The sequence below is a fragment of the Winslowiella arboricola genome, assembly GCF_025527015.1.
GTDB lineage: Bacteria > Pseudomonadota > Gammaproteobacteria > Enterobacterales > Enterobacteriaceae > Erwinia > Erwinia arboricola.
Map to the genome: position 1 here is coordinate 1 of NZ_JAODIM010000034.1, position 113,763 is coordinate 113,763.

114 protein-coding genes, 2 tRNA genes and 1 rRNA gene (1 of these 117 only partly in view) are annotated in these 113,763 nt (G+C 54.1%); 74 read left to right on the top strand and 43 right to left on the bottom strand.

Annotation, left to right across the window (positions count from 1 at the left end; genetic code table 11):
- Window positions 1-2 precede the first annotated feature (2 nt).
- The 10 genes from rrf to N5923_RS02545 all read left to right on the top strand — a co-directional run bounded on the left by rrf (window position 3) and on the right by N5923_RS02545 (window position 6,481).
- Window positions 3-118, top strand: a 5S ribosomal RNA gene (gene rrf / locus N5923_RS02500).
- 108 nt (window positions 119-226) lie between these two features.
- Window positions 227-303, top strand: a tRNA-Asp gene (locus tag N5923_RS02505).
- Window positions 304-841: 538 nt separating this feature from the next.
- Window positions 842-1,822, top strand: coding sequence for a 6-phosphofructokinase (locus N5923_RS02510; RefSeq protein WP_267140942.1), 981 nt, complete (start codon window positions 842-844; stop codon window positions 1,820-1,822).
- Between the two features lie 9 nt (window positions 1,823-1,831).
- Complete coding sequence (locus N5923_RS02515; RefSeq protein WP_017800609.1) at window positions 1,832-2,122, top strand: PTS sugar transporter subunit IIB; 291 nt, start codon at window positions 1,832-1,834, stop codon at window positions 2,120-2,122.
- A 14-nt stretch (window positions 2,123-2,136) separates the two neighbouring features.
- Entirely contained in the window at window positions 2,137-3,474 is a 1,338-nt protein-coding gene (locus tag N5923_RS02520; protein ID WP_267140943.1) for a PTS sugar transporter subunit IIC, read from the top strand.
- A 52-nt stretch (window positions 3,475-3,526) separates the two neighbouring features.
- On the top strand, window positions 3,527-3,796 hold the full coding sequence (locus N5923_RS02525; protein ID WP_267140944.1) for a hypothetical protein: 270 nt from the start codon (window positions 3,527-3,529) through the stop codon (window positions 3,794-3,796).
- Between the two features lie 6 nt (window positions 3,797-3,802).
- A complete protein-coding gene (locus N5923_RS02530) occupies window positions 3,803-4,240 on the top strand; it encodes a PTS sugar transporter subunit IIA (RefSeq protein ID WP_267140945.1) in 438 nt (145 codons plus the stop codon).
- Window positions 4,237-4,776, top strand: coding sequence for an AAA family ATPase (locus N5923_RS02535; protein ID WP_267140946.1), 540 nt, complete (start codon window positions 4,237-4,239; stop codon window positions 4,774-4,776). Before N5923_RS02530 ends, N5923_RS02535 begins: the two co-directional genes overlap by 4 nt.
- A gap of 37 nt (window positions 4,777-4,813) precedes the next feature.
- Window positions 4,814-5,725, top strand: coding sequence for a tagatose-bisphosphate aldolase (locus N5923_RS02540; protein ID WP_267140947.1), 912 nt, complete (start codon window positions 4,814-4,816; stop codon window positions 5,723-5,725).
- Between the two features lie 69 nt (window positions 5,726-5,794).
- Window positions 5,795-6,481 (top strand): HAD family hydrolase, encoded by a 687-nt coding sequence (locus N5923_RS02545; RefSeq protein WP_267140948.1) that lies wholly within the window; start codon window positions 5,795-5,797, stop codon window positions 6,479-6,481.
- Window positions 6,482-6,498: 17 nt separating this feature from the next.
- Here the strand turns inward: N5923_RS02545 and yafC are convergent, their stop codons facing one another.
- Complete coding sequence (gene yafC, locus N5923_RS02550) at window positions 6,499-7,404, bottom strand: DNA-binding transcriptional regulator YafC (protein WP_267140949.1); 906 nt, start codon at window positions 7,402-7,404, stop codon at window positions 6,499-6,501.
- Window positions 7,405-7,687: 283 nt separating this feature from the next.
- Between yafC and N5923_RS02555 the strand changes: the two genes are divergently transcribed.
- Window positions 7,688-8,491 carry an endonuclease/exonuclease/phosphatase family protein gene (locus N5923_RS02555; protein WP_267140950.1) on the top strand — a complete coding sequence of 268 codons (804 nt, stop codon included), beginning with the start codon at window positions 7,688-7,690 and terminating at the stop codon, window positions 8,489-8,491.
- 78 nt (window positions 8,492-8,569) lie between these two features.
- On the top strand, window positions 8,570-9,337 hold the full coding sequence (locus N5923_RS02560) for a class I SAM-dependent methyltransferase (protein ID WP_267140951.1): 768 nt from the start codon (window positions 8,570-8,572) through the stop codon (window positions 9,335-9,337).
- Window positions 9,338-9,406: 69 nt separating this feature from the next.
- Here N5923_RS02560 and mltD read toward each other — a convergent pair whose 3' ends face one another.
- The gene (mltD, locus tag N5923_RS02565) at window positions 9,407-10,786 is read right to left on the bottom strand and encodes a murein transglycosylase D (RefSeq protein WP_267140952.1); all 1,380 of its coding nucleotides are present in this window, start codon (window positions 10,784-10,786) and stop codon (window positions 9,407-9,409) included.
- A gap of 71 nt (window positions 10,787-10,857) precedes the next feature.
- Window positions 10,858-11,613, bottom strand: coding sequence for a hydroxyacylglutathione hydrolase (gene gloB, locus N5923_RS02570; RefSeq protein ID WP_267140953.1), 756 nt, complete (start codon window positions 11,611-11,613; stop codon window positions 10,858-10,860).
- A 43-nt stretch (window positions 11,614-11,656) separates the two neighbouring features.
- Here gloB and N5923_RS02575 point away from each other — a divergent pair, with 43 nt between their 5' ends.
- The gene (locus N5923_RS02575) at window positions 11,657-12,391 is read left to right on the top strand and encodes a class I SAM-dependent methyltransferase (RefSeq protein ID WP_267140954.1); all 735 of its coding nucleotides are present in this window, start codon (window positions 11,657-11,659) and stop codon (window positions 12,389-12,391) included.
- Here the strand turns inward: N5923_RS02575 and rnhA are convergent.
- On the bottom strand, window positions 12,376-12,942 hold the full coding sequence (gene rnhA / locus N5923_RS02580) for a ribonuclease HI (RefSeq protein WP_267140982.1): 567 nt from the start codon (window positions 12,940-12,942) through the stop codon (window positions 12,376-12,378). The two genes, N5923_RS02575 and rnhA, sit on opposite strands and share 16 nt — an antisense overlap.
- Between rnhA and dnaQ the strand changes: the two genes are divergently transcribed.
- Both dnaQ and N5923_RS02590 read left to right on the top strand, forming a co-directional pair.
- The gene (gene dnaQ, locus N5923_RS02585; RefSeq protein ID WP_267140955.1) at window positions 12,896-13,627 is read left to right on the top strand and encodes a DNA polymerase III subunit epsilon; all 732 of its coding nucleotides are present in this window, start codon (window positions 12,896-12,898) and stop codon (window positions 13,625-13,627) included. The two genes, rnhA and dnaQ, sit on opposite strands and share 47 nt — an antisense overlap.
- A gap of 134 nt (window positions 13,628-13,761) precedes the next feature.
- Window positions 13,762-13,838: transfer RNA gene (locus tag N5923_RS02590), tRNA-Asp, on the top strand.
- A 45-nt stretch (window positions 13,839-13,883) separates the two neighbouring features.
- On the opposite strand, the gene N5923_RS02595 is transcribed toward N5923_RS02590, so the two are convergent.
- Entirely contained in the window at window positions 13,884-15,380 is a 1,497-nt protein-coding gene (locus N5923_RS02595) for an NCS1 family nucleobase:cation symporter-1 (RefSeq protein ID WP_267140956.1), read from the bottom strand.
- 144 nt (window positions 15,381-15,524) lie between these two features.
- Between N5923_RS02595 and N5923_RS02600 the strand changes: the two genes are divergently transcribed.
- Genes N5923_RS02600 through puuE form a run of 3 tightly spaced genes read left to right on the top strand, consistent with a single transcriptional unit; the run spans window position 15,525 to window position 17,964 of the window.
- Complete coding sequence (locus tag N5923_RS02600; protein ID WP_267140957.1) at window positions 15,525-16,244, top strand: GntR family transcriptional regulator; 720 nt, start codon at window positions 15,525-15,527, stop codon at window positions 16,242-16,244.
- Window positions 16,241-16,969 (top strand): allantoin racemase, encoded by a 729-nt coding sequence (hpxA, locus tag N5923_RS02605; protein WP_267140958.1) that lies wholly within the window; start codon window positions 16,241-16,243, stop codon window positions 16,967-16,969. Before N5923_RS02600 ends, hpxA begins: the two co-directional genes overlap by 4 nt.
- Window positions 16,970-17,004: 35 nt before the next feature.
- Window positions 17,005-17,964 carry an allantoinase PuuE gene (gene puuE / locus N5923_RS02610; RefSeq protein ID WP_267140959.1) on the top strand — a complete coding sequence of 320 codons (960 nt, stop codon included), beginning with the start codon at window positions 17,005-17,007 and terminating at the stop codon, window positions 17,962-17,964.
- A gap of 100 nt (window positions 17,965-18,064) precedes the next feature.
- On the opposite strand, the gene hpxZ is transcribed toward puuE, so the two are convergent.
- Genes hpxZ through N5923_RS02630 form a run of 4 tightly spaced genes read right to left on the bottom strand, consistent with a single transcriptional unit; the run spans window position 18,065 to window position 21,629 of the window.
- Window positions 18,065-18,448 carry an oxalurate catabolism protein HpxZ gene (gene hpxZ / locus N5923_RS02615; protein WP_267140960.1) on the bottom strand — a complete coding sequence of 128 codons (384 nt, stop codon included), beginning with the start codon at window positions 18,446-18,448 and terminating at the stop codon, window positions 18,065-18,067.
- A gap of 2 nt (window positions 18,449-18,450) precedes the next feature.
- Entirely contained in the window at window positions 18,451-19,848 is a 1,398-nt protein-coding gene (locus N5923_RS02620; RefSeq protein WP_267140961.1) for an AtzE family amidohydrolase, read from the bottom strand.
- On the bottom strand, window positions 19,845-20,030 hold the full coding sequence (gene hpxX / locus N5923_RS02625; protein ID WP_267140962.1) for an oxalurate catabolism protein HpxX: 186 nt from the start codon (window positions 20,028-20,030) through the stop codon (window positions 19,845-19,847). Before hpxX ends, N5923_RS02620 begins: the two co-directional genes overlap by 4 nt.
- A gap of 12 nt (window positions 20,031-20,042) precedes the next feature.
- Window positions 20,043-21,629 carry a gamma-glutamyltransferase family protein gene (locus N5923_RS02630; protein WP_267140963.1) on the bottom strand — a complete coding sequence of 529 codons (1,587 nt, stop codon included), beginning with the start codon at window positions 21,627-21,629 and terminating at the stop codon, window positions 20,043-20,045.
- 149 nt (window positions 21,630-21,778) lie between these two features.
- Between N5923_RS02630 and hpxU the strand changes: the two genes are divergently transcribed.
- From hpxU to uraH, 9 genes are all read left to right on the top strand, one after another.
- Window positions 21,779-22,618, top strand: coding sequence for a MurR/RpiR family transcriptional regulator HpxU (gene hpxU / locus N5923_RS02635; RefSeq protein ID WP_267140964.1), 840 nt, complete (start codon window positions 21,779-21,781; stop codon window positions 22,616-22,618).
- A 195-nt stretch (window positions 22,619-22,813) separates the two neighbouring features.
- Window positions 22,814-23,599 carry a transporter substrate-binding domain-containing protein gene (locus tag N5923_RS02640; protein WP_267140965.1) on the top strand — a complete coding sequence of 262 codons (786 nt, stop codon included), beginning with the start codon at window positions 22,814-22,816 and terminating at the stop codon, window positions 23,597-23,599.
- A 9-nt stretch (window positions 23,600-23,608) separates the two neighbouring features.
- Window positions 23,609-24,274, top strand: a complete 666-nt coding sequence (locus N5923_RS02645) for an amino acid ABC transporter permease (RefSeq protein ID WP_267140966.1) — start codon at window positions 23,609-23,611, stop codon at window positions 24,272-24,274.
- Window positions 24,274-24,930: an amino acid ABC transporter permease gene (locus N5923_RS02650; RefSeq protein ID WP_323372674.1), complete on the top strand. Its 657-nt coding sequence runs from the start codon at window positions 24,274-24,276 to the stop codon at window positions 24,928-24,930. The genes N5923_RS02645 and N5923_RS02650 overlap by 1 nt, the downstream gene beginning before the upstream one ends.
- Complete coding sequence (locus N5923_RS02655) at window positions 24,911-25,648, top strand: amino acid ABC transporter ATP-binding protein (RefSeq protein ID WP_017800723.1); 738 nt, start codon at window positions 24,911-24,913, stop codon at window positions 25,646-25,648. Before N5923_RS02650 ends, N5923_RS02655 begins: the two co-directional genes overlap by 20 nt.
- A 31-nt stretch (window positions 25,649-25,679) precedes the next feature.
- Window positions 25,680-26,918 carry a pyridoxal-phosphate-dependent aminotransferase family protein gene (locus tag N5923_RS02660; RefSeq protein ID WP_267140968.1) on the top strand — a complete coding sequence of 413 codons (1,239 nt, stop codon included), beginning with the start codon at window positions 25,680-25,682 and terminating at the stop codon, window positions 26,916-26,918.
- Window positions 26,918-28,195 (top strand): allantoate amidohydrolase, encoded by a 1,278-nt coding sequence (hpxK, locus tag N5923_RS02665; RefSeq protein ID WP_267140969.1) that lies wholly within the window; start codon window positions 26,918-26,920, stop codon window positions 28,193-28,195. The genes N5923_RS02660 and hpxK overlap by 1 nt, the downstream gene beginning before the upstream one ends.
- 98 nt (window positions 28,196-28,293) lie before the next feature.
- On the top strand, window positions 28,294-28,788 hold the full coding sequence (uraD, locus tag N5923_RS02670; protein ID WP_267140983.1) for a 2-oxo-4-hydroxy-4-carboxy-5-ureidoimidazoline decarboxylase: 495 nt from the start codon (window positions 28,294-28,296) through the stop codon (window positions 28,786-28,788).
- Window positions 28,785-29,120: a hydroxyisourate hydrolase gene (gene uraH / locus N5923_RS02675; RefSeq protein ID WP_267140970.1), complete on the top strand. Its 336-nt coding sequence runs from the start codon at window positions 28,785-28,787 to the stop codon at window positions 29,118-29,120. The genes uraD and uraH overlap by 4 nt, the downstream gene beginning before the upstream one ends.
- A gap of 540 nt (window positions 29,121-29,660) precedes the next feature.
- On the opposite strand, the gene N5923_RS02680 is transcribed toward uraH, so the two are convergent.
- Window positions 29,661-30,428 (bottom strand): amidohydrolase, encoded by a 768-nt coding sequence (locus tag N5923_RS02680; RefSeq protein ID WP_267140971.1) that lies wholly within the window; start codon window positions 30,426-30,428, stop codon window positions 29,661-29,663.
- Window positions 30,416-31,576, bottom strand: a complete 1,161-nt coding sequence (locus N5923_RS02685; protein ID WP_267140972.1) for a pyridoxal phosphate-dependent aminotransferase — start codon at window positions 31,574-31,576, stop codon at window positions 30,416-30,418. Before N5923_RS02685 ends, N5923_RS02680 begins: the two co-directional genes overlap by 13 nt.
- A gap of 141 nt (window positions 31,577-31,717) precedes the next feature.
- Here N5923_RS02685 and N5923_RS02690 point away from each other — a divergent pair, with 141 nt between their 5' ends.
- From N5923_RS02690 to N5923_RS02700, 3 genes are read left to right on the top strand one after another with little or no spacing between them, the layout of a single operon-like run.
- A complete protein-coding gene (locus N5923_RS02690) occupies window positions 31,718-32,332 on the top strand; it encodes a methylthioribulose 1-phosphate dehydratase (RefSeq protein WP_267140973.1) in 615 nt (204 codons plus the stop codon).
- A complete protein-coding gene (gene mtnC, locus N5923_RS02695; protein WP_267140974.1) occupies window positions 32,329-33,018 on the top strand; it encodes an acireductone synthase in 690 nt (229 codons plus the stop codon). The genes N5923_RS02690 and mtnC overlap by 4 nt, the downstream gene beginning before the upstream one ends.
- Window positions 33,015-33,557 (top strand): 1,2-dihydroxy-3-keto-5-methylthiopentene dioxygenase, encoded by a 543-nt coding sequence (locus N5923_RS02700; protein WP_267140975.1) that lies wholly within the window; start codon window positions 33,015-33,017, stop codon window positions 33,555-33,557. Before mtnC ends, N5923_RS02700 begins: the two co-directional genes overlap by 4 nt.
- Before the next feature lie 49 nt (window positions 33,558-33,606).
- Here N5923_RS02700 and mtnA read toward each other — a convergent pair whose 3' ends face one another.
- Window positions 33,607-34,629, bottom strand: coding sequence for an S-methyl-5-thioribose-1-phosphate isomerase (gene mtnA / locus N5923_RS02705; RefSeq protein WP_267140976.1), 1,023 nt, complete (start codon window positions 34,627-34,629; stop codon window positions 33,607-33,609).
- 123 nt (window positions 34,630-34,752) lie between these two features.
- On the opposite strand from mtnA, the gene mtnK reads away from it, so the two are divergent.
- The gene (gene mtnK / locus N5923_RS02710; RefSeq protein ID WP_267140977.1) at window positions 34,753-35,952 is read left to right on the top strand and encodes an S-methyl-5-thioribose kinase; all 1,200 of its coding nucleotides are present in this window, start codon (window positions 34,753-34,755) and stop codon (window positions 35,950-35,952) included.
- A 74-nt stretch (window positions 35,953-36,026) separates the two neighbouring features.
- Here the strand turns inward: mtnK and fadE are convergent, their stop codons facing one another.
- Window positions 36,027-38,471 carry an acyl-CoA dehydrogenase FadE gene (fadE, locus tag N5923_RS02715; protein ID WP_267140978.1) on the bottom strand — a complete coding sequence of 815 codons (2,445 nt, stop codon included), beginning with the start codon at window positions 38,469-38,471 and terminating at the stop codon, window positions 36,027-36,029.
- Between the two features lie 226 nt (window positions 38,472-38,697).
- Here fadE and lpcA point away from each other — a divergent pair, with 226 nt between their 5' ends.
- Window positions 38,698-39,276 (top strand): D-sedoheptulose 7-phosphate isomerase, encoded by a 579-nt coding sequence (gene lpcA / locus N5923_RS02720; RefSeq protein ID WP_017800736.1) that lies wholly within the window; start codon window positions 38,698-38,700, stop codon window positions 39,274-39,276.
- Window positions 39,277-39,327: 51 nt separating this feature from the next.
- A complete protein-coding gene (locus N5923_RS02725) occupies window positions 39,328-40,095 on the top strand; it encodes a class II glutamine amidotransferase (protein WP_267140979.1) in 768 nt (255 codons plus the stop codon).
- Here N5923_RS02725 and dpaA read toward each other — a convergent pair.
- Window positions 40,066-40,806, bottom strand: coding sequence for a peptidoglycan meso-diaminopimelic acid protein amidase (gene dpaA, locus N5923_RS02730; RefSeq protein ID WP_267140980.1), 741 nt, complete (start codon window positions 40,804-40,806; stop codon window positions 40,066-40,068). The genes N5923_RS02725 and dpaA overlap by 30 nt on opposite strands.
- A 255-nt stretch (window positions 40,807-41,061) precedes the next feature.
- Here dpaA and dinB point away from each other — a divergent pair, with 255 nt between their 5' ends.
- Complete coding sequence (dinB, locus tag N5923_RS02735; RefSeq protein WP_267140981.1) at window positions 41,062-42,117, top strand: DNA polymerase IV; 1,056 nt, start codon at window positions 41,062-41,064, stop codon at window positions 42,115-42,117.
- Between the two features lie 122 nt (window positions 42,118-42,239).
- Here dinB and pepD read toward each other — a convergent pair whose 3' ends face one another.
- On the bottom strand, window positions 42,240-43,697 hold the full coding sequence (gene pepD / locus N5923_RS02740; protein WP_267140615.1) for a beta-Ala-His dipeptidase: 1,458 nt from the start codon (window positions 43,695-43,697) through the stop codon (window positions 42,240-42,242).
- 252 nt (window positions 43,698-43,949) lie between these two features.
- On the opposite strand from pepD, the gene gpt reads away from it, so the two are divergent.
- The 3 genes from gpt to crl all read left to right on the top strand — a co-directional run bounded on the left by gpt (window position 43,950) and on the right by crl (window position 46,322).
- Entirely contained in the window at window positions 43,950-44,408 is a 459-nt protein-coding gene (gene gpt / locus N5923_RS02745; RefSeq protein WP_017800741.1) for a xanthine phosphoribosyltransferase, read from the top strand.
- Between the two features lie 208 nt (window positions 44,409-44,616).
- Window positions 44,617-45,864 (top strand): esterase FrsA, encoded by a 1,248-nt coding sequence (gene frsA / locus N5923_RS02750; RefSeq protein ID WP_267140616.1) that lies wholly within the window; start codon window positions 44,617-44,619, stop codon window positions 45,862-45,864.
- A 56-nt stretch (window positions 45,865-45,920) separates the two neighbouring features.
- The gene (crl, locus tag N5923_RS02755) at window positions 45,921-46,322 is read left to right on the top strand and encodes a sigma factor-binding protein Crl (RefSeq protein ID WP_267140617.1); all 402 of its coding nucleotides are present in this window, start codon (window positions 45,921-45,923) and stop codon (window positions 46,320-46,322) included.
- A gap of 117 nt (window positions 46,323-46,439) precedes the next feature.
- On the opposite strand, the gene N5923_RS02760 is transcribed toward crl, so the two are convergent.
- A complete protein-coding gene (locus tag N5923_RS02760) occupies window positions 46,440-47,540 on the bottom strand; it encodes a porin (RefSeq protein WP_267145211.1) in 1,101 nt (366 codons plus the stop codon).
- A 245-nt stretch (window positions 47,541-47,785) separates the two neighbouring features.
- Between N5923_RS02760 and proB the strand changes: the two genes are divergently transcribed.
- From proB to N5923_RS02775, 3 genes are read left to right on the top strand one after another with little or no spacing between them, the layout of a single operon-like run.
- Window positions 47,786-48,889 carry a glutamate 5-kinase gene (gene proB, locus N5923_RS02765; protein ID WP_267140619.1) on the top strand — a complete coding sequence of 368 codons (1,104 nt, stop codon included), beginning with the start codon at window positions 47,786-47,788 and terminating at the stop codon, window positions 48,887-48,889.
- A 10-nt stretch (window positions 48,890-48,899) separates the two neighbouring features.
- A complete protein-coding gene (proA, locus tag N5923_RS02770; protein WP_267140620.1) occupies window positions 48,900-50,153 on the top strand; it encodes a glutamate-5-semialdehyde dehydrogenase in 1,254 nt (417 codons plus the stop codon).
- 25 nt (window positions 50,154-50,178) lie between these two features.
- Window positions 50,179-50,805, top strand: coding sequence for a LysE family translocator (locus N5923_RS02775; RefSeq protein ID WP_267140621.1), 627 nt, complete (start codon window positions 50,179-50,181; stop codon window positions 50,803-50,805).
- Window positions 50,806-50,841: 36 nt separating this feature from the next.
- Here N5923_RS02775 and N5923_RS02780 read toward each other — a convergent pair whose 3' ends face one another.
- Window positions 50,842-51,516: an SDR family oxidoreductase gene (locus N5923_RS02780; RefSeq protein ID WP_267140622.1), complete on the bottom strand. Its 675-nt coding sequence runs from the start codon at window positions 51,514-51,516 to the stop codon at window positions 50,842-50,844.
- A gap of 196 nt (window positions 51,517-51,712) precedes the next feature.
- Here N5923_RS02780 and N5923_RS02785 point away from each other — a divergent pair, with 196 nt between their 5' ends.
- Window positions 51,713-52,750, top strand: coding sequence for a ParB N-terminal domain-containing protein (locus tag N5923_RS02785; RefSeq protein WP_267140623.1), 1,038 nt, complete (start codon window positions 51,713-51,715; stop codon window positions 52,748-52,750).
- Between the two features lie 213 nt (window positions 52,751-52,963).
- Here the strand turns inward: N5923_RS02785 and N5923_RS02790 are convergent, their stop codons facing one another.
- A complete protein-coding gene (locus tag N5923_RS02790; RefSeq protein ID WP_267140628.1) occupies window positions 52,964-53,854 on the bottom strand; it encodes an oxidoreductase in 891 nt (296 codons plus the stop codon).
- Between the two features lie 21 nt (window positions 53,855-53,875).
- Window positions 53,876-54,031: a hypothetical protein gene (locus N5923_RS02795; protein ID WP_267140624.1), complete on the bottom strand. Its 156-nt coding sequence runs from the start codon at window positions 54,029-54,031 to the stop codon at window positions 53,876-53,878.
- A 955-nt stretch (window positions 54,032-54,986) separates the two neighbouring features.
- Between N5923_RS02795 and N5923_RS02800 the strand changes: the two genes are divergently transcribed.
- Both N5923_RS02800 and fos read left to right on the top strand, forming a co-directional pair.
- Window positions 54,987-55,292, top strand: coding sequence for a hypothetical protein (locus tag N5923_RS02800; protein ID WP_267140625.1), 306 nt, complete (start codon window positions 54,987-54,989; stop codon window positions 55,290-55,292).
- A gap of 24 nt (window positions 55,293-55,316) precedes the next feature.
- Window positions 55,317-55,730, top strand: coding sequence for a fosfomycin resistance glutathione transferase (gene fos / locus N5923_RS02805; RefSeq protein WP_267140626.1), 414 nt, complete (start codon window positions 55,317-55,319; stop codon window positions 55,728-55,730).
- 15 nt (window positions 55,731-55,745) lie between these two features.
- Here the strand turns inward: fos and N5923_RS02810 are convergent, their stop codons facing one another.
- Window positions 55,746-56,120, bottom strand: a complete 375-nt coding sequence (locus tag N5923_RS02810) for a hypothetical protein (RefSeq protein ID WP_267145212.1) — start codon at window positions 56,118-56,120, stop codon at window positions 55,746-55,748.
- Window positions 56,121-56,368: 248 nt separating this feature from the next.
- Window positions 56,369-56,689 (bottom strand): hypothetical protein, encoded by a 321-nt coding sequence (locus tag N5923_RS02815; RefSeq protein WP_267141054.1) that lies wholly within the window; start codon window positions 56,687-56,689, stop codon window positions 56,369-56,371.
- Between the two features lie 387 nt (window positions 56,690-57,076).
- Between N5923_RS02815 and N5923_RS02820 the strand changes: the two genes are divergently transcribed.
- Window positions 57,077-58,429, top strand: coding sequence for a HEAT repeat domain-containing protein (locus N5923_RS02820; protein ID WP_267141055.1), 1,353 nt, complete (start codon window positions 57,077-57,079; stop codon window positions 58,427-58,429).
- 36 nt (window positions 58,430-58,465) lie between these two features.
- On the opposite strand, the gene N5923_RS02825 is transcribed toward N5923_RS02820, so the two are convergent.
- Window positions 58,466-59,416: a LysR family transcriptional regulator gene (locus N5923_RS02825; RefSeq protein WP_267141056.1), complete on the bottom strand. Its 951-nt coding sequence runs from the start codon at window positions 59,414-59,416 to the stop codon at window positions 58,466-58,468.
- A 171-nt stretch (window positions 59,417-59,587) separates the two neighbouring features.
- On the opposite strand from N5923_RS02825, the gene argH reads away from it, so the two are divergent.
- The 10 genes from argH (at window position 59,588) to araC (ending at window position 71,218) form a co-directional block, all read left to right on the top strand.
- Complete coding sequence (gene argH, locus N5923_RS02830; protein WP_267141057.1) at window positions 59,588-61,015, top strand: argininosuccinate lyase; 1,428 nt, start codon at window positions 59,588-59,590, stop codon at window positions 61,013-61,015.
- Window positions 61,016-61,043: 28 nt separating this feature from the next.
- The gene (locus N5923_RS02835; RefSeq protein WP_267141058.1) at window positions 61,044-61,922 is read left to right on the top strand and encodes an amino acid ABC transporter permease; all 879 of its coding nucleotides are present in this window, start codon (window positions 61,044-61,046) and stop codon (window positions 61,920-61,922) included.
- A gap of 12 nt (window positions 61,923-61,934) precedes the next feature.
- The gene (locus N5923_RS02840; protein WP_267141059.1) at window positions 61,935-62,699 is read left to right on the top strand and encodes an amino acid ABC transporter ATP-binding protein; all 765 of its coding nucleotides are present in this window, start codon (window positions 61,935-61,937) and stop codon (window positions 62,697-62,699) included.
- Window positions 62,700-62,720: 21 nt separating this feature from the next.
- The gene (locus N5923_RS02845; protein ID WP_267141060.1) at window positions 62,721-63,542 is read left to right on the top strand and encodes an ABC transporter substrate-binding protein; all 822 of its coding nucleotides are present in this window, start codon (window positions 62,721-62,723) and stop codon (window positions 63,540-63,542) included.
- Window positions 63,543-63,544: 2 nt separating this feature from the next.
- Entirely contained in the window at window positions 63,545-64,393 is an 849-nt protein-coding gene (locus N5923_RS02850; RefSeq protein ID WP_267141061.1) for a polysaccharide deacetylase family protein, read from the top strand.
- On the top strand, window positions 64,386-65,267 hold the full coding sequence (locus tag N5923_RS02855; RefSeq protein WP_267141062.1) for a polysaccharide deacetylase family protein: 882 nt from the start codon (window positions 64,386-64,388) through the stop codon (window positions 65,265-65,267). Before N5923_RS02850 ends, N5923_RS02855 begins: the two co-directional genes overlap by 8 nt.
- Window positions 65,264-66,619: an MmgE/PrpD family protein gene (locus N5923_RS02860; protein WP_267141063.1), complete on the top strand. Its 1,356-nt coding sequence runs from the start codon at window positions 65,264-65,266 to the stop codon at window positions 66,617-66,619. The genes N5923_RS02855 and N5923_RS02860 overlap by 4 nt, the downstream gene beginning before the upstream one ends.
- Before the next feature lie 175 nt (window positions 66,620-66,794).
- Window positions 66,795-68,834, top strand: coding sequence for a beta-galactosidase (locus tag N5923_RS02865; RefSeq protein WP_267141064.1), 2,040 nt, complete (start codon window positions 66,795-66,797; stop codon window positions 68,832-68,834).
- Window positions 68,831-70,255, top strand: coding sequence for an MFS transporter (locus tag N5923_RS02870; protein WP_267141065.1), 1,425 nt, complete (start codon window positions 68,831-68,833; stop codon window positions 70,253-70,255). The genes N5923_RS02865 and N5923_RS02870 overlap by 4 nt, the downstream gene beginning before the upstream one ends.
- A 96-nt stretch (window positions 70,256-70,351) precedes the next feature.
- Window positions 70,352-71,218 carry an arabinose operon transcriptional regulator AraC gene (gene araC, locus N5923_RS02875; RefSeq protein ID WP_267141066.1) on the top strand — a complete coding sequence of 289 codons (867 nt, stop codon included), beginning with the start codon at window positions 70,352-70,354 and terminating at the stop codon, window positions 71,216-71,218.
- 50 nt (window positions 71,219-71,268) lie between these two features.
- Here araC and N5923_RS02880 read toward each other — a convergent pair whose 3' ends face one another.
- The gene (locus tag N5923_RS02880; protein ID WP_267141067.1) at window positions 71,269-72,357 is read right to left on the bottom strand and encodes an iron-containing alcohol dehydrogenase family protein; all 1,089 of its coding nucleotides are present in this window, start codon (window positions 72,355-72,357) and stop codon (window positions 71,269-71,271) included.
- Between the two features lie 12 nt (window positions 72,358-72,369).
- Window positions 72,370-73,332 (bottom strand): agmatinase, encoded by a 963-nt coding sequence (speB, locus tag N5923_RS02885; RefSeq protein ID WP_267141068.1) that lies wholly within the window; start codon window positions 73,330-73,332, stop codon window positions 72,370-72,372.
- 278 nt (window positions 73,333-73,610) lie between these two features.
- Between speB and N5923_RS02890 the strand changes: the two genes are divergently transcribed.
- Together N5923_RS02890 and N5923_RS02895 are read left to right on the top strand one after the other, a co-directional pair.
- Entirely contained in the window at window positions 73,611-74,510 is a 900-nt protein-coding gene (locus N5923_RS02890) for a LysR family transcriptional regulator (RefSeq protein WP_267141069.1), read from the top strand.
- A gap of 87 nt (window positions 74,511-74,597) precedes the next feature.
- Entirely contained in the window at window positions 74,598-74,909 is a 312-nt protein-coding gene (locus N5923_RS02895; protein ID WP_267141070.1) for a hypothetical protein, read from the top strand.
- 36 nt (window positions 74,910-74,945) lie between these two features.
- On the opposite strand, the gene fic is transcribed toward N5923_RS02895, so the two are convergent.
- From fic to N5923_RS02930, 7 genes are all read right to left on the bottom strand, one after another.
- Window positions 74,946-76,046, bottom strand: coding sequence for a protein adenylyltransferase Fic (gene fic / locus N5923_RS02900; protein ID WP_267141071.1), 1,101 nt, complete (start codon window positions 76,044-76,046; stop codon window positions 74,946-74,948).
- Between the two features lie 215 nt (window positions 76,047-76,261).
- The gene (locus N5923_RS02905; RefSeq protein WP_267141072.1) at window positions 76,262-77,848 is read right to left on the bottom strand and encodes a methyl-accepting chemotaxis protein; all 1,587 of its coding nucleotides are present in this window, start codon (window positions 77,846-77,848) and stop codon (window positions 76,262-76,264) included.
- Between the two features lie 172 nt (window positions 77,849-78,020).
- Window positions 78,021-79,397: a HAMP domain-containing sensor histidine kinase gene (locus N5923_RS02910; RefSeq protein ID WP_267141073.1), complete on the bottom strand. Its 1,377-nt coding sequence runs from the start codon at window positions 79,395-79,397 to the stop codon at window positions 78,021-78,023.
- Window position 79,398: 1 nt separating this feature from the next.
- Window positions 79,399-80,085: a response regulator transcription factor gene (locus N5923_RS02915; RefSeq protein ID WP_267141074.1), complete on the bottom strand. Its 687-nt coding sequence runs from the start codon at window positions 80,083-80,085 to the stop codon at window positions 79,399-79,401.
- 12 nt (window positions 80,086-80,097) lie between these two features.
- On the bottom strand, window positions 80,098-80,889 hold the full coding sequence (locus N5923_RS02920; RefSeq protein ID WP_267141075.1) for a MipA/OmpV family protein: 792 nt from the start codon (window positions 80,887-80,889) through the stop codon (window positions 80,098-80,100).
- Window positions 80,890-81,288: 399 nt separating this feature from the next.
- Window positions 81,289-82,773: a methyl-accepting chemotaxis protein gene (locus N5923_RS02925; protein WP_267145215.1), complete on the bottom strand. Its 1,485-nt coding sequence runs from the start codon at window positions 82,771-82,773 to the stop codon at window positions 81,289-81,291.
- 233 nt (window positions 82,774-83,006) lie between these two features.
- Window positions 83,007-84,272, bottom strand: coding sequence for an oligosaccharide MFS transporter (locus N5923_RS02930; RefSeq protein ID WP_267145213.1), 1,266 nt, complete (start codon window positions 84,270-84,272; stop codon window positions 83,007-83,009).
- Between the two features lie 426 nt (window positions 84,273-84,698).
- On the opposite strand from N5923_RS02930, the gene uxuA reads away from it, so the two are divergent.
- From uxuA to N5923_RS02970, 8 genes are all read left to right on the top strand, one after another.
- Complete coding sequence (uxuA, locus tag N5923_RS02935) at window positions 84,699-85,883, top strand: mannonate dehydratase (protein ID WP_267141077.1); 1,185 nt, start codon at window positions 84,699-84,701, stop codon at window positions 85,881-85,883.
- A gap of 108 nt (window positions 85,884-85,991) precedes the next feature.
- A complete protein-coding gene (locus tag N5923_RS02940; RefSeq protein ID WP_267141078.1) occupies window positions 85,992-87,476 on the top strand; it encodes a fructuronate reductase in 1,485 nt (494 codons plus the stop codon).
- Window positions 87,476-88,888, top strand: coding sequence for a glucuronate isomerase (gene uxaC / locus N5923_RS02945; protein WP_267141079.1), 1,413 nt, complete (start codon window positions 87,476-87,478; stop codon window positions 88,886-88,888). Before N5923_RS02940 ends, uxaC begins: the two co-directional genes overlap by 1 nt.
- Window positions 88,889-89,001: 113 nt before the next feature.
- A complete protein-coding gene (uxuR, locus tag N5923_RS02950; RefSeq protein WP_267141080.1) occupies window positions 89,002-89,775 on the top strand; it encodes a Uxu operon transcriptional regulator in 774 nt (257 codons plus the stop codon).
- A 33-nt stretch (window positions 89,776-89,808) separates the two neighbouring features.
- A complete protein-coding gene (locus tag N5923_RS02955; protein WP_267141081.1) occupies window positions 89,809-90,402 on the top strand; it encodes a TetR/AcrR family transcriptional regulator in 594 nt (197 codons plus the stop codon).
- Between the two features lie 327 nt (window positions 90,403-90,729).
- Window positions 90,730-92,535, top strand: a complete 1,806-nt coding sequence (gene uidA, locus N5923_RS02960) for a beta-glucuronidase (protein ID WP_267141082.1) — start codon at window positions 90,730-90,732, stop codon at window positions 92,533-92,535.
- A 6-nt stretch (window positions 92,536-92,541) separates the two neighbouring features.
- Window positions 92,542-93,939 carry a glucuronide transporter gene (gene uidB, locus N5923_RS02965; RefSeq protein WP_267141083.1) on the top strand — a complete coding sequence of 466 codons (1,398 nt, stop codon included), beginning with the start codon at window positions 92,542-92,544 and terminating at the stop codon, window positions 93,937-93,939.
- A gap of 26 nt (window positions 93,940-93,965) precedes the next feature.
- Window positions 93,966-95,237: an OprD family porin gene (locus tag N5923_RS02970; protein ID WP_267141084.1), complete on the top strand. Its 1,272-nt coding sequence runs from the start codon at window positions 93,966-93,968 to the stop codon at window positions 95,235-95,237.
- A 36-nt stretch (window positions 95,238-95,273) separates the two neighbouring features.
- On the opposite strand, the gene N5923_RS02975 is transcribed toward N5923_RS02970, so the two are convergent.
- Complete coding sequence (locus N5923_RS02975) at window positions 95,274-96,095, bottom strand: shikimate 5-dehydrogenase (RefSeq protein ID WP_267141085.1); 822 nt, start codon at window positions 96,093-96,095, stop codon at window positions 95,274-95,276.
- A 97-nt stretch (window positions 96,096-96,192) separates the two neighbouring features.
- On the bottom strand, window positions 96,193-97,074 hold the full coding sequence (locus N5923_RS02980; protein WP_267141086.1) for a LysR family transcriptional regulator: 882 nt from the start codon (window positions 97,072-97,074) through the stop codon (window positions 96,193-96,195).
- Between the two features lie 106 nt (window positions 97,075-97,180).
- Between N5923_RS02980 and N5923_RS02985 the strand changes: the two genes are divergently transcribed.
- From N5923_RS02985 to N5923_RS03020, 8 genes are all read left to right on the top strand, one after another.
- A complete protein-coding gene (locus tag N5923_RS02985) occupies window positions 97,181-98,146 on the top strand; it encodes an agmatinase (protein WP_267141087.1) in 966 nt (321 codons plus the stop codon).
- Between the two features lie 18 nt (window positions 98,147-98,164).
- Window positions 98,165-98,905, top strand: a complete 741-nt coding sequence (locus tag N5923_RS02990; RefSeq protein ID WP_267141088.1) for a transporter substrate-binding domain-containing protein — start codon at window positions 98,165-98,167, stop codon at window positions 98,903-98,905.
- A 12-nt stretch (window positions 98,906-98,917) separates the two neighbouring features.
- The gene (locus N5923_RS02995; protein WP_267141089.1) at window positions 98,918-99,589 is read left to right on the top strand and encodes an amino acid ABC transporter permease; all 672 of its coding nucleotides are present in this window, start codon (window positions 98,918-98,920) and stop codon (window positions 99,587-99,589) included.
- The gene (locus N5923_RS03000) at window positions 99,586-100,335 is read left to right on the top strand and encodes an amino acid ABC transporter ATP-binding protein (protein WP_267141090.1); all 750 of its coding nucleotides are present in this window, start codon (window positions 99,586-99,588) and stop codon (window positions 100,333-100,335) included. The genes N5923_RS02995 and N5923_RS03000 overlap by 4 nt, the downstream gene beginning before the upstream one ends.
- Before the next feature lie 13 nt (window positions 100,336-100,348).
- Window positions 100,349-101,293 (top strand): arginase family protein, encoded by a 945-nt coding sequence (locus N5923_RS03005; protein WP_267141091.1) that lies wholly within the window; start codon window positions 100,349-100,351, stop codon window positions 101,291-101,293.
- Between the two features lie 48 nt (window positions 101,294-101,341).
- A complete protein-coding gene (locus N5923_RS03010) occupies window positions 101,342-102,196 on the top strand; it encodes a D-amino-acid transaminase (RefSeq protein ID WP_267141092.1) in 855 nt (284 codons plus the stop codon).
- 187 nt (window positions 102,197-102,383) lie between these two features.
- Window positions 102,384-103,691, top strand: a complete 1,308-nt coding sequence (locus tag N5923_RS03015; RefSeq protein WP_267141093.1) for an MFS transporter — start codon at window positions 102,384-102,386, stop codon at window positions 103,689-103,691.
- 162 nt (window positions 103,692-103,853) lie between these two features.
- Window positions 103,854-104,879: a Gfo/Idh/MocA family oxidoreductase gene (locus N5923_RS03020; protein ID WP_267141094.1), complete on the top strand. Its 1,026-nt coding sequence runs from the start codon at window positions 103,854-103,856 to the stop codon at window positions 104,877-104,879.
- Window positions 104,880-104,883: 4 nt separating this feature from the next.
- On the opposite strand, the gene N5923_RS03025 is transcribed toward N5923_RS03020, so the two are convergent.
- Complete coding sequence (locus tag N5923_RS03025) at window positions 104,884-104,982, bottom strand: YoaK family small membrane protein (RefSeq protein WP_017800814.1); 99 nt, start codon at window positions 104,980-104,982, stop codon at window positions 104,884-104,886.
- Between the two features lie 261 nt (window positions 104,983-105,243).
- Here N5923_RS03025 and N5923_RS03030 point away from each other — a divergent pair, with 261 nt between their 5' ends.
- On the top strand, window positions 105,244-105,456 hold the full coding sequence (locus N5923_RS03030) for a YdgH/BhsA/McbA-like domain containing protein (protein WP_267141095.1): 213 nt from the start codon (window positions 105,244-105,246) through the stop codon (window positions 105,454-105,456).
- A 316-nt stretch (window positions 105,457-105,772) separates the two neighbouring features.
- Complete coding sequence (locus N5923_RS03035) at window positions 105,773-106,084, top strand: hypothetical protein (protein ID WP_267140676.1); 312 nt, start codon at window positions 105,773-105,775, stop codon at window positions 106,082-106,084.
- Window positions 106,085-106,095: 11 nt separating this feature from the next.
- Here the strand turns inward: N5923_RS03035 and N5923_RS03040 are convergent, their stop codons facing one another.
- The 9 genes from N5923_RS03040 to N5923_RS03080 form a co-directional block, all read right to left on the bottom strand.
- Complete coding sequence (locus N5923_RS03040) at window positions 106,096-106,875, bottom strand: phosphate/phosphite/phosphonate ABC transporter substrate-binding protein (protein ID WP_267140675.1); 780 nt, start codon at window positions 106,873-106,875, stop codon at window positions 106,096-106,098.
- Window positions 106,876-106,898: 23 nt separating this feature from the next.
- Window positions 106,899-107,903, bottom strand: coding sequence for an ornithine cyclodeaminase family protein (locus N5923_RS03045; protein WP_267140674.1), 1,005 nt, complete (start codon window positions 107,901-107,903; stop codon window positions 106,899-106,901).
- A 21-nt stretch (window positions 107,904-107,924) separates the two neighbouring features.
- The gene (locus N5923_RS03050; protein WP_267140673.1) at window positions 107,925-108,878 is read right to left on the bottom strand and encodes an ABC transporter ATP-binding protein; all 954 of its coding nucleotides are present in this window, start codon (window positions 108,876-108,878) and stop codon (window positions 107,925-107,927) included.
- A complete protein-coding gene (locus N5923_RS03055; protein WP_267140672.1) occupies window positions 108,878-109,528 on the bottom strand; it encodes an ABC transporter permease in 651 nt (216 codons plus the stop codon). Before N5923_RS03055 ends, N5923_RS03050 begins: the two co-directional genes overlap by 1 nt.
- On the bottom strand, window positions 109,525-110,169 hold the full coding sequence (locus N5923_RS03060; protein WP_267140671.1) for an ABC transporter permease: 645 nt from the start codon (window positions 110,167-110,169) through the stop codon (window positions 109,525-109,527). Before N5923_RS03060 ends, N5923_RS03055 begins: the two co-directional genes overlap by 4 nt.
- Window positions 110,169-111,716, bottom strand: a complete 1,548-nt coding sequence (locus tag N5923_RS03065) for an HAL/PAL/TAL family ammonia-lyase (protein ID WP_267140670.1) — start codon at window positions 111,714-111,716, stop codon at window positions 110,169-110,171. Before N5923_RS03065 ends, N5923_RS03060 begins: the two co-directional genes overlap by 1 nt.
- A gap of 21 nt (window positions 111,717-111,737) precedes the next feature.
- On the bottom strand, window positions 111,738-112,628 hold the full coding sequence (locus tag N5923_RS03070) for a glycine betaine ABC transporter substrate-binding protein (protein ID WP_267140669.1): 891 nt from the start codon (window positions 112,626-112,628) through the stop codon (window positions 111,738-111,740).
- A gap of 233 nt (window positions 112,629-112,861) precedes the next feature.
- Window positions 112,862-113,599: a MipA/OmpV family protein gene (locus tag N5923_RS03075; protein ID WP_267140668.1), complete on the bottom strand. Its 738-nt coding sequence runs from the start codon at window positions 113,597-113,599 to the stop codon at window positions 112,862-112,864.
- An 86-nt stretch (window positions 113,600-113,685) separates the two neighbouring features.
- Window positions 113,686-113,763, bottom strand: the end of a protein-coding gene (locus N5923_RS03080) for a DUF523 domain-containing protein (protein WP_267140667.1). The gene runs 441 nt beyond the window's last position; the window shows 78 of its 519 coding nt (coding positions 442-519); its start codon lies off the right edge, out of view — the gene reads right to left on this strand; its stop codon occupies window positions 113,686-113,688.

A 113,763-nucleotide genomic window follows, 5' to 3' on the forward strand; every position in this document is an offset into this window, starting at 1 on the left:
TGCCTGGCGGCTTTAGCGCGGTGGTCCCACCTGACCCCATGCCGAACTCAGAAGTGAAACGCCGTAGCGCCGATGGTAGTGTGGGGTCTCCCCATGCGAGAGTAGGGAACTGCCAGGCATCAAATTGTAGTGGTGGCGTTATCGCCGCCAGCTCATTTCCCGTGACGCGGAAGTGAGAGAAACACCTGAATTCAGACGAAAGGTCTGGGATCAGTACAGAATCGGTGGAGCGGTAGTTCAGTTGGTTAGAATACCTGCCTGTCACGCAGGGGGTCGCGGGTTCGAGCCCCGTCCGTTCCGCCACTTATTACGAAAAAGCCCTGAGCATCTGCTCAGGGCTTTTTCGTATGTCTGAAAACCCTCAATTTAATCTCCTGAAGATATGTGTATACGCATATCCACCCTCATACCTCCCTTTTACATGACCATTTCTTATCAATTAAGCAGAAAGCAGAGCATATCCTCCCTGATTTAAACCCTCCAATTGAATGGCGCGATACGATCGCGCAGAAACAGGCTGGCAATAGCTTAACGTTGAGAGCCAGAATAATGTGAAAGCAATCACAAAAACAACAACAGCTTATTTAGCCAAATTAAGTTTTAATACCGGTTTGAGATCACATAAATAAAATATATTAAAAACAGTAGGTTATATAAAAAAGGCGATTAATGCGCGAAAAATACAGTGATATACATCACAAAAATAGACGCGATTAACCTCTGTCAACACCTGTCGTGGGGAAAAATCATTGCGTAAATGTGATATCTGTCAAAAAAATTAATCACGGCATCTTTAACATTAAATCCACATTAACCGGTAAATGTTTATCTGAGGTCAGCCATGAAAATAGGATTAGTAATAAGTGGTGGTGATGTCAGTGGTATGAATAACTTTCTGTTTCAGGTTAACAGGATGACCGAATCAGAAATGGTGATTTTTGATGGCGGTATTAATGGTCTGATAGAGAACCGCGCGAAAGAAATATCACGCCGTGATTTAGTGGATCTGTCCATCTCTTCTGTTCCGTTGATCTCTTCCGGCAGAAAAGAGGATAAATGTAAAAAGTCTGACTACGAGAAAATTGTCAAAAATATCCGACAGAAGAAACTCGACTGTCTGATTATGGGCGGCGGAGATGGCTCTTTTCAGTTTTTAAAGGTACTCAGCAGCTATGGCGTTAACTGTTATGGCATCGGTATGACTATTGATAACGATATTACAGGTAACAGTTATACCATCGGATTCTCCACTGCCTGTGAACAGGTGATTGCTGAGGTCGGGAAATTACGTAATACCGGACGCGGCCTGCCAGGCCGGATATTTATGATCGAGTTGTTAGGCGGCTATTGTGGTGAGTTAACCTTGCAGGCTGCTCTGAAAAGCAATGCTGATATCGCGCTTATTCCTGAATCGCCATGGGATATTGATCTGCTGGCGCAAAAAATTAAGGATAAGATCAAAATCCAGAACAGCGTAATTATTTTATGTTCTGAAGGCTATACCAAAGAGTATACACCCGGTTTTCAGGGCGCAATTGATACCATGATTGGTAAAGTTGAGCACAAAATTGGTATCCGTATCAGGAAAACTATTCTGGGATATGGATTAAGAAATGGCACGCCAACCGGCGAGGAGATCATTCAGGGCGCAATCCTGGCGGAAGAAGTTGTCAGGTGCATCAACAGCGGTCTGACAAATAAAATCATTGTTATAAATAATAATAATAAGGCTATCCCGATCGATCTTGAAAACTCTGACAAACGTCTGGTTGATGAAGATAGTAATCTCTACAAACTGGCTAAAGTAAATAACCTTATCTGAGGTAATAACATGCTTAAAGTACTCTGCGTATGTGGCTGCGGTCTCGGCTCAAGCTTTGCTATTGAAATGAGCGCGAAATCAGTATTGCAAAAATTATCTATTGAGGCGGATATCGATCACACCACGGTATCCGAAGCCTCATCCTTTAAATATGACATTATTCTCACGCAGAAAATGTTTGCTGACATTTTAACTTCAGATGCCAGCGAGGAGGATAAAAAGAGAGTCATCATATTAAATAAGCTGACAGATAAGAAAGAGATAGAAGAGAAAATCCTGGCTTATATAAATTCAAAATAAAGTTGAGGTGGTAAGTGGACGCTATTATTCATTTTATTGTGAAGGATTTCCTCGGCCAGGCTTCGATACTTATTGCATTAATCGCCATGCTGGGTCTGATCCTGCAAAAGAAATCTATCGGTAAAACTATCGAGGGAACATTTAAAACGCTGCTCGGATTTCTGATCATGATGGCAGGCATCAATATCATTGTTGAAGCCTTAACCTTCCTGAATGATATCTTTACCAGCGGTTTTGGTATGAAGGGATACATTACCGATGTCGCGGCTATCGCCGGCGTGGCAAACCGTGAACTGGGCTCTGAAGTGGCGCTGACGCTGTTGGTGATTTTTGCCGTCAACATCATTATTGCGCGCATCACGCCATTTAAATATATCTTCCTCACAGGCCAGGCGCTGCTGTGGATGGCGACCATCGGTACCGTTATTGGTTACAAGGCCGGACTGACAGGCGCCACTCTGATTCTGACTGGCGGCATATTTGGCGGCATTATGGCGGTGTTAATGCCGGCCATCGCCCAACCGATAGTGCGCAAGATCACCGACTCAGATGATGTCGCCCTCGGTCACTTCTGTACCATTGGCTATCTGGTGCAGGCTGCAGTCGCACGTGCTATTGGCAAGAACTCACGATCAACAGAAGATTTAGAACTTCCCGATAACTTTAAGTTTTTGCAGGACACCTACCTGTCAATGGCTGTCATTATGGTGCCGATGTATATCATTCCGGCTATCTTTGCCGGTCCGACGTATATTGCGCAGTTCGCCGGTGAAACCAATTACATCATGTATTCGTTTATGCAGTCGATGCAGTTCGTCGCGGGTGTGTTTGTGTTGTACAGCGGCGTGCGTTTACTGCTGAATGAACTGGTGCCAGCTTTCCGCGGTATTGCGATGCGCCTGGTCCCTAATGCCAAGCCCGCGCTGGATTGCCCGGTGTTGTTCCCGTATGCACCTAACGCGGTGATTGTTGGTTTCCTTGCCACCACTGTCGGCTCGATTATCGGCATGATCGTATTCCCGATGTTTGGTCTGGCGATGATTCTGCCAGGTTTGCTGACCAACTTCTTTGCTGGCGGCGCTGCCGGAGTATTTGGTAATGCGATGGGTGGCAGAAAAGGGGCGATCATTGGCGGCGTGATACATGGTCTGTTTATTACCTTATTGCCAGCAATTCTGGTGCCACTGCTGGAAACCTTCGGCTTCAAGGGCGTCACCTTTAGTGATTCCGATGTAATTAGCACCGGCCTGGTATTGGGGCATGCTTTCCAGCATGACTGGCCATTCGTTATTGGCTTTATTGCCTTTGTGGTACTGATTGTCTGGTTTGCCAACAGAAAACTGAGTAAATAATCCGGCTTATTGCTGACGACATTCGCATCATCTGACGATGTGAGGAGAGATTATGTTTGCAAAGTTAAAACAGATGTTTAATTCGCAACCTGAAGGGGAGAATAAAAGTGATGAAGATGCAGAGAGGATAGAGGCGGAATTTGCGCAGCTGGAATCAACGTTATTACAAAACCCGGCGGACAACGCCACGCAAAAACAGTTAATGGTTAAATATAATCAGGCTGTAAAGATATTTTCTGGCAGTAAATCATATCGTAGCCGGGTTGATGATGTTTTCGTAAAGATGGATGAGCTAAGAAATACCATTCGCAGAAATATATGAGGTGATATGAGCATTAAACAGTTCCTTTCACAGAACCAGTATATTCAGGTCCGAATGGATGTTGATTCCTGGAACGAGATTATTGAACAGGCAGCAAAGCCATTAATTAAAGGTGGCTTTGTTACACCTGAATATCCGCAGGCAGTGATTAACAATACCATCGAGTATGGGGCCTATTACGTTTTCGATGAAGGTATCGCCATTCCTCATGCCAGACCGGAGTGCGGAGTAATTAAAGATTGCTTTAGCATGATGACCCTGAGTCATCCGCTGTCAATTAATGGCAGTGAACCCGTCGATATTATTGTGATGTTTGGCGGCGTAAACAGTGATTCTCATATTACTGAGGGTATCGCCTCGATCGTCGGTCTGCTGGAGCAGGAGGATACGTTATCTCAAATCAGACGAGCCACAACAATTGATGAAATTCTTGGGTTATTATGAAAACACTGATTTTAGTTAATGGTATTCCGGCATCAGGGAAAAGCTCTGTTGCCAGGACGCTGGCTGATACTTTTAAATTTCCGATATTAAGTATCGATGAGATCAAAGAGCCTTTTATGGTTCAGTTCGCAGATGTTATTGACCGGCCGTTAAATCGTAAGCTTGGTTATGCGGCCTATGAGTCGATGTTTAATATCGTTAAAAGTGCGCCCCGGGATACGGTATTTGTTATGGACGCCTGGTTTGGCTTTCGTGATAAATCGGTGTTAGCCGATTATCTGCAAATGTCGGGCTGCCAGAGCATTATTGAAATATGGAATCAGGCTTCGCCTGAGCTGGTTGCTGAACGATATAAACATCGCTGCGGCTGCCGGGTAAAAGGACATCCTGGTGAAGAGTATATTCCCGAGCTAACGCAGCTGGCGCATAAAGCACAACCCATGGGTTTCGGTGAGGTATATACCGTTGACCAGGATCAGGGCGGCAATAATCAGGACCTTATTTCGTGGGTCAGCGATCGCCTGAATCAGAATTAATCTTAAACAAATACTCTCTTGTATGAGGAATTAACCAATGAACAAAATGACAACAGCAGAACGTCGCGGCTATCAAATGATTTGTGATGCTACAGGTTCAATGATGGTTGTTGCCTGCGATCAGCGTGGTGGTATGAGAACGCTGCTGGCTGCGACGCCGGAAGAGCAGGCTAAGATCAGCAATGAAACCCTCGGCAAAACCAAATACGATATTACCCGTTACCTGGCGTCTGAGGCAGGATGCGTTTTAGTGGATCCTATTTGCGCTGTGCCGGGCATTATTGATGAAGGCGTGGTGCCACGTAATACCGGTCTGTTGGTGGGCCTCGATGCGTCTGGTTGGGGAACTTCACCGCAAGGTTATCGCATCTCCAATATGGTTGAAGGGATCAATGCGCGTAAAGTGCGCGAACTGGGCGCTACCGGCGGCAAGATCATGATCTATTTACGGATGGATACGCCGGAAGCCAATACTGAGAATCTGGCAACCCTACGTGATGTGATTGCCGATTTCGCCCGCGAAGACCTGTTCCTGGTGGTTGAGTTCCTGACTTATCAGCTGGAAGGTGAAAGCAAGGAAGCATATCAGCAAAAAATCCCACAGCTGATTCAGGATGGTTGCCAGGCCTGTATCGATTGCGGTTCCAAAGTGCTGAAAATCCCTTATCCGGGAACTGAAGCAGCCTGCGCTAAAGTGACGCAAATCTGTGGTGATATTCCCTGGGCAGTGTTATCGGCGGGTGTCGATCATCAGACCTTCCTGCAGCAGGTTGATATCTCGCTGCGCAATGGTGCTTCAGGGGTGATTGCCGGACGCTCTTTGTGGAAAGACTGCATCTCCCTTGACCGCAATATTTCCAAAGAGAAGCTATCATCGATTGCGGTATCGCGCCTGCGCGACATTCAGCAACTGCTGGCAAAATATCGCAAACAGCTGCTTAGTGCCTGATTGGCGATGTTTAATACGCTGGCCGTCGGGGGAACGCCCGGCGGTCAGTCATCTTTTCACGGGAGAGATATGGATAACAGCCTGGAATTGATCATCTTCGATTGTGATGGCGTGCTGGTTGATTCAGAGATTATCGGCATCAGACTGACGGTTTCACTGCTCAACCAACACGGCGTCGATATGGGTTTTGATGAGTTTACCCGCGACTACAGTGGGCTGGCATGGGGTGAACTGATTGATAAAGTCAGGTCTGATAAAGACGTTAAGATAGACGAAAGTATTCACCAGCAATTTTCTGCGCAACTGATGGCGGCATTTGCTGACAGCCTCAGCAGGATCGCCGGCACTGATGAGGTGATTAGCGGTCTTTCAACCCGCAAATGTATCTGCTCTAACTCTGGCGCAGAACAACTGGATTACATGTTATCTCTGGTGGGACTCAAACATCTGTTTGCGGCGGATATCTTTTCCGCGGTCGACCTGGGGCCAGGTCGTGCGAAGCCGCAACCCGATATCTTCCTGCATGCGGCTGAAGTGATGCAGGCCACTCCGGCAAACACTATGGTGATAGAAGACTCGGTACATGGCGTGATGGCGGCAAAGCGCGCAGGGATGTATGTGATCGGTTTTACCGGCGGTGCGCACACTAACCCCAGCCACCGCGCCAGGCTGGAAGCCGCAGGGGCCGACAGGGTTATCGACTCGATGTATCGGCTGAATGATGAAATCGTCCGCTTTCGCCAGCGCGCGCAATAGCCGGAAGCGCCGGACAGTTATCCCGGCTGCGGATACTGTCCCTTTATCCACTCGCTAAGAAAATCGATAAATGTGCGCATACGCATATTCATCGCCCCATCACTGTAATAGACCGCATTCAGCGGCATGCCAACCGGTAGCCGTTTGTCGGCGAGTACCTCAACCAGGCTGCCATCCGCCAGCTCTTTATCCACCATATATTCCGACAGGCAGGCGATGCCATTGCCATGCAGACATAGTTGCTTAATGGTTTCCCCGTTATTTGACGAGGTGTCTGGCGTAATATCGTAAAGCTGACCATCCAGCTGCGCGATGGGCCAGCGGTTAAGGCGCGGTACTTCATTAAAGGCAAGGCAGTGATGCTGGCGCAGATCCTCAGCGCTGACTGGCGTGCCGTGCTCTGCCAGATAATCCGGCGCGGCGACCATCTTGCCATAGCTGGTAAACAGCAGGCGGGCGCGCAGGCTGGAGTCATTAAGATTGCCGATACGGAGCGCAACATCGACCTTACGCTCAATCAGATTAATAAAAGTTTCTGACGATAGCAGCGACAAGGTGATTTCAGGATAGCGCTGGCGAAAAGGCTTAATCATCGGGATCAGTAAATGCAACACTACTGGTGTGGACGCGTCAATACGCAGCAAGCCGCTGGGCACATTGCGACTTTCGATTAATTCATTTTCAGCGCTGGCCATCTCCTGCAGCAATTTTTGCACCCGGCGAAAATACTTTTCGCCCTCCTGGGTCAGCTTCACCTGACGTGTGGTGCGCGTCAGCAGTTCCACGCCAAGTTTATTTTCCAGCTTTTTAACCGCCCGGCTGACGGCTGAATTGGCCATTTCCAGCTGCTCAGCGGCACGGCTGAAACTGCCGCTCTCTACCACCGCTACAAAGATGGTCAGCTCTTCAGATGTCGCTTTCATTATTGCTCCGCCAGCAAAATTAAATCGAGATTTTGCCCTGTTTTGTTATTTAAGCATGGCCGGATCCCGATCGCCATCAGACAGCCTGTCTCTTTGCAGTATCAGGCTTGGTAAGCACGGACTTCAGAACGTCAGTAATGGTCTGCAAATGCCGACGGTTTTTGCATTTACTTACGCTATGGCGCGCGTAAATCAGCCGTACCGATTGAAACTACGGCGTAAAGTCCCTATAACTGAAAGAAGAGATACACTACTTAGTAGCAAATAAGGTTCAGGCGGTACAGTGCACAAAAAAACCTATGCCATGAGATATGTTGCAGGTCAGCCAGCGGAGCGGATTTTCCCCCCTGGAGCGATGCTGCACGTAGGTAAAGCCTTACCGCCGGGCGCTCCTCTGCCAACCGAAACCACATTGCGGGTTCTGGTGTGGAATATTTTTAAGCAGCAGCGTGCTGACTGGTTATCGGTGCTGCAAAACTTTGGTAAAGATGCCCATCTGGTGTTGCTGCAGGAAGCGCAGACCACCCCTGAACTGGTGCAGTTCGCTACCTCCAACTATCTGGCTGCCGATCAGGTGCCCGCTTTTGTCTTGCCGCAGCACCCCTCTGGCGTGATGACGCTGGCCGCTGCCCATCCGATTTATTGTTGCCCGTTGCGCGAACGCGAGCCGTTGCTGCGTCTGTCAAAATCAGCGCTGGTAACGGCCTATCCGCTGCCCGGCGGTGAAATGCTGATGGTGGTGAATATCCATGCGGTTAATTTTAGCCTCGGTATCGACGTTTACAGTAAGCAGCTGGGGCCAATTGGCGAGCAGATCCTGCATCATCAGGGACCGGTGATTATGGCCGGAGACTTTAACGCCTGGAGCCGCCAGCGGATGAATGCGCTGTTCCGTTTTTCGCGTGAGATGGGACTGCGCGAAGTCCGTTTTACCGACGATCACCGGCGCAAAGCGTTTGGTCGTCCATTAGATTTCGTTTTCTATCGCGGTATGCATGTCGCCGAGGCATCAGTCCTGGTGACGCGCGCATCCGATCATAATCCGCTACTCGTCGAATTCACCCCCGGCAAGCCTGAGCTTATCTAAGCGTCTTGCAGGCCTGCCGTCAGGGCAGGTCAGTCGTGTCTGCCCATCTTTAAAAAACTCTAAAAAGGAAACAGAGATATGGCAACGCAAAGTCACCACCAGAATGTCGATAAACAGTTTGGCGAACGTGCTGAGGCTTACCTGAGCAGCGCGGTGCATGCCAGCGGCCGCGATTTACAGCGTCTGAGCGAGCGACTGTCCACGACACCCGAAGCACGGGTACTGGATCTGGGGTGCGGGGGAGGGCATGCCAGCTTTATCGCCGCGCAACAGGTACGTGAAGTGGTGGCGTACGATCTCTCCGGCCAGATGCTGGAAGTGGTAGAGAAAAGTGCTCAGGATCGCGGATACGGCCATTTAACCACCCAACAGGGCTATGCCGAGGTGCTGCCGTTTGCCGATGCCAGCTTTGATATTGTGATCAGCCGTTATTCGGCACACCACTGGCACGATGTCGGACAGGCGCTGCGTGAAGTTAAACGGGTGCTGAAACCGGCGGGCAAAGTGATCTTTATGGATGTGAATGCGCCCGGCAATGCCGTGCTGGATATCTGGCTGCAGACGGTGGAAGCATTACGCGATACCTCGCATGTACGTGACTACAACCCGGGCGAATGGCTGACGATGTTTACCGAAGCCGGATTAGCGATCACCGGTGTCATCCAGGATCGCCTGCATCTTGAGTTTGCCAGCTGGATTGCGCGTATGCGCACCCCGGAGGCGCTGGTGACGGCGATTCGCGCCTATCAGCAATCCGCGGCTGATGAAGTGCAGCGCTATTATCAGTTGCAACCGGATGGCAGCTTTAGCACCGATATTATTTTTATCGAAGCGGTTAAGCCGTAAATCACCGGTAAAAAAAAGAGCCACTCCGCGGAGTGGCTCTTTTATTTGATAAGACGTAACCGGCATGCCTTAGCTATCTGGCGTGGCGCTATTATTCACAAACAACGTCAGCTTATCGCCGGGTTGAATGCTTTTCGCGTCACTCAGTACGCTGTTCCAGCGCATCACGTCTTTGGCATTGACGCCGTGACGTTTTGCGATACTGGCAAGGGAATCCCCTTTACGTACCTGATAGGTGATGCTGCTGTTATTGGCCAGCGCGGTACCTTTGCCACCACTTACGCTTAATGTCTGACCCGGTTTAATTTTTCCGCCGCGCAGATTGTTTGCGCTTTGCAAATCTTTTACCGAGACGCCAAGGCGTTTCGCGATGCCGGATAAGGTGTCGCCACTGCGCACTTTATAACCGCCAACACTGCTGCTGTTTTTCGCCACCTCGGTGGGTTGAACCGCAGCGATATCACCTGTCGCCAGTGAGTTACGTAGCGTGGCAACATTCGACTTAGGCACCATAATGTAATGGGGACCGTTTGGCGCTGTTGTTCCGCGTTTGTAACCGGTATTAAAGCTCTTCAGCTTGGTCAGTGACATGCCTGCCATTTCGGCAGCCTGTGTCAGTTCGATCTGCTGGCCCACTTCCACACGCGCCAGAGCGCGGCTTTCGTTAGGCGTCGGCAGTCGAATACCGTAACGTTTGTTGTGCTTGAGGATTTCGCCCAAAGCCAGCATTTTCGGCACATAGACCGTGGTTTCGCGTGGTAACGATAAATTCCAGAAGTCGGTCGGTTTCCCGCGCGCTTTATTCTGTTTTACCGCTTTCATGACGCGTCCTTCACCACTGTTATAGGCTGCAATGGTCAGTAACCAGTCGCCGTCAAACATATTGTTAAGACGTTCCATCATATCCAGCGCAACCTTGGTAGATGCGACGATGTCACGTCGACCGTCATACCACTGGTTCTGTTTCAAACCATAATTACGCCCCGTGGCCGGGACAATCTGCCAAATGCCTGCGGCATTTGCGGCTGATGTCGCGTGGGGGTCAAAAGCGCTCTCCACTATGGGTAGTAGTACCAGTTCCATCGGCATTTTGCGTTGCTTAATCTGCTCGACTATCCAGTACATATACGGCTCTGCCCGTAATGTTACATCGTGGAGATAGCTCTTGTTCTTCAGGTACTTTTGTTTTTGTTCACGGATCCGGGAATTTTCCGGAACCTCCATCTTCAGCTCGTCGCTAATGAAATGCCAAAGATCCTGGTCTTGCGCGAGGCTGGTTCCATCATCCTGCCAGCGCGGAGACAACATCCGATCTGAGTACTTTCCATTTTCACCTTGACCTGCCGAAGACAGACTCTGTGCATGCTGGACCGGGGTGTTAGCATCATGCCTTGACGCCTGGCAACCCACCAGCAAGACCGAGGCGAGTATTATCGCTTTAGCCTTCATGTGTGTGTCAATAGTTTGCTTAAAAGACGAGCAATGATACGTGCTCGTTTTCAACAACACAACCACAAATGTCAAAAACGGTCTTTCAACTCGCGTAAACGGGCAAATGGTTGCCATGCCTGCTGTGGTGGACAATCGAATCCAATAACCTTTTGTAAATCAGTATCATGCGTTCTTAAAAATAAATTAATTTTGCGTTCAAGAGCCAGTTTTGTTGGCAAACTAATGTGATTTTTAGCGCGTAACTCCTTAATTTGCAGGCAGTAGCGCGCAATTTCACTATCTTGCGGTAAGGTCGCTTGCGCAAACTTCAGATTAGATAATGTGTATTCATGGGCGCAGCAAACCAGCGTTTCAGCGGGTAACTGATTAAGCTTCTGAAAAGATTCATACATTTGTTGCGGTGACCCTTCAAAAAGTCGGCCGCAACCGCCGGAAAACATCGTATCGCCACAAAAAAGGTAAGGCGAACTGTAATATGAGATATGTCCTAAAGTGTGTCCCGGCGTAAAAATCACGCTAAATTCGCAGTCCAAAATAGTGAAGCGATCGCCTTCGCTGACGATTTCCGTCGCCCCTTTATCTTGTGTCTCCTGCGGGCCATACACCACTAATTGTGGCCACTGTTCGAGTAGTTTTTTTACGCCGCCAACGTGGTCATGGTGATGATGAGTGAGTAAAATCGCTACCGGCTGCCACTGATTTTGCTGCAGGGTCGCGATCACCGGCGCCGCTTCACCCGGGTCAACAATCAGGCAGTGACCGCTGTCATCATTTAGCGTCCAGATGTAGTTATCCTGTAGTGCAGGAATGCTGGTAAGATTCATAGTCACCTCTCAGAAGGCCGTGAAGGAATGAAGATGGTAAAGCATGAAGCCCGCTAAAACACGCCAAATTCTAAATGCACCGAACTCCTGGGCGGATATGCCCTGGGGCGACTATTTTCGTGACGCGCTTTCACAACATCTGCAGCCGTGCCTTGGCAAGCTGTATGGTTTCCACCTGCTTAAAATTGGCAATCTTAGTGCAGAAATCGATACTGAAGCCTGCGCAATTTCTCATCAGGTAAATGTCGGCGAAAAGGGAGAACTGTTGCAGGTGATTGCCGACCCGATGTGCCTGCCGTTTGAGTCCAAGTCCGTCGATGCCTGCCTGCTGGCGCATACGCTGGCGTGGAGTGGTGACCCGCACCGCATTTTGCGTGAGGTGGACCGGGTATTGATTGATGATGGCTGGATGATTATCAGCGGCTTTAATCCGTTTAGCCTGCTGGGAATCGGCAAAGTGATCCCGGGATTACATCGTCGCGCGCCCTGGAGTGGGCGGATGTTTAGCCAGATGCGGCTGCTGGACTGGCTGAGCTTGCTGAATTACGAAGTGATGCACCGCACCCGTTTTCAGGTGGTGCCATGGAACCGGCAGGGCGGTAAAATGATCAGTACGCACTTACCGGCATTGGGCTGCCTGAATATTGTGGTGGCGCGCAAACGCACCTTCCCGCTGACCATGACGCCGGCGAAGAAGCAGGCTAATAAAGGACGTTTGCGCCAGACGGTCAATGCCACCCGCCAGTTCCGTGATATCCGCGATCAGGACTCTTGCTGATAGCCAATATCATCAAAGGCCGGACTTCCCGCTGCGCTGCGCGCCAGTTCGTCGCAGCGTTCGTTCTCCGGATGCCCGGCGTGGCCTTTAACCCATTCCCATTTAATTTCATGGTGGCTTAAGGCGCTGTCGAGCCGTTTCCACAGATCGACATTTTTCACCGGTTTTTTATCGGCGGTTTTCCAGCCTCGCTTCTTCCAGTTGTGGATCCAGCTGGTGATGCCCTGGCGCACATACTGGCTGTCGGTACTTAGCGTCACGGTGCAGGGCTGAGTTAACGCTTCCAGCGCGACAATGGCCGCCATCATTTCCATACGGTTATTGGTGGTCAGGTAATAACCGGCGCTAAAGGTTTTTTCATGCTGACCATAGCGCAGAATGGCGCCGTAACCGCCGGGACCTGGATTACCCAGGCAAGATCCGTCGGTGAAAATTTCTACCTGTTTACTCATCTCTGGTAAACTTCCCTCTGACAAAACGCCAAGTCTGACATAAACGAGCCCTATGAGCACAGCAATTACACGCCAGATCGTACTCGATACCGAAACCACCGGTATGAACATGATAGGTGTCCATTACGAAGGTCACCGCATTATTGAGATCGGTGCCGTTGAGGTGGTTAATCGCCGCCTGACCGGTAACAATTTCCATATGTATCTGAAGCCGGACCGGCTGGTGGACCCGGAAGCCTTTGGCGTTCACGGCATAGCCGATGAATTCCTGCAGGATAAGCCGGCCTTCAGCGATATCGCCGATGAGTTTATGGAATATATTCGCGGCGCCGAGCTGGTGATCCATAACGCCTCGTTTGATATCGGCTTTATGGATTACGAATTCAGCAAGCTGAACAGGGGGATTGCGAAGACCGAGACCTTCTGCAAGGTCACCGACAGCCTGATGATGGCGCGTAAGATGTTCCCGGGTAAGCGCAACAGCCTCGATGCGCTCTGCTCACGCTACGATATTGATAACAGCAAACGTACGCTGCACGGCGCATTGCTCGATGCCGAGATTCTGGCGGACGTATTCCTGCTGATGACCGGCGGCCAGACGTCGCTGTCCTTTACGGTGGAAGGTGAGCGTCAGGAAGCGGATGGCAGCCAGAGTATTCAGCGTATCACGCGGCCTCAGTCAGCACTGCGCGTGGTGCAGGCCAGCGAGGAAGAAATGATGGCGCATGAGCAGCGTCTGGATTTAGTGATGAAAAAAGGCGGCAGCTGTTTATGGCGTCCATAAGTGCTTTATAAATGAGCCAAAAAAGGCTGCTGTGCTGAAAAAGCAGGCAAACGCATTTTTAACGCTTAAAAAGCGTTGACGGAAAATCTCACTACTATTAATATGCGCCTCGTTCCCGACGGGGAACACAGCGCGGAGCGGTAGTTCAGTTGGTTAGAATACCTGCCTGTCACGCAGGGGGTCGCGGGTTCGAGCCCCGTCCGTTCCGCCAACATTCAGAAAGCCTGATTCAGCAATGAATCAGGCTTTCGTCGTTTTAATCCTTCTGCAACACCACCTTGCCGGTATAAGCCGTAGCGGCGGCTGTCGCGCGTTCATGACGTGCAATCCAGCGATAAGCGCCACCACTGAGAAAGGCGCCGATAAACCAGCTAAAGTTAGCCACCGCGTGCAGTGAAGGAATAAAGCTGATCACCAGCCCAATCGCCACCGCTGGCAGCAGCGCAGCAATCGCTTTCGGGTTAAAGCCGCCGCGATACCAGTATTTGCCCTGAGGCGTGTCGTTAAACAGGTCATCTGTCGACACCGTGCCACGTTTAATCAGATAGAAATCCACCAGCAGAATACCGAACAGCGGACCGATAAAGGCGCCGAGCACATCCAGCGTATAGTGAATCAGCTCGGGGGACTGGAACAGGTTCCATGGTGTCAACAGCACCGAACCGACCGCTGCAATCATGCCACCGGTGCGGAAGCTGATCTTCTGCGGTGAGCAGTTGGAGAAGTCGAAGGCCGGTGAAACAAAGTTCGCCACAATATTGATGCCGATAGTGGCGGTAATCATCGTCAGCAGACCAATCGCTACCGCCAGATCGTTGCCAACCATACTAACGGTTTCAATCGGATCGGTAATCATCTTGCCAAACAGCGACTGGGTGCCGGAAACAATCACCACCGTCACAATCGAAAACAGCAGGAAGTTAAACGGTAAGCCCCAGCGGTTGCCGCGACGGATTTCGCCCATGCTTTTGCCATAGCGCGAGAAGTCGCCAAAGTTCAGTAACGGACCGGAGAAGTAAGAGACCACCAGCGCGGTGGCGGTAATCATCTGCCAGCTCTGTTCTCCGACGCTCATCTGCTTGCTCGCCAGGGTAAAAGAGATGCCGTCGAAGCCGGTCTGCCAGACAATCCAGCCCGCCAGCGCCACCATCACCACGTATACCGCCGGGCCTGCCACATCGATAAAGCGTTTAATCGCGCTCATACCGTGCCAGAACACCAATGCCTGCAACAACCACATAATGCCGAAGCAGATCCAGCCCAGCTGCGACAGGCCCAGCCAGGATGACTGGGTCATAGGTGCCAGCGCTGGCCAGAACTTCAGGGTCACCAGCATCAGCGCGTTGGCGGCGAGGTAAGTCTGAATGCCATACCAGGCAAAAGCGATCAGGCCGCGGATCACCGCCGGGATATTCGCGCCAAATACGCCAAACGCCTGACGGCAAATCACCGCATAAGGCACACCGGCCATCTGGCTGGGTTTCGCCACCAGATTGGCGCAGATCTGCACAATGCAAATCCCCACCAGCAGGCAGAGCAGTACCTGCCAGCTGGCCAGCCCTAAGGTAAAGAAGCTGGCGGCCACCACATAGCCTCCCATGCTGTGTACATCCGACATCCAGAACGAAAAGATGTTGTACCAGCTCCAGTTCTGGTCGCGGGTCGGCGCCAGATCCTCATTACACAGCCGCGGACTGTAGCTGGCGTGGGCTTCACTGGCCGACGCCGGGTTAACACTTTGACTATTTGGCATGAAACCTGCTCCTCTGAATGCACCGAATAACAAACTCTGTGCAAAGGCTATTGCAGGAACCAGGCCAGAAATGGATTTTTGTATACAGGAGTTTAGTTTCATGTATACGATTATCGTATGCAATGATGTTTACCGGAGCAGGTAATGAAGAGTGAAAATGGCCTGAAAACGGCTGCTGACCTGAATGATAAAGACGAGCCCATCTACCAGGCGCTGATGTCGGCGATTGTGGAACATCAGTTGCCACCAGGTAGTAAATTGCCTGAAGAGGCCCTGTCGGAGGTGTTTGGCGTCAGCCGTACCGGCATTCGTAAAGTGCTGCAACGCCTCGCGGCAGTGCAAATGGTCACCCTGATGCCCAGGCGTGGTGCACAGGTGGCGACGCCGGGAGTTGATGAAGCTCAGGATATATTTCGCACCCGTGCATTAATCGAATGCGCTAACTTACCTTTTGTCCTGGAACACTGTCAGCCACCACATCTGGCGGCGCTGGAGAAGCTGGCGCGCCAGGAGCAGCAGGCCCATGAACAGCACAATGGCCCGGCGGCGATCCGCTTATCGGCGGCGTTTCATATTCAGTTGCAGGCAATTTCCGGTAATCAGGTGCTGACCGAAATGGTTTCGCGTCTGACCCAGCGCTCGTCGCTGGTGATTGCTGCCTGGGGCGCCCCCTGGCAGCAGGGTTGTCGCTGTAACGACCACGATCGTCTGATCGCCATGCTGCGTGAAAAAGCGCTGCAACCGCTGACTGACACCATGCAGCAACATTTTGCGAATATCGTAGCCAGTCTGCACTTTGAACGCAGTGGCGAAACCCTGCCGGACTTTGCCCGCCTGTTTGGCCTGCCGGGAAGTGCGCAATGATTATTCAGGTGATTAATCCCAATACCAGTCAGGGGATGACCGAAACTATCGCCAGCGCCGCACGCGCGGTGGCGGCAAATAGCACAGAAATCGTAGCAGTCTGTCCTTCGCAGGGTGTACCGTCGATTGAAGGCCATTTTGATGAGGCGATTGCCGCCGTGGGCGTGCTGGAGCAAATTAAGCTCGGACGTGAGCAGGGCGTCAGCGGCCATGTAATTGCCTGCTTTGGCGATCCGGGGTTACTGGCGGCGCGCGAGCTGGCGCAAGGGCCGGTAGTTGGTATTGCCGAAGCGGCGATGCATATGGCGAGCCTGGTGGCGACGCGTTTTTCGATTGTCACCACTTTGCCGCGCACCCTGATTATTGCGCGCCACCTGTTGCAGCAGTATGGCTTTGAACATCATTGCGCCGCGCTGCATGCTATCGATTTACCGGTGCTGGCGCTGGAAGATGGCAGTGGTGTGGCGCAGGAAAAAGTACGCGCCCGTTGTATACAAGCGAAGCGCGAAGATGGCAGCGGTGCCATTGTGCTGGGTTGCGGTGGTATGGCGGCGCTGGCCAGAGAATTAACCGCAGAGCTTGGCCTGCCGGTTATCGACGGTGTCGGCGCTGCGGTGAAAATGGTGGAGTCGCTGGTGGCGCTGGGTTTATCCACCAGCAAACATGGCGATCTTGATTATCCGATCCGAAAAAACATGACGGGTGCTTTTCAGCACCTAAACTGAGTGGATGATTCGGCTCGACGACAGGAAACCTGACAATGACTGATGCCGCAGAAAAGAAAGAATATAGCTTCAATAAAAGCTATCCGCGTGACCTGCGCGGTTACGCTGGTAAGCCGCCGCATGCAGCATGGCCCGATGGTGCGCGGATTGCCGTGCAGTTTGTGCTGAACTATGAGGAGGGTGCGGAGAATAACGTGCTGCATGGTGACGCCGGTTCGGAACAGTTTTTATCCGATATTATTGGCGCCGCCAGTTATCCGGAACGCCATATGTCGATGGACTCGCTGTATGAGTATGGTTCCCGTGCGGGATTCTGGCGGATTCATCAGGAGTTTCAGAAGCGCAATCTGCCATTAACGGTGTTTGGCGTGGCAATGGCGCTGGCGCGTCATCCTGAAATCGTCGATGCGATTAAGCAGGCAGACTACGATGTGGTGAGCCACGGCTGGCGCTGGATCCACTATCAGGGAATGGATGCCAAAACTGAGCGTCAGCATATGCAGCAGGCGGTCGATGTGCTGGTGGATCTGTTTGGCAAAGCCCCGACGGGCTGGTACACCGGCCGTGACAGCCCAAATACCCGTCGTCTGGTGGCGGAGCATGGCGCATTCACCTATGACAGCGACTACTACGGTGACGATCTGCCATTCTGGACGCAAGTGACCTGCCAGGATGGCACGGTAAAACCGCATCTGATTATTCCGTATACCCTGGAAACTAACGATATGCGTTTCGCCACGCCACAGGGTTTTAACACGGCCGAGCAGTTTTACACCTATCTGAAAGACAGCTTTGATGTGCTGTATGAAGAGGGTGAAACTTCACCGAAGATGATGTCGATTGGCATGCACTGCCGTCTGCTGGGACGCCCGGGGCGCTTTAAAGCGCTGCAGCGTTTTCTTGATTACGTGCAGCAGCATGACAAGGCGTGGATCTGTACCCGGCAGCAGATTGCCGATCACTGGGTGGAGAAGCATCCGGCGCCTGAGGTTTAATTTCTCCCTCCCCCATAAAATGGGGGAGGGCAGGGGTGGGGGAGCTGACGACGCTGTTCCCTCATCCTGATCTTTCCCCACCAGGTGAGGGAGGGAATATTTAGCTCATTAAACTCACTTGCGCTGCCACAATCCGCCAGCCATCCGCCATCCGCACCCATGTCTGCTGCTGACGGCCGGTTTTCTCGCTGCCCTGACGGCTAAACTCGGTGCTGCATACCGCATAATCATCACCAAAAGTGGTGATTACCGTATTCTGTAACTGGCGATCTAAGCCGACAGAAGGGCGCGCTGCACGGAATGCGCGGATCGCTTCAATACCATACAGATTCTCACCGGCGCCCAGACGCACAGTGCGCGGGTCATGCCAGAACAGCTCGTCCAGCACCTCAGTATCATTGCCGGTCAGCGCCTTTTCGTAACGGTAAAACGCGCTGGTCACTTCGGCGACAATCGCCGGACGATCGATATAGTCACTATTCATGGTTAAACTCCCATCCTGCTGGCTTGTGCCATCACCAGACCCTGTTGTTCCAGCGCACGTGCGGCACGCAAGCACAGCTCTTCTTTAAACGGCGCGGCAATCAATTGCAGGCCAATCGGCAGACCGCTGGCGGTTTGTAGCGGTACGGTGGTGACCGGCAGGCCAAGGAAAGAGATTGGCTGCGTCAGCATTCCCATACTGGCGCGGGTCGGCAGATCGACACCGTTAATATGAATCGTCTCCTGACCGATGGTGGTGGCGCTGCATGGTGTTGCGGGGGCAATCAGCACATCAAACTGATCGAACAGCGGCAACACCTGCTGCTGGAAATGACGACGGAAACGCTGTGCCTGCACATACCAGGCCGCCGGGATCATCGCCCCCGCCAGCAAGCGCTCGCGTGACAATGGCTCGAAACGATCGGGGCGGGATCGCAGCGCCGGTAAATAGTGGTTGCCGCCTTCTGAGGCGGTAATCAGAAATGCCGAAGATCGGGCGATTTCGGCATCCGGCAGCAGCACTTCTTTGTTGCCGTTCAGTGCGCGCGCGGCAGCGGTCACCGCTGCACGTGCATCGTCATTACACCAGGTCTGGAAATAGCCGCCGAGTACGCCGCAGCGTAATCCCTCCAGACCCTTTTCCAGCCCCGGTAGCGTGGGTTGCAGCGCAATATCGGCCTGAAATGCATCCAGGCTGTCATGCCCCTGCAAGGCGTCATACACCGCCGCCAGATCTGCGGCGCTGCGGGCAAAGGGACCGATATGATCGAGACTGGCGACAAAAGGGTGGCTGCCGCTGCGTGACAGGCGGCCAAAGGTCGGTTTCAGACCTAAAATACCGCACAGCGAAGCGGGCACGCGAATCGAGCCATTGGTATCGGTGCCAAGTGAAAAGTGCACCAGGCCAGCAGCCACCGCCGCGGCGGAACCGCCGGAAGAGCCACCGGCGATACGGCTGAGATCACGTGGATTATGGGTAGCGCCATAGTGGCTGTTTTCGGTGGTAAAACCGTAGGCGTAGGCATCCATATTGAGCATACCGGACAGCAGCGCACCGGACTTAGCCAGCATAGCCACCGCCCAGGCATCCTGGCGCGCCGCCGGGCGGTCGCTGAACAGGCTGGCGCCAGCCAGTGTGCTGTGGCCCGCCACATCGAACAGATTCTTAACTGCATAAGGCACCGCTGCCAGCGCCGGCAACGGCCGTCCCTCACGGCGCAAACCGTCAAGGCGGTCGGCTTCCTGCAACATGCGATCCCGCGTCACCCGGGTCCAGGCATTGAGTGCCGGGTTATGTACTTCAATCGCGCTAAGGGTCTGCCGGGCGATTTCCCGTGCGCTCAGCTCGCCGGATGTCAGTGCGGAGTGCAATTCTGCAATCGAGAGGGCGGAAAGATTCATGCTTTGTACACTCCTGCCACTTCCAGCCGATCGTCAAGCGGATAAGCCATCAGCGGCGCCGACATCGCGGCGATACGGCTAAATTGCGTCAGCAGTTCAGCGCGGCGCGCATCATCTAATTCCAGCGCCAGAACCTGCTCCATTTGCGCCACATACGCGGCCCAGTCAGGGGGATTACTCATCACATTCTCCTGTTAAAAACCGGCAGCACTGCCGTTGCTGCGTGGATCGAACGCGCCTTCCAGCATGCCGTTGTTATGGCGCACAATCGCGCCCGCATGGCCGACGGCCTCGCTAAAGTCCGCCAGCAGTTCAACCTCATGGCCCATTTCACGCAGGGTGGCGATGGTGTCCGCCGAAAAGCGACCTTCCAGTTTCAGAGATTCCGATGCCTGGCCCCAGGTGCGACCCAGCAGCCAGCGCGGCGCACTGACCGCCTGTTGCAACGGCATACCCTGCACCACATGGCGGGTAAACAGCGCCGCCTGGGTTTGCGGCTGACCATCGCCCCCCATTGAGCCATACACCATGGTGCGGCCGTCGTTCAGACGCGCTGCCGCCGGGTTCAGGGTATGGAACGGCTGTTTGCCTGGCGCCAGCGCCAGCAGATGGTCGGGTTGCAGGCTAAAGGCCGCGCCACGGTTCTGCCAGGTAATACCGGTATCCGGCAAGACTACGCCGCTGCCGAATTCATGGTAGATACTCTGGATAAACGACACCGCCAGTCCGCTGCTGTCCATCACCCCCATCCATACCGTATCGCCCGGTCCGCGGCCGCTGCCCCATGGCGCGGCTTTAGCATCATCAATCTGCGCCGCCAGCGCTGCCAGACGATCGCTCTCCAGCAGGGACTGCATCTCTTCGCTGATATGTCGGGGATCGGTGATGTATTGATCGCGCAGGCCAAACGCCAGCTTGGTGGCTTCGACAATACGGTGCACGGTCTGCGCATCACTGGCGCTGGCCATAGCTAACTGGTCGGTAATACCGAGGATCGCCAGCGATACCAGGCCCTGAGTCGGCGGCGTCATATTGTAGATCTCACCCTGCTGGTGTGAGACGCGCAGCGGCGTACGGCGCTTTGCCTGATGATTTTGCAGATCTTCGAGGGTAATCGGCATAGCCAGACGCGACATCTCCAGCGCCAGCTTGTTTGCCAGTGGGCCGCGATAGAAACTCTCCAGCCCGTCGAGGGTCAGCGCCGTCAGGGTATTGGCCAGCTCCGGTTGGGTAAAACGGCTGCCGGCACGCGGGACGTCGCCGCCCGGTAAAAAGGTACGGGCAAAACCCGGCTGATCGACCAGCTCATTATATTTGCTGGCAGTGGCGGAGGCTTGTGACTCCGTGACCGGAATCCCATCGGCAGCATAGCGAATGGCATCAGCCAGCAGGCGCACCAGCGGTTGCTGTGCACCACCCAGCTCAGCAGAAATTTTTAACGCTTCCGCCCAGCCGCTGACGGTACCGGCGACGGTCAGCGCCGCTTTCGGACCACGATGCGGAATACTCTGTTCGCCGCGGTAAAAATCAAAATGGGCCAGTGATCCGGCCGCACCGCTGGCATCGATGGCAACAGGTTCACCTTGCGGCGGCATAATCAGCCAGAAGCCATCGCCACCTAAGCCATTCATATGCGGATAAACCACCGCGATGGTCGCCGCTGCGGCGACCATCGCTTCAATTGCATTGCCGCCTTCGCGCAGCACGGCGAGGGCGCTTTCACTCGCCAGATGGTGCGGCGCGACCGCCATGCCCAGCGGCGCTAAATTGCTCTGAATCATCACTTGCTCTTTTTTATCGGGTTACAGATCACAACAGTGAAGCAAGAGATGTTCCAGGTTGCCAGCGGATTGAGGATTTGCTGTCGCAACGATTGGCCTGAGAATAAATTGTGTTATGTTCAGTGAAACGAAAGTTACAAGAGATCGCTATGAAACAGCTTGATGAACGCCTGAGAAGCCATTACCCGCAGCTGTCGCCACAGGAGCAGCGAATTGCTGACTTTGTCTTCGACCATTTCGACGATCTGATTAGCTATAACAGCGCCGAACTGGCGCGGCTGAGCGGAGTTTCGAAAGCCACGGTCAGCCGTTTATTTAAGCGTTTAGGCTATGAAAAATATAAAGATATGCGCGATGAACTGCGCACCCTGCGCCAGAGCGGTATGCCATTAACCGATAACCGTGATGCAGTGCAGGGTAATACTCTGCTGGCGCGCCACTACAAGCAGGAGATGGCTAATCTGACACAGTGGGTCAACAGCATCGATGCCACGCAGTTTGGCGAGGTTATTCAGGCGATGACCCTGGGAAAACGGATATTTATCATCGGTATGCGCAACTCTTATCCGGTGGCGTCGCACCTGCGACAGCAGCTGATGCAGGCCAGGGCGCAGGTGCATCTGCTGCCGCAACCCGGTCAGACACTGGCGGAAGAGCTGGTGGATGTTACTCCGCAGGATGTGGTGGTGGTGGTGGCGTTTCGTCGTCGTCCGCGCATTATCAGGCCGCTGTTGCAGCAGCTGCAGCAGGACAATATCCCGGTGCTGCTGATCTGCGAACCTCAGGCGCAGGGCGTGATTGCGTTGTCACGCTGGCAGCTGTTTGCCTCGCTGGACAGCGTCTCCGCCTTTGACAGCTATGCTTCGGCGATGAGTGTCGTCAACCTGCTGTCCAATGCGCTGTTGCACGAATTATTATCGCAGGGGCGTCAGCGCATCCATCTGATTGCCGACCTCTATCAGCATCTCGACGAGCTGGAGCAACGCTGACGGGGCACCATTTTGGTGCTTTGCTTCTTTATGATGCATAACAGTGTTGCTGTTTTTTTCTCTCTTTCCCCGCCGCGCCCTTTTAAAATCTGCCACTCAGAAAATTTAAGCGGCAGATTTCTCTCTGGCACATTAGTTGCAGAATGCATTTAACAAGAATCTTTTGTTTCATGATTAACTAACCGGGGTATGATGATGAAAAAGGCATTGATGGCGGTAATGGGCGCGGCGCTGATGTTGTCTCAGGTGACAACCGCAATGGCCGATCAGCTGCAGGATATTCAGAAACGTGGCGTGATCCGTATCGCCGTGCCGCAGGACTTCCCGCCGTTTGGTTCAGTGGGCACCGACCTGCAACCGCAGGGTTACGACATTGATATGGCCAAATATCTCGCCAGACAGATGAAACTAAAGTTACAGCTGGTGCCGGTAACCAGTGCTAACCGTGTGCCTTATCTGCAAACCGATAAAGTCGATCTGGTGATTTCCAGCATGGGCAAAAATGCCGAGCGGGAAAAGGTGATCGATTTCAGCCGCGCTTATGCACCGTTCTTCCTTGGCGTGTTTGGCCCGAAAGATGTCGCGCTGAAAGATGCGGCAGAACTGAGCGGCAAGTCGATTGGTGTCACCCGTGGTGCGGTAGAAGATATGGTGTTAAGTGACGTGGCGCCGAAAGAGGCGCAGGTGAAACGTTATGAAGATAACAACACCACGTTGTCCGCGTATCTCTCTGGTCAGGTGCAGTATGTGGCGACCGGCAACCTGGTGGTGGCGGCAATTGCGCGTCAGAACCCGGCAAAAGCGCCGGTCGCCAAATTTATGCTGAAAGACTCTCCGTGCTTTATCGGCCTGCGTAAAAACGAGCCAGCGCTGAAAGCGCAGGTGGACGCGTTGATTGAGCAGGCGATCAAAGATAAGACCCTGAATGGCATGTCGGAAGAGTGGCTGAAAGCGCCACTGCCAGCGGATTTAGGCGCGTAAGGACGAACCATGATCGGACAACTTAATTTTGCCGCGCTGTGGCCTCACTGGCCGGAACTGCTGTCCGGTCTGTGGGTGACCATCCAGCTTACCGTGGTTGCCACTGTTGGTGGCGTGGGGCTGGGTATTTTTGGCGCAGCATTGCGCAGTGGCAAGCCGTCATGGCTGAGCCGCATCTGGGGCGGCTATGTCGAGCTGATTCGCAACACCCCGTTTGTGGTTCAGCTGTTCTTTATCGTCTTTGGCCTGCCGAATATGGGCATGAAACTGACCGCCGGTGAAGCCGCGCTGCTGGCGATGCTGATTAACCTCGGCGCTTACAGCACCGAGATTATTCGCGCCGGCATTCAGGTCACTCCACGCGGGCAGTGGGAAGCAGGACGGGTGCTGGGTCTGACCCGCGCGCAGACCTTTATTCGCGTGGTGCTGCCGCCATCATTAAAACGTATTTATCCGGCGCTGGTCAGTCAGTGCATTATTGTGATGCTTGGCTCGTCGGTGGTGTCGCAGGTCTCTTATGAAGAGCTGACCTTTGCCGCCAACCTGATTCAGTCGCGCACGTTTTTAAGCTTTGAAGTCTATCTGGTCACTACTCTGATGTATCTGGCGCTGTCGGTTGCCATGCGTCAGCTGTTACTGGCCGCCGGGCGTAAATGGTTTGGAGAGCAGCCATGATGACCACTTTTACCGACTGGGACATCCTGCGCAATCTGCTGCTGGCGGCGCGCTGGACGCTGCTGCTGTCACTGACCGCCTTTATTGGCGGCACGCTGGTGACGCTGCCCCTGTTGCTGTTGCGCCTGACTGGCGGTCGCTGGTCGCTGCGCTTTATCCGCGCTTACGTCGAACTGTTTCAGGGTACGCCGCTGCTGATGCAGCTGTTTCTCGCCTTTTTTGGCGTCGCGCTGTTTGGCATTGATGTCACCCCGTGGACCGCGGCGTCGCTGGCGCTGACGCTATATACCAGCGCTTTTCTGCTGGATATCTGGTTCGGCAGTATTAAAGCGCTGCCAAAAGGGCAGTGGGAAGCGTCCCGCTGTCTGGGGCTGAGTTTTGGCCAGACCCTGTTTCGCGTGGTCGCGCCACAGGCGGTGCGTATCGGTATCGCCCCCACCGTGGGCTTTGCGGTACAGGTGATTAAAGGCACTGCGCTGGCGTCGATTATCGGCTTTATCGAGCTAACCAAAGCCGGCACTATTCTGAATAACGTAACTTATCAGCCGTTTAAGGTATTCGGGTTGGTGGCGCTGGGCTACTTCCTGATGTGTTATCCGCTGTCCCGCTACAGCCAATATCTGGAGAAGAAATTCAATGCCGCTCATCACCATTAATCAGGTACAGAAATATTACGGCGAAAACCATGTGCTGAAAGGCGTCGATCTCGATGTCGACATGGGTGAAGTGATCTCGATTATCGGCCGCAGCGGCTCCGGCAAAAGTACCCTGCTGCGCTGTATGAACGGACTGGAAGGCTATCAGGAAGGCAGCATCAAGCTGGGCGGCGTTACCATTACCGATCGCGACTCGCAGGCGCGCGATATCAGCCGCTCGATCGGCATGGTATTCCAGAGTTTTAACCTGTTCCCGCATATGACCGCGCTGGAGAACGTGATGCTGGCGCCGCGGCGGGTGCTGAAGAAGAAAGAGAGCGAATGTCGTCAGCTGGCGGCGCAGATGCTGGAGAAAGTCGGTCTCGGCGATCGCATGGATTACTACCCGGCGAATCTCTCCGGCGGCCAGCAGCAGCGTGTGGCGATTGCCCGTGCGCTGGCGATGTCACCGAAAGTCCTGCTGTGTGATGAGATCACCTCCGCGCTCGATCCGGAGCTGGTGGGCGAAGTGCTGAAAGTGCTTGAGCAGCTGGCGAAAGAGGGCATGACGCTGATTCTGGTGACCCACGAAATGAACTTCGCCCGCGAAGTTGGCGACCGCGTGGTGTTTATGCATCAGGGAAGGGTATGGGAGCAGGGTGACAGCCGCACGGTATTTGCCGATCCGCAGACGCCAGAGCTGAAACAGTTTATCTCCTCGGTGCGCGGCCTTAACTAAGCATCGGGAACGTCGAATAAAGGAATCTAAGATGGATATCACGCACTACCCACAAATTAATCCGCCACAGCGTCTGTTGATGGGGCCGGGACCGATCAATGCCGATCCGCGTGTGCTGCGCGCCATGTCCAGCCAGCTGCTGGGTCAGTACGATCCGGCGATGACCCACTATATGAATGAGGTGATGGAGCTGTATCGCGCGGTATTCCGTACCGAGAACCGCTGGACGATGCTGATCGACGGCACCTCACGCGCCGGTATCGAAGCGATTCTGCTGTCGGCGATCCGCCCGGGCGATAAAGTGCTGGTGCCGGTGTTTGGCCGTTTTGGCCATCTTTTATGTGAAATTGCCCGCCGCTGTCGCGCCGAAGTCCACACCATAGAAGTGCCGTGGGGCGAAGTCTTTACCCCGGATCAGATTGAAGATGCGATTAAAAAGGTGCGTCCGCGCCTGCTGCTGACGGTGCAGGGCGACACCTCTACCACCATGCTGCAACCGCTGGCGGAGCTGGGCGCGATCTGTCGTCGATATGATGTGCTGTTCTACACCGATGCCACTGCTTCTTTTGGCGGTAACCCGCTGGAAACCGACGCCTGGGGACTGGATGCAGTTTCCGCCGGTATGCAGAAGTGTCTCGGTGGCCCGTCCGGAACTTCGCCGATCACCCTCAGCCCGCAGATGGAAGCGGTGATCCGTAAACGTAAATGCGTGGAAGAGGGGATCCGCACCGCCGCTCATCAGGATGGCGATGATGAGATGATCTACTCCAACTACTTTGATCTCGGCATGATCATGGATTACTGGGGGCCGGAGCGCCTGAACCACCATACCGAAGCCACCAGCGCGCTGTTTGGCGCCCGCGAATGCGCACGTCTGATCCTGCAGGAAGGGCTGGATAACGGTATTGCCCGCCATCAGCTGCACGGCGCCGCAATGCTGGCCGGTATTCAGGGGATGGGACTGGAAACCTTCGGCGATCTGCAGCACAAGATGAATAACGTGCTGGGTGTGGTGATCCCGCAAGGGGTGAATGGCGATCTGGCGCGCAAACTGATGCTGGAAGATTTCGGCATTGAGATTGGCACCTCCTTTGGTCCGCTGATTGGCAAAGTGTGGCGCATCGGCACCATGGGTTATAACGCGCGCAAAGATTGCGTGCTGCAAACTCTTGCCGCGCTGGAAGCGGTACTGAACCATCTCGGCTTTAAAACCACGCAGGGCGCGGCGATGCAGGCGGCATGGGATCTGTACAGCAACGGGAGTCGCTAATGAGTGGCTGCCTGATGAACGCAACCGAAGCTGAACAGGCTGCCGCCCGGGTCATGGCCCGCTGCGACGCGCTGGCGGAAATCAGCGAAACCGGCGATAAGCTGACACGCGTTTATCTGTCACCGGAGCATATACGTGCCAATGCCCGCGTGGGCGAATGGATGGCGGCGGCTGGTATGCAGGTATGGCAGGACAGCGTCGGTAATATTTGTGGTCGCTACGAAGGCGCGGTCGCGGATGCGCCGGCGCTGCTGCTAGGATCGCATCTGGATACGGTGCGTAATGCCGGACGTTATGACGGCATGCTTGGCGTACTGGCCGCCATCGAAACCGTGCAGTATCTGCATCAGCATCAGTTGCGCCTGCCGCTGGCGATTGAGATTATCGGTTTTGGCGATGAAGAGGGCACGCGCTTTGGCATCACCCTGCTGGGCAGTCGCGGTATCACCGGCAGCTGGCCGGAGAGCTGGGTGACGCATCCCGACGGTAACAGCATTACCGTGGCTGAGGCGATGACCGATGTTGGTCTTGATGCCAGCAAAATTGGTCAGGCGGCGCGTCAGGTCAGCGATATTGTGGCTTATCTCGAGTTGCATATCGAACAGGGGCCTTGTCTTGAACAGGCGCAGCTGGCGCTGGGCGTGGTCACTGCAATTAACGGCGCCCGACGGCTTAACTGTCGTTTTATCGGCGAAGCGGGGCATGCCGGCACCGTACCGATGAGTCATCGCAAAGACGCGCTGGCCGCCGCCGCTGAATGGATGGTGTATATCGAAAACAGCACGCCTCAGCATGATGCGCAGCTGGTGGCCACCGTCGGCACCCTGCAATGCGCACCGGGTGCGGTGAATGTTATTCCGGGGGAAGTGAATCTGACGCTGGATGTGCGTGGGCCGGAAGATCAGCCGCTGGCGGTGCTGCTTTCCGAGCTGCTGACCCAGGCTGAAGCTATCGCGCTGCGTCGTGGGCTGACCTTTAGCGCTGACGAGTATTACCATATTGGCGCCACGCGTTGCGATCCGCAGTTACAGGCGGCGTTAACTGAGGCGGTAACGCAGGTGCAGGGGCGCAGTCTGTCGCTGCCAAGTGGCGCCGGGCATGATGCGATTGCGGTAGCCGAGCGCTGGCCGGTAGGCATGCTGTTTGTGCGTTGCGACCGTGGTATCAGCCACCATCCGGCCGAATCGGTTATCGGCAGCGATGTCGCCAAAGCGGTTCAGGCTTACTTACAGGCCGTACATAATATAGCCTGTAGCGACGGCGTTCTCGCCGTTTGAACGGGAGCCGAAAACGGCTCCCCTACGGTCTTTCAGAGGGTCTGCGGTAGGGGCGGCGTTCTCGCCGCCCGTGCCAATAATCTGCACGGGAATTAATGATGACGCTTGATCAGTTCAATCAGCTAAGCGATGCCGAAGCACGTAACGCCATCGCGCATTGTGTGGCGTTGCCGGGCTGGAGCAGCGCGCTGGCGGCGGCGCGTCCTTATGCTTCGGTTGATACGCTGTTGCAGCATGCGGATGCGCTTGCCAGCCAGTGGGCTGGCGACGATCTTGCCCGGGCGCTCACTGCGCATCCGCGCATTGGCGAACGGCCGGTGGGAGCGAGCAAAGAAGCTGCGCTGTCGCGTCAGGAGCAGTCGGCGGTCAGCGACGATCATCAGCCGCTGAAACAGGCGTTGCGCAGCGCTAATCAGCAGTATGAACAGCGTTTTGGCCAGGTATTTCTGATCCGCGCCAAAGGGCGCAGCGGCGAAGCGATGCTGGCCGAGTTGCAGCGTCGGCTGACTAACGATCCACAACAGGAACAGCAGGAAGCATTAACCCAACTGCGTGAAATCACCCTGCTGCGCCTTCAGGAGAGCTTTCAATGAGCACCATTACCACTCATGTACTGGACACGGCGCTGGGCAAACCGGCCAAAGGCGTCGTAATTGCGCTGGAGCAGGACAGTTCAGCTGGCTGGCTGGTGGTCAGCAAAGGCCAGACCGACAATGATGGCCGGATTAAGGACTTCACCGCTGAGCCGCTAACGCCGGGACACTACCGGCTCACGGCTGAGATTGGCGCTTACTTTGCTTTCAGCGGACGTGACACGCTTTATGTGACCGCGCAGATCGATTTCACTATCCCGGCGACCGGCAGTCACTACCATTTGCCGTTTCTGATCTCTCCCTGGTCGTGGTCAACCTATCGCGGTTCCTGATTAAGCTGTTGCCGGGGCGGCCTTCCTGCCGCTTGAAATGAGCCATGCAACCGCAAAAAAAACGAGTTACTCGTTTTGAAAAAGTGCTAATTAATTCTTATTTAATTATGCCTTCTAATGGCAGAATCCTCTTTATTTCCCGCAGTTATCTTGTGTTATTACTGCTTTATTGAGCGGTGATTTTTCATTTTTAGCAGATAAAACAACGTGATCGTTTTTATTCTGACTTATTAGACTTAACTCAAATAGCGGCAGGCGTTGGCATTGATCTATGGGAATTTATTGGCATAATTGCCCGGCATCCCAAAGATACTGGGTCAGCATCAGGGGAATACCCAGAAGTATCAGGCAATTATAATAACTAATGCCGGTGATGTTAATGCCGTACCGGCAACACAGCTTCACAGACACTTTGCAGGGCCACAGGAAGCGCGCAATGTAATGCGCGATGAAACTGATTAATCAGTTTTTTTAACTGAATATAGCAGTATGAATAACGACCATTGCCTGCAGAGAGCTCGCTCCCTGCAGGCAATTTCTTTACAGGCTGAAAGTGTCGGCATCGCGCCAGGCGGGGAATCTCTCGCGATATTCACGCAGCAGCTCCAGCGATAACTCGGCATCAAGACGCGCGGGCTGATGGGGTTCACCGGCCGCCAGAATCTCTCCTTGCGGACTGATAATCCGGCTGTCACCGCTGTACTGATGCTGATTGCCATCGCTGCCGACACGATTACAACCGGCGACATACGCCTGGTTCTCAATGGCGCGCGCCAGCAGTAACGACTGCCAGTGCAGCGCGCGCGCTGCTGGCCAGTTAGCCACATACAGCGCCAGATCGTAGTCGTTCTGATTACGCGAAAATACCGGGAAGCGCAGGTCATAACAGATCTGCGGCAGGATACGCCAGCCGCGCCATTCAATAATCTCCCGACGCTCACCCGCCAGATAGTGATGATGTTCATCACCCATGCGGAACAGATGACGCTTATCGTAACTGTGCAGCTTGCCACCCGGCTCGACCAGCAGAAAACGGTTAACCGCGCCTTTATCGGTCTGAATCGCCGCGCTGCCGCCCACCAGCGCATTGGTCGCTTTGGCATGAGCATGCAGCCATTCGATCACCTGCGCCTGTGGCAGCGAGCTTTGCGCCGCTTCCATCGCAAAACCGGTGGTAAACATCTCCGGCAACACGATGACATCACTGCCACGAATCTCTGCCAGCAGGGCATCAAAGTGACGCAGGTTAGCTTCATTATCCATCCACACCAGCGGTTGTTGCAGTACTGTCAGTTTCAGAGTTGACACAGGCGCTCCGCAGCAGCATCCAGCGTGGCTTCCTGTTTAGCGAAGCACAGGCGGATCAGTTTATGAGGGAAAGGATCGGCGCAGAAGACTGACAGCGGGATCGCCGCCACGCCAACTTCTTTGGTCAGCCACTGGCAGAAGCTTACGTCATCGAGATCGGAGATCGCACTGTAGTCCGCCAGCAGGAAATAGGTGCCTTCACAAGGCAGCACTTCCAGGCGGCTTTTCGCCAGCGCCTGCACAAAACGATCGCGACGCGCGCGATAAAAGTCCGGCAGCTCGCGATAGTGCTCGGGCTGATCGCGCAGCATATCCGCCAGTGCCAGCTGTGCCGGGGTATTGACCGAGAAGGTCAGATACTGATGCACTTTGCGGATTTCCGCACTCAACGCCGCAGGCGCCACGCAATAACCCACTTTCCAGCCGGTCATATGGAAGGTTTTACCAAATGACGACACGGCAATCGCCCGTTCGCGCAGCTGCGGGTGCGCCAGCACACTGGCATGCCCATCAGCGGCAAAACAGATATGTTCATACACTTCATCGCTCAGCACATAGATTTCATGCTCAGCAATAGCCTGCCACAGCGCGGCAAAATCACTTTTCTGCCAGACGCTGGCGGAAGGGTTGTGCGGCGTATTGAGGATCACCAGGCGGGTGCGTGGCGACAGCAGGGCGGCAAACTGTTGCCAGTCCACTTTAAAGCCCGGCGGTTGCAGGGCGATACGCTTCATCACGCCACCGGCAAGGGTCACCGCCGGGGCATAGCTGTCATAGCTGGGGTCAAAACAGATCACTTCATCGCCCGGCCGCACCAGCGCGGTAATCGCGGCATACAGCGCTTCGGTAGCGCCGGCGGTAACGGTAATATCGCTGTCGACGTCAGGCTGATAGCCATACAGTTCGGCGGTTTTCGCTGCTATCGCTGCACGCAGTGGCTGCACGCCGGTCATCGGCGCATACTGGTTAGCGCCCTGGCTGACATGGTACGCCAGACGCTCCTGCAGATAGCCCGGGCCGTCAAAATCAGGAAAGCCCTGCGACAGATTGATCGCCTGATACTGATGCGCCAGCGCGCTCATTTGCGAAAAAATAGTGGTGCCGAGCGCCGGAAGTTTGCTCTCGGGAATCAGGGGTGTTTGACTCATGTGGATTACCTGTAGCGCTATTGTCTGTGCGGTGTGTTGCTGCCACTATAGCCCCGATGGTAATATTTGGCAATCAAGACGCTTAGACGTCTAAAAGTGAATAACAGTAGCGCTGCAAACACCTGAAAAATAAGGAAAGGTATGACGGTTTTACCGCAATTGGACCAGCTGGTGGCAGCCTGCCACTGGATTGGCGCAAAGGGCTGGGCGCCGGCAACCGGCGGCAATATGTCGGTTCGCCAGGACGACAATTACTGCCTGCTCAGCGAATCGGGCAAAGATAAAGGCAGCCTGACGCGCGATGATTTTATTCAGGTTGAGATTGCCAGCAACCGCGCGCCATCCGGGCGCAAACCCTCGGCGGAAACCGGGCTGCATACCTTAATCTATCGCTTGTTCCCGCAGGCGGGCGCGGTGCTGCATACTCATACGGTCAATTCAACCGTACTGTCGCGGGTGGAAAAAGGCGCAGCGCTGGTGTTGCAGGGTTATGAAATGCAGAAAACCCTTGCCGGGCAGCAATCGCATCTCGACAGCGTATCGATTGCGCTCTTTGATAACGACCAGGATATTGACGCGCTGTCACAGCGGATTGCGCAGTTTGCGCAGCAGACGCCGCTGCGTTACGGTTTTCTGCTACGCGGCCACGGCCTGACCTGCTGGGGCAAAGATGTGAATGAGGCTAAGCGCCACCTTGAAGGGCTGGAGTTTCTGTTTCTGTGTGAAATGCAACGACGCCTGCTGGAGGCCAAATGATTCGTGCGATTGTTACCGATATTGAAGGCACCACCAGCGATATTCGCTTTGTCCATAACGTTCTGTTTCCTTATGCCCGTCAGCATCTGGCGGCATATATTGCTGAACATCAGCAGCAGGAAGCGGTCAGCGCCACGCTCAACGATCTGCGCGCCGAGATCGCCCAGCCGGACGCCACAATTGACCAGCTGGTCACCACGTTATTCGCCTTTATGGATCAGGATCGCAAATCCACAGCGCTGAAAGCCCTGCAGGGAATGATCTGGCGTGACGGCTATCTGAACGGCGATTTTAAAGGTCATCTTTATCCGGATGTGCTGCCCGCCTTTAAGCAGTGGCAGGCGCAGGGGGTTTCGCTGTACGTTTATTCATCTGGCTCAGTAGCTGCGCAGAAATTGTTATTTGGCTACAGCGACGAAGGTGATATCACTCCGCTATTCAGCGGCTATTTCGATACCCATGTCGGCGCCAAACGAGAAGTCGATTCATATCGCACTATCGCCAGCCAGATTGGTCTGCCGGTCAGTGAACTGCTGTTTCTGTCCGATATTCACCAGGAGCTGGATGCCGCACAACAGGCTGGCTGGCACACCGTGCAGTTAATTCGCGACGAGGCGGATGCAGTCAGCGTCCATCGTCAGGTAAACCGTTTTGATCAGATTAACCTGGAGCTGTTTTCCTTATGAGTGCATTGACTATTTTTACCGATACCGAAGCGACAACACCGGTCTGGCACAGCACCGATGCTGAAGAGATCCGTCAGCAACTGAATGCCAAAGATGTCCGCTTTGAACGCTGGGAAGCCGATCGCGATCTGGGTGACAATCCGGCAGCGGAAACCGTGATCAAAGCTTATCAGCATGCAATCGATCGTCTGGTGGCGGAGAAGGGCTATCAGAGCTGGGATGTGATCAGTATGCGTGCCGATAACCCGCAGAAAGAGGTGTTGCGCACCAAGTTTCTTTCTGAGCATACCCATGGCGAAGATGAAGTGCGTTTCTTTGTTGAAGGCGCCGGACTGTTCTGTCTGCATCTGGATGGCAAGATCTATCAGATCCTGTGTGAGAAGAATGATTTGATCTCAGTACCGGCCGGCACGCCGCACTGGTTTGATATGGGATCGTCACCGAACTTTACCGCGATCCGTATCTTCGATAATGCTGAAGGCTGGATTGCTAACTTTACCGGCGACACTATCGCCGATGCTTACCCACGTCTGCCGTAACGATAAAAGCGGACTGACCGCAGGGGCGGCATTCTCGCCGCCCGTGCATTTAACGTGGCTGAAAAATCCCTTCCGCCACTTGCGCAGGTGCCACCACACCGGTATCCAGTACCCAGCCGCTAATCAGTGCGGCAGGGGTAACATCAAACGCCGGGTTATACACGCTGGCATTCTGCGGCGCCCACTGTACCTGACCAAAACTACCGGCAACCCCGGTGACTTCACGCGCATCGCGCTGCTCAATCGGGATCGCTGCGCCATTCGGGCAGCTCCTGTCGAGAGTGGTATGCGGCGCGGCAACATAGAACGGGATACCGTGATAGTTCGCCAGTACCGCCAGGCTGTAGGTGCCAATTTTATTCGCCACATCGCCATTGGCGGCAATGCGGTCGGCACCAACCCAAATGGCGTCTACCTGCTGCTGCGCCATCAGGCTGGCGGCCATCGAGTCGCAAATCAGTTTATAAGGCACACCCAATTCACCCAGCTCCCAGGCAGTCAGGCGTCCCCCTTGTAGCAGCGGACGGGTTTCATCCACCCAGACGTTAGCCACGTTGCCCTGTTGATGCGCCAGGGCAATCACGCCCAGCGCAGTGCCGACGCCTGCGGTAGCTAAACCGCCGGTATTACAGTGGGTCAGCAGACGGCTGCCAGGTTTTACCAGCACACTGCCAGCTTCGGCGATGCTGTTACACAGCGCTTTATCTTCTGCCACCAGGCGCAGCGCCTCGGTATTCAGCGCACCGACGAAATTGTCCTGCGCCAGCGCCAGTTTCATGCGGTCAAGGTTGTTCATCAGGTTGACCGCTGTGGGACGTGATGCCCGCAACACTTCCAGCGCAGCGGCCAGTTCGGCTTTAGGCATGCCGTTTTCCGCCAGCAGCGCCAGCAGCAGACTGGCCGAGAGGCCAATCAGCGGCGCACCACGCACACGCAGCGCCTGGATATGGCCAACCAGCGTGGCGACGTCGGGGGTAGGGCACCAGATTTTTTCCTGCGGCAGTGCCTGCTGGTCAAGGATCCAAAGCTGATTTTCACGGACCTGTAAGCTGGTAGTGCTGAGTGTCTGCATGTGGTTTAAATCCATGTTGCGTTAATGCTGTATATTGTGCCAACATGCAATGCGGATGTATAGACGTCTGCACGGCTTATTCTTATATTATAATGCAGAAAAGTTTCAATGAGGAACAAGGCAATGTCGCAATACCGTACGTTCACTGCCGCAGATGCGGTCGATTATGCCCGACAATTTGGTGGACTGGACGATCCCTCTTCACTGGTGGACGCACAGGAAATTGGCGATGGTAACCTTAACCTGGTGTTTAAAATTTTCGACCAGGCGGGCCGCAGCCGGATTATTGTTAAACAGGCGCTGCCTTATGTGCGCTGTGTCGGCGAATCCTGGCCGCTGACCCTCGATCGTGCGCGTCTGGAAGCGGAAACGCTGCAGGTGCATGGCAGCTTTTGTCCACAACACACGGTAAAAATTCTGCATTTCGATGCTGACTTAGCGGTGATGGTGATGGAAGATCTCTCCGATCACGCCATCTGGCGCGGTGAGCTGGTAAAAGGCAGCTACTTCCCGCAGGCTGCCGCGCAGCTGGGTGAATATCTGGCGCAGACGTTGTTCCATACTTCTGATTTCTTCCAGCATCCGCACGCCAAAAAAGCGGATGTGATTCGTTTCACCAACCCTGAGTTGTGTGAAATGACCGAAGACCTGTTCTTTAACGAGCCTTACCAGATCCATGAGCGTAATGCCTATCCGGCGACGCTGGAGAGCTTTGTCGCTGAGCTGCGTGATGATCATGAATTGAGAATTGCCGTCGCTGGCCTGAAACATCACTTCCTGGCGCATGCTGAAGCCCTGCTGCACGGCGATATTCATAGCGGCTCGATCTTTGTCACCGACAGCAGCCTGAAAGCGATTGATGCCGAGTTTGGTTTCTATGGCCCGATCGGTTTTGATATCGGCACCGCAATTGGCAACCTGCTGATTAACTACTGCGCGCTGCCGGGCCTGCTGGCGGCGCGTGAAGCGGCGGACGGACGTGAACAGCGTTTAGCTGATGTACGTGAAGTCTGGCTGGGCTTTGCTGAGCGTTTCCTGGCGCTGGCGGCGGAGAAAACCCGCGATCAGGCGCTGGCTTATCCGGGTTATGCTGAAGCGTTCTTGCAGCGTGTGTTGCAGGATACTATCGGTTTCTGCGGTACTGAGCTGATTCGCCGTACCGTGGGGATTTCGCAGGTGGCGGATATCAAAAAAATTGCCAGCGAGCCGATGCGTGATGAGTGTCTGCGCCATGCGATCAGTTTAGGTCGTACGCTGATTCTCGCCGCGCCGCATGTGCAGGATATCGATGCGCTGATTGCACGGGTGCGTCAGAACGGTTAAGTGATTGACACGGGCGGCGAGAACGCCGCCCCTGCAGATCAGTGGGGGAGCCGTTTTCGGCTCCCGTCAGCTGGTTACGCCGCCTCAATCTTTCTGGCAGGTTGCTGCGCTTTTACCGGCCGGGTCGCCAGCTCATCGGCAGCAAAATCATCAACGTTAATTGAACGCAGACGACTGGCCTCGGCCCGTGTCAGCACCTCGGCTTCCTGCTGATCAATCCATCCTTCCTGCAAACCGCGCGCCGCCAGTTTATCCAGACGGGTAAATGACAGGCTCTTTTTCAGCTGTTTGCACAGGCGATCGTGAATCACTTCCGCCGCTATCACATCCTGCAGCGCTTCCTCCAACTGACCCGCCGGGTTATGCTCGCCTGGCGTCAGATACTGACCGCGTCCCAGACGGGTACGGGTAGCAGAAGGCTGTTGCAGAATGCGCGCCAGCTGGTGATCAAGCTGATCGGATGGCGCACGGCAGAGACGACCGGTCGGGAAGATCACTACCCGTAACAGGCCTGCGACCAGACGATTCGGGAAGTTACGCAGCAGATCGTCCATCGCCAGCTCGGCCTGATTCAGCGCATCCTGTACGCCCCAGTGCACCAGCGGCAGATCCGCTTCATTGCGTCCCTCGTCTTCATAACGTTTCAGCGCTGCGGAAGCCAGATACAGCTGGCTCAGCACATCACCAAGGCGCGCAGAGATGCGCTCACGCCGTTTCAGGCTACCGCCCAGTACCGACATCGAAATATCCGACAATAGCGCGAGGTTGGCGCTGATGCGATTCAGATGCTGATAATAGCGACGGGTCGCGTCACGGGTAGGCGTTGTACTGGTGCGACCGGCGGTCAGCCCCAGCCACAGACTGCGCATCTTATTGCTGCCGACATGGCCAATATGGCTGAATAGCGCCTTATCAAAAGCGTTGACGTCGCCGCTCTGGGCGGCAGCCATCTCCTCCAGCACGAAAGGATGGCAGCGGATCGCGCCCTGACCAAAGATAATCATGCTGCGCGTCAGAATATTGGCGCCTTCCACGGTAATCGCAATTGGCGCGCCCTGATAAGCACGGGCAAGGAAGTTACTGTTGCCGAGCATAATCCCTTTACCACCGGCAATATCCATTGCATCGACAATGGCCCGCTGGCCGCGATGGGTACAGTGATACTTCACAATCGCAGACAGCACCGCCGGTTTCTCACCCAGTACAATGCCGTAAGTAATCAGCGCCGCTGCGGCATCCATCACATATGCATTACCGGCAATACGCGCCAGCGGCTCTTCAATCCCTTCCATTTTACCGATCGGCAGTTTGAACTGACGGCGGATATGGGCATAGGCGCCAGTCGCCAGCGCGATACTTTTCACGCTGCCGGTGGAGTTTGACGGCAGCGTAATACCGCGGCCTACTGACAGACATTCCACCAGCATCCGCCAGCCCTGACCGGCCATTTTCGGGCCGCCAATAATATAATCAATCGGCACAAAGATATTCTCGCCGCGCGTCGGGCCGTTCTGAAACGGCACATTCAGCGGGAAATGGCGACGGCCAATTTCGACACCAGGCGTGCTGGTGGGGATCAGTGCGCAGGTAATGCCCGGATCGTCGGTCTCACCCAGCAGATGCTGCGGATCGGAGAGTTTAAACGCCAGCCCCAGCACGGTCGCTATCGGGGCCAGCGTGATATAGCGTTTGTTCCAGGTCAGGCGCATGCCCAGCACCTGCTGTCCCTGCCAGTCGCCCATACAGACCACGCCGGTATCCGGAATCGCCCCGGCATCAGAACCCGCTTCCGGGCTGGTCAGCGCAAAGCAGGGGATCTCCTGACCGCGTGCCAGACGTGGCAGATAGTGATCTTTCTGCTCTTCGGTGCCGTAATGTTGCAGCAGTTCGCCGGGGCCGAGAGAGTTCGGCACGCCGACGGTAATCGCCAGAATCCCGGATACCCCGGCCAGTTTCTGCAGCACTTTCGCCTGGGCATACGCGGAAAACTCAAGACCGCCATACTCTTTTTTAATGATCATCGCAAAGAAGCGATGCTCTTTCAGGTAAGCCCACAGCTCCGGCGGCAGATCGGCCATTTCATGGGTGATCTGAAAATCGTTGGCCATGCGGCAGGCTTCTGCTACCGGGCCATCAAGAAAGGTCTGTTCCGCTTCGGTCAGACGCGGTTGCGGATAGTTATGCAGTTTCTGCCAGTCAGGATTACCACGAAACAGATCGCCTTCCCACCAGGTGGTGCCGGCATCAATCGCCTCTTTTTCGGTACGTGACATCGGCGGCATCACTTTCTGAAAGGTGTGCAGCAGTGATTTGGAGAACATTGCCCGCCGCATCGGCAGGAAATTAAATGGCAGCAGAATAATCGCCAGCGGAATCAGCAGCCATGGCGTCCACAGCGACAGCATCGCCATCGCGGCCGTCCACACCAGTAGCAACAGGCTGGCGAGCAGCAGATTTACGCGGTGATAGAAGAGTGCGCCAGTCAGCACAATCGTCGCGATAATACTGAGAACCATCATAATAAAGCGCTCCGTAAGTAGTAAGAGGTCTGACCTGTTTAAATCGTTACTACAGGTTTAGAGCAGATGAAGTTTGTTAGCAATGCGTTTACATTATAATTACAACCTGGCTCACACTCCTGACGCACCAAAAGTCAAAGCCACAGCTTGTGTCGCAGGACGCTTTTCGCCTTACCCCCATTCCGGTAAACTTGTGCAGAATTTCTTTCCCCCAAAGGACATCCCTATGTACCAGGACATAATTCGTTCAGAGTTAAATGAAGCCGCCGACACGCTTAATAAATTTCTGAGCGATGATGCCAATATCCATGCCATTCAACGCGCTGCGGTACTGCTGGCGGATTCGTTTAAAGCTGGTGGTAAAGTTCTCTCCTGTGGTAATGGTGGTTCACATTGTGACGCGATGCATTTTGCTGAAGAGCTGACTGGCCGCTATCGGGAAAACCGTCCGGGCTATCCGGCGATTGCAATTTCTGATGTCAGCCATATCTCCTGTGTCAGTAATGATTTCGGTTATGACTTTATCTTCTCGCGCTATATTGAGGCGGTCGGCCGTTCAGGCGATGTGCTGCTGGGGATCTCGACTTCCGGCAACTCTGCTAATGTGATTAAAGCGATTGAAGCGGCACGGGCGCAGGGGATGAAAGTCATCACCCTGACCGGTAAAGACGGCGGTAAAATGGACGGTTCGGCCGACGTGGAAATTCGCGTGCCGCACTTCGGTTTTGCGGATCGTATTCAGGAAATTCATATCAAAGTGATTCATATCCTGATCCTGCTGATTGAAAAAGAGATGGCTAAATAATTAGCGCCTTCCCCCGTGCGCGGGGGAATTAATGATTCTGAGGTCATCACTATGTGCGAACTGCTCGGGATGAGCGCTAACGTCCCAACGGATATCTGCTTTAGCTTTACCGGTCTGGTGCAGCGAGGTGGTGGAACCGGGCCGCATAAAGATGGCTGGGGCATTACCTTCTACGAAGGCAAAGGGTGTCGCACATTTAAAGATCCGCAGCCGAGCTTTAACTCGCCAATCGCGCGTCTGGTGCAGGATTACCCGATTAAATCACACTCGGTGGTGGCGCATATCCGTCAGGCCAACCGCGGTGAAGTGTCGCTGGAAAATACCCACCCGTTTACCCGTGAAGTGTGGGGACGCAACTGGACCTATGCGCATAACGGCCAGCTAAAAGGCTATCGCCAGCTGGAAACCGGCCAGTTTCGCCCGGTGGGTGAAACCGACAGCGAGAAGGCGTTTTGCTGGTTGCTGCATAAGCTGACCACGCGTTATCCGCGTACGCCAGGCAACTGGCCGGCGGTCTTTCGCTATATTGCGGAACTGGCGACCGAACTGCGTAAGAAGGGCGTGTTTAATATGCTGCTGTCGGATGGTCGTTATCTGATGGCCTTCTGCTCCACCAATCTGTTCTGGATCACGCGGCGTGCGCCCTTTGGCAAAGCCAAATTGCTCGATCAGGATGTGGAGATAGATTTTCAGAAGCAGACCACGCCAAATGACGTGGTCACGGTAATTGCGACTCAGCCGCTAACCGGTAATGAAACCTGGCACAAAATTGAACCCGGTGAGTGGGTACTATTCTGTCTTGGTGAGCGCGAGGAATGATCCTGATGGCGCTGAAGGGTTGTCGATAACCGGACTGCTATTCAGCACATATTTGCCGGCATTAACGCTGACCGTTGGCGGCTGGCGATGCTGCACAAACCACGCATAACCCGGCTGCAACTGCTTCCAGAAGTTGACGTAGTAAGAGTTACGATGGCGCTGCATATTGCTTTCCGTCATACGGAACGGATAGATACTGACGCTCACTTCTGACTGGCCATTGCGCAGCGCGGCATTCACGTAAGTAAAAATCTCATCCATATAGGCATTGGTCATGGCATAGCAGCCAACTGACACACAATTGCCATGAATCATCAGATACTTACCGTCGTAACCCTGCTGGCGATCGTATTCATTGGGAAAACCGATATTAATCGCGCGGTAGAAACGGCTGTCAGGTTTTAACTGGCGCTGGGTCACGGTGTAAAAGCCTTCAGGGCTTTTAAAGTCGCCCTGACGCTGTTTCGGGCCGAGTCCGCCGGAGAAGTTGCAGATGCGATAGCTATCCAGCAGACGATATTCGTTGCCTATTTTTCCATACAGTTCCAGCGTGCGCTCTTCTTTAAAGATCTGAAGATAGACGGGAGTGCCAATTAATTGTTTCTTTAATTCTTTGCTTACCGGAGCCAGTGGCTGAACGGGGTCCGGGGTGCTGGCCTGACTTAAGGCTGGCAGAAAAATCATCGCAAACAGCAGTGCGATTTTGCCCATTCTGATTCCCTTGAAATAGAGGGTTTTAAAGTGCGACGTTGTGAACGTCTGGTAACTGCATTATCGGAAAATTCCGCTATCGCAGCGCAACATTAACATTGTCTGTTTTTTTATCAAGATGCTGGCCAAGATTATTCCTCATAAACACTGGACTTATCCCGTGGCGACAGGGGATATCACGCGTTTTCCTGCTGGCGAGCGGGCTTGAACTGTCTGATTTTTACTGTATACTTATCCAGTGATGCCGGAGGGGATATGCGTAAGATTATTCACGTCGATATGGACTGTTTTTATGCTGCAGTCGAAATGCGCGACGATCCCCGTTTGCGTGATATCCCGATTGCGATTGGCGGCAGCCAGAAGCAGCGCGGCGTGATCAGCACCGCGAACTATCCGGCGCGTAAATACGGCGTCCACAGTGCGATGTCGACCGCCATGGCGCTGAAACTCTGTCCGCATCTGAAAGTGATCCCCGGGCGTTTTGAAGCCTATAAAACCGCTTCCCGCCATATTCGTGAAATCTTCTCGCGCTATACCTCATTAATTGAACCGCTATCGCTCGATGAAGCCTATCTGGATGTGACCGACAGCGAACATTGCCATGGCTCGGCGACCTTAATGGCGCGCGAAATTCGCCAGTGCATTGCCGATGAGCTGAATCTTACCGCCTCCGCCGGTGTTGCGCCGATTAAATTTGTCGCCAAAATTGCCTCCGATCTGAATAAACCTGACGGCCAGTTTGTAATAACCCCGGAACAGCTGCCGGCCTTTTTACAGACGCTGCCGCTGAAAAAGATCCCTGGCGTCGGCAAAGTGACGGCAAAGAAGCTGGAAGAACTGGGACTGTTTACCTGCGCCGATGTGCAAAAAACCGATCTGGCGATGCTGCTGAGACGCTTTGGTAAATTTGGCCGCGTGTTGTGGGAACGCAGTAATGGCATTGACGAGCGGGAGGTGATCACTGAACGCGAGCGTAAGTCGCTGGGCGTTGAGCGCACGCTCTCTGAGGATATCCATAGCTGGGAAGAGTGCCTGAAGATCCTCGATTTTCTGTATGAGGAGCTGGAGCGGCGCTTAACCGCCATCAAACCGGATCGCCATATTGCGCGGCAGGGCGTAAAGCTGAAGTTTAATGATTTCCAGCTGACCACGCAGGAGCATGTCTGGCCGGTACTGAATAAAGACGATTTAATCAGCATCGCCAAAAAGACCTGGGATGAGCGACGCGGCGGCCGGGGTGTGCGGCTGGTGGGATTACATGTCTCGCTACTGAATCCACAACTGGAACGGCAGTTATTACTGGGGTGGTAAAAAACGGGCGGCGAGAACGCCGCCCCTGCATCAGATCGGCGTAGGGGCGGCGTTCTCGCCGCCCGTGTAACGTATTTCCACCGCGGTTGATGACGGCGTTCTCGCCGCCTGCAACAACGCAATTACTTCGCCGGGATCACTCGCAGCAGTTCAGTCAGCAGTTTCCAGTACAAGCCAACGCTTTCGATATGAACCTGCTCATCCGGTGAGTGCGGACCGGTAATGGTCGGGCCGATAGAGACCATATCCATTTGCGGATAAGGTTTCTTAAACAGACCACACTCCAGACCGGCATGGATCACCTGGATGTTCGGCGTGCGGTTAAACAGCTTCTCATAGGTTTCACGCACCAGCGCCATCACCGGTGAAGAAGCATCAGGCTGCCAGCCCGGATAACCGCCTTTCGGTGCGGTGTTCGCGCCAGCCAGTTCGCCAAGAGAAGTCAGCATTTCCACCACGTAATCTTTACCGCTGTCGATTAGTGAGCGGATCAGGCAGATAATTTCCGCTTCATTATCTTTAATCGACACCACGCCGACGTTCAGTGAGGTTTCCACCACGCCTTTCATTACGTCGGAGTTACGGATTACACCGTTTGGCGTGCTGTTAAGCAGGGCGATAAAACGGTCACGGCTGTTCGCAGTCAGTGCATTGGTTTCACTGGCCAGTGGTTCAACCAGCACATTGACGTTTTTATCTTTCGGGCTGACTTCGTTCTGCAGTGTTGCCAGATAACCGGTGGCGGCGGCTTTCAGCGCATCCACTTTATCGGTTGCTACCGCCAGCGTCGCGACAGCTTCGCGCGGAATCGCATTACGCAGGGTGCCGCCGGTGAAATCAACCAGACGAACATCCAGCGTTTTTGCCTGAGCGGCAAGGAAACGCGCCAGCAGTTTGTTGGCGTTACCAAGGCCGACATGAATATCACAACCGGAGTGACCGCCTTTCAGGCCTTTAATGGTCAGCTTCAGGGTGGTGAAACCGGCCGGAACCGCTTCACGTTCAACCGGCAGGGTGGTGATAAAATCGATACCGCCCGCGCAACCCATATAGACTTCACCTTCCTCTTCCGAGTCGGTGTTGATCAGGATATCCGCCTGCAACCAGTCTGCCTGCAGACCAAAGGCGCCATCCATTCCGGACTCTTCAGTCATGGTCAGCAGCACTTCCAGCGGGCCATGTTCAAGGTTGTCGTCGGCCAGTACCGCCAGCGCTGACGCCATACCGATACCATTATCCGCACCCAGCGTGGTGCCGCGTGCTTTAACCCACTCGCCATCAACCCAGGGCTGAATCGGATCTTTAGTGAAGTCGTGTACCGTGTCGTTATTTTTCTGCGGCACCATATCCAGGTGCGCCTGTAACGCCACCGGCTTGCGGTTTTCCATTCCCGGCGTCGCCGGTTTACGGATCAGAATATTGCCCACTTTATCGCGATCAACCCAGAAGCCTTTCTCTTTGGCCCAGGACAGAATATGTTCAGCCAGTGCTTCTTCATGATAAGAGGGATGCGGAATAGAGCAGATTTTGGCAAAAATATCCCACAGCGGCTGTGGTGATAGTTGAGACAATTCAGACACGATAAGTCTCCTGTTTCGGCAACCGGTAAGCCCGGTGCGTCGCAAAGTTTCCAGTAAAAGATCGCCGTCAGCGAATCTGACGTGATAAGCCTGAGAATACCACCGTTTAGCGCACCTTGCGCAACCAGCCGCGCTAAAAAGCCGCAACCAGGCACACAGGTGCTGGTTTTTAGCGCTTCAGATCCTTATAATCTCGCGCAACCTTTTCCCATTGCATACTTTTAAGCCAATATTGTTGGCCGGGATTTCTTTATGAGCGAAAAATACGTCGTCACCTGGGACATGTTACAGATCCATGCCCGTAAACTGGCTCAGCGCCTGCTGCCTGTAGAACAATGGAAAGGCATTATCGCGGTCAGCCGCGGTGGTCTGGTTCCCGCCTCATTGCTGGCGCGTGAACTGTGCATCCGTTACGTGGATACCGTCTGTATCTCCAGTTATGACCACGATAATCAGCGCGAAATGACCGTGCTGAAGCGCGCAGAAGGCGATGGCGAAGGCTTTATCGTTATTGATGACCTGGTCGATACCGGTGGTACCGCGCAGGCAATCCGCGACATGTATCCAAAAGCGCGCTTTGTGACGATTTTTGCCAAACCGGCAGGCCGTCCGCTGGTCGACGATTATGTGGTCGATATCCCGCAGGACACCTGGATTGAGCAGCCATGGGATATGGGCGTGGTGTATGTGCCGCCAATTGTTAAAGGTTAATCCACGTCACCGCCCTGCCTGCGGGAGCCGATAACGGCTCCCCTGCAGTGTTTCAGATAGCGCTGTGCAGGGGGGCGTTCTCGGCGCCAGTGCTGAGAGTTGTGATCCACATTAATACAACGCCCGCTTTTGCCGGGCGTTGTTGTTTCTGCCCGTCACCAGGTTAAACTGTCTTTCCGTCAGGCTGCGCAGGAAGGAAAGCTTCATAATGACTCCCAAAAATCTCAGTGAAGAGCTGTTCAAGCCCCGCTTTAAGCATCCCGAAACGTCTTCCCTGGTGAAACGCCGCCATTACTCGACGCAAAATATACAGTCGACGCTGGATGGCGAGCATCACGCAGGCTGGTATCGCATGATTAACCGCCTGATGTGGGCATGGCGTGGATTGTCGTTGCTGGAGATCAGCGAAGTGCTGGCGCGGATTGCAGTCAGCGATGCCGGGCGCACTAACGAAAAACATCTCGATACGGTGATTGGCTATCGCGGCGGCAACTGGATTTATGAGTGGTCGAAGCAGGCAGGAATGCAGCAGCAGCAGGCGATGGAAGCCACTGACGACCTTACCGCCGGTGAGCACTGGCTGCATGCCGCCAATCTCTACAGCATTGCCGGTTATCCGCATATTAAAGGTGATGAGCTGGCGGAACAGGCGCAGATGCTGGCGAACCGGGCTTACGAAGAGGCCGCGCCGCGGCTGGCCGGCGAGCTGAAAGAGCTGGAGTTCACCATTCCTGACGTTGGCGTTATCTCCGGCTTTCTGCATATGCCAAAACAGGCGACGGCGCCTTATCCGACGGTGATGATGTGTGGCGGTCTCGACACGCTGCAAACCGACTATTACCGCTTTTTCCATGACTATCTCGCGCCACGCGGTATTGCCATGCTGACCATAGATATGCCGTCGGTGGGGTTTTCGGCGAAATGCAAACTTACCCAGGACACCAGCATTCTGCATCAGCAGGTGCTGCGCCAGCTGGAGACGGTGCCGTGGGTCGACCATCGCCGTGTCGCCGCCTTTGGCTATCGTTTTGGTGCCAATATCGCGGTGCGTCTGGCGTATCTGGAAGCGCCGCGCCTGCGTGCAGTGGCCTGTCTGGGGCCGGTGGTGCATAGCCTGCTGACCGATACCCAGCGGCAAAACGCGGTGCCGGACATGTATATGGATATGCTCGCCAGCCGGATGGGGATGGCGAATGCCAGTGACAGTGCGCTACGTACCGAACTGAATCGCTATTCGTTAAAAATGCAGGGGCTTCTGGGACGTCGTACGCCAACGCCAATGTTGTCCGGTTACTGGGATAACGATCTGTTCAGCCCGGAAGAAGATTCGCGCTTAATCGTTAACTCTTCCGCTGCGGGAAAACTGCTGCCGATTAAATTCTCGCCGGTTCTGCAGAATTTCGATGATGCATTGCAAAAAATTTGTGACTGGCTCGCCAGGCAGTTGCAGAGATGAGTTGCTATTATTCAGCAGTTTGCTAAAACTGAGGCAACATCAAAGGAGGTTTAATCATGACGTTACCGAGTGGACACCCGAAAAGCCGACTAATGAAACGTTTCGCTGCTCTGGGTCCGTATATCCGCGAGAGCAAATGCGATAACGATCGCTTTTTCTTTGACTGCCTGGCAGTTTGCGTCAATGTAAAACCTGCACCTGAAGAGCGTGAGTTCTGGGGCTGGTGGATGGAGCTGGAAGCGCAGTCCGATCGCTTTACCTATGAGTACCATTTTGGCCTGTTTGATAAAGAGGGTAACTGGAAGCCAACGGCAATCAAAGGTAAAGAGAACAATCAGAAGCTGGAAGAGACGCTGCGTAATTTCCATGAGCGCCTGAAAGAGTTACTGCTGGGCATGGAGCTGGGATTAGTCCCTGCGGAACACTTTAACGATCAGCCGGTGAAACTGACCGCCTGAAAAAAGTGATTGCTGAATAAAACAGGAAAGGCCGTTCACAGTGTGAGCGGCCTTTTTTTACAGACACATAACGAGAGTAAGACAACCGCATCCGTGGCAGGAGGCGGGGAAGAAAGCTTAGAACTGGTAAGTCATACCCACCGCAACGATATCGTCGGTGTTTTTCGCCAGCTTATTATCGTCGCTCAGCAGGTTGATTTTGTAATCAACAAACGCTGACATGTTTTTGTTGAAGTAGTAAGTCGCGCCGACATCCGCAAATTTAACGTAGTCAGCATCGCCAACGCCGTTTTCGATATCTTTCGCTTTGGTCTGCACGTAAGCCAGTGACGGACGTAAGCCGAAATCGAACTGATATTGCGCCACTAACTCAATATTCTGCATTTTGTTAGCGTAACCGCTAACGTCCAGACCGGCACCGTTAACCTGCGCGGTGCCGCTGATTGGGTTCATATTGCGTGTTTCCGCATAAGTCGCGGCGAGATAAATGCTGCCGTCGTCATATTTCAGGCCGGTTGCCCAGGCTTCAGCTTTATCGCCGCCGCCGTATGTCTGGCTTTTCTGGTTCAGCACACGATTAGAAGAGGAAACTGCGCCGTTAATGGTCAGGCTATCCATCAGGGTATAAGCGAGTGATGCCGCCATTCCGTCACCGTTGGCGGTGGAACCCTGGCGCGTGGTGCTCTCATTTTTACCCTGATACTGCAGGCCGAGCTTCAGGCCATCAACCAGACCAAAGAAGTTGCTGTTACGGTAAGTCGCTACACCGTTGGTTCGGGACAGCATATAGATATCTGCGCCGGTGTAACCGGTGCCGCCGAACTCAGGCATCATATCGGTGAACGCTTCGACGTCATAGATCAGGCCATAGTTACGACCGTAATCAAATGAGCCGTAATCGCCTGCTTTCAGACCGGCGAAACCTAAACGGGTTTTAGTACCGGTAGTGCCATCGCTTTCTGCATTGCTGGCGGGCATATGGTATTCCCACTGACCATAACCGGTCAGCAGGTCATTAATCTGGGTCTGGCCTTTAAAGCCGATACGCACATATGACTTATCGCCATCGTTGCTGGCACTGTCACTCAGGTAGTGCATGGCTTTAACTTTGCCGTAGAAATCCAGCTTGTTGCCATCTTTATTATAAACTTCCGCTGCGTGTGCTGAGGTGGTCAGGGCCAGTGCGGCCGTCAAAATTGCCAGAGCGCTCTTCTTCATTTAATAGACTTCCCGAATAAGTAAAATAACATTTTGCCTTGCAGGCTCTTGTTAACGCAGGAACGTTTTACCCTTTCGGGATGAAAGTTTTATGACATTTTTTCTGATTTCTTGTTAATTGCGAACTTATGGTCTACGCCATTGTCCGCGCTATTTTGTGCTTTTCCGCCACTGGCTGTTGGCTTAACCGGTCACACCTGATTAAATGGCTGTTTACAGACTTTTTTTACCAACGGCAGGAAATAATGAGCGGCAGTCAGACCCTGGTGGTTAAATTAGGTACCAGCGTCCTTACCGGCGGGTCACGTCGGTTAAATCGGGCACATATCGTTGAACTGGTTCGTCAGTGCGCACAGCAGCACGCGGCCGGGCATCGTATCGTCATCGTGACGTCGGGGGCGATGGCCGCCGGACGGGAACATCTTGGCTACCCCGAACTGCCGCCCACCATCGCCTCAAAGCAGCTGCTGGCTGCGGTGGGGCAGAGCCGTTTAATTCAGTTATGGGAGCAGCTGTTCTCCATCTACGGTATCCATATTGGCCAGATGCTGCTGACGCGTGCCGATCTTGAAGATCGTGAGCGTTTTCTCAATGCGCGTGACACCTTACGCGCGCTGCTCGACAACCATATCGTGCCGGTGATTAACGAAAACGATGCGGTGGCGACGGCGGAAATTAAAGTCGGCGATAACGATAATCTCTCTGCGCTGGCGGCGATGCTGGCGGGCGCAGATAAACTGCTGTTGTTAACTGACCAGCCGGGACTGTTTACCGCCGATCCGCGCAATAACCCGGCGGCGGAGCTGATTAGCGATGTCCATGGTATTGACGATGCATTGCGGACTATCGCCGGTGACAGCGTATCGGGCCTTGGCACCGGTGGCATGGCCACCAAACTGCAGGCCGCGGATGTCGCCTGCCGTGCCGGTATCGATGTGATTATTGCCGCCGGTAGCCGTGCGGGCGTGATTGGCGATGTGATCGCCGGTCAGCCGGTTGGCACCCGTTTCCATGCGCTGCAAACGCCGCTGGAAAACCGCAAACGCTGGATTTTTGGCGCGCCACCGGCTGGTGAAATCGTGATTGACGATGGTGCGCTGTCGGCGATGCTGGAGCGCGGCAGTTCGCTGCTGCCAAAAGGTATCCGCGAGGTTGATGGCAATTTCTCACGTGGCGAAGTGATCCGTATCCGCAGCCTGCAAGGGCGCGATGTGGCGCATGGTGTATCGCGTTATAACAGCGATGCAATGCGCATGATCGCCGGACACCACAGTCAGAAAATCAGTGAGATTCTCGGTTATGAATATGGTCCGGTTGCCGTCCACCGCGACGATATGATTGTCAGTTAAGGAGTTTTCGATGCTTGAGGAAATGGGTAAAGCCGCGAAAGCCGCCTCTTACCAGCTTTCGGTGTTAACCACCGCGCAGAAAAATCAGGTTCTGCTGACTATCGCCGACAGCCTTGAAGCGCAGAGCGCAGAGATTCTGGCGGCCAACGAACAGGATCTGGCCGACGCACGCCAGAATGGAATGGGTGCTGCACTGCTTGATCGGCTGATGCTCAATCCGGCGCGCCTGAAGGGCATCGCGGATGATGTGCGCCAGGTTTGTCGCCTCGCCGATCCGGTGGGTTTACTGATTGATGGCGGCCAGCTGGACAGCGGACTGCGGATTGAACGTCGTCGCGTGCCGCTGGGTGTGGTAGGGGTGATCTATGAAGCGCGTCCCAATGTGACGGTGGATGTTGCCTCGCTATGCCTGAAAACCGGTAATGCGGTAATTCTGCGCGGCGGCAAAGAGACCTGGCGTACCAATAGCGCCACGGTACGGGTGATTCAGCGCGCGCTGCACCAGCATGGCTTACCGGCTGGCGCGGTGCAGGCGATCGAAAGCCCGGATCGCGAGCTGGTGAATCAGCTGCTGAAGCTGGATCGCTATGTCGATATGCTGATCCCACGCGGCGGCGCCGGATTACATAAGCTTTGCCGCGAGCAGTCGACGATCCCGGTGATCACCGGCGGTATCGGCGTGTGCCATATCTTTGTTGACCAGTCGATTGAGCTGGATGCGGCGCTGAAGGTGATTGTTAACGCCAAGAAACAGCGCCCAAGCGCCTGCAACTCGGTGGAAACCTTGCTGGTGCATCAGGCGCTTGCCGCCTCTTTCCTGCCGGCGTTAAGCAGCCGTATGGCGCAGGAAGGGATCAAATTGCATGCCGACGCGCAATCGCTGCCTGTGTTGCAGGCGGGGGGCGCAGAGGTGGTGGCGGTGAATGAGGCGGATTACAACGATGAATGGCTGTCGCTGGATCTGAATGTCAAAGTGGTGGCGGATATGGATGAGGCCATTGCGCATATTCGCGAACATGGCACTCAGCACTCCGATGCAATTCTGACCCGCACCATCCAGAATGCCGACCGTTTTGTTAAGCAGGTCGACTCTTCAGCGGTTTATGTCAATGCCAGCACCCGGTTTACCGACGGCGGCGAGTTTGGTTTAGGCGCTGAAGTGGCGGTGAGTACGCAGAAACTGCATGCGCGCGGCCCGATGGGGCTGGAAGCGTTAACCACCTACAAATGGATCGCTTACGGCGACGATACGATTCGCGGATAATGCGCTTGATGGCAGGAGAAGAGATTTGACGCTTTCCCAGTGGTTACCTTTTGCTGCCATCGCCCTTGGCCTGGTGCTGACGCCCGGACCAAATATGATTTATCTGGTGTCGCGCTCCATCTGTCAGGGGCATAAAGCCGGTCTGATTTCGCTGGCCGGTGTGGCGCTGGGGTTTATTTTCTATATGCTCTGCGCCGCCCTCGGCATAACCGCGCTGGTGATGGCGGTGCCTTTTGCTTATGACGCATTACGCATTGCTGGTGCGCTCTATCTGCTGTGGCTTGCCTGGCAGTCGCTGCGCAGTGGCACCTCGCCTTTTCAGTTACGTACGCTGAAACCTGACAGTCCACGCAAGCTGTTTACCATGGGGCTGATCACCAACCTGCTTAATCCCAAAGCGGCAGTGCTCTATCTCTCCCTGCTACCGCAATTTATCAACCCCTCTCAGGGCAATGTGCTGGCGCAATCCCTGACACTGGGTTTTAGTCAGATAATCATCAGTATGCTGGTGAATAGCGTAATTATCTTTACCGCTGGCTCAATTGCGCAATTTCTCTCCGGTCGCCCGTTATGGCAACGTGTTCAACGCTGGTTAATGGCGACGGTATTAGCCGGACTGGCAGTACGCATGGTGATGGATGTGCGCAAGTAAGCCGAACACATCCATCCACCTACTGCTTAACCGATGTTACCAGGTCAGCACATTTCCGGCATAGTCGACATAATGATGGCCACCTTTACCGCGCCATTTGTCCAGTTGATCGGCAATTCCACTGGCACTTTGCGCAACTGTCAGTGTTGCTTCGCTCCCACCCATATCGGTTTGTACCCAACCCGGATGAACGCAGAGCAGCGTTTGGCTGTGCCGTGCCGTGGTCTGTGCCAGTTCGCGTGACAGCATATTCAGCGCCGCTTTACTGGCGGCATACAGCGGATAAGTTGCGTCGTTATTTTCATTCAGGCTGGCCAGTTGCGATGACATCAGGGCCAGAATGCCGGTTTCAGGCGTCAGCAGTGGCAGCAGTTCAGCGGCACAACGCACCGGAGAGAAAGCATTGGTGGTAAACAGCGCGAGGAGTTCATCATCGCTGGCCTGCATAACATCCTGATGCTCCGGGCCAAACACGCCAGCATTAATAAAAATCACCTCAAACTGACTGGTGCTGAGCGGCTCCTGCAGGGCGCTGCGCTGTCCGGCATCGTTAATATCCAGCGTCAGCCAGTCGATGGCCGGGTGAGATTCAGGAATTGCGTTACGGGTGGTGGCGGTAACCAGCCATCCGCGTTCGGCCAGCGTAGTTGCCAGACCTAAACCAATACCACGTGAAGCACCGATGATGAGGGCATGTTTACTGTTTTCCACGCAAACTCCTGTTATTTATTGAGGAACAAAGGCTTACAGAGATTAAGCATAGCGGAATGGTCTAAATATGTAAGATGTCGCGCGCGTGAATCGTTATTTATTCTCCGCGAGCCGGGTTTGTCACTCGGCGGATCGCTCCTTGCTTTTTCTCTTCGCCGCCTTAAAATTTCGTCATCTTCGGAACAAGGAAAGTCATATGTCGCGTTATTGGTGGAAGGATCTTCTCGACAGGAACCATAGCTGGCAGGGGCTGGAGCTGCATAGTCCGCCGGGTCCTGATGCGGGCGCCACAATAGAAATGCGCAGCGGCCACCATGGCCGCATGACATTGTCTGTGCGCGAGATGCCGCTATTTTGGGCCTCGATGCTTAACGATCATTCCGGTGTCTGGCTGGTGTTTAATGAGGATCACCCGGATCAACACGCGCTGTTGCCGCCCGTGACTTCACAGCAGCTTGAGTCGATTCAGCGTGGCGGAGCGCAAGCGTGGACCGCTGAATGGTGCCGCTACTTTGCCCGCCAGCTGTTTACCTCTCCCACACCGCTGTTACCTGCCCGTCGTTGCCTGTTGCGTCCCATGTCGCCAGTCGCGCCTGCTACGCCTTATTCTCATCAACAACAACGCCCGATTGAGCGCTGGCGTTTTCAGGCGCCTGCCAGCGCCGGAAATATGGGCTGTGACTGGACACTTTATGGTGAAGATTTTCCTGATTTGACAGCCCCACAGCGCGTGTTGCTAGTGGACTGGTGGTGGGGCGGTAATCTGCTGCTCGGGCGATATCCCATCCAGCCTGAAACCGGGCGTTTGAAATGGTGGCGTAAAAAATCTCGGGAGGGCAGCTTACCGCCGATTCTGGTCTGGCATATCGCCGGCCTGGCATCGTATGTCATTCTTGATGGTCATTACCGTTTACAGGCAGCGATGGAAGAGGGGATCCCACCGCAATTTATTGTACTCAGCGAGCTCAGTGAAAGACATTTCGTACCGGATGCGGAACATCAGGCTCGTGTGCAGCGGGCATTAGAAGTGCAGCAGCGCAATAATCCCAATTACCATATTGATAGCGCCAATCAGACGCTGATCAATTTGTATGATACACGTGATCTTTATGCCTCTACCCACAGCCGCGCCGTGCTGGGCGATGGTGAATCATGGGCAAAGGAAGTAAAAGATTATTTGTACCGACATCAGGCTGGGGAATATCTGGAGAAGATCCTGCATCGAATCGCGTAATTCACCCCGGCCGGGTTTGCGCTGGATACGGAACTTATTTAAGGGGATAAGTTTCGTTATATCTCTTCGCAAAAGCGACAAATTTGGTGGGAGCAGGATGCTGTTTACTGGTGATGTCTGACTGGCTGGGCCGTACTTTTAACGTATTGTGAAGGATTTGGGGCAGACTTACTGCAAGGTCCGCCACAACAATCCCGCTTTACGGCAGCAATATCAGCCAGGTCCATCGCTGGCGGCGGCCAACAGTGGCACCACCACATCGCTAATCGGCGTAGGGATGCCGTGAGCCTGACCATATCGCTGCACCACCCCATTGCGGATATCCCACTCCAGCGGCCGACCGGCTTGACGATCGGCAAGAATAGAGGTGCCTAAGTCAGCCGGGGAACGATGAAATCCATCAACGATCTCTTGCGGTACTTCGTCGCCCAGTATTGCACCCTCCGCACGAGCCACCGCAAGACATTCCCGCAGATATGCCAGCGACAGGCTGCTGATGTCGGTGCGGGAAAACATACCGGCGCGGCGACCGGCTAACACCATTAAACCTGCGACTGCATTTTGCAGAAGCTTGCGCCACGCCACGGAGGTGAAGTCCTGTGCGACATCGACCGAACATCGTGTGCCATGTAATGCCGCCAGCACCACACGCGTTGCTGGCGTGTCCGGCAAGGTGAGACGTGCTTTGCTGCGTAACCATACCGAGGCATCCGCTTCGCGTTGAGCGGGAAACCATACCACCGAGGGCAGTACGGTGTTGCCGGACAAGTACGGTGCGAAAAGTGTTTGCTGCTCAACGCCGTTTTGCAGTACGCAGACAACGCTGTTTGCATGGCACAACGCTGAAAGCCATGGCGCCATCGCCTCTAACTGCGTCGACTTTACCGCAACGAAAACCAAATCAAAGGTGTTTTGTATTGCCGCCGGATCAATCTGCACCGGCCCTGGCACCACAATATGACCGCCGTCAAAGCGCAGCTCCAGTTGTGGGTGCGCCGTGCGGCCACACATTGTCGGTGTGCGTCCGACCTCATGCAGAGCCGCCGCGATGGTTGTGCCGATTGCCCCCGGACCTATCAGGGCGACGGTTGGATATTCAGACATCGTCATTATCCTCCTGTGTCGTTATTGCGTATCTCTCTTCGCTTGCTCAACACGCATATCACTGATCATTGCCGTCAGTTTATCGAGTTTCTCATCGGTTTTGCTACTGATGGCATCCAGTTTCGCATCAAATTTGCTGTTCATCGCATCCAGTTTTGCATCAAATCTGGCGCCCATAGCCTCGATTTTTGCATCAAGCCTGACACCCACGACATCGATTTTGTCGTTAACGCGGTTGAAATCTTCTCTGGTGTCCGCCCTGAGTACAGATACCTCCGTTCTTACCTCAGATATCTGGCCCTTGACGTTAACATAAATTGTCCAGGCGCCTAATGCGGCGACCCCCAGAGCGCCAATGGCGACGTTAAGCGCGCTCCAGAAATTTAAGGGAGAGTTAGGGTTAAAATTAATATTGTTTTTCTCCTCAGTTTTTAGTGAGTTTGTTATTTTTTTTATTTTATATAATTATATTGCTGGGCTGTTGGTGTAATTTCCAGCTAATTAAATTGAATGACTGGATTTTATTTGGTCTGTTTTTAAAATGCAACAGGATTATTTATGGTAATTTTTTTCCATAAATAACCTTAATCGCTAATGGTGTCTGTTTATTGTTTTTTATTACCATGGTTATTAACAGTGGGTTTCTGCGAAATTAGTCCGTAAGACATGAATGGGTAATGTGACTATTTCAATTCAATCAACGATATAAATAGTTTTCTATGCCTCGATAGTTAAGTGTAAAACCTTTGGCGGGTAATTATACTCCTGGTGTTGTGCATCATAGAACGTTATGGAAAGAGCTCAGGGTAATGGCAAAATCAAAGATTATTTTTGTAATCATTGTTTAAATCAGAAGGGTTGATGCCGGGCTAACTCAAAGAGATATCCTGTCCATAGTTGCATTATTTATCAGTGTCGCCGTTGGTGATACCAACGAACAGCATTGCTTTTTGATTATCAAATGATGAGGCCGTATTTTCATTCTTAACCGGATCGCATTTACGTAAAAGCTCGCTGAAAGCGATGGCTATTCCCTGCAAGGTCATACCTGGATGACCAATAATCAGACCTTATCCCTTGCCTGACGCCGCGACAATGCTACGATGAGCTAAAACCATCGTGGTGTTAATAAATGAAAAATCTGGTGCCCGGCTTATTTATATTACTGCTTCTTGCAGGCTGCGTCTCTTCGGTAGGGCAGAACTTTGACGATGCAAAATTAAGTCAAATTCGCAAAGGTCAGTCCACGAAATCCGACCTTATTGCCCTGTTCGGCCAGCCAGCAACCGATACGCCTTATCCTGAAGGTAACGCGATTCTGGTGTGGAACTGGAGTCAGGCCAGAGCGATGAACACCACCTCCGGCAAAACGCTGACTATCAAACTGGATAATGGCAGGGTTGAAAGCTATTCGGTGAGTAAAACGTCGATGGAGTAAACCTCGTTTTCACTGGAGGAGTGCATGTTAAAAAATCTTAACCATCTTACCCTTGCGGTCTCTGATTTATCTGTAAGTCTGGACTTTTATCACTCTCTGCTGGGTTTGCAGCGACATGCAACCTGGGAAAATGGCGCATATCTCTCTTGTGGCGATCTCTGGCTGTGTCTGTCGGTTGACCCGCTTCGTCGTCGGTTGAATGCAGAAGAGAGCGACTATACGCATTACGCCTTCACGATTGATCGACAGGATTTTCAGCCGTTTGTGCTGCGCCTTGAGCAGGCAAAGATTCGCATATGGAAACGCAACAAAAGTGAAGGGGAGTCCTGTTATTTCCTCGACCCGGATGGTCATAAACTGGAAGTTCATGTCGGTGGTTTGCAGGAGCGACTGGCGGCCTGTCATCAGCAGCCTTATGCAGGCATGGTGTTTAGTTAGTCTGCCCGGCTGTTATTAAGACTCTCTTTTTGCTTGCTCAACGCGCATATCACTGATCATTGCGGTAAGTTTATCGAGTTTCTCATCGGTTTTGCTACTGATGGCATCAAGCTTCGCATCAAATCTGGCACTCATGGCATCAATTTTCGTATCAAGTCTGGTGCTCATGGCATCCTGCCTGGCGCTTACGATATCAATTTTGTCGTTAAGGCGGTGGAAATCTTCCCTGGTGTCTGCCCTGAGTGTGGAGACTTCCGTTCTCACCTCAGATATCTGTCCCTGGACGTTAAGGTAAATTGTCCAGGCACCTAATGCGATAATCCCCAGAGCGCCAACGGCGACATTGAGTGCGCTCCAGAAAGTTAAGGGAGAGTTAGGGTCAAAAATCATTTTATTTATCTCCTTTATTTTTTCTGTTTAATATGACTTTATATAATTAATGTTGTAAGTAATATAAACTGCAGGTGATAAATATTAATTTATCCTTATTTGAAAGGCAATATGGTTTCTGGTTACGCTGAGCTGATATTAATTGTTAGCACGTTACATTGTTGTTTTAATGTTTTAGCTAACATTCCGCGGCCTGTCGTCAGCAGCCTTATGCAGGCATGGTGTTTAGTTAATCTGCCCGGCTGCTATTAAGACTCTCTTTTCGCTTGCTCAACGCGCATATCACTGATCATTACGGTAAGTTTATCGAGTTTCTCATCGGTTTTATTGCTGATGACATCAATTTTTGCATCAAGCCTGGCACCCATGGCATCAATTTTGTCGTTAAGGCGGTGGAAATCTTCCCTGGTGTCTGCCCTGAGTGTGGAGACTTCCGTTCTCACCTCAGATATCTGTCCCTGGACGTTAAGGTAAATTGTCCAGGCACCTAATGCGATAATCCCCAGAGCGCCAACGGCGACGTTGAGTGCGCTCCAGAAAGTTAAGGGAGAGTTAGGGTCAAAAATCATTTTATTTATCTCCTTTATTTTAGCGAGTTTGTTATTTTTGTTTAATGCGGCTTTATATAGTTAATACTGAAAGTAATTAAAATAGTGGTTGGTGGATTCTAAGTTATCTTTTTCTGAAAGGCAATATGGTTACTGGCTAAATCTGTTGATATAAATTATTGCCACGTTACAGCGTTATTTTAATGTTTTAAGTAATGATGCTTTTATTAGCTGGGGTTTGAGTAGATAATTAGAACGATGAACACCACGTCTGGCAAAATGCTGGCCATCAAACTGGATAATGGCAGAGTCGAAAGCTGTTTGGTGAGTAAAACGTTGATGGAGTAAAACCTCCTTATTTTGTAGTTTTTGACTTATCATCTCCCAACATCAGAATAAGGATAATAAATGGCTGCAAGCGACTTTTTCTTACAGCGTCAGCTTGATGCGCTGATGGCTAAAGCTGTGAATCAGGACGACCAACTGTGGGTAAAGACGGATCAACATCCGGTGAAACGTCTCGAGCAATTAGCCCGGCATTATAACGGACATATCCGGCAGCGTGCCGTATTGCGCCTGGGTTATATGCATCAGTCTTCCTCACTGCCAGCGCTGATTGAGCGGGCCAATGACTGGGCTGCCCCGGTTCGTACAGCTGCGCGCCAGAGCATTCGGCGATATATTACGCTGCAGGATGCCGTGGTACTGGTCAACTGTCTGCCCGATTTTTACCGGCTACTCAACGGCGAACGGGACGATCATCAGCGGCTGGTGGATGAAGTGATCCAATTTTTATCTTTGCCGCAGAATCGGCCGAGGTTGCTGGATGGCGTCTGCATTGCTGATAAAAACATTGCACGGATTGCGACACAAGTGCTGATTGAGCAACAGCTTTTCCCGCCGGAGATAATTTTTCAGCAGGTCAGCCAGCAACAGGATTGCATGGTCAGGCTGATGGCTGCTAAAGCAGTGCTTAGTCACTGCGCAGCCGTAACCACCGGGAGAATGCAGGAACTGCTCCGCGACAGTTATCCACCCATCAAACAGTTAGCGCTGCATTACGTTATTAACCAGAAAGCGGAGGTTTCACTGCCGTTACTGCATTTATTACTGCTGGATCGCAACGAATTGGTACGCAAGCGCGCAGCCAGACTGCTGGACGCAGGTGGGCTGTCACCGACAGAATATTATCTGTCGGTGTTTAACGATAGCAGCCGCAGAGTGGCTGAAAGGAGTTTAGCGCTGCTGGGGCTGGATGAGCAAAAATACCCTCCGGTGGAGGAGCTGGCATTAAAGAGTCTGGACAGCCAGCAGCCGGGGATGTACAGGGCGGCTTTACGGGTAATTGTCTGGCACCAACAACAAGAGGCGCGGGAAATATTACTTGAGGCAATCTCCTGTCCATCGCCAGTGATTGGGCGGATGGCTTGCCGGCAATTTATCAAACTTAAACTTTTTCTCCTGCCAGGCGAGCTGCAACCTGTGCTGGATACGCATCCCAGCGCCGATCGTCAACGGCTTTGTCTGGCACTGGCCAGCAGCTTAAACCTGTGGGATAGCCTGATCTTCCTGCTCAACAATGCTGCAATTTTTGAGAAGTCATTAACACAACAGGCGATCAGCGGCTGGAAAGTCAGAGCGAACCGTAGTGGAAATCAACCTGACGCAAGGCAAAAAAGAGAACTGCTTGTTCTGCTTGATCACTGTTCTGATGATTTATTCAGAGGGAAAGATTATCTGCAGAAGTTGTTATCGTCATAATCAGCGGCGGGGCAGTGCCCCATCCCGGTGCACCTCTTAACCAATCCCCAGTGCATCCATAAACAGCGTGATCAGCTGATTTATCTTGCGCCCTTTTTTTATTATCAGGCAGAAGGGGGTTTTAACCTGAAGTTCATCCGGCCCAATCGCCCGCATCTTTTTCCCCTGCACATAACGCTCTGCATAGTGCGCTGGCAGATAGCCAATAAAATGTCCGGTAAGGATCAGCATGGCGACTGCCTCAACCTGGACAGCCTGAATTTTGCTGCTGTTAAAGGCAAAAAGCTTATTGTTATGGCGATGTGTGACATAAGTGTGATTGATTATTTTTTGCTGTTTTAATATTTCAACAGAGATGCTGTTATTTGCCTGTGAGAATAACGGGTGTTGATTGCTGCAATATAAGCAGGAAGTTTCGGTATAAATAGCGTAATAATCAAATTCACTTTTCTCATCATATACCGGCGCAATGGCGCAATTAAATCGCTCCTCATTTAATCCCTTCTCTATATCATCCAGATGCGCGGTTTGCAGGCGAATGTTTACTTTTGGTGCAGCGTTATGCAGCTGCTGCACCGCTTTGGTTACCGGTGATTGCGGGTCGGAAATCGTATTGTCTACCACGCTGATATTCAGGTCGCCCAGCACCTCGTTGCGGCTGTTGTGCAGGCGTTCGCGGAAGATATTCAGTGAGGCAAACAGCTCCAGCGTGGCCTGATAAACCGTGACGCCATATTCTGTCAGCTCAAAGCCCTCGCGCCCGCGGCTGCAAAGGGTCATTCCCAGTCGGATCTCTAAATCGGAAAGCTGCTTGCTGATTGCTGCCAGGCCAATATTCAGTTCATGGCTGGCCGATGTCAGGCCGCCCGAATCTACCACGCATTTAAATACACGTAATAACTTCAGATCGACATTGTTAATGGACATTGATGAATTATCGCTGCGCGCATAATTCATGTTTCCTGTGTTGGAAACCTTACTTTCCATAATAAATATTCAACCCCGGAAGAAATACAGTGAAAGTAAGAGTGAACCTGAATTAGCCGCTAATTACCAGCTGGCAAATTAAAATAACTTTTAATTATCGCTCGCGCCCCGGTCAGAGGATTTACTTATTATCTGGCTGTGAGGGTGAAGCCGCGCAATGAGAGAGGAATTATGTCTGACAGTGCCGATCGTTTATGGGGTGCCCGTTTTAAAACTCCGCCTGCCGCCGCCTTAACCGCGCTGTCACGCAGCCCTGAGTACTATTTTGCTCTGGCGCCGTACGATCTGGCTGGCTGCCGGGCGCATGCTCACGAACTTCAGCGGGCGGGCCTGCTGAGCGACGCGGAAACCAGCGAAATGGTTGCCGCCATCGACCTGCTGGACGCTGACTATCGCGCCGGGAAAGTGGATCCGATCTACGCCGATGAAGACGTGCATACTTTTATCGAACGTGTGCTGACCGAGCGCCTTGGCGCGCTGGGTGGCAAGCTGCGTGCCGGACGTTCGCGCAATGATCAGACGGTGAACGATCTGCGCCTCTACCTGCGTGACAATGTGCGCCGGATTACTACCGCCTTGCTGGCTTTGCAACAGGCGCTGGTCAGCCAGGCCGAACAGCATGCCAATACCCTTGCGCCGGGCTTTACCCATCTTCAGCAGGCGCAGCCGATTGTGTTCGGTCATCAGTTAATGGCCCATGCGCAATCGTTCTCGCGTGATATTGAACGTATTCAGGACTGGGATAATCGCAGCGCCTTCTCGCCGCTGGGCGCCGCAGCGATGGCCGGTTCCGCGATAGCTCGCCGCCCGGAGCTGGCAGCACAGGAGCTGGGGTATCGCGCGCCGTGCGAGAACTCGATAGATGCTGTTGCCAGCCGCGATTATGTCGCCGAGTTCCTGTTTATCACCAGCATGATTGGCGTCAACCTGTCGCGTATCAGCGAAGAGATCTGCTTGTGGACCTCACGTCAGTTCCGCTGGGTCGAAATCAGCGATAGCTATGCCACCGGCAGTTCGATTATGCCGCAGAAGAAAAACCCCGATATTGCCGAGCTGACCCGTGGTCGCAGTGGCCGCCTGATCGGTAATCTGACGGCGATGCTCGCCACCATGAAGGCGATGCCGCTCTCGTATAACCGCGATCTCAGTGAAGACAAACGCAGCGCCATCGATTCGGTGGATACGCTGCTGCTGGTACTGCCAGCGATGGCCGGCATGATTGACACCATGAAGGTTAATCAGGCGGAACTGCTGGCGCAGGCGCCGGAGGGTTTCACCCTGGCGACCGAAGTAGCCGACTGGCTGGCGATGCGCGGCGTGCCGTTTAAAGAAGCCCATGAAATTACCGGCAAGCTGGTGCAGCTGTGTGAGTTCCATGGTCATGGTCTCTCTGAACTCACTGATCAACAGCTGGCGGAAGTGGACGCACGCCTGACGCCGGAAGTGCGGGCGGCGCTGACGCTGGAAGCGGCTATCCATTCGCGCGACGGTTTCGGCGGCACCGCGCCGGCGCGCGTCAGTGAGCAAATTAATCGTCTGAAAGGGCGTATGCAGCAGCAGGCCGAGTGGGTGAGTGCTTACAAGGGCCCTCGTCTGTAAACCCTTAGTATTGAACCCCGGAGCCGCAATGAACAGTTCGCAAAACGTTAACCTGGCGGGAAGTCACGAGCAGGCCGAACAGGCTTACGACCTTAAACAGTACCAGGTGGTGCCGCGCCGTTATTACGGACGTATTACCGCAACGGTGGTGATTATTCTGCTGCTGGCCTCGCTGGTACATGCCTTTTCACAGGGCAAAATCGAGTGGTCATTTGTCGGCCAGTTCTTTACCGCGCAAGCAATTCTCGATGGCGTGGTTAACACCCTGGTGATGTCGATTCTGGCGATGGCGCTGGGCATCGTGTTTGGCGTGGTGGCGGCGATTATGTATATGTCGCCGAACCCGGTACTGCACTATATCTCGGTGGGTTATGCCTGGGTATTTCGCGGCACGCCGCTGATCCTGCAACTGCTGTTGTGGTTTAACCTCGCGCTGGTGTTTCCGGTGATCTCGATTCCCGGCGTATTCAGTATTGAAACCGTCAATGTAATGACGCCGTTTGTCGCGGCACTGCTCGGGCTGAGCATCAATCAGGGCGCCTACACCTCCGAGGTGGTGCGCGCCGGGCTGCTGTCGGTGGATACCGGCCAGTATGAAGCGGCCAAATCGATCGGTATGCCACGTCTGCAGGCGCTGCAACGCATTATTCTGCCGCAGGCGATGCGCGTGATTTTACCGCCGGTGGGCAATGAGTTTATCAGCATGATTAAAACCACCAGCCTGGCGAGCATGATCCAGTACTCCGAGCTGCTCTACAACACGCAGAACATCTACTACGCCAATGCGCGCGTTATGGAACTGCTGTTTGTGGCCGGTATCTGGTACCTGATTATCGTCACTGTGTTGTCGTTCGGGCAGAGCCGCCTTGAGCGGTACTTCTCTCGCGGCCAGCGCCGCCGTAACTAAGGAGATTACGCGATGAGAAATATCGTCAGAGCGGTTGAGGTAAATAAGTATTTTGACCACTTTCATGCCCTGAAAGACGTCAGTCTGGAGGTCAACTACGGTGAGGTGATGTGCATTCTCGGCCCGTCAGGCTCCGGTAAAAGCACCTTTCTGCGCTGTATTAATCAGCTGGAAAAGATCGATCGGGGCGGGATCTGGATCGATAACGAGCTGGCGGGTTACCGCATTGCCGGTAACAAACTGCATTCGCTGAGTGACAAGCAAATTGCCCGCCAGCGTCTGCAAACCGGCATGGTCTTTCAGCGCTTTAACCTGTTTCCGCATAAAACCGCGCTGGAGAATGTGATTGAAGGGCCGATGCACGTCCTGCTGCGTCCGAGACGTGAAGCCACCGAAGAAGGGATGGCGTTGCTGGATCGCGTCGGGCTGGGCAATAAAGCCCACGCTTATCCGCAGGCGCTGTCTGGTGGTCAACAGCAGCGCGTGGCGATTGCCCGCGCGCTGGCAATGAAACCCAAGCTGATGCTGTTTGATGAGCCAACCTCAGCGCTCGACCCGGAAATGGTCGGCGAGGTGCTGGCCGTGATGCGTACGCTGGCGAAAGAAGGAACCACCATGGTTGTGGTGACCCATGAAATGGGCTTTGCCCGCGAAGTGGCTAACCAGGTGGTGTTCATGGATGAAGGTCGCATTATCGAGCGCGGTGCGCCCGAAGACATTTTACTGAATCCGCAAAACCCGCGGATGCAGAACTTTATCTCCGCCATTCTTCTTTAAACCATAACCAGGGAAATCCAGATGAAAAAGATCGTGCTTTCTGCCGTTGCCGCCGCCGTTCTGCTGCAATCCACTGCCTGGGCCGCTGAGCTGCCAGCAGCAATTAAATCTAAAGGAGAGCTGACGGTGGCGATTATGCCGAACTACCCGCCGATGGAGTTCAAGGATCCGGCCACCAATACCCTGACCGGTGTCGACGTCGATCTTGGTAATGCGATTGGCGAGAAGCTGGGCGTCAAAATCAAATGGCAGGAGATCGCCTTTGAACAGATGGTTAATGCGGTGGCGACTAAGCGCGTGGATATGGTGATGTCCGGCATGACCGATACCGTTGAGCGGCAGAAAGTGGTCAGCTTTATCGACTATTTCCAGACCGGCCCGCAGTTCTACACGCTGGCGGCACGCAAAGATATCAACACTGCAGCCGATCTGTGCGGTAAAAAAGTCGGCACCAGCCGTCGTACCACTTTCCCACAGGAAATTGCCAAATGGAGCGCGGCTAACTGTGAAGCCAAAGGCAAACCGGCGATTATTGTGGTAGGCGCCGAAGGAACTGCCGATGCGCGCACCCAGCTGCGTCAGCGCCGTTTGGATGGCGCGGTACAGGGCAGCGAAACCCTGCCTTACGTGATGGATCTGGAGAAAAATACCTATAAGCCACTGGATCAGTCGATCGCTTTCCAGCTTACCGGCATGGCGATTGATAAAAACGATCCGGCGCTGATTGCCGCGGTGCAGGGTGCGGTTAACGATCTGATCGCCGACGGCAGCTACGTCAAAATCCTTAGCAAATGGGGTCTGGCGGATAACGCGATTAAAACCGCGACGGTTAACGGGAAATAACCATGACTGCACCTGACGTCCGTCCGCGCTGGCCGCAAGGCAGGCAGGGCTGCATGGCGCTGGCTTTTGATCTCGACGGGCCAACCGGCGATGCGATGCTTAATGGCAGCATCTGGCAAAAACCGGAGTATTTCACTTTCGGTGGTTACGGTCCGTTTCGTGCGCTGGGCAGGATCCTCGATCTGCTGGAGCAGTATCAGCTACCGGCCACCTTCTTCATTCCGGCGTGGGTGGTTGAGCAGTGGCCGCAGCAGTGCGCCGCAATTGTCGAAAAAGGGCATGAAGTGGCTTATCACGGCTATCGCCATGAGTCCTTTTACGCGTTAAACGGTGATCAACAGCGTCAGGTAATGGCGAAATCGCGCGAGATTTTCTGGCAGCACCTCGGCATTCGTGCCGAGGGTTTTCGCACGCCATCAGGCGACTGGCATCAGGAGACCCCCGGCGTATTACTGGATGCGGGCGTGATCTATTCCAGCAGTATGCGCGGTGACGATCGGCCGTATGCCATCAGCGTGCCGGGCTATACGCAGCCGCTGGTGGAGATCCCCGGAAAATGGGAGATGGATGACTACGCCTCGCTGGCTTACACCCGCGAGCCGGACTTTCCCAAAGGGCTGGATCGCACCGCCAGCTATGCCCTGACGCTGGACAACTGGTGTCGCGAATTTGATGGTGCAATGGACGAGGGTCTGTGTCTGACCACGCTGTTCCATCCGAAAATCAGCGGTAAACCGGGTCGCATTCTGCTACTGGAGCAGTTTATTGCGCATATGCGTCAGCGCGACGTCTGGTTTGCACGCTGCCGCGATGTCGCCCACTGGTATCTGCAGGAGCAGCAGCATGACTGAACAGACTCGCTGGCCGCAGGGTCAGCAATCGGCGGTGGTGCTGACCATCGACTTTAACGATATTCACGGCATTCTGACGCAAACCCCGGCGGTGGCCGGGCGCGATAAAACCTTATCGGTCTGGCGTTACGGCACGCTGCGCGGTGTTGATCGGCTGCTGACATTGCTGGCGGAAAAAAAGGTGCGCGCCAGCTGGCTGGTGCCAGCGATTGTAGCGGCCGAAAACCCTGACGTGTTTGCCCGTATCGTCGCGGCCGGACATGAAATTGCCTGCAGCGGCGATCGCCACCAGAATTTTGATACGCTGACGCTGGAACAGCAAATCGCCAGTGTCAGGCAGGGTTGCGACCAGCTGGCCGCCGCTTGCGGCGCGCGGCCGGTGGGATTTCGCACGCCAGCCGGACAGTGGAAACCGGGGCTGGCGGCGGCGCTGAGTGAGGCCGGTATCCGCTGGTCATCCAGCTGGCGCGGCGACGATTTACCTTACTTCCATCCGGCGACACGGCTGGTGGAACTGCCGATGCATTATGAGCTGGAAGACGAACCCTATTTCGCCTTTAACCTCAGTCCGGCGGTGCCGCCGGGTCAGTCGCGCATCGCCTCTTATCAGCAGACGCTGGAAAATATGCAGCAGGATTTTCGCGGCTTCCACCGCTTTGGTCTGTGCTATGTGCTGCGCCTGCACCCGGAAATTATCGGCACCGCCGGGCGCATCGGTCTGCTGGCTGAATTACTGGATTTTATCGCCGGACACCAGCAGGTGTGGATAGCCAGCGCCGCCGAGGTCGCCGACTGGTGGCAAACCCAGCCTGATAATCTGCCCGAGCATCCGGCAGAAATTTTCCAGCGGCAGATTATGGAGCAAACCCCATGAGTCAGTTAATGGACGATCTGGCCGCTTTTGTCGCCAGCACCGGTTTTAGCGATCTGCCGCCAGATCTGGTGGCGCGTGCCAAACGTCATATTCTTGATACCTTTGGCGCCACCCTGGCGGGCAGCAATAGCCCCATCGCGCAGGCGGTGCAGCAAACGGTCGCCGCAGAAGGTTGCACGCCGCTGGCCAGCGTCTGGGGATGTGGCTGGCAAACCTCACCGCGCAATGCCGCCTGGCTAAACGGCGTCGCGGCGCATATGTATGAGCTGGATGACACCGGTGGTTGCGATCACTCTGGCGCTGTGGTTTTGCCTGCGGTAATGGCGCTGATACCACAGTGTGCGGCGCCGGTTTCTGGTCAGGCGCTGATCACTGCGGTGGTGCTGGGTTATGACGTGGGTCGCCGGGTGCTGGAAGCCTGTGGGGGTTATGCGGCGCACAATGAAGCAGGCTGGCACTCGACGGCCACCTGCGGCGTATTTGGCGCAGCCGCCGCAGCCGCCTCATTACTTCAGTTAAATCAGAACCAAACCGCGCAGGCACTAGGCATTGCCGCCAGCTTCAGTAGCGGGCTATGGGGCTTTATTCACGATGGCTCGCAGAGCAAGAAACTGCACGCCGGACGCGCGGCGGAAGGGGGCGTGCTGGCCGCGCTGCTGGCGGCCAAAGGCATTACCGGTCCCGGCCAGACCTTTGACGATGTCTGGGGTGGTTTTCTGCAAACTTTTGCGCCCGCCAGCCGCCAGCCAGCCGCGTTGACGGCAGAACTGGGGCAGGTATGGAAGCTTAATCGCTGCTCGATTAAGCCTTATGCTTCCTGTCGCGGCACCCATTCGGCGATTGATGCTGTGGGTCTGCTAATGGCTGAGCATAACTGTGGCGCTGAACAGATCGCCCGCATTGATGTTTATCTTAATCCGTTCCTGCTGGATATGTGCGGTAATACGGATCTGCAAAGTCTGGCGGCAGCGCAGATGAGTCTGCCTTATGCGCTGGCGGCGCGGGTGCTGTTTGGTCATGCCGGGCTTGATGCGTATGACAGTGATAAGCGCGCCAGCAGCGAGGTAGCCGCTATGCTGGATCGCATCACACTGCATATTGATCAGCAGCAAGGCAGCAGTGATGAGCCGGTGGTTGAACTGCAGACACGAACAGGGGAGCGCTGGCGCCAGCATGTTGCCGTGCCGCTGGGCGCGCCGGCCAATCCATTAAGCGATACCGCGCTGCTGGATAAGTTTACCCAGCTGGCAAATCGGGTGCTGACGCCGCCGCAAACCCGCACATTGCAGGACTACTGTCTGACGCTGGAGCAGCAGGCGGATATCAGTGAGTTGCTGGCGTTACTGAAGTAACGCTGGCCCGGCCGCAGGAGAGGTGTCCTGCGGCCACCACTGTCATTATGTGATCCAGATCCGGGTCCGCTCGCAGCAGCAGATTTCTTTATGTTGACGACAGTCGACTACAGCTTTGCTTTATCTGTTTCCGCTAAGTTAGCTGCATATTTTCAGCGGCATAATCGAGGAAGCAATGGAGAAGATCTGGTTTGGTACAGCCTACTATCGCGAATATTTGCCAGAGGAGCGTCTGGAAAAAGATATTGCGATGATGAAGGCGGCTGGCATCAATTATGTACGTATTGCCGAAAGCACCTGGAGTACTTACGAACCTCAGGAAGGCGAGTTTGATTTTTCCCCCGTGCTCACCGTCCTCGACCGCATGCATGCTAATGACATCAGCGTGATTATCGGTACGCCAACCTATGCAATCCCGGCATGGCTGGCGAAAAAACACCCGGAAGTGATGGCGACTACGCCGCAGGGTGTAAATAAATATGGCCCACGGCAAAAGATGGATATTACAAGCCCTGCCTACCGCTATTATGCCGGGCGCATTATTCATCAGCTGTTATCCGCCACCGCCAGCCATCCTGCTGTAATGGGTTTTCAGGTCGACAATGAAACCAAATACTATGAAACCAGTGGCCATCACGTTCAGGTCGCTTTCGTTAAGCATTTGCGTAATAAATTCAACCACGATCTCGCTGCGCTTAACCGCGCTTTTGGCCTCGATTACTGGAGCAATCGTGTTGACGCCTGGGAAGATTTTCCTGCGGTAGACGGCACTATCAATGCCAGCCTCGGTGCGGAGTTTCGCGCCTTTCAGCGCCAGTTAGTCATCGACTTTCTTGGCTGGCAGGTAGATCTGGTTGGACAATACAAATCCGAACAGCAGTTTGTTACACACAATTTTGACTTCGACTGGCGTAACTGGTCTTTCGGTATCCGCAGCGAAGTAGATCACTTTGCCACTTCCCGTTTGCTGGATATCACCGGCGTGGATGTCTACCACCCCGGGCAATCGCGCTTAACCGGGGCGGAGATCGCCTTTACCGGCGATATTGCCCGCACCACCAAAGATCAAAACTACTTTGTGCTGGAAACCCAGGCGCAGGCGTTTAAAGACTGGACTCCTTATCCTGGCCAGTTGCGTTTACAGGCGTTTAGCCATATCGCCAGCGGCGCGGGAATGGTGGGTTACTGGCACTGGCATTCGATCCATAACTCATGGGAAACCTACTGGAAAGGTTTGCTCAGCCATGACCTGCTGGCTAATCCGGTATATGAAGAAGCCTGCGAAATCGGTAATGCACTTATTAAACTGTCGCCGACACTGGCGGGGTTAAGCAAAAGCAATCGCGTGGGGATGCTGGTCAGCAACCGCTGTCTCACTGCGATTGACTGGCACCCGTGGCAGGGGCATCAGTTTGGCGGTGATAAAGCGCACCAGTATAACGACCTGTTTCGCAACTGGTATGACGCGCTTTACCGGCAAAATATCGAAGTGGATATTCTCGATGCTGATGATCTACGGGCGCTGCGCTACGAGGTATTAATTGTACCGTTGCTGTATAGCGCTTCTGATGAGCTGTTGGAGCGTCTGAATCGTTTTACAGAACAGGGCGGGCAGGTCATTTATTCGTTTAAATCCGGCTTTGCCGATGAAAATTTACAGGTGCGCACCGCTCTGCAACCGGCCATTATTGGTGATGCTTGCGGCGTTTCTTACCAGCTGTTTGTCGAGCCGGATGAAGTGCATTTATCCACCGAAACCTTTGCACTGGAAGGGAAGGTGGGCCGTGTCACTGACTGGATGGAGTTGCTGCAGCCCACGTCGCCAGATACCGAAATTCTGGCGCGTTATCAGCACCCTTACTGGGGAAAATATGCCGCGATTACGCGTAATCGTTTTGGCAAAGGTTCCGCCACCTATATTGGCTGCCATCTCTCTTCGGCGGCAATGGAACAGATATTTGCCACGCTATTTGCCACGGCAGAATTACAGCCGCTGACTTCAGATTATGCTTTCCCGCTGATCGTGCGCAAAGCCAGTTCGCGCCAGCAGCAAAGTCTGCGTTTTATCTTTAACTACTCCTCCACCCCGCAGAAAGTGAAAAATCCACTGGCGCGGGCCACTTCACTGCTGGATCACCGTCAGGTAGAGCCGGGTGAGGAACTGCAAATCGCGGGGTGGGATCTGGTGATTTTAGCCGGTGAGGAAGCGCTATGAAATCAATAACCACCGCCAGCGTCGCGCCAGTGGGGTTGCGGGAACGTCTCTCTTTTGGGCTGGGTGATTATGGCACCAACCTGACTTATACCCTGATGGTGACCTTTCTCGCTTACTATTATACCGATGTGGTGGGTGTTTCGGCATTACTGGTCGGCTCGCTGATGTTTTTTGCCCGCGTACTGGATGGGATCCTCTGTATCTGGGTAGGCATCCGTATCGATAAAACCCAGACACGCTATGGCAAGGCCCGGCCATGGGTGCTGTGGACCGCGATACCCTTTGGTTTTTCAACATTTCTGCTGGCCTGCGTGCCGGAAGCCAGTTATGCAATCAAAGTCAGCTGGGTTTGCGTCACCTATCTGCTGGCCAATATTCTTTTTACTGCAAATAACATTGCTTACGGTTCACTGCTGGCGTTAATCACCCGCGATACCGTGGAGCGCGGTATCTTGAGTGTTTTCCGTAAAGGTCTGTCCACCTGTGGTTCGCTGACGGTTGGCGTCGTCACTCTGCCATTGATTGCCTGGCTTGGTGACAGCCACGGCGCGTGGATCACGGTGTTTGCGGTGTATGGCTTCTTTACCGCCCTGTTTCTTACCCTCACCGCACTGGGCACCCGGGAACGTATTAAGCCAGTACGTGAGGATAATCGTAAGCAGATTGCCTTTAAACGCGTCTGGCCTGCAATACGGGTAAATCGCTACTGGATGATCATCTTTTTCTATTTGATGATTACCTTTACTGGTCTGACGGCAATCAGCACGGTTAGCGTCTATTACTCCAAATATATTCTGCAGGATATTTCCATGATGTCCTGGATTAGTGTGGCGCAATATCTGCCCGGCTTACTGACGCTGCTGGTGATTCCCTCGCTGATTAAACGTATCGGGAAACGCAATCTGGCGCTGCTGGGATTAACCATTTGCACTATTGCCTACCTGATACCTTTGTTAAATCGCCAGGATGCGTTGTTTGTGATTGTCGCGACGGTGATCCGCAGTATAGGTTTTTGTGGTATCGGGGCGACGATGTTCGCGTTCCTCGCTGACACGATTGATTACGGCGAATGGAAATCAGGTTTGCGTATTGAGGGGATTTTATTTAGTGCCGGTACGCTGGGGCAGACGGTGGGCATGGGGCTGGGTACCGCCAGTGTTGGCTGGATGCTGAGCTTAGCCGGTTTTACCAGTGGCGGCGGCGTCCAGCCGGCCAGCGCCATCCAGATGATCCAGTTTTTGTTTATTTTCTTCCCGGTTATTCTGGCGCTGCTGAATATGATACTGCTGTACTTCTACAAACTCGATGCCATTTACCCACAGGTTGCGACCGACCTGGCGCATGGAAAGTTCTCATCCCACGTACCACCGTCATCCGTGGCGCTGCAAAGCGGACCCGACAAACAGCAGTACCAAAGTTAAATCCGAAATGGTGTGAGATGTGAGAGACCGCGCAGCAGATATTGTCTGCTGCGCTATTCTGCATAGTCCGTATTCTGTCTGGCAGGAAACGCGCTCATGGCGCAATTAGAAGAAGCTGGTATTTTGAATTTCACCCCCTTGTTCAGGCGTTTTACCTTTAATGCCTGGATGGTCGCTGGATTTACACCTATTTCGCGCGGCAGTAAGCTCGATTTTTATATCAACCGCGCCAGCGGGATGAAAGGGCATATCCTTAATCTGACCCTGCGTGGCCAGGGGAAAATCTACACGCCCAAAGGTAGCTTTATTTGCCAGCCTGGTGAGCTGCTCCATTTTCCGGCGGGTGTTCCGCATTATTATGGCCGTGATGAGCAGAGTGAATTTTGGGATCATCTGTGGATCTATTTTATTCCGCGCACTTACTGGCTGGAGTGGTTGCAATGGAATCAAAGTGTGGAAACTATTGGGCGGCTGGCGCTGTCGTCAGCGAGTGGGCTGGAGCAGATGCAGGCACGTTTTATGGAGGTGATCCAGCTGAGCTTCAGCGACGAGCCGCTTGCGGAAGCATTAGCCATGAATGCAGTGGAAAGGGTTATCCTTGAGTGTTATCGCGCTCAGCCTGACCTTCATCCGTCACGTATTGATCCGCGCATCGCAAGACTTTGCCAGTTTCTTAATGAACATATGGCAGAAGAGACCACCGTTGAACAACTTTCACGCCGGGCCTGCCTTTCTCCCTCACGACTGGCGCATCTTTTTAAAGAAGAGACCGGCCAGACCATTTTTGCATGGCGTGAGAAACAGCGTATCGCCCGTGCATGTGAGTTATTGCAGAAAACCAGTTTCGCCATCACGCATGTGGCACTTACCGTTGGCTATAACGACCCGCTCTACTTTTCCCGCCTCTTCCGCAATCATATGGGCATCAGTCCACGTACTTATCGTAAGAAGTATGAGATTTAACCCGCGGGTTATCACGCTGCGGGACAGCTTATGAGAGCCGTCCCGCAGAATCAGAAGTGACTGCCCGCCAGTGTTTCCACACGCGCCATGGCCTGATACAGCGCCGCTTCGCTAACCGGATCGGCCATATTTTTCATATCTGACGTTGCCACCGATTCATGCACAATCACCGCCAGCTCTTCCGCGGTCAGTTCGGCAATTGCCGCCAGCGTCAGCGGGATCCCGCACTGATGCGCCAGCGCCATTTCACGCAACAACTCTTCATCGCTGCGGTTTTCCAGCGCCAGCAGGCACAGGTTGCCGTAGCCGACCAGCAGGCCGTGACCATATTCGCGGGTTTTATCACAGAAGGTAAAGCCTTCATAAATCGCATGTGATGCCGCCATATGCGCGCCGTTGCTCATTAGCGAAGTCATGCCGGCAAAGGTAAAGATCGCATCCAGCGCCTGATCGAGATGCTGATCCGGTTGCCCGCAACGCACCGCGGCGCAGGCTTTCGGACCGTGTTCTGCAATCACTTCATAACAGATCAGACTATGCGCCAGTGATGACTTCTCATTGGCGCCTGCGGGCGGATGGCGCTGACTGACGGCGCGGAATTCATACCATTTCGCCAGCGTGTCGCCAAGACCCGCGGCCAGCCAGCGCAACGGAGCCTGAGCCAGCAGCTCGCTGTCGATGATCACCGCAGCAGGCGCCTGGGGCAGGGGGAAAATATCGTAAAAATTACCCTCGTCATCGTAGCGAATGCTCAGTGGCGTAACGGCGGCGCAGGTGGCGGCGATAGTTGGCAGGGTGATCAACGGGATATTATGTTCGGCGCCAACCGCCTTACAGGTATCCAGCGATTTGCCGCCGCCTGCGGCGATAATCATATCGGCGTTAAGCGCTTTCGCCAGTTCACCGAGACGGGCGATTTGTCGCAATGAAGTTTCACCGCCAAACCATTCGCTGCCGACCAGTTCCACCTGCGCGTCAGCAAGCTGCGCACGCACCAACGGCTCTACAGCCTGCAACGCCTGATGGCCGCCGATCAGCAGGGCGCGTCGCCCCAGTTCGCGGCAGATGCCACCCAGCTGCTGTATAACACCTGCGCCACGCAATACACGCGCAGGGAAAACCAGATTTTGTTCAGACATGCCTGACCTTATTTAGTTGTATTTTACGCCGGGTAATACACAGAGCATTTCATAAAGAATATTGGCAGCCAGCTGCGAGGTGGTGCCGCTGATATCGTATGGCGGAGACACTTCCACCAGGTCGGCGCCAGTCAGATTCAGGCCGCGACAGCCACGCACAATCTCCAGCCCCTGAATCGAGGTCAGGCCGCCCACTTCCGGCGTGCCGGTGCCTGGCGCCCAGGCGGGATCGAAGCTGTCGATATCATACGAGAGATAGACCGGGCCGCTGCCCATCTGCTCACGTACCTGTTCCATTAAAGGCGCCATCGACTGATACCAGCATTTTTCTGCTGGCACCAGGCGGAACCCCTGATCGACGCCCCACTGGAAGTCGCCTGCATCGTAGCCCTGCGCGCGTTGACCAATCTGGATCACCCGCTTCACATCCAGCAGACCTTCTTCTACCGCGCGACGAAAGGTGGTGCCATGAGCGATCTTTTCGCCAAACATTTCGTCATTGGTATCGGTATGCGCATCAACATGGATTAACCCCATCGGACCATGTTTTTTTACCAGCGCACGCAGGATTGGCAGCGTCAGGGTGTGGTCACCGCCCAGCGTCAGCGGCACTAACGGAAAGGCATTCAGTTCACTGTAATAGTCTTCAATAATCTGCACCGATTTATGCAGATTATAGGTGTTGATCGGCACATCACCGAGATCCGCCACGCGCAGTGAATCGAAGGGCGCAGCGCCTGTCGCCATATTGTAGGGACGAATCATCACGGAATCGGCACGGATCGCACGGGGTCCGTAGCGGGTACCGGCACGCTGAGAGGCGCCAATATCCAGCGGAATACCAATAAACGCGGCATCCAGACCATCGGGGCGTTCTGCGGCGGGCAGACGCATCATGGTGCCGCGTCCGGCAAAACGGGGCATATCGTTGCCGCTCTGCGGCTGCGGAAAGTCGTTATCGCTGTTCGGGTGCATCAGGTGTAGCCTCCGGAGAATGAAAAGGGTATCAGCCATCATCTGCCGGATAAGCTTGAGAAAAAATCATTGAGAGCAAATAATCAGTTCAGAGATTACTTAACTTTATCCTGAATAGTCGAGTTGCAGCGCGGCGGCGACAGAGAGTCTGATGTAGGGGCGGCGTTCTCGCCGCCCTGCTGATGGTTTGCACTGTGTCAGCCATCCGGACGGGAGCCGATAACGGCTCCCCTACAGGGTTTCCGCTGCCCTTTTTTTGCCAATCCGAAGGAAACACCGTGAGCGCCAGCCGCCTGCCAAACCTGAAGTTGCTCACTATTTTTGCCACCGTGGCGCGTTGCCAGGGCTATTCACGCGCGCAGCAGGAGCTGAATATGACCACGCCGGCGATCAGCGGTTATATGAGTGAACTGGAGCAGCGGCTGGGGTTTGTGCTCTGCCAGCGTGGACGCGGCGGCTTTTCGCTGACCCCTCGCGGCGAGCAATTTTTGCAGTACAGCCTGCAATTACTCGGCACGCTGGCGGACTTTGATCGTCAGGTCGAAGGGCTGAAGAGCGAGCAGGGCGGTGTTTTCTCGCTGGGAGTGGTTGATTCCCTCTCTACCGATCGCCGGCTGGGGCTGGCGGAGAGTATCAACCAGTTTAGTGAGCGTTTCCCGGCGGTGTACCTTAATCTCTCGGTGCGCGACCCCAATGAATTGCAGCAGCAGGTGCTGGATAACCGGCTCGACCTGGCTATCGGCCATTTTCCGGTCAACGTTAATAATCTGGTGACGCTGCCGCTGCATCACGAACAGCACTGGCTCTACTGTAGCGACAGCCATCAGCTGTTTAACCGTGCTGAGCAGGATATGGGTGATTTGCATCGCTACGGTTTTGTCACCCGCAGTTACTGGAATCAGGCCGAGCTGGCGCGTCGGGGGTTTAAAGCCAGCGCCGCCTCGGTCGAGAGTATTGAAGCGCAGCTGATTCTGATCTTATCAGGTAAATATATTGGCTATCTGCCTGAGCACTGCGCGCAGCCCTGGGTGGAGCAAGGGCAGCTAAAACGCCTTTTGCCGCAACAGTTTAGCTATCAGGCGCCATTCTCACTGATTTTCCGCCGTGGGCGCAGCCGTGAAATGCTGATCAGGGCGTTCCGCGACCTGGTAAAAGTGCGGGTGGCGGCGGAGCAGTAGTGGCTGTGTTATTCAGCATCAGCTTGGTGTCATGCCTGAAGAGCATATCCGTCAAAGGCAGACAGCCGACGATTACGGGGTAAAACGATGAGTTGTCCATATTGTCAGGATCTTTGCGTTAAATACATTATTCGTACACCGGCGGATCTGCGTAAGGCGATCCGTATTGCCGCTCAGGCAGTCAGTGAGGGGATAATCTGTGAAGCTGAACTGCAATCGCAGTGGAATCAATTTAGTTTTAAGCAATGTGCTGAAGGTATGGCATGGGGAGATATCGTTGATTACCATTTTTTATGTAACCGCTGCCAGACACAGTTTGTTTTAGGCGCCGAAACGTACCATGGCAGCGGCGGCTACTGGTCACCGGAAACGGAAAAACCCACGGCAATTATTGATTAATCTGTTGCCACAGAACTCAGCCCGACAGCCGCGCCGTCAGTAAGCCACCACCGCGTTTTCATCCCTTGTCATTAATTGTATTAGCCGGGGATGAACATAGAGCTTTTCGCGACCAAAACTAATTTCATTCAGCACGCCAATTTCACACAACTGCTTCAGATAGACTGATGCCGTCTGGCGTCGTGCGATGCCATTATCAATCAGGTTCGATATACGACAGTAGGGCTGTTCAAAAATGATCTGCACCAGTTCGTGGCTGTAGATTTTGGGCAGAGATTGCCGAATATGTGATGTGGTGACCGCCAGCAACTCGCGCACGGCGGCAATTTTTGCTGTGGTCCATATTGAGGTCGCTTCGACAGCCTTCAGCATAAACAGAATCCACGGTTCCCAGTCACCTGAGGCGGTCACGCCACGTAGCAGATTATAATAATCCGCTTTATGGCTGACGATATGGCGACTCAGATAGAGGATCGGCAGGGTCAGCAGATCTTTTTCTATCAGAAACAGAATGTTGAGAATACGGCCAGTCCTGCCGTTGCCGTCCGGAAAGGGATGAATGGCTTCAAACTGGTAATGGGTAATCGCCATTTTCACCAGCGGATCGATATCATCTTCGGCGTGAATAAAACTTTCCCAGTTACTCAGCAGATCGCGGATAACGCTTTCACCCTCTGGAGGCGTATACACCACCCGTTGATCGCTGCTGACTAATCTGGCACCAGGCACCCGGCGGATATCCATCTCTGCATTTTTTAACGTTCGGCAAATCTTTACTGCCGTCGAGGTGCAGAGAGGCCGTTCATAGAGATTTTTAAAGCCATCATAGAGCGCAGTACGATAGCGCAATGCTTCTTTAGTGGCAGGATCCGCCTGACTCTCTTCCTGCGAGAACTGAAAAAGCTTGTCCGAGGTGGTAACGATATTCTCAATTTCGGAGGAGTCTTTGGCTTCCAGCAGCGGAATCAGATTGATCAGTAACCCCTGGTCAGGCAGCAGCTCTCCGGCCTGTTTAAGCTCAGCCAGCGCCGCACGGGCTTTAATACAGGCTTTAAGTACAATCACAGACTCCAGCTGTTCAGCATGCGGTGGCAGCAGCGGCAGCTGGTTGAAGGGTTTTTCAGCATCCCATGACATAGGTTTAACCCTCACGCAGAGTTATCGACAGGTTTACGGAACATGTCGATGGAATAAACATGTTTCAGTAATATGTCGATAAAAAGCGATTTTATCGACATGTCCTCAGTGGCATGTCGATACCATAAACATGTCGCAGAGGTATGTCGATAAAAATCGATTTTATCGACACGTTTTTAATTTGTGTCGATGGGATAAACATATCAACCAGAGTGTTACCCGATACGATCTTCGCGTAACTTAAACACCCTGACCATTTCCAGCAGCTGTTCTGCCTGCTGCTGCATCGAATGAGCCGCCGCAGAGGACTCCTGCGACAGGGTGGCATTTTGCTGGGTAGCGGAGTCCATATGGGTGATGGCGACATTGACCTGATCGATACCGCTGCTCTGCTCATTACTGGCCATAGAGATAGTATCCACCAGCTGGCTGACACGCTGCACGCTGCCAACAATCTCCGCCATTGAGCTGCCCGCGCTTTTCACCAGCGTATTACCCTGATTGATACGGGTTACTGAGTTATCGATCAGGGTGCCAATCTCTTTCGCTGCCGTGGCTGAGCGTTGGGCCAGAGCCCGTACTTCAGCCGCGACCACGGCGAAACCACGTCCTTCACTGCCAGCGCGCGCCGCTTCGACCGCCGCATTCAGCGCCAGGATATTGGTCTGGAAGGCAATACTGTCAATCACCCCGATAATGCTGCTCATCTCGCTGGAGAACTGGTTGATTTCACTCATGGTCTGCACCACTTGCTCCACCACTTCCCCGCCCTGATCGGCGGCAGAGCTGGCATCACGGGTAATATCGCTGGCGATACGTAAGTTGTCGGCGTTATTTTTCACCACGGATGTCAGCTGCTCCATCGATGCCGCGGTCTCTTCGATTGCGCTGGCCTGGGCCTCGTTACGCGCGGAAAGTTCGCGGCTACCGATGGCGATCTGGCTGGATGCGGTGGCGATGGTTTCGGTGCCGGAGCGAACGCCAGCGACAATCCGCGTCAGATTGCTGTTCATCTCCTGCAGGGCCTGCATCAGTTCCGCCGTTTCATCGCGACCACTGACCGTGATGGTGGTCTGCAGATCGCCGGAAGCTACGGTGCGGGCAATCGATACTGCCTGCGCCAGCGGACGGGTGATGCTGCGAATCAGCCACCAGGTAATCATAAAACCGGCAACCAGCGTCAAAGCCATCGCCAGCATCAGCATCAACCGGGTCTGCTGATAGAGCGCAAGGTTACGGGCATCGGTCTGCTGGCGGATAAGCGCAGCCTGTTTCAGCGTGCTGGCCACCATCTCATCAATCATTCGTGTGGGTTCGCGGTCAATGCCGGATACCAGCTTATCCACCTGCTGCGGGCTGGCGGCATCCTGAATATGGTATTGCTGCAGAGCCGCAAGGTAATGCTTTTCCAGTTCGGAGTGCAGGCTACGTGTCTTGAGCACCTCGCGGGTGCTGATGCCAATTTGTGGCAGCAGCTTGCTTAGCTCATCCAGTAATGTCTGGGTTTTCTGGCTCTGTTCAACAAAGGCTTGCTGGTATTTATCGAATTGTTCCTGTCCCTGAGTGCCGCGCAGCAGGGTGTTTTTCCACTCCTGCACCTGAATCTTGAACTGCACCTGCGCGTTCCGCGCGGTGTCGATGCTGTCTGAAATAATTTTTTCCGTCGCCAGAATACTCTGGTTATGCGCCAGCCCGTCGGCGTTAACGGACAAGCCGCGCATGCCAATAAACAGGGTCGCCAGCAGCAGAACAGACGCCAGCAGACCGAGGCGTTGTCCGATGGTGAGATGATTTAGTTTCATAGCGTTCAGTATTTCCCGGGTTAATAAAGATCAAAATCGTGCGCCACTGGCATATCGACTGCGCAGCGGCCCGGCTTTAATCTGCCCGACAGCGGAAAACTGGAAGAATTAGCGATAAGTGATTGGTGTGAATTATAAAAACCCTGTTTATGAAGTTTTTATGACATCTGTTTTAGCTGGCAAGATAATGAATGATAAACTCGGCGCCACGCGGCGTATTATGCGCGGTAATTTGCCATTTATGCGCCTGTGCAATCTCTTTACAGATAGCCAGACCGAGACCGGTTCCCTCCGTGCCGGCATTCGCCGCTCGCCAGAAGCGATTAAACAGCATGGGAAAATCATCATGATGAATACCCGGGCCGTTATCCTGAATATGGATGGCTTTGGCATCGATAACTACGGTAACTGCCTGATTCGCAGGCGTGACATTAATAGCGTTTTCGACGATATTTTTTAATAAAATAAACAGCGCACTTTCATCGGCATTAATTGCCGGCAGCGTTTCCGGCGCGTTAACCAGCAGTTGTACCTGATGCCTGGCTGCTTTCAGCTCAAGATAGTCAATAACATCGTGAGAGACGGCGATAATATCGGTTTTATCAAACAGATAGTTTTGCGATTCACTGACTTCCGCCAGGTGCAGTAGCTGCCGCACCTGCCTTGCCATCAGATCGATTTCACGGAAGAGCAGATCTTTATTATTAATTTCCGGTTGCAGCTCAATCTGACCTCTTAACAGGGTTAACGGTGTCTGTAGCTCATGCGCGGCGGACCCTAAAAACTGCTGCTGGGCGCTGAAACCGGTCTCTAACCTTTCCAGCGCCTGATTAAACGCGCCAATCAGCGGCTTTATTTCGCTGGGCATCTCTTTTTCTTCTAAACGGGTTTTTAAATTCGCTGGCGTGATCGACATTGCTGCATTTGAGGCGCTATTAAGCGGGCGTAACACCATGCGGATAGTAAAAGGAAAGGCGAGGCCAAAACCGATAACGGCGATTAATACGGTGATTGCCGCGATATTGGGCAGCGGGTCCAGTTTCATATCCACCACCGTTTCACCAAAATAGTTACTGGTGGCGGTCTGTACATAAAATCGCCGATCATTATGATAAATTTTAAGACTGTAGAGATCGAATGGACGATGATCAAAAGTTACCTGGCGGTGGGCGCCAGTGGCTGAAGAGGAGAGGAGATCCTCCGTCGGGAAATGGTAAATATCGCTGTGTGAAGAGAGCAGCACCCGGCCTGATTCATCCAGCACCCGGTACATAAACTCGGTTGATGCCACATCAAACAGCCATGCCGTGCGTTTATCCACCTGGATTGCGGTTGGCTGACCCTGCTGATTATATTGCAGCCCTGCGGCCACACTTTCTGCGGTTTCTTTGTTGTCATGCATCTGCCACATTTCCAGCGGTGAGTGGCTGAACATATACAGAATAAGACTGACAATCACCGTCAGGCTGATCGATAACACGGCAACGCTGGTCACCCATAATCTGAATGCCAGGCTGCGGCTCCAGTAATTGAAGCTATTTTGTCGCATTTTAATCGTTTAACTCCAGCGGGAGCAGGGCGAAGCCGACGCCGCGTACGTTAACAATTTTGGCCAGTACGCCGGCACGCAGCAGCTTTTTGCGCAGGCGGTGGACGCTAACCTCCAGCGCATTAGGCGTAACCGCGTCGGCCAGACCCCACGCGGCATGCTCCAGCGTGGCATGGCGCACGGTATGCCCCTTGCCTTGCAGCAAGGTCTGCATAATTTGTAGCTCGGGCGAGGAGAGTAAAATCGATTTACTGGCGCAATGCAGCATCTGTTGCTGCGGATCCAGCGTCATATTGGCGAAACTCAGCGTCAGCGCCATAGTTTCGACGGGGCGGCGCATTAACGTGCGCACGCGGGCGACCAGCTCACTCATCGCAAAAGGTTTGCTGACATAGTCGTCGGCGCCGCTTTCGAGGCCATCAATGCGATCGTGCAGCGCATCGCGTGCGGTCAGCATCAGACAGGCGGTCATCTCTCCTGACGCCCGCCACTCTCTTAAAAACGCAAGGCCGTCGCCATCAGGCAAGCCACGGTCGATAATAATCACCTGATAGCGCGCCTGGTTCAGGCCATATTTCGCCTGGGAGAGGGTTGAGAAATAGTCTGTTTCGATCCCCGCAGCCGACAACGCCTGACCAATCATGCCGGCAAGTCGCAGGTTATCCTCGATAAGTGCAACGCGTGACATAGGTTTTATCCTCTAAAAGTGATAGAGATAACCAACTGTGACCTGCGGAATGGTGGTCTTATCGACTAACGGACTGTCGTCAATGCCACTGCCGAAACGCGTCACACTGGCATCAAGACTCAGACTCTGATGCGCGGTAAGCGCATAGCTGACATTCAATCCCGCAGAGAAGGCATAAGTTGACTTGCCATCATAAGCATCGCGACCCGGGCGGGCTTCGGCAGGCCGGACGCCATAATAGTAATCAACATATTTATCGTTAAGCCAGGCAACGTCCGCATACGGTGCGATGGTGATGTCACCGTAATCAAACTTTCGGATGGCGCCGAGTTTCGCTTTTTGTCCTTTATTACCGGCGAAAAGATAGTCGGCATACAGGGTGACGATTTCCGTGTCCCATGTTACCGACGGGCCAACCCAGAATCCGCCGCTGCGCTTTTGCATATCGTTCAGAACCGTTGCATCCGATCCCTTATAACCATCCCCGAAAGCGTATTCACTGTGCAGGGCAAATTTCAGGTTATCCCATTGACCAGCTTTCACATCGAGGTTATTGCCGAACAGTCGCAGCCAGTTATTTTCAACATAGATCAGCGGCAGTGGTGAAAACTCTGAACCGTAATCGCTGTAAGGGGACTGCTCATATTTGGCACCAATGCCGAGTCCCCAGTGGTTGATGTTGGGCTGATCGCTAAACAGAGTAAATCCGCTGGTCTGAGCGGCGGAGTCACTAACCGCATAAAGAGAACCTGAATAGAGAAACGCAGACACCAGCAATAATCTGGTTGGAAAAGTTTGCTTCACAGTAGTTCCTTAAGAGGCGAATTTAACTTTGGCAGCAACTTTAGGACTTTCTGACTTACAGATTACTTACCGCATGGCTTTATGTATGAAACAGCAGATATTGATATTAACCCTGTCGCCGGTAAACCGCTTTTCGCGGTAAAATTGATCCAGCGCAATATGCCTCAGCTGACCTCCTGCCAATCTTGAAGCTAAGCAGTAATCCTGAAATGACAGCTGATACAGGGGCAGGAAAATGACAACTAAAATGGGTTTGGGTCTTGGTATGCTGGTATGGCTGGGCTATGTCGCCTGGATGGTCACTTACTACGCCGGTACATTTACGCTATTCAGTTCTTAAGCGTTGCCGCGCCGGTTATTCCTCTGAGTCCGATCAGGCGACTCAGAGGGGCAGGCCAGTTAACTAAATACGCTGATGGCATTCACCAGGCGGCGCGCCTGCTGCTTCATTCCGGCCGCTTCCCGCACGCTGTTCCCGGCCAGAGAAGCATTCTGACGGGTATTCTGATCCAGCACTTCCACCGCTTTACCTACTTCGCTCAGGCCGATTCCCTGCTCATGGGTCGCCATACTGATTTGATTCAGTAACGCTTTCACACTCTGCACTTTTTCGACCATTTCGGTAATCGCTTCCCCCGCTTCGCGTACCTGATCGGCGCCATTCTGCACATTCAGCGTACTGGCTTTAATCAGCTGGCGGATCTCGCTGGCGGCCTGCGCGCTGCGATTGGCCAGATTGCGAACCTCACCGGCGACCACCGCAAAACCTTTGCCCTGTTCGCCAGCGCGCGCGGCTTCCACCGCCGCATTCAGCGCCAGAATATTGGTCTGAAAGGCAATACTGTCGATCAGACTGATCATGGTGGCGATCTGCGTCGAACTTTCGGCAATCTTAGCCATAGTGCCGACCACGCTTTGCACTGCCTCGCGCCCCTCTAACGCCGCCTGATTAACGGTTGATGAGAAGCTGTTGGCTTTATCGGTGCTGTCGGTATTCTTCTCTACCGCGCGGGTCATCTGCTCCATTGCGGCGGCGGTTTGCTGCACGCTGACCGCCGTCTGTTCGGTGCGACTGGCGATTTTCTCGCTGCCCTGCGACAGCGCATCGCTGGCCTGATGAACGGCCATAATTTGCGCGCGCACATCGTTAACCAGCCAGCGGAACATCAGCCCCTGCTGCGACACTGCACGCAAGGTCATGCCCACTTCATCCACGCGATCAAAGCCTTCAACCTGGCTATTGGCGCCAGTGGCGACATTCAGCGCCATGCGGCAGGCTTTCTCCATCGGGCGCGAAATTTGCCACTCCAGCCAGCCGCAGATAATCACTGTAGCCAGCAGCGAGAGCCCGGCGGAACATGCCAGTGCGCTACCGGCAACGCCAGCCGCTAGCGAGCTAAGCAGGCTAAGCAGCCAGAAAGCGGCGCTGGCCGAGCGGATCCGCCAGCGCAGCGGCATCGTCTTCAGCGCGGAGAGGCTGGCGAGCAGACCGCGACGCAGCAGAATGCCCTGATGCAACCGCCAGCTGCGCAGCTCATCGCGGCGCATTTGCTGATACAGCTGTTCGGCGCAGCTCACTTCTTCGCGGCTGGGTTTAATCCGCACCGACATATAGCCGATGATTTTAGCGTCGCGGATCAGCGGCACCACATTGGCACGCACCCAGTAATAGTCGCCATCCTTGCGGCGGTTCTTCACCAGCCCGCTCCATGGCAATCCTTGTCTGATAGTGCCCCACATATCGGCGAACGCCTGTTTCGGCATATCTGTATGGCGCACCAGATTGTGTGGTTGTCCTTCGATTTCGTGCTGCGCGTAGCCACTCACTTCGACAAAACTCATATTGGCGTAAGTAATATTGCCGCTGGCGTCGGTGGTGGTCATCAGGGTGGTATCGTCGGCGAGAATATATTCATTACCGCTATGGCTGGTCCGGGAACTCACAGGCAGGTCTCCTCCATGATTATGATAATTTTATTTAAGTCCGCATCAGGGGGTCTTATCGGCAGGAGAGGCTGTTAACTTTACGTAAAAAAAGTAAATCTGCGATCTGTTTTGGATTAGCGGAATGTAGCAAGGTTGCTGCAGCCATTATTGACTGAGCAACCGGGATTAAATCAGGCTTTACTGGCGTCCGGGGAGATCAGCCCGCTTGCACCGCGACCGGTCAGGGTAAAGAAGGAGATCACGGTAAAGCTGGCGGTAATCAGCCCAAGGATCAGGTAGGCCTGATGGAAACCAACAGAATCATACATCTGGCCTACCCAGGCTGAGAGCACGACCCCGGAAAGCTGTTTCGACAGGTTAAAACCGATTAAAAACAGCGTGGCGGAGAGGCGCGGGTCAAACACTGAAGAGATATATTTAAAGGTGCCCACCAGCAGGAACGGCAGCTCAAACATATGCAGGGTTTTCAGCACAATCACTTCAACGCCGCTGCTGGCGAATGACGAGCCAATAATCCGAACCGACATAATGGCTCCCGCCACCAGCAGGGCATTTTTAGCGCCAATGCGGTTTATAATCGCCGGAGCAAAAAACATAATAATCGCATTCAGCAATTCCCTGCCGGTGGTGACGAAACCAAATATTTCGGTTCCCTGCTGTGGCGACGAGAAAAAGCCTTTAAAGAAATTGGCAAACTGCTGGTCAAACACATCATAGATACTCGCCACACCGACCACATACAGCAAGAATGCCCAGAAACGTGGCATTTTCAGTAGTTCACCGGCCATTTTTAGCGAGAATTCGCGCTGATTAGCGCCGATTTTATCTATCACTACTTCACTCTGGCTCGGTTGCGGGCGTGAGAGGATTAACAGTAGCGCCAGCACCAGCGCAAATCCGGAGGCGATCCAGAAAGTGATATTGGGATCAATGCTAAACAGAATGCCGGTTAATGAGGCGCAGATCGCCCAGCCGACACAACCGGATACCCGCACCCGGCCATATTCAAAACGGTTGGTGCGGCTGACGCGCTCGATATAAGCCTCGACCGCCCCCGATCCGCCGGAAAAGACAAAACCCAGGTAGATCCCGCCCGCCAGCGCGCCAAACCAGATATTAAATTGCAGCAGTGGCGAAAGGACGAAGATAAAGAAGGGAGCAAACAGAATAAGCAGGATCACAATGCTCCATAACAGGTGCTTGCGGAGTCCTAATTTGTCCGATATCAGTCCGAAGGCGGTCTGGAAGACAATCGAAAACAGCGCGATGGAGGAGAAGACCATCCCGGTTTCGGTTTTTGTCAGATGGTTGACTTCCGCCAGCCATACCGGGAAAAAGGGAAAGTACGCCGACATAATGAAGTAGTAGAAGAAAAAGAACAGCATAAAGTAGCTGAAATTGTGCCGTTCCCTTGTTGTCAGTTCAGAGAGCTTCATAGAGTATCCCGTTATATTATTATTAGTCTGCCTGTGGACGTAAAATGTTATGCGCTTTACACAGGATGTCAGTTATCTCTCTAACGCCTTTTTACGGCAATTATCAGCTGTGTGTAATCAGAAGGTGATCACAAAAAGCGGCGAAAATAGCCCCTTAAGATGGTTAATTTCATTATGAGTGTTAGCGCGTGACATTTTGCGCTTCGTCGCCTGACTCAGGCATGTGGGCTGAAGCCTGGATAATTGGTTGATATCTTTTCTTTTGCCTTCTTTCCAGCACAAATACATCAATTTATGATTATTGCAGCGGTATAAAGATCGTCAATTTGTGATGTGGTTAACCAATTTAGCGCTAACGGTTGACATCATTTGGTAAATCACTGAGTTTAGCCATAAGCGAATCACAGACGAATAAGAGGATTGAGCATGAAGCAGACCTGGCGTTGGTATGGTCCCGATGATCCGGTAACGCTGGCCGATGTGCGCCAGGCCGGAGCAAGCGGAGTGGTCACTGCACTGCACCATATTCAGAATGGTGAAGTGTGGACGGTGGAAGAGATTCTGAAGCGCAAAGCGATCGTTGAAGCGGCCGGGCTGGTGTGGTCAGTGGTGGAAAGCGTGCCGATTCATGAGGATATCAAAACTCACTCCGGCCAGTATTCGTTGTGGATTAGCAACTACCAGCAGTCGCTGCGCAACCTTGCACAGTGTGGCATCTATACCGTTTGCTACAACTTTATGCCGGTGCTGGACTGGACCCGTACCGACCTCGAATATCAGCTGCCAAATGGCGCCAAAGCGCTGCGCTTCGATCAGATTGAGTTTGCGGTATTTGAACTGCATCTGCTGAAACGCGAGGGGGCAGCAGCCAGTTACACGGCTGAAGAAGTGCAGCAGGCTAATCAGCGGTTTGCTGAGATGAGCGATGAGAAAAAAGCGCGGCTGACCGCCAATATTATCGCGGGCCTGCCGGGGGCGGAAGAGGGCTACTCTCTTGAGCAGTTCCGCCAGCATCTGCAGCGCTATAAAGATATCGATAAAGCCCGACTGCGCGAGAACTTCGCTTACTTCCTCAATAGCATCATCCCGGTGGCAGAACAGGTGGGGATCCGTATGGCGGTGCACCCGGACGATCCACCGCGTCCGATCCTGGGTCTGCCGCGTATTGTCTCAACCATTGAAGATATGCAATGGATGGTCGACAACGTCAGCAGCCCGGCCAATGGCTTTACGATGTGTACCGGATCCTACGGCGTGCGCGCCGATAATGATCTGGTGCAGATGATTACACAGTTTGGTCCACGCATTTACTTTACCCATCTGCGTTCGACGCGACGTGAAGAGAATCCGCATACTTTCCACGAAGCGGAACACCTGTATGGTGATGTCGATATGTATGAGGTGATTAAAGCTATCGCCACGGAAGAGCAGCGCCGTAAGGCCGCTGGTGCAGAAGACCCGATCCCGATGCGTCCTGACCACGGTCACCAGATGCTGGACGATCTGCAAAAGAAAACCAATCCCGGTTATTCGGCGATTGGCCGCCTGAAAGGGCTGGCCGAACTGCGTGGTGTGGAGCTGGCAATCCGGCGCGCATTCTTCAGCCACTGATCTCCCGCCGCATAATGTATTCGCGTTATGCGGCTCGCTATTTCTCTCTGTTCTGATTCTGCTTAACCCTGCCGTCTGGCGAGGGTCGTTATTTAACAGGAGTTTGTTATGGCACAGAATATTGCCAACTGTCCGCTGACCGTCAGACGTCCGGCGTGGGACGCTACGCGCCTCGCGCCGCGAATTGTTCATCTTGGCTGCGGTGCTTTTCACCGGGCGCATCAGGCGTTGTACACCCACCACCTGCTGGAGATCAGTGACTGCGACTGGGGGATTTGTGAAGTGAGCCTGATGTCCGGTAATGGCGCGCGACTGATCGACCAGCTTAACGCGCAGAATTTGCTGTATACCGTGGCCGAACGCGGCGCAAACAGCAGCGAGTTAAAAATTATTGGCGCGGTTAAACAAGCGCTGCATGCGGAATCTGACGGCTGTGACGCTATTTTGCAGGCAATGACGCGCGCGGAGACCGCGATTGTCTCACTGACGATTACCGAGAAAGGCTACTGCACCGCTGGCGCCAGCGGTCAGCTTGATCTGCATAACCCGCTGATCGTACAGGATCTGGCACATCCGGCGCAGCCAGTATCAGCTATTGGCTATCTTGTTGAGGCGCTGCATCTGCGCCGCCAGCAGGGCGTTAAGCCGTTTACCGTGCTCTCCTGCGATAACGTGCGAGAAAATGGTCAGGTAGCAAAAGCGGCGGTGCTCGCGCTGGCAAACGCGCGTGATGCCGGGCTGGCGCAGTGGATAGCTGAGCATGTTACCTTTCCCTGTACCATGGTGGATCGCATCGTTCCCGCCGCGACGGAAGAGAGCCTGCAACAGATTGGCGCGCAACTGGGGGTATTCGATCCTTGTGCCATTGCCTGCGAACCCTTCCGCCAGTGGGTGATTGAAGATCATTTTGTTAATGGTCGTCCGCAGTGGGACCGCGCAGGCGCGCAGTTTGTCGCCGATGTGGCGCCGTTTGAACTGATGAAATTGCGGATGCTGAATGGCAGCCACTCGTTTCTCGCCTGTCTCGGCTATCTCGCCGGTTACCAGACTATTGCCGAAACCATCGATAATGGCGCATTCCGTCAGGCCGTTCTCTCTCTGATGCTGACGGAGCAGGCGCCCACGCTGGCGATGCCAGCAGATACCGATCTTAACCGCTATGCCGCGCAACTCATCGAGCGTTTTAGCAACCCGTCACTGCAACATCGCACCAGGCAAATCGCCATGGATGGCAGCCAGAAGTTGCCACAGCGTCTGCTCGATCCTATTCGTCAGCACCTTGCGACAGGTCAGCCATGGCGCCATCTGGCGCTGGGAGTGGCTGGCTGGATGCGTTATGTCAGCGGCGTGGATGAACAGGGGCGGACGATTGAGGTGGTGGATCCGCTGCTGACCCGGCTACAGGAGATTCATCAGCAGTATGCCGAACCGCAACAGCGGGTGCGTGCGCTGCTTGGCATCCGCGCTATTTTTGGTGCCGACCTGCCGGATAATCCGGTGTTTGTCAGTGCGGTCAGCAATGCTTACCAGCAGCTGCTGGACAACGGCGCTTATGCGGCGGTGGCGGCACTTAATCAGCAAGGAGAAGCGTAATGGCCGCATTTATGACGGAAGATTTTTTACTGAAAAACAACACGGCTCGCGTGCTGTATCACCACTATGCCGCCGCAATGCCGATTTATGACTTCCACTGCCATCTTAATCCGCGCGAGATCGCCGAAGATCGGCGTTTCGCCAACCTCGGGCAAATCTGGCTGGAAGGCGACCACTATAAATGGCGCGCGCTGCGGGCGACGGGAGTCGACGAGTCGCTGATCACCGGCAAAACCAGCAGTGATTATGATAAATATCAGGCCTGGGCGCGCACTGTGCCGCGCACGCTGGGCAATCCACTCTATCACTGGACCCATCTTGAACTGCGACGGCCATTTGGCATTACCGACACGCTGTTCGGACCGGCCACCGCCGAACGCATCTGGCAACAGTGCAATGAGCTGCTGGCGACGCCTGAATTCTCGGCGCGTGGCATTATGCGCCAGATGAATGTACGGATGGTGGGCACTACCGACGATCCGATTGATTCGCTGCAATATCATCGCCAGATTGCCGACGATGGCGGTTTTGATATTGAAGTGGCGCCAAGCTGGCGGCCAGATAAAGTATTTAAAATCGAGCTGGAGGGGTTTAACCACTATCTGCAACAGCTGGAAACGGCGGCGGATATAGCGATTACGCGCTTTGACGATTTACGCATAGCGCTGACCCGCCGTCTGGACCATTTTGCCATGCATGGCTGTCGCGCCGCCGATCACGGCATCGATATACTGCGCTATGCGCCGGTGCCGGACGATCGGCAGCTGGATGCGATACTGGCGAAACGTCTGGCGGGTAATGAACTTACCGAGCTGGAAATCGCCCGGTTCAGCACTGCCGTGCTGGTATGGCTGGGGCGTCAGTATGCGGCGCGCGGCTGGGTGATGCAGCTGCATATTGGCGCAATCCGTAATAACAACACGCGGATGTTTCGTCTGCTGGGCGCGGATAGCGGCTTTGACTCGATTGGCGACAATAATCTTGCCGGGCCGCTGTCGCGGCTGCTCGACAGTATGGATATCAGCAATGAGCTGCCCAAAACGATTCTTTACTGCCTCAATCCGCGTGATAACGAGGTGCTGGCGACGATGATCGGTAACTTTTCCGGCAGCGGCATGCCCGGCAAGCTGCAGTTTGGTTCCGGCTGGTGGTTTAATGACCAGAAAGACGGCATGCTGCGTCAGCTGCAGCAGCTGTCACAAATCGGGCTGCTAAGTCAGTTTGTCGGCATGCTGACGGACTCACGCAGTTTTCTCTCTTACACGCGGCATGAATATTTTCGTCGCCTGTTATGCAATCTGCTCGGCGAGTGGGTGGAAGCAGGGGAGGTGCCGGATGACGAAGCGCTGCTTGGACAGATGGTAAAAGATATCTGCTATAACAATGCGCAGCGTTATTTCTCCGGCGTATAATTTCAGGCGACCCACTGGTCGCCACTTGCTGATAATTGATCAACCACTTATGGTATAGTCTGAATATTGCCCTGATTTAGCGGCTTTACTGGCAACATAAAGCGGATACCACCATGAAAGCGTCTTCAGTTCCACCGCGCCCACAGCGTCCTTATCAGGAAGTGGGCGGCATGCTACGCACAATGATTGTCCGGGAGCAGTTCGCCATTGGCGATCGCCTGCCGCCGGAACGTGAAATCGCCGAAAGGCTGGATGTCACGCGTACTCTGCTGCGTGAAGCCTTGATTATGCTGGAAATTGAAGGGTTAATTGAGGTGCGCCGTGGCTCCGGCATTTTTGTCGTCAGGTTGCCGCAGGATCAACATGCTGATGCCGCAGAGAGCAGTCAGTGCAACGACGCCGGGCCGTTTGAGCTACTGCAGGCGCGTCAGCTGCTGGAGAGTAATATCGCCGAGTTTGCCGCGCTGCAGGCAACCCGCGACGATATCGTCAAGATGCGCCGCGCGTTGCAGATTGAAGAGCAGGAGCTGGCCAGCGAAGACCATGAAAGCGGAGATATGCAGTTCCATCTGGCGATTGCGGAAGCGACCCACAACAGCATGCTGGTGGAGTTGTTTAAACAGTCGTGGCAGTGGCGTGAGAATAACCCGATGTGGATCCAGCTGCATCGCCATCTGCAGGACACTCACTACCGCCAGGCCTGGCTGACCGACCACAAGCAGATCCTTGCCGCCCTGATCAAGAAAGATGCGCGGGCGGCTAAGCTTGCAATGTGGCAGCACCTCGAAAACGTGAAAGTGCGTCTGATCGAGTTCTCCGACGTTGATGATATTAACTTTGACGGCTATCTGTTTGCTTCCTGGCCATTAAGCGAAGCGAATTCCTGACACCGTTGCCGGTCAATCAAGGGAAGATCAAACGTGACGACTTCTGACCCCAAAACCCGTTCCCCGTCCAGATTGCGCGTGCTGACTGCCGCGCGCCTCTGTTTTGCGCGCGATGGCTTTCATGGCGCCTCAATGAAAAGCATCTGCAAGGCCTGTGATATGAGCCCGGGCACGCTGTATCACCATTTTGCCAGCAAAGAAGCGCTGATTGAGGAAATTATTCAGCAGGATCAACAGCGTGCCTTTTCACGTTTTGATGACAGTGACCAGCAGCGCGATGTGGTTGAGGAGATGATCGCTAATCTGCTGGCGGTGCGGGAAGAGGATCAGGCGCAGCGTTCGCTGGTGATTGAAATCATGGCCGAAGGTATGCGCAATCCGCTGGTAGCCGCGATGCTGGAGCGCAAACATCAGGCGATTATGCAGCGGGTGATTGAGCGTCTGGAAAAAGGCAAAGCGCAGGGCGCAATTGCGGCGCATATTGATGTAAACGCAGCTGCCAGTTTGCTGCTGTCGCTCACCTATGGCGTGCTGGCGGATACCGGCAGTGCGGTGCAACTCAGCGAGCAGCAGCGGCGGAAAACCCTGACCGCGATGATCAATGGCCTGCTGGGTATCAACCCGTAACTACGTCTTAATTGGTTAAATTCCTTTAAAACCATCTGATTAGATAATTTGATCGGGTGGTTTGTGTTGGTCTGAAAACTAGAACGAACGTTCGGTTGATCATCTTGCCGCTAAAGTCAATCTCTCCTGCGCGCCGTTCGTGAACCCCGTCGTCTTTCTGTCAGTTGCGCCTGCGTTTTTGCGAGCGAGACGGCAGTTCGTCTTTATCCCGGTAACGCTCCCTTGTGGCACATGGTATCTCTTTTACCACTGTTAAAATTTGGTTGACCAATGAAGATCCCGGTCAACCTGAGGCTGAATTCACTCACAAGATGGAGAAGCGAACCGATGTTAAAACCAGTAGAAACCCGATCCCGTGAAATTAAGAATTTAGATGGCTTATGGGCGTTTGTGGTCGACAGCGACAATCAGGGACTGAGCAAGGAGTGGTGGCGCCAGCCGCTGCAAGACAGCCGCGAGATTGCGGTGCCGGGCAGTTTTAATGAGCAGTTCGCCGATGCGGACATTCGTAATCATATTGGTAATGTCTGGTATCAGCGCGAGGTTATTGTTCCGGCAGGCTGGGATGGGCGCCGGGTAGTGCTGCGCTTTGATGCGGTTACCCATTATGGCAAAGTCTGGGTCAACGAGCAGCAGGTGATGGAACATCAGGGCGGTTATACGCCGTTTGAACAAGATATCAGCCAGCTGTTGCAGCCAGGTGAGCCGCTGCGCATCACCGTCTGCGTCAATAACCAGTTAAGCTGGCAGACCATTCCGCCAGGCGTGGTGACGGAAGATGCGGAAGGGAAACGCGAACAGCTCTATTTCCATGATTTCTTTAATTACGCCGGTATTCACCGCAGCGTGATGCTGTATACCACGCCGAAAAACCCTATCAGCGATGTGCATGTGGTGACCTCGCTGACAGATAATCATCAGCAGGGCACCGTCAGCTATCAGATCAAAGCGTCAGGAAAGATCCGCGTGCAGCTGAAAGATCATCAGCAAAATGTCGTGGCGCAGGGCAGCGGTCCGCAGGGCGATCTGCTGGTGAAGTCACCGACGTTATGGCAACCGGGCGAAGGCTATCTCTATACCCTGTGGGTGGAGAATGAGGCGGATGGCCAGCAGGATCACTATTTTGTCCGCGTCGGCATTCGCACAGTTAAAGTCTCCGGTGAACAGTTCCTGATTAACGATAAGCCATTCTATTTCACTGGCTTTGGCCGCCATGAAGATGCCGATATTCGCGGTAAAGGGTTTGATAATGTGCTGATGGTGCACGATCACGCACTGATGAACTGGATCGGCGCCAACTCTTATCGCACTTCACACTATCCCTATGCGGAAGAGATGCTCGACTGGGCCGATGAACACGGCATAGTGGTGATTAATGAAACCCCGGCGGTGGGTCTTAACCTCGCGCTGGGCATCACCTTTAGCCAGGATACGCTGCCGAAAGCGCTGTTCTCTGAGGAAGCGATTAACCAGCAAACCCGGCAGGCGCATCTGCAGGCGATTGAAGAGCTGATTGCCCGCGACAAAAATCACCCTTCGGTGGTGATGTGGAGCATCGCCAATGAGCCGGATGCCAACCAGGCTGGCGCACGTGACTACTTTGCGCCGCTGGCTGCTGCGACCCGCCAGCTGGATCCAACCCGTCCGATCACCTGCGTCAATGTGATGTTCTGCACTGCAGAAAGCGACACCATCACCGATCTGTTTGATGTGGTCTGCCTGAATCGTTATTTCGGCTGGTATACCCAGTCCGGCAACCTTGAGAAAGCGGAACAGGAGCTGGAGAAAGAGCTGCGCGCATGGCAGGAGAAGCTGCATCGCCCGATTATTATCACCGAATATGGCGCCGATACGCTGGCCGGTCTGCACTCCACTTATCAGGAGATGTGGAGCGAAGAGTTCCAGAATGCCTTCCTGGCAATGTATCACCGGGTATTCGATCGCGTGGGGGCGGTAGTAGGCGAGCATGTGTGGAACTTCGCCGACTTTGCCACCTCGCAGAACATTATTCGCGTCGGCGGTAATAAGAAAGGAGTGTTTACCCGCGACAGAAAACCGAAGTCCTCGGCGTTTGTCCTGCGCGAACGCTGGACGTCTCAGCAGCCGTTTATCAAGCCCGGCAGCGCGGAGTAATCACTTATGAAAAATAGCCTCACATGGAAAAATATTGTGGGCTATGGCTTAGGCGATGTTGCTAACAACTTCGCCTTTGCTATGGGCGCGATGTTTTTGCTGAATTACTACACCGATACCGTCGGCATTAATGCCGCGGTAGCCGGAACAATGCTGTTACTGGTGCGGATTTTTGATGCGGTGGCGGATGTGGTGGTGGGCAGGGTGGTCGACAGCACGCAAACACGCTGGGGCAAGTTCCGTCCCTTTATCCTGTTTGGCGCAGTACCGCTGATGGTGTTTAGCGTGCTGGTCTTCTCGGTTCCCGCCGCGCTGAGTGACGGCCATAAAATCTTTTATATCTATCTGACCTATATGGGACTTGGCCTGGCCTATTCGCTGGTTAATATACCCTATGGATCGCTCTCCACTGCCATGACTCAGCATCCCGAGGAACGAGCAAAGCTGGGCGCGGCACGCACCATTATGGCTTCCTTTACTTATACTCTGCTGGCGTTTGTAATTGCCCCGGCGATTAACAGCCGGCACGGTGATTCGCAGTCGATCTATACCCTCTACACCTGCGTGCTGGCGGTGGTTGGCGTGGCGCTGTACTGGATCTGTTTCCGCACCACTCAGGAGAATATCACCAGAGTGGTTCAGCAACCGACGCTGCGTATCAGCCTGAAAACCATCAAGCGTAACCGGCCACTGATTATCCTCTGTCTGGTGGCGATAGCGACCCTGACCGGCACCTTCTCCCTTAGCGCCGCCGCGCTGTATTACGTTCGCTATATTCTGCATGATATGAGCTATTTCAGCGTGCTGATCTTTATTCAGACCTTTCTCGGCGCGGTGTTAGCGGCTCCGTTAGTGCCGCGGCTGGTCAAACGTTATGGCAAGAAATCGACCTTTATTCTCGGTTCGGGGATCGCCGCACTCGGTTATCTGACGCTGTTCTTTTTTCTCTCTTCTTCGGTGTATGTGGCGTTTTTCCTGTTCGCCTGCGCCTCGTTTGGTGCCAGCCTGTGTATGACGGTGATGTGGGCACTGGAAGCCGATACCGTTGAATATGGCGAGTATCAGACCGGCGTACGTATTGAAGGGCTGACCTATTCGTTATTCTCCTTTACGCGTAAATGCGGTCAGGCGATTGGCGGCTCACTACCGGCGTTTATTCTGGTGGGGTTTGGTTATGTCTCTAATCAGCCGCAAAGCGCAGAGGCCATCACCGGGATTAAACTGGCAGTAGCGCTTATTCCGGCGTTCTTTATGTTTCTTGCCTTTATTGGTATGTGTTGTTATCCGCTTACTGAAAAGAAATATCAGGAGATCGTGCAGGAAATTGAAAAAAGAAAAACCACCAGTCAGCAATTCCTTGAAACACTCGAAGAACATAAGGTTTATCGCAGCAAAACCGAATAATAAATACCTCCGGGGATAAGAGCTATATGAAATACATCACCAAAACACAGTTAATCTGTGGGGTTGTGTTCTGCTTATCTTATCAGGCTGTAGCATCCTCCTTTGATCAGCAAGAGGATGTTTTAAGATTACGTGTCAGAAATGAACTTCGCAGGGCGGAGAAGCCCAGCGCCGGCGACGGTAAAGATATCTATGCCTGGGTGCAGGGGCTGGCGCTGGAATATAACAGTCGTTATTACCAGGATATTATCGGCGTCGATATTGGCGACTTTTATGTTTATAAGCTTGGCGCGCGTGATAACTGGAGTAGTCGCTGGTATTTAGATGGGCATGATAGTTTTAATCGTTATACGGCGGCGGTAAAAATAAATCTCTCACCGCAGTTGCAGTTTAAAGTCGGGCGTATGGTCACGGATACGCAATACAGCGGCGGCGACGATCTGTTAATTATGAACTCATCGTCACAACGTACCGTGCCATCACTCTCCGATGCGGCACTGCTTAAATATCAGCTTAATCCACAGCTGGATATTTATGCCATGTATCGCTTTGGCGTCTATAACTATTCAGATGTCGCCGAGGGCGTACATAAAACCGGGCCGATTAATACTACCACGCTAAAACATGATCTGTTTCGTCCACAGTATATCAGCGCACTTGCCTGGCGGCGTCAGTGTGAGTCTGCCGGCGCAGCGGTTTCATGGCAGCAGGATGTGGCGCTCCAGCTGATGACCAAAGCTGCAGGCTGTATTCCAGTGGCGGACGATCCGCGTGAGTATCTGAAGCCGGAGTTTATGGCGTTTTATGCCAGGATGAACGGACTCAGCGTCCGCGATGACAGCCCGGATTACGGCTATGTGGTCAGTGGACAGCTAAGCTATATTGCGCCGCCAGGTTCACTGTTTCTGGCGGCCGCCAGAACCGGTGACCGGCCGCACTGGAGCTCCGGCGTCGATACCGATCTGGGTTATCCGTTCGATCTCAGTATTGACCGTAACCATAATGATATGTGGTCGTGGCAGGCGGGTGGCACCGTGAATCTGCCGGGTGATACTTTTGTTGGCGTGGCGCAGGTAATGACCCGCGGTTATGAGGACTATCAGCATCGCGTGCCGATCCACGGCATGGGCACTAACCTGCTGTTTGGCTATCGCCCGCAAGATGGCATGCTGAAAGGGCTAAAGGCGTTACTGATCCTCAATAAAGCCCGCGAGCATCGCAACGGCAGTAGCCTGGGTGACCGGCTGGACTACTACGATATCAAAATGAATCTGCAGTATGATTTTACGCTGAAGTAATCCGCCGGTTTGGGTGTAGTCAAGGCTGCCGGTAGTCTATTGCCGGGAATAAGCGGCGGCCTGCTGGAATAATGCGTCATCCGGACGGATGCCGGTATACAGCACAAATTGTTCAACCGCCTGAATGGCAAACACTTCCGCACCGGTAATCACTGTTTTGTGCTGGCTGCGCGCGCTGGCGATCAGCGGCGTCTGTTCCGGTAACGCCACGACTTCAAAAATCACGCTGGCGGCAGCAATCTCTTCAGCAGTAAACGACAGTTTATCGGCATCAACGCCGCCGCTCATACCGATTGGCGTGGCGTTAATTAATAAGCCGGGCGTTGGCACGCCTTCCAGGCTCAGACGCCATTCAAAGCCGCATAACTCCGCCAGCTGACGGCCACTGGTTTCATTTTTGGCAATAATATAGCCGTGCTTAAAACCGGCATCTTTTAATGCGCAGGCCACCGCTTTAGCCATGCCGCCGCTGCCGCGCAGCGCAAAACTGATCTCCGTCGGCACCTGATACTGCTTTAACAGGGTAGCGATAGCGATATAGTCGGTGTTGTACGCTTTCAGATAGCCGTCGGTATTGACGATGGTATTCACCGAATCGATGGCTTTTGCCGAGGCATCCAGCTCATCGACCATCGGAATGCAGGCCTCTTTAAACGGCATTGAAATCGCGCAGCCGCGAATGCCCAGCGCGCGAACACCGCCGATGGCCGCCGCCAGATCATTGGTGGTAAAGGCTTTATACAGGTAATCGAGATCCAGCGCGTCATACAGATAATTATGGAAGCGGGTGCCGAAATTGCCGGGGCGCGCGGCCAGTGACATACAGACTTTGGTATCTTTGTTCAGATTTTTGCTCATTGTTTTATCCTGATGGCAGAACAGAGTGTCTCTTATCCCATACTACGGTAATAAAAAGCGGAAAAAACGGCTGACTTTATGCTTCAGGCTTCCCCTTTTAACTTTGACGCCGGTGGCTGGAGAGCAACAGCTTCAGCATGGTTTCGGCGGCGGGAGAGAGCGGACGCGAGCCGTGCGTGACCGCGTAGTGCCTGACTTCCCAGCGCGGCGTGCCGGGCACTTCCTGCAACGGCAATACCGGACGCAACAGATCGGCATAGTGGGTCGGCAGAATGCCGACATACTGGCCGGTGGCAATCAGCATTGCCACCGCTTCAATGCCGTTGGCTTCCGGACCACGCCGATAGCCCATGCGGCTGATACTCTCTTCAACAAAAGCCTGCTGATGGCGGAATACCAGCGGTCGTTTTTCACCGGTCAGTTCGCTGCCAACAAAATAGAGCTGATGACTTTCGCTATACAGTTCAATATAACGTAAAGATATGACCTTCTGATGTTCCATAATCCCTTTTACCGCAATATCCAGCTTGCGATCGAGCAATGCCTGAATAAGCTGTGGCGCGGTCAGGGTATGCAGCGATAAATTAACCAGCGGCGCAGTATGATGTAATTCCTTTAATGCCAGATGTAAAAAACTGCCGGGATTGCCAATGATATTATCAGAAAATCCTATGGATAGATCGCCGGAAATAATTTCGCGGCTGGCATCAATCGCCGGAAATATACGATCAAGCGCATCCAGCGCTTCCTGGGCATAAACCAGTGCGGCTTTACCGGCCTCGGTAAGCTCAAAGCCTTGTGGGCCGCGGCTGCAGAGTCGGGCGCCGAGTGTATCTTCCACCGATTTAATCTGCCGGCTGATGGTGGTTTTCGTCATATTCAGTTTATTTTCTGCTGCGGAAAAACCACCAGCCTGCGCCGCCACGCAAAATATACGTAACGCTCTTAAATCACGTTCATTCAGCACTCTATTTTTCATGGTTGTTTTTCCTGCAACGATGATTGCATAAAAAGTCTATTTTCCGGCTGCGCAACCATTAATACAATCGCCAGTAACATCTTTTGCCACACCAGGGAAATATACCATGTCAGAAAAATTAACCATTGCACCAAAAACTAATCATAAATCACTGCTATTTTCTGAAATTGCTTTGGATCTGGATAACCTGCAGGCGCATTTTGCCGTATTAGGTATGCCGTATGGCGCGGCCTATACCCCGCAGGATTATAACAACGATCAGACCAACGCCCCCACCGCCATCCGCCAGGCTTCCGACCGCGTGATCCGCAGCCCGGAGCGTTTTGATTTTGATATTGATGGTCCGCTGTTGCAGGGACGCGATGACGTGCGCTTTGTTGACTGTGGCGATGTGCCCGCCGATCTCAGCGATCCGCGCGGTCATTTCCGCCGTGCCGAGCTGGCGACGCGCAAAATTCTTGCGGCGGGCGCCATCCCGATTGTGCTGGGCGGCGATCATGGCATTACCAACCCGATCCTGCGCGCCTTTGACGACCAGGGGCCGATCACCATTGTGCATCTTGACGCGCATCTTGACTGGCGCGACGAGGTCAATGGCATCAAGGATGGTCTCTCCAGCCCAATGCGACGCGCCTCTGAGCTGCCGTATGTGAAAGAGATTATTCAGATCGGTATGCGCGCATCGGGCAGCGCGCGTCAGGAGGAGGCAGACTATGCACGAAAATGGGGCGCTGAAATTATCACTGCCTATGAATTGCACGATACAGGTATGGAAGCGGTGCTGGCGCGTATCCCCGATGGCGGCCGTTATTACCTGACGATAGATGCGGATGGCCTTGATCCAACCTGTATGCCAGCGGTCGCCGGACCGGCGCCAGGCGGCGTGACCTTCGTTCAGGCACGAAAATTGATACATGGCCTGGTGAAGAAAGGACGAGTGGTGGGGATGGACTTCGTTGAAATCCAGCCAGAAAAAGATATTAACCAGCACTCCTGCATGATTGCAGGCCGTCTGATTCTCAATTTTATCGGGGCCGCGATCCGCGCGGGCTATTGCGATACCACGCGTTAATTAACCTGGAAGATGCTGATGAAACTGAAAACCTTATTGCTGACGCTTTGCCTGCCTGCGCTGTTGCATATCGGCACGACGCTGGCCGCTGAGCCGGTGCGCGTCGCCATTGATCCCACTTTCCCGCCGATGGAGTACATCCAGGACGGTAAGCGCACCGGTTTTGATATTGATATGGCCAGCGCGCTGGCGGAGAAACTTGGCCGCCCGCTGGAGTACACCGATATGGACTTTAAAGCGATGGTGCCTTCGGTGCTGGCCGGACGTTCCGACATTATCCTGTCGGCGATCTATATCACCGATGAGCGCAAAAAAGTGGTCGATTTCACCGACCCTTACTTCTCTGCCGGTCTGGTGGTGATGGTGAATAAAGATAACACCAGCATCAAAGGCCCGGCCGATCTTGCCGGTAAACGTGTGGCGGTGCAGGTGGGCACCAAATCCGTCAGCGTGATGAATGCGCAATATCCAACCGCCAGACTGATTGAAGTGGAAAAAAATGAGGAGATGTTTAACTCATTAACTTCCGGCCGCGCGGATGCGGTGGTCACCGGTAAACCTGCGGCGCTGCTGTACGCCAAAGCGCGCGGCGTCAGCAAAGTATTAGACGAACCGTTAACGCGTGAGGACTACGGCATCGCCGTCAGTAAACGTGAGCCTGAACTGCGCGCTGAGCTGAATAAAGCGCTGCAGGCTATCCGCGCCGACGGCAGCTGGCAGCGTATCCACGAGAAGTGGTTTGGTGTTGCGGGCAACTAAAGGAGTGTAGGTATGGTCACTTTTGATTTTACACCGGCCCTGGCAGGCTGGCGGGAGCTGCTCTCAGGCGCGCTGGTGACCATAGAAATAACCCTGTGCGCCATGGTGTTGAGCTGCATTCTTGGCACGCTGATTGGTCTGGCGCGGGTCAATCCCGCGCGTAGATCGCTGTGGCTGGCGGGTAACACCTATGTGGTGCTGGTGCGCGGTACGCCGCTGCTGGTGCAGCTATTTATCCTCTACTTTGGTTTGCCCTATTTTGGCATCGTCATCCCGGCGTTTGTCTGCGGGGTGATCGGGATGGGCTGCTACTCCGCCGCCTATGTGTCTGAACTGGTGCGCGGGGCGATTCTGTCGATCGACCGGGGGCAGATGGAAGCGTCGCGTTCGATGGGCATGTCCTCGGGGCAGGCGATGCGCTGGGTGATAATGCCGCAGGCGCTGGTGCGTATGGTGCCACCGATGGCCAATGAGTTTATCGCGCTGACCAAAAACTCGGCGCTGGTATCGCTGGTGACCATTCATGACGTGATGCATGAAGGGCAGAAGATTATCAGCGTTTCCTACCGCTCACTGGAGGTCTATATCGTGATTGCCTTTATCTATCTGATACTGACCAGCGCCACCATGCTGGCGTTACGTAAGCTGGAAAACAAGCTGCGTGCCGGAGGGATGGTGCAATGAGTCAGGGCATTATTCAGGTCAGTAAGCTGCAAAAATCCTTTGGTGACAACACCATTCTGCATGGCGTCGACCTTGAAGTTCAGCGCGGCGAAGTGGTGGTGATTATCGGGCCGAGCGGCTCCGGCAAAAGCACTTTTTTACGCTGCTGTAACGGTCTCGAGCAGGCGGAAAGCGGCTCGATCCGTATCTGCGGTGAACGGCTGCTGGATAACGGCAAAATGCTGGACGATATCCGTCTGAATGCATTGCGCACCCATGTCGGCATGGTGTTTCAGTCGTTTAATTTATTTCCCCATCTCACCATTTTGCAGAATGTGGCGATTGGCCCGCGCAAAATTTTGCAGCAGCCGAAAGCCCATGCCGAACAGCTGGCGATGCAGCTGCTGGAGAAGGTCGGGCTGGCGCATAAAGCGACGGCAATGCCCGCCAGTCTGTCGGGCGGACAGAAGCAGCGTGTGGCTATCGCGCGGGCGCTGGCATTGCAGCCGGAGGTGATGCTGTTTGATGAACCCACCTCGGCGCTGGACCCGGAGTTGGTGGAAGAGGTGCTGACGGTGATGAAACAGCTGGCGCGCGAAGGGATGACCATGATGGTCGTCACCCATGAAATGACCTTCGCCCGCGAGATGGCGGATACGCTGGTGGTAATGGAGGAGGGGCGCATTGTTGAAACGGGTAACGCCGCAGCGATATTTGCCAGTCCGACCCATGCCAGAACCCAGGCCTTGCTGAAGAACATCAGTTAACAGAGAAAACAAAATGACCAATATGCGCGGCGTCGATCGGGTTAATCGCGTCTTTAGCGGCATCGCCACTTTTTTACGCGCCAACTACTGTGAGGATGTTGCCCGGCTACAGGCGGAAATGGCGATATTTGGCGTACCTTTTGATGAAGCGTCCCCTTTTATGCCCGGAACACGCATGGCGCCACGCAGTATCCGCGAACACTCGATGCGTTTCTCCCCCAGCGGCTTTTATGATATTGCGCGTCAGCAGCATTTTCTCGCCACTGAGATCACTGACGGCAAAATTCAGGATGTGGGCGATATCGATATTCTGCCGACCAACCTGCAACAGACGATGGAGAATATCTCGGCGATGACGCGTCAGTTGCGGCGTAAAGGGGTGATTGCGGTGGCAATGGGCGGTGACCACTCGGTCTCATATCCGCTGATTCGCGGCATTGAGGAGCCGGTGCATGTGATTCAGTTTGACGCCCATCTCGATTTTGCCCCGGTGCAGCATGATATGCACTACACCAACGGTCAGCCTTTCCGCCATATTGCCGCTTTACCGCAGGTAAAAAGCCTGACGCAAGTGGGGATCCGCAGTCTGCGGGTGCGACCGGGCGAAATCGCCGATGCGCAGGCGCAGGGCAGCCGCATCGTGCCGGTCAATGATTTTCGCCAGTGCACTCCACAGCAGATCGCCGCACTGTTACCTGCCGGTGAGAAGTGTTATGTCAGCATTGATATTGATGTGCTGGATATGGCGTTGGTGCCGGGATGCGTCTCTGCCGAGCCTGACGGACTGAGCTACGCCCAGCTGCGAGACACCCTGTGTGCGCTGGCTGAACGGATGGAGATTATTGGTTTCGATTTAGTCGAAGTAAATCCGTTGCTGGATGTCGCAACCGGCATGACTTCTTATCTGGCGGCGCATACTATGGTGGAGTTTATGGGTCATATCTTTGCCCACCGATAGCGGTCAGAAAGAGCGGTGCGGCGTATCTTCAGGGAAACGGGAATAACAATGCAGCGGATATATGTAAATGGTGAGTACGTTGACCAGCATCAGGCGCGGGTGTCAGTTTTCGACCGCGGCTTCCTGTTTGCTGATGCGGTATATGAAGTCACCGCGGTGGTTAACGGTCAGCTGGTGGATTTTGACGGTCATATGCAGCGGCTGCAACGCTCCTGTAAAGAGCTGGCGCTGCGGGTGCCACTCCGTGCGGATGAACTGCAACAGATCCATCTGACGCTGATTGAACAGAATGATCTGCAGGAAGGTTCGATTTACCTGCAGCTAAGCCGGGGCAGCGCCGGTGTGCGCGATTTTCACTTCCCCGGCGCGGATGTGGAACCTACGCTGGTGCTGTTTACCCAGCAGCATGCAATTGTGCAGCATGCAAAATTGCAGAACGGGCTGAAAGTGGTCACCTGGCAGGATATTCGCTGGCAGCGTCGTGATATTAAAACTGTCGGCTTACTGGCCGCCTGTATGGCAAAAGAGTATGCCCGCGCGCAGCAGGCGGATGATGTACTGTTTGTTGAGCACGGGCTGATTACCGAGGGCAGTTCCTCCAACTGCCATATGGTGCTGGCGGATAATACGCTGATCACCACACCGTTAAGTCATGCCATTTTGCCCGGCATTACACGTGCTACGTTGTTACGGCTGTGCGCTGCCGAAGGGATCACGGTGGTCGAGCGCTCCTTTAGCCCGCAAGAGGCTTATCAGGCGCAGGAGCTGTTTATCAGTTCCGCCACCACTTTTGTGTTACCGGTGGTGGCGCTGGATGGCAACACCATTGGCCGCGGCGTGCCGGGGCCGGTGGTACAGCGTCTGCGCGAACGTTATATCCGCGAGCTGACCGGTAATAAGTGATATTTCAGGCGGGCGGCGAGAACGCTGCCCCTTCATCAGACCCAGCCAGGGGCTGCGTTTTCACCGCCCGTAGTAATGACTTCCATCAATCCGAAACTCGCGCCGAAATTTGCCCGTTAGCGCCAAAAAAGACTACGATTCCACACTGGCCGTAAAAATCAGCGGATTAAAACTACAGGGAGTCGTAATGAAGAAGGTTCTCCGGGCATTTCTGCCGCTCTACACCACCACCCTGTTAATGCTGCTGGGATCCGGCTTACTCACCACCTATGTTTCGCTACGTCTTGCCCATGAGCAGGTGAGCGGGGCGCTGATCGGTGGCATTACCGCCGCCAACTATATTGGTCTGGTGATTGGCGGCAAGGTCGGACATAACCTGATTGCGCGCGTCGGTCATATCCGCGCCTATGTCTCCTGCGCCGGAATAATTACCGCTTCGGTACTGGGCCACGGGCTGACCGATTTTTTACCGCTATGGATCTTTCTGCGGCTGGTTATCGGGCTGTGCATGATGTGCCAGTATATGGTGCTGGAGAGCTGGCTGAACGATCAGGCGGAGGGCAGTCAGCGCGGCGTGATCTTTGGCCTGTATATGGTGGCGACCTATCTTGGTCTTTCCGCCGGTCAGTTTATTCTGGTGATGCAGAGCGATTTTGGCATCACCAGCTTAATGATTGTGGCGCTCTGTTTTGCCCTCTGTCTGGTGCCGATTGCGCTGACCACCCGCACCAACGCGCAGCCGATGTCACCGGCGCCAATGGAGCTGGGCTACTTCTTTAAAACCATTCCACGCCTGCTGATTATGACGCTGGTGATTGGTATGGCGGTGGGCGCGTTTTACGGGATGGCGCCGGTCTATATCAGCCAGCTGGGATTTGGCGCCCATCTGACCGGGGTGTTTATGGGCATTACCATCTTTGCCGGGCTGGTCTCACAATTTCCGCTGAGCTGGCTGTCAGATCGCATCGACCGTAATCGCCTGCTGTTTATCACCGCGCTGATTTTTGCGCTGGTGTCGATTCCGCTCGCCCTGCCGATGCAGTTTAACTTCACTCTGATTGTCGCCATGGCTTTTGCCGTCAGCATGATGCAGTTTTCCCTTTATCCGCTGGCGGTGGCGATTGCCAATGATCAGGTGGTGCCCGAGCGCCGCGTCTCGCTTACCGCCTGTCTGTTAATGGCGTTTGGTGTCGGTGCCTGTATCGGCCCGCTACTGACGGGCGCCATTATGCAGCCGCTGGGCGGCAATATGCTCTACTCCTTTTTCTGTCTGTGTGGCGTCGTGATTGCCGCGCTCAGCTGGCAGAAAGTCTCTGCGGTGACGCCCTCTGATGAGGTGCAGTTCCCCCATGTTGCGTTGCCGGATGGTATGACCAGCTCGCCGCTGGCGGTTGCGCTGAACCCGACGATTGATGAGGAAGAGATCCAGTCGGTGATGGTGAATAGCGAGGAAGAGGAGCTCCCCGCCGCTGAACAGGATGCGCCAGAAAAGTGACGCAGCAATTGTTATGTGATGTCTGTCACTAAACTGCATCTCGCCTGTATTCAGCTATCCTGCTATTGATGGATTATGTTTTTCATATTAACTAGTTTTGGAATTTTATTTTCATTCAAAGCGACGTCATCAACGGCAACTGAACGAGATAAGGGAAAAAGTATGAGATTAGGCTTAGTAGGCTATGGCCAGGGCGGACGTTATTTTCATGCGCCATTTATTGCGGCGGCACAGGGTGTTGAACTGGTTGGGGTGGTTGCCCGCGCCGTCGAAACCATCGCCCGGGTGAAAGCGGATCTGCCAGAAGTCAAAATCTATCCCAGCCTGAGCGCCATGCTGGCGGATGGGGTTGATGCGGTGACCATTACCACGCCTCCGGCGACACGCCGTGAACTGGTGCTGGAAGCGATTGCCGCCGGGGTGGCGGTGATTGCCGATAAACCTTTTGCCCCCAGCGCCGAAGTCGCGCGCGAGCTTGATCAGGCGGCAAAGGCGAAAGGGGTGGTGCTGGCGGTATTCCATAATCGCCGTTTTGACGCCGATATCCTGACGCTGCGTAAAATCCTGCAACAAGGCTCGCTGGGACAGCTGTGGCGTTTCCACTCGCGGATGGACCTTGACGATCCACACACGCTGGAAGGCGGCCCGCAGGGTGGCTTACTGCGCGACCTCGGCAGTCACCTGGTGGATCAGGCCATCTGGCTGCACGGGCCGGTCAGCACGGTGCATGCGCAATTAGACTTTGTCAGCGTGCAGGGCGAGCAGACCGATGCCAGCTTTGTGCTGACGCTGGTTCATCAGTCGGGCGTGCATTCGCACCTCTCCGCCAGCAAACTTAATCATCTGGCAGCTCGTGAGCTGCGCTGTTATGGCGATGCGGGCAGCTACTCGGCATCGGGCACCGATGTGCAGGCACAGGCTATTTTTGCTGGTCTGCGGCCGGTTGACGATCCTGCCGGTTGGGGAATTGAGAAACCTGAGTTGTGGGGCACGTTGCGCACCGCCGACGGCAACAAAGTGATCCCCTCAGAACAGGGGGCTTATCAGGCGTACTATGAACAGTTTGCCGCGGCGGTGCAGCAGGGCAGCAAGCCGCCGGTCACCGCCAGCGAGGCGATTCTGACGCTGAAAGTACTCGATGCCGCCCGTATCAGCGCCACCGAAGGGCGGGTGGTGAGGATAGATTAATCCGTCAGCTACCCGGCACCGCAGCGCCGCTGGCAATAAACCAGACAAAGAAAACCACTGCCGCAATAAAGATAAGGGCCGGTGCAATCGCTCTTTTGTTCATTCTACTCTCTCAGGGGGGGTCGCCAGAGGGCATATCGTAACCGGTTCAGGCTTTATAATGCAGCACTTTTGCCTGACAGCTGAGCCAGCCACTCCTGCCAGCAACGATCCGAATTGATATCTGGCTGCATCGATTTTATGTCAGTATTTTTGATAAAGATAAGCAAATAGCTCCGCTATCAAACATTGATTGCTGGCGTTACTATTGTTTTATCGAAGGCAAGCAGCCTTCTTCCAGTCAAAAACCTGAAGGAATTAAATCATGAAATCTATCAAAACTTTTGTTGCAGTTATCGCCCTTGCTACCGTTTCTTTTGGCAGCTTTGCTCAGACCGTAAGCGCCACCGGCAGCCACCTCGACAGTGCAGAAGCGCGTATTGCCGCTAAAGCGCAGGCAGCAGGCGCTTCATCTTATAAAATCACCAGCGCAAGCACCGGCAACTATGTGTATATGACGGCAGACCTGATCAAATAAGCACGTTTCGATCGCTTGTCATCTCGTCATTGTGCATGTCATCGGCACGGGCGGCGAGAACGCCGCCCCTACTTATAATTCACAGATTTATGTAGGGGCGGCGTTCTCGCCGCCTTCTTTACTGATACGTAAACCCACGCCAGTCTCATACCACTGCTGCCGCCAGTGACCAGTACAGGTTAATCTGCAAATCTTGCCATGCTTACCTCTCTTTAGCGCTCAGGGGCCTGTATTCAGCAGCTGAAATTTGCTCTGCCCCTGGGGGAAATAAAAATGTTAAGGTCAAATCCTAATGGATAACAACAGGATGCTTAATATGATAGTCAGAACATGGCATGGTTGCGTGCCCCTGAAACATGCCGAAGGATTTTCCGCACATCTGCAGCTAACGGGCGTGCAGCACGCCCGAAGCGTGGCCGGGAACCTGGCTGCTTTGGTACGGCGTGAAACTCAGGGCGAATGGGAGCACTTTTTTCTGGCGACATACTGGGTGGATATTGACGCGATTAAAGCCTTTGCCGGGGAGCATTACTCTATCGCCGTGACTTACCCGGACGATCAACAATTTGAGCTGCTATCCGATCCCTATGTGTTTCAGCACCAGGTTGACAGCATAGCGGCCTGGTAACCGCCGGGTATTTACTGCAAAACCCCATAACCCGCCTGTTGCGCCGCCGCCGCGCGCTGCGCCAGCAGCTGATAATCATCCGCTGGCGGCGCGATAAATCCCTGTAACTGTAGCGCGGCCAGCAGTTCGCTGACGCTGCTGTCATGCTGAAGTTCGATAAAGGCGCGCTGTAGCTTTGCCACTGCCATTGGATCCAGAGTGGCGGAAGCGACCAGCAGCGGCATTGGCGCCGGTTCCGTCTGATCAATCACCCGTACTTGCTGCATCAGTTCAGGTTCATCGCGGGCTAACAGCTCAAAAGCATAGCTATCCACCGGGCCGATATCCGCCAATCCCTTAGCAATAGTTTCCACCACCCGTCGCGGAGTAATCAGCGGTCCGACGGTTTCGCGATACAGACGCTGCTGGCCCGGCGCTAACCAGCGCAACAGATGAAAACGCAGCGCGCTGTAACCAGAGTGCGATTCAGGGTTGGTAAACGCCAGCCGCTGACCAAAGGTTTCCGTCAGATGCTGATAAGGGGCATCCTTCGCCACAATTAAACGGCTGCGATAGCTGCCCGCACCGTCCGCCAGCGAATGCAATGGAACCGGCGTGGCAAGCGCCACCACCGGAAACAGCCCGAGGGAAAACGGCAGGCCGCACATAAAAACGCCGGCCAGATCCGCGCGTTGCCACAGCGCTTCCAGCGGCGCCGGGGCAGGGTAGTCGATCACTTCCCCGTTGATATCTGCCCGGCGAAAGACCTCCTGCAGCAGCTTCTTCCAGTTTACCGCTGCCGTCGCAGTCACTGAGTACATCCGTCCGTTGGCGATCATGCGTAGCGTAGTGTCTGGCCGATGCCCAGTTTCTGCGCTTTTTCCAGCATCGCATGACCCAGGGCGATATCGCTCAGCGACAAACCGCGATGCCAGAACAGAATAGTTTCATCATCGTTCTGGCGTCCGCTTTTTACTCCGGCGACAATCTGGCCCAGTTCGCCATGCAGCGTGGTTTCACTCAGCTTGCCAGCTTCAACATGGGCGCGCAGCGAACCAAACATGCCGCCTTTGCACTGACCCCAGTCATCGACCACCATTTTATCCATGATATCGGTCAAAGAGAGTTCAACTGCGCTCATGGTGCCGTAGGGCACCACCAGTGCGCCGGGTTTGATCCACTCCGTCTTCAGCATCGGCGTCGGTTTTTCCAGCCGCGAAGCTTCCACCACAATATCCGCATCGCGCACGCAGCTTTCCCAGTCGTCGGTGACGATAATCTTTTTACCCAGATCCTGCTCCAGACGACGGGCAAAGGCTTCGCGGCTCTCGGCACGACGTGAGTGAACGCGAATCTCATCAAAGTCATACAGGCTATCCAGCAGGCGGACATTCCAGTAAGCGGTGCCGCGTGCGCCAATATGCGCGAGAACTTTGCTGTTTTTACGCGCCAGATGGCGGGCGCCAAGCGCGGTGATGGCGCCGGTGCGCATATCGGTAATCGCCGAGGCATCGAGGATCGCTACCGGCATACCGGTTTGCGGATTAAATAAATTCAGCATCGCCATCTCTGACGGCAGACCCAGCTTGTAGTTATTGACGTAATCGCCCACCACTTTGACCCCGGCCAGATTCAGTGGCGCAATATAGCCGCGCAGCACATTAAAGTGGCCGTTAAACGCCGGATCGGGGATCAGATGCACGCGCGGCTCAATCACCGTCTGCTGGTTGCCCTGCGCCAGCAGTCCGGCTTCGACGGCGGCGAGAATTTCGCTGTCGCTCATCGCCAGCTGTTGAATATCGGGTCCGTTGAGGTAGCTGATATTGACCTGTTCTGTCATCTCTTTCCCTTAATTTGGCGCTCAGGCCGCAAGCAGTGTTTGCTGGTAAGTGAATAGTTGCTGGCGATTAAGTTCGCCCAGCAACTGGTGATGGTCATCGGTAACTCTTACGCCTGGCGCGTCGTGGGCCAGCATCAGTGACAGTACCTCTTTCAGGCTGGCATCGGCTTTTACCGCCAGCGAAAAGGCGCTTTGTGCGACCGGCGTCATGGCATGGCTTACCGGGGTCAGCGCCAGCAGCTTCAGCGCCGCATCGCTGCCAATAAAGGCGGCGACAAAATCGTCGGCGGGATTACTGAGAATCATCGCTGGCGTGTCGTACTGGCACAACTTGCCATTACGCATAATCGCGATGCGGTCGCCCATTTTGATCGCTTCATCGAGGTCGTGGGTGACAATCACCACCGTCTTTTTCACCCGTTGCAGAATCTGCTTAAACTCCTGTTGCAGACGGCCACGCACCAGCGGATCGATAGCGCCAAAGGGTTCATCCATCAGCATTACCGGCGGATCGGCAGCCAGAGCGCGCGCCACGCCGACACGCTGTCGTTGTCCGCCGGAAAGTTCAGCCGGATAGCGCTGGCGATCGGTCGCCGGATCCAGGCCGACCAGATGCAGCAGTTCATCAATGCGCGCAGCGGTTTTGCGCCGATTCCAGCCCAGCAGGCGCGGCACGGTGGCGATATTGTCCGCCACATTCATATGCGGAAATAAGCCAACGTTCTGAATCACATAGCCGATATGGCGGCGCAGCAGCACCGGATCGACAGCGGTAATATCTTCACCATTGACCCACACCCGCCCTGCGGTGGCATCTTCCAGCCGGTTGATCAGGCGCATGGTGGTGGTTTTGCCACAGCCGGAGGGGCCAATCAGCGCAGTGGTGGAGCCTTCCGGGATCTCCAGCGTCAGATTATCCAGTGCTTTCTGCGTGGTTCCGCGATAAATTTTGGTGATATTTTCCAGTCTAATCATCAGGCATTTCCTTTCGGAACATGTTTGAAGCCGCTCTTTTCGATGGCGGCAAACAGCAACTCGGCGCCAATCGCCAGCAGAATAATCGGCACCGCGCCGACCAGCAGACGCGACATATCCATAATCGCGATACCGGTGGTAACGAAGTCGCCCAGCCCGCCGCCGCCAATAAACGAGGCTAACGCCGCACCGCCAATCACCTGCACCGCAGCGGTACGAACGCCGGCGAGAATGCCCGGCGCTGCCAGCGGCAGAATCACCTGCCGGGTGATTTGTCCGCGCGTCATTCCCATACCCTGCGCGGCGGAGAGGGTGTCTTTATCGACCGACTGAATGCTGGTGCAGGTATTCAGCAGAATCGGCGGCAGCGCGAGGATCACCAGCGCCACTACGGACGGCATCAGGCCTATTCCGAGAAATGGCAGCGCAGCGGCGAGGATCGCCAGGCTGGGAATGGTGCGCAGCGTGCTGGCAATATTGGTGGCGATAAAGGTGGCGCGTGGCGAAGCGGCGACCTTTACGCCAACCGGCAGCGCTAATAGCAGGGAAAACAGCAGCGCCAGACCGCACATCACCAAATGTTGTTGCAGCGCGTCAAAGAACTGTTGCGGATTGGCGAGGATCCAGCGCCATGCGTCGATAAAAATCATGCGCTGGCCTCCATGCGAGCCTGCGGACGACGACGCGCCATACGGCGCTGCACCAGCAGAAACAGTGCGTCAACGCCGATGGCCAGCAGCGACGTCAGGCCGCCGCCAATCAGGATTTTTTCCGGATAGCGCTGATCCAGCCCGGCGAAAATAATGGTGCCAAGCCCCCCGGCATTAATGTAGGCGGCGACCGTGGCGATACCAATCAGAGTGGTGGCTGCGATACGCAGACCGGTGATAATAAACGGCAGCGCCAGCGGCAGCTCAATCTCCCACAGCAGTCGCCAGTAGCCGTAACCCATGCCGCGCGCCGCATCCAGCACTTCGGGCGCGATGGCATGAAAGCCGGTGGCGATATTGCGCACCAGAATCATCAGGGCATAGGCCGTCAGACCGACAATCGCCGGCAGCACGCCAATGCCCAGCCACGGAATAAACAGCGCGAACAGCGCCAGGCTGGGAATTGAAAACAGCATGCCGGTAAAGGTCAGCACCAGCGCATAGGTTTTTGGCCTGCGCGCGCTCCAGATGCCCAGGATTAGGGCAATCACAAAGGCGCAGCCCAGCGAAATGCCGACCAGATAGAGGTGTTGCCACAAAGCGAGGGCGATATCATCAAGGTGTTTCGGGGCCCAACGCATCAGCCAGTCTCCAGAAGTTGCTCATCTGCACTCAGCCAGCCCGAAGCGGTAATCGCGCTGGTCAGCCGGGCAATATCCGCCGCAGAAGAGCGATCCTCATCCAGCGGCGCGACCAGCGCCCGTACCCGGCGATAAATAGCAGCGCTGCCGCTACCCAGCGCACTGGCCGGTAAGGCGCGCAGGTCTACCGCCTGCGCGGCCACCAGCAGCTCGATCGCCACCAGATAACGCAGGCTCTCAACCAGCCGCGCAGTTTTGGTGATGACCGCCATTGACTGTGCGGCGTAATCTTCCACCCGATCGGCCACCGGAATTGTAATGGCGGACATCGGACTGGCGTGATGCACAATATCGCTGGTGAGGGCGGAAATGGTTTTTTGCAGCGTGGCAAAGCCGGTCTGTCCACTGTGCGGTGTCAGGAAGCGCGGTAGTCCGCTGGCGCTGGCTGACATCAGTTTCATGATGCGCTCGGCGGCACAGCTGGCCTGACGCGCCAGCGCCAGCCCCAGCGTTTCAAATGCCAGCGCCAGATGAGTGGCATCAAAATTAGCGTTGGCTAACACCAGATCGGCGCTGGCAATCAGCGCCGGATTGTCATCGGCGCTATTCAGCTCCAGTTCGGTCGCTTGTCTGGCGTGGTTAAATGCCTGCTGCACGCTGGCCAGCACCGATGCGGCGCAGCGGAAACTCAATGGATCCTGCAACAGTCGTGCGCCACCGGCCTGCACCAGCGAACCACCGGCCAGCAGTGATAGCAGATGGGCGGCGCTCTGCGCGCCACCCGGTAGCGGGCGAATCTGGCTGGCCCAGGGCGACAGCGGGGAAATATTGGCGCGAAACGCTTCGAATGACAGGGCAATTGCCCCGGTTTGTGCATTGATTATCTGCGCGATATCGCTGAGCACCAGCGCGGCAAGCCCGACGCTGGCAGCGTTTGATGACACCAGCGCCAGCCCGTCTTTACCGCTCATCCGCGGCAGCGTAAAGCCGACGGTGGTTGCCAGCGTAGCGATCTCACTGACTTCGCCCTGATATTCTGCTTCACCCTGACCGCTAAGCGCCTGGCCGATATGCGCCAGCGGTGCGAGATCGGCCTCACCGATGGAACCGATCAGCGGAACCTGCGGATGTACACCATGATTCAGTAGCTGCAGCAGTGCCGCGGCGCTGGCCCATGAAATACCGGAATAACCTTCAGCCAGCCCGGCGAGCCGCGCCAGCATCATTGCCCGTACCTGATCGCGGGTCGCCAGCGGGCCGACACCCACGGCGCGCGCCAGTGGAATACGTAGCTGGATCTGCTGTAAGCGTGCGATATCCTGCTGACCATCATCGCCGTTCAGTACCGCAGTATCCACGCCAGCGCCGAGGCCGGTGGTGACGCCATAAATCTGGTCGCCGGATGCAATCCGTTGATAAAGGAAGGAGAACCCCTGTTCGATACGCTGCTGTGCCGCCGGGCTAAATGCCACCGGATAATCTTCCCTGGCGACCTTTACCAGCATCGCCAGGCTTAACGCGGTGTTATCACCGAGAGTTAAGGTCATAGCCCCTCTTCATTGGGTCGGTTAGGATTTCACAATGCCTTTTTCACGCAAAAACGCTTCTGCGACATCAGCCGGTTCTTCTTTATCTTTCTCTACTGCGGCATTGAGTTTCTGCATAGTGGCGTTATCCAGCAGTGCACTGACTTTGTTCAGTACGGCTTCGGCATTCGGATGCGCTTTCAGCGCCTGGTCACGCACCACCGGTGCAACGAAGTAAGGCGGGAACAGATGTTTGTCATCGGCCAGCGAGACATACTGTCCGTCAGCAATTTGCCAGTCGGTGGCGAAACCGTTCGCCACGTCAATTTGTCCGGCGGCCAGCGCATCGTAACGCAGACCCACTTTGGCAAACTGGCGGAACGATTTAAATTTGATACCGTAAACCTGCTCCAGCCCTTTCAGGCCATCCTGACGATCGCCAAATTCAGCGCCTGCACCAATGGTCAGCTGCGGAGCGACTTTTGCCAGATCGGACAGGGTTTTCAGCTGATATTTTTCCGCCAGCGCTTTGCTGACCAGTAAAGCATAGCCATTGTTCAGTCTGGCAGGCGCCAGCCAGGTGAGCTGATATTTTTGCGCATAGACGCTTTTTACCTGCTGATAAACTTTATCCGGATCGGAAGAGAGTTCGCCTTTCACCACTGCACTGAGCGCGGTGCCGGTGTACTCCGGGTACAGATCAATATCGCCTTTTAACAGCGCCGCTTGCGCAATTAACGTGCCGCCGAGGTTAATTTTGCGTTCCACCGGGATTCCGGCCTGCTCCAGCGCTGAGGCGTAGATCTCCGCCAGAATATATTGCTCAGTAAAGCTTTTGCTGCCGACGATGATATCCGCCGCATGAATGGCGGGTGTAAACGCCGTTAATCCCGCCATCAATAACAGAGCCTGCTTGATTGTTGTTATGCGCATTACTTTCCCCAGCGTAGAGTTATTGTGAATAGACATGTATATACAATATTTGTGCCAGAAAAATAGCGATTTAAAATCAATCACCTAAGTTTTTTCAGGCGTGAGTCTGGCTGACAGTCAGGACAAAAATGCACCGGCACGATGCATTGAGAGTGTTCAAAGTAGAGCAAAAGCCGGGGGCGGGTGAAATTCGTTTTCGCGATAAGCTATATCTTTATGAACGCACCTCGGGGTTAAAAGTGATAATTAACACCGAGGTCAATAACATAGCTTACCGATTTTTCCACCATCGGGCTGTTGCGTACCTGATTATCATGCAGGTTAAGCCGCGTCGAGATAAAGCCTTCCCAGTGGGCGCTAAAGCGGTAGTCGAGCGCCAGTTGCAGCCATGGCGTCAGAGTGGCTGCGGGGCGGTAGCGGCTTAACCCGCTGCGCCGGGATTCACTATCATCAATGCCATAGTAATAACGCGTTTGCCGCGCATCCTCCCAGTCGATACCGACCGCCGGAATCCACGCCAGCTGTGCGCTTTGCAGATAGCCGGTCCATGACACCGTCGCCAGCAGGCCACTGCTCAGGCCGAGGGTATCTGCCGCCAGCTGGCCAGACAACGCGCCATAGGGGGTAATACGCTGATAGCTGACGCCAGCCATCAGGGTGGTGCGACGATTATTCAGCTGCTGCATCTGCGACCCTTTGCCATCGTGGCGGTCGTAGCTGCGATCAAACCATAATCCTTTGATTTTTAGCTCATTGACTTTATCTTTCCACGCCAGAATCCCGGCTTCATCGCCGTCAATATACAGATGTTCGCCGTTCCAGCTGAGCAGGGGAAAAGGAAAATAGTTCACCCGCGTGGCGCGATAGGGATTGATTTGCCACTCATTATCCAACGCCAGCGCCAGATCTTTTGCCGGCAGTGGTGCCGAAATAAGCAGCAGTAGCGTAATAAGTAACGGCTTGCATTCCATGGTGCTCACCTGTGCGGATCACAGAGAATGGCTGAGATATTACTGAGTGTAATCGTGTTTATTTTAACGTGGGCGAAATCGCAGGGTTAGCGGGTCAGGCAGGGGATATCACAGGGCTCCTCATCAGCAAGTCGCTGACACAACGCCGCAAGCGTTGATTCCGA

Excerpts from the sequence above, each read along its gene's own strand:
- N5923_RS02510 (WP_267140942.1), top strand. The coding sequence starts at position 842 with ATGAAAATAGGATTAGTAATAAGTGGTGGTGATGTCAGTGGTATGAAT.
- N5923_RS02515 (WP_017800609.1), top strand. The coding sequence starts at position 1,832 with ATGCTTAAAGTACTCTGCGTATGTGGCTGCGGTCTCGGCTCAAGCTTT.
- N5923_RS02525 (WP_267140944.1), top strand. The coding sequence starts at position 3,527 with ATGTTTGCAAAGTTAAAACAGATGTTTAATTCGCAACCTGAAGGGGAG.
- N5923_RS02530 (WP_267140945.1), top strand. The coding sequence starts at position 3,803 with ATGAGCATTAAACAGTTCCTTTCACAGAACCAGTATATTCAGGTCCGA.
- N5923_RS02535 (WP_267140946.1), top strand. The coding sequence starts at position 4,237 with ATGAAAACACTGATTTTAGTTAATGGTATTCCGGCATCAGGGAAAAGC.
- N5923_RS02540 (WP_267140947.1), top strand. The coding sequence starts at position 4,814 with ATGAACAAAATGACAACAGCAGAACGTCGCGGCTATCAAATGATTTGT.
- N5923_RS02545 (WP_267140948.1), top strand. The coding sequence starts at position 5,795 with ATGGATAACAGCCTGGAATTGATCATCTTCGATTGTGATGGCGTGCTG.
- yafC (WP_267140949.1), bottom strand. The coding sequence starts at position 7,404 with ATGAAAGCGACATCTGAAGAGCTGACCATCTTTGTAGCGGTGGTAGAG.
- N5923_RS02560 (WP_267140951.1), top strand. The coding sequence starts at position 8,570 with ATGGCAACGCAAAGTCACCACCAGAATGTCGATAAACAGTTTGGCGAA.
- mltD (WP_267140952.1), bottom strand. The coding sequence starts at position 10,786 with ATGAAGGCTAAAGCGATAATACTCGCCTCGGTCTTGCTGGTGGGTTGC.
- gloB (WP_267140953.1), bottom strand. The coding sequence starts at position 11,613 with ATGAATCTTACCAGCATTCCTGCACTACAGGATAACTACATCTGGACG.
- N5923_RS02575 (WP_267140954.1), top strand. The coding sequence starts at position 11,657 with ATGAAGCCCGCTAAAACACGCCAAATTCTAAATGCACCGAACTCCTGG.
- dnaQ (WP_267140955.1), top strand. The coding sequence starts at position 12,896 with ATGAGCACAGCAATTACACGCCAGATCGTACTCGATACCGAAACCACC.
- N5923_RS02595 (WP_267140956.1), bottom strand. The coding sequence starts at position 15,380 with ATGCCAAATAGTCAAAGTGTTAACCCGGCGTCGGCCAGTGAAGCCCAC.
- N5923_RS02600 (WP_267140957.1), top strand. The coding sequence starts at position 15,525 with ATGAAGAGTGAAAATGGCCTGAAAACGGCTGCTGACCTGAATGATAAA.
- hpxA (WP_267140958.1), top strand. The coding sequence starts at position 16,241 with ATGATTATTCAGGTGATTAATCCCAATACCAGTCAGGGGATGACCGAA.
- puuE (WP_267140959.1), top strand. The coding sequence starts at position 17,005 with ATGACTGATGCCGCAGAAAAGAAAGAATATAGCTTCAATAAAAGCTAT.
- hpxZ (WP_267140960.1), bottom strand. The coding sequence starts at position 18,448 with ATGAATAGTGACTATATCGATCGTCCGGCGATTGTCGCCGAAGTGACC.
- N5923_RS02620 (WP_267140961.1), bottom strand. The coding sequence starts at position 19,848 with ATGAATCTTTCCGCCCTCTCGATTGCAGAATTGCACTCCGCACTGACA.
- hpxX (WP_267140962.1), bottom strand. The coding sequence starts at position 20,030 with ATGAGTAATCCCCCTGACTGGGCCGCGTATGTGGCGCAAATGGAGCAG.
- N5923_RS02630 (WP_267140963.1), bottom strand. The coding sequence starts at position 21,629 with ATGATTCAGAGCAATTTAGCGCCGCTGGGCATGGCGGTCGCGCCGCAC.
- hpxU (WP_267140964.1), top strand. The coding sequence starts at position 21,779 with ATGAAACAGCTTGATGAACGCCTGAGAAGCCATTACCCGCAGCTGTCG.
- N5923_RS02640 (WP_267140965.1), top strand. The coding sequence starts at position 22,814 with ATGAAAAAGGCATTGATGGCGGTAATGGGCGCGGCGCTGATGTTGTCT.
- N5923_RS02645 (WP_267140966.1), top strand. The coding sequence starts at position 23,609 with ATGATCGGACAACTTAATTTTGCCGCGCTGTGGCCTCACTGGCCGGAA.
- N5923_RS02650 (WP_323372674.1), top strand. The coding sequence starts at position 24,274 with ATGACCACTTTTACCGACTGGGACATCCTGCGCAATCTGCTGCTGGCG.
- N5923_RS02655 (WP_017800723.1), top strand. The coding sequence starts at position 24,911 with ATGCCGCTCATCACCATTAATCAGGTACAGAAATATTACGGCGAAAAC.
- N5923_RS02660 (WP_267140968.1), top strand. The coding sequence starts at position 25,680 with ATGGATATCACGCACTACCCACAAATTAATCCGCCACAGCGTCTGTTG.
- hpxK (WP_267140969.1), top strand. The coding sequence starts at position 26,918 with ATGAGTGGCTGCCTGATGAACGCAACCGAAGCTGAACAGGCTGCCGCC.
- uraD (WP_267140983.1), top strand. The coding sequence starts at position 28,294 with ATGACGCTTGATCAGTTCAATCAGCTAAGCGATGCCGAAGCACGTAAC.
- uraH (WP_267140970.1), top strand. The coding sequence starts at position 28,785 with ATGAGCACCATTACCACTCATGTACTGGACACGGCGCTGGGCAAACCG.
- N5923_RS02685 (WP_267140972.1), bottom strand. The coding sequence starts at position 31,576 with ATGAGTCAAACACCCCTGATTCCCGAGAGCAAACTTCCGGCGCTCGGC.
- N5923_RS02690 (WP_267140973.1), top strand. The coding sequence starts at position 31,718 with ATGACGGTTTTACCGCAATTGGACCAGCTGGTGGCAGCCTGCCACTGG.
- mtnC (WP_267140974.1), top strand. The coding sequence starts at position 32,329 with ATGATTCGTGCGATTGTTACCGATATTGAAGGCACCACCAGCGATATT.
- N5923_RS02700 (WP_267140975.1), top strand. The coding sequence starts at position 33,015 with ATGAGTGCATTGACTATTTTTACCGATACCGAAGCGACAACACCGGTC.
- mtnA (WP_267140976.1), bottom strand. The coding sequence starts at position 34,629 with ATGCAGACACTCAGCACTACCAGCTTACAGGTCCGTGAAAATCAGCTT.
- mtnK (WP_267140977.1), top strand. The coding sequence starts at position 34,753 with ATGTCGCAATACCGTACGTTCACTGCCGCAGATGCGGTCGATTATGCC.
- fadE (WP_267140978.1), bottom strand. The coding sequence starts at position 38,471 with ATGATGGTTCTCAGTATTATCGCGACGATTGTGCTGACTGGCGCACTC.
- lpcA (WP_017800736.1), top strand. The coding sequence starts at position 38,698 with ATGTACCAGGACATAATTCGTTCAGAGTTAAATGAAGCCGCCGACACG.
- N5923_RS02725 (WP_267140979.1), top strand. The coding sequence starts at position 39,328 with ATGTGCGAACTGCTCGGGATGAGCGCTAACGTCCCAACGGATATCTGC.
- dpaA (WP_267140980.1), bottom strand. The coding sequence starts at position 40,806 with ATGGGCAAAATCGCACTGCTGTTTGCGATGATTTTTCTGCCAGCCTTA.
- dinB (WP_267140981.1), top strand. The coding sequence starts at position 41,062 with ATGCGTAAGATTATTCACGTCGATATGGACTGTTTTTATGCTGCAGTC.
- gpt (WP_017800741.1), top strand. The coding sequence starts at position 43,950 with ATGAGCGAAAAATACGTCGTCACCTGGGACATGTTACAGATCCATGCC.
- frsA (WP_267140616.1), top strand. The coding sequence starts at position 44,617 with ATGACTCCCAAAAATCTCAGTGAAGAGCTGTTCAAGCCCCGCTTTAAG.
- crl (WP_267140617.1), top strand. The coding sequence starts at position 45,921 with ATGACGTTACCGAGTGGACACCCGAAAAGCCGACTAATGAAACGTTTC.
- N5923_RS02760 (WP_267145211.1), bottom strand. The coding sequence starts at position 47,540 with ATGAAGAAGAGCGCTCTGGCAATTTTGACGGCCGCACTGGCCCTGACC.
- proB (WP_267140619.1), top strand. The coding sequence starts at position 47,786 with ATGAGCGGCAGTCAGACCCTGGTGGTTAAATTAGGTACCAGCGTCCTT.
- proA (WP_267140620.1), top strand. The coding sequence starts at position 48,900 with ATGCTTGAGGAAATGGGTAAAGCCGCGAAAGCCGCCTCTTACCAGCTT.
- N5923_RS02785 (WP_267140623.1), top strand. The coding sequence starts at position 51,713 with ATGTCGCGTTATTGGTGGAAGGATCTTCTCGACAGGAACCATAGCTGG.
- N5923_RS02790 (WP_267140628.1), bottom strand. The coding sequence starts at position 53,854 with ATGTCTGAATATCCAACCGTCGCCCTGATAGGTCCGGGGGCAATCGGC.
- N5923_RS02795 (WP_267140624.1), bottom strand. The coding sequence starts at position 54,031 with ATGGGCGCCAGATTTGATGCAAAACTGGATGCGATGAACAGCAAATTT.
- N5923_RS02800 (WP_267140625.1), top strand. The coding sequence starts at position 54,987 with ATGAAAAATCTGGTGCCCGGCTTATTTATATTACTGCTTCTTGCAGGC.
- fos (WP_267140626.1), top strand. The coding sequence starts at position 55,317 with ATGTTAAAAAATCTTAACCATCTTACCCTTGCGGTCTCTGATTTATCT.
- N5923_RS02810 (WP_267145212.1), bottom strand. The coding sequence starts at position 56,120 with ATGATTTTTGACCCTAACTCTCCCTTAACTTTCTGGAGCGCACTCAAT.
- N5923_RS02815 (WP_267141054.1), bottom strand. The coding sequence starts at position 56,689 with ATGATTTTTGACCCTAACTCTCCCTTAACTTTCTGGAGCGCACTCAAC.
- N5923_RS02820 (WP_267141055.1), top strand. The coding sequence starts at position 57,077 with ATGGCTGCAAGCGACTTTTTCTTACAGCGTCAGCTTGATGCGCTGATG.
- N5923_RS02825 (WP_267141056.1), bottom strand. The coding sequence starts at position 59,416 with ATGGAAAGTAAGGTTTCCAACACAGGAAACATGAATTATGCGCGCAGC.
- argH (WP_267141057.1), top strand. The coding sequence starts at position 59,588 with ATGTCTGACAGTGCCGATCGTTTATGGGGTGCCCGTTTTAAAACTCCG.
- N5923_RS02835 (WP_267141058.1), top strand. The coding sequence starts at position 61,044 with ATGAACAGTTCGCAAAACGTTAACCTGGCGGGAAGTCACGAGCAGGCC.
- N5923_RS02840 (WP_267141059.1), top strand. The coding sequence starts at position 61,935 with ATGAGAAATATCGTCAGAGCGGTTGAGGTAAATAAGTATTTTGACCAC.
- N5923_RS02845 (WP_267141060.1), top strand. The coding sequence starts at position 62,721 with ATGAAAAAGATCGTGCTTTCTGCCGTTGCCGCCGCCGTTCTGCTGCAA.
- N5923_RS02850 (WP_267141061.1), top strand. The coding sequence starts at position 63,545 with ATGACTGCACCTGACGTCCGTCCGCGCTGGCCGCAAGGCAGGCAGGGC.
- N5923_RS02855 (WP_267141062.1), top strand. The coding sequence starts at position 64,386 with ATGACTGAACAGACTCGCTGGCCGCAGGGTCAGCAATCGGCGGTGGTG.
- N5923_RS02860 (WP_267141063.1), top strand. The coding sequence starts at position 65,264 with ATGAGTCAGTTAATGGACGATCTGGCCGCTTTTGTCGCCAGCACCGGT.
- N5923_RS02865 (WP_267141064.1), top strand. The coding sequence starts at position 66,795 with ATGGAGAAGATCTGGTTTGGTACAGCCTACTATCGCGAATATTTGCCA.
- N5923_RS02870 (WP_267141065.1), top strand. The coding sequence starts at position 68,831 with ATGAAATCAATAACCACCGCCAGCGTCGCGCCAGTGGGGTTGCGGGAA.
- araC (WP_267141066.1), top strand. The coding sequence starts at position 70,352 with ATGGCGCAATTAGAAGAAGCTGGTATTTTGAATTTCACCCCCTTGTTC.
- N5923_RS02880 (WP_267141067.1), bottom strand. The coding sequence starts at position 72,357 with ATGTCTGAACAAAATCTGGTTTTCCCTGCGCGTGTATTGCGTGGCGCA.
- speB (WP_267141068.1), bottom strand. The coding sequence starts at position 73,332 with ATGCACCCGAACAGCGATAACGACTTTCCGCAGCCGCAGAGCGGCAAC.
- N5923_RS02895 (WP_267141070.1), top strand. The coding sequence starts at position 74,598 with ATGAGTTGTCCATATTGTCAGGATCTTTGCGTTAAATACATTATTCGT.
- fic (WP_267141071.1), bottom strand. The coding sequence starts at position 76,046 with ATGTCATGGGATGCTGAAAAACCCTTCAACCAGCTGCCGCTGCTGCCA.
- N5923_RS02905 (WP_267141072.1), bottom strand. The coding sequence starts at position 77,848 with ATGAAACTAAATCATCTCACCATCGGACAACGCCTCGGTCTGCTGGCG.
- N5923_RS02910 (WP_267141073.1), bottom strand. The coding sequence starts at position 79,397 with ATGCGACAAAATAGCTTCAATTACTGGAGCCGCAGCCTGGCATTCAGA.
- N5923_RS02915 (WP_267141074.1), bottom strand. The coding sequence starts at position 80,085 with ATGTCACGCGTTGCACTTATCGAGGATAACCTGCGACTTGCCGGCATG.
- N5923_RS02925 (WP_267145215.1), bottom strand. The coding sequence starts at position 82,773 with ATGACCACCACCGACGCCAGCGGCAATATTACTTACGCCAATATGAGT.
- N5923_RS02930 (WP_267145213.1), bottom strand. The coding sequence starts at position 84,272 with ATGAAGCTCTCTGAACTGACAACAAGGGAACGGCACAATTTCAGCTAC.
- uxuA (WP_267141077.1), top strand. The coding sequence starts at position 84,699 with ATGAAGCAGACCTGGCGTTGGTATGGTCCCGATGATCCGGTAACGCTG.
- N5923_RS02940 (WP_267141078.1), top strand. The coding sequence starts at position 85,992 with ATGGCACAGAATATTGCCAACTGTCCGCTGACCGTCAGACGTCCGGCG.
- uxaC (WP_267141079.1), top strand. The coding sequence starts at position 87,476 with ATGGCCGCATTTATGACGGAAGATTTTTTACTGAAAAACAACACGGCT.
- uxuR (WP_267141080.1), top strand. The coding sequence starts at position 89,002 with ATGAAAGCGTCTTCAGTTCCACCGCGCCCACAGCGTCCTTATCAGGAA.
- uidA (WP_267141082.1), top strand. The coding sequence starts at position 90,730 with ATGTTAAAACCAGTAGAAACCCGATCCCGTGAAATTAAGAATTTAGAT.
- uidB (WP_267141083.1), top strand. The coding sequence starts at position 92,542 with ATGAAAAATAGCCTCACATGGAAAAATATTGTGGGCTATGGCTTAGGC.
- N5923_RS02970 (WP_267141084.1), top strand. The coding sequence starts at position 93,966 with ATGAAATACATCACCAAAACACAGTTAATCTGTGGGGTTGTGTTCTGC.
- N5923_RS02975 (WP_267141085.1), bottom strand. The coding sequence starts at position 96,095 with ATGAGCAAAAATCTGAACAAAGATACCAAAGTCTGTATGTCACTGGCC.
- N5923_RS02980 (WP_267141086.1), bottom strand. The coding sequence starts at position 97,074 with ATGAAAAATAGAGTGCTGAATGAACGTGATTTAAGAGCGTTACGTATA.
- N5923_RS02985 (WP_267141087.1), top strand. The coding sequence starts at position 97,181 with ATGTCAGAAAAATTAACCATTGCACCAAAAACTAATCATAAATCACTG.
- N5923_RS02990 (WP_267141088.1), top strand. The coding sequence starts at position 98,165 with ATGAAACTGAAAACCTTATTGCTGACGCTTTGCCTGCCTGCGCTGTTG.
- N5923_RS02995 (WP_267141089.1), top strand. The coding sequence starts at position 98,918 with ATGGTCACTTTTGATTTTACACCGGCCCTGGCAGGCTGGCGGGAGCTG.
- N5923_RS03000 (WP_267141090.1), top strand. The coding sequence starts at position 99,586 with ATGAGTCAGGGCATTATTCAGGTCAGTAAGCTGCAAAAATCCTTTGGT.
- N5923_RS03005 (WP_267141091.1), top strand. The coding sequence starts at position 100,349 with ATGACCAATATGCGCGGCGTCGATCGGGTTAATCGCGTCTTTAGCGGC.
- N5923_RS03010 (WP_267141092.1), top strand. The coding sequence starts at position 101,342 with ATGCAGCGGATATATGTAAATGGTGAGTACGTTGACCAGCATCAGGCG.
- N5923_RS03015 (WP_267141093.1), top strand. The coding sequence starts at position 102,384 with ATGAAGAAGGTTCTCCGGGCATTTCTGCCGCTCTACACCACCACCCTG.
- N5923_RS03020 (WP_267141094.1), top strand. The coding sequence starts at position 103,854 with ATGAGATTAGGCTTAGTAGGCTATGGCCAGGGCGGACGTTATTTTCAT.
- N5923_RS03025 (WP_017800814.1), bottom strand. The coding sequence starts at position 104,982 with ATGAACAAAAGAGCGATTGCACCGGCCCTTATCTTTATTGCGGCAGTG.
- N5923_RS03030 (WP_267141095.1), top strand. The coding sequence starts at position 105,244 with ATGAAATCTATCAAAACTTTTGTTGCAGTTATCGCCCTTGCTACCGTT.
- N5923_RS03035 (WP_267140676.1), top strand. The coding sequence starts at position 105,773 with ATGATAGTCAGAACATGGCATGGTTGCGTGCCCCTGAAACATGCCGAA.
- N5923_RS03045 (WP_267140674.1), bottom strand. The coding sequence starts at position 107,903 with ATGACAGAACAGGTCAATATCAGCTACCTCAACGGACCCGATATTCAA.
- N5923_RS03050 (WP_267140673.1), bottom strand. The coding sequence starts at position 108,878 with ATGATTAGACTGGAAAATATCACCAAAATTTATCGCGGAACCACGCAG.
- N5923_RS03055 (WP_267140672.1), bottom strand. The coding sequence starts at position 109,528 with ATGATTTTTATCGACGCATGGCGCTGGATCCTCGCCAATCCGCAACAG.
- N5923_RS03060 (WP_267140671.1), bottom strand. The coding sequence starts at position 110,169 with ATGCGTTGGGCCCCGAAACACCTTGATGATATCGCCCTCGCTTTGTGG.
- N5923_RS03065 (WP_267140670.1), bottom strand. The coding sequence starts at position 111,716 with ATGACCTTAACTCTCGGTGATAACACCGCGTTAAGCCTGGCGATGCTG.
- N5923_RS03070 (WP_267140669.1), bottom strand. The coding sequence starts at position 112,628 with ATGCGCATAACAACAATCAAGCAGGCTCTGTTATTGATGGCGGGATTA.
- N5923_RS03075 (WP_267140668.1), bottom strand. The coding sequence starts at position 113,599 with ATGGAATGCAAGCCGTTACTTATTACGCTACTGCTGCTTATTTCGGCA.